Raw genomic sequence first — 112,979 nt, forward strand, 5'->3', positions numbered from 1 at the left:
TCGCCGGTCACCGGCTGCTCCCATCCCGACACTCCGGAGGAATGGGTGAGCACGTGCCGCACCAGCACGCCGTCTTTGCCGGCCGCGGCGAACTCGGGCCAGTACCGCGCGACGGGCTGATCGGGGTCGACGAGCCCGCGGTCGATCAGAAGGAGCACCGCGAGCGACGACACCGTCTTCGAGATCGACCACACGTTGGTGAGGGTGTCGCGGCTCCACGGCGTCACGCGCTGGGCGTCGCTCCAACCGCCCCACAGATCGACGACGGGCGCCCCGTCGACGAGCACGCAGATCGAGCCGCCGAGTTCCTCGCCCGAGGCGAGGTTCGCGGCGAACGCGTCGCGCAGCGCGGCGAACCGGTCGTCGACGATGCCGTCCAGCGGCACAGCGGGGGCAGAGTTCGACATGGCGCTCCTTTGCGACGTCGTGCATTCGGATTTCCCAGCATACCGCGCGGTCGGTATGCTGACCAGCACGCACCCCCGCTCCTGCCGAGGCAGGATGGACGCGATGACGACGAGGAGGTCGGATGCGCATCACCGGAGCTGTTCTCGAGCGGTCGGGCGCCGAAGCGCCTTTCGCGCGCTCGCGCCCGTTCACCGTGGGCGACCTCGAACTCGACGCGCCCGGCGCCGGCGAGCTCCTCGTGCGCATCGAGGCTGCCGGGGTGTGCCATTCCGACCTCAGCGTCGTCGACGGCAACAGATCGCGCCCGACACCGATGCTCCTGGGGCACGAGGCGGCGGGTGTCGTCGAGGTGGTCGGCGACGACGTGACCGATGTGACGGTCGGCGATCGCGTCGTGATGACCTTCCTGCCCCGGTGCGGAGAGTGCGACGGATGCCGCGCCAACGGCCGGCTGCCGTGCGTCCCGGGCACGGCAGCGAACAACGCGGGCACGCTCGTCGGCGGCGGCATCCGGCTGCATCGCACCGCCGGGGACGGCGCGGAGCAGCCCGTCCATCACCATCTCGGCGTTTCGGCCTTCGCCACGCACGCGGTCGTCAGCCGGACCTCGGTCGTACCGGTCGACCCCGATGTGCCGGCCGAGATCGCCGCGCTCCTCGGCTGCGCCGTGCTCACCGGCGGCGGCGCGGTGCTCAATGCCGGCCGGCCCGCGCCGGGCGACACCGTCATCGTCGTCGGACTCGGCGGCGTGGGCATGGCGGCGCTCCTCGTCGCGATCGCCCTCGGGCACCAGGTGATCGGCATCGACGCGGTCGACGCGAAGCTGGCCCTCGCGCGCGAGCTCGGCGCCGCCGAGGCCCTGAGCCCCGCGGATGCCGCGGACCGCGGCATCCGTGCACCCGTCGTCATCGAGGCGGCGGGGGCCGCCCGCGCGTTCGAGACCGCCCTCGCGCTGACCGCGCCCGGGGGAACGACCGTCACCGTCGGGCTCCCCTCACCTGATGCCCGCGCGAGCGTGTCGCCGCTGCAGCTCACCGCCGAAGCTCGCACGATCGTCGGCAGCTATCTGGGCTCCGCCGTGCCGAGCCGCGACATCCCCCGATATGTCGACCTGTGGCGCGCAGGCCGGCTGCCCCTCGAGCGGCTGGTCTCGTCGCGCATCCGCCTCGACGACCTCGACGCCGCCATGGACCGCCTCGCCGCCGGCGGCGAGCTGCGCCAGCTGATCACGTTCGACCCCGCCACCCCCCTCGAAAGGAACCCCTCATGACACGCACCGCCATCGTCACCGGAGCCGCGCGCGGCATCGGGGCCGCGACCGCGAAGCGCCTCGCCGCCGACGGTCATGCCGTCGCCGTCGTCGACCTCGACGAAGCCGCCTGCGCCGACACCGTGGCCGCCATCACCGCCGCCGGCGGACGCGGCATCGCCGTGGGCGCCGACGTCTCCGACGCGAATGCGGTGAGGGATGCCGTCGCCCGCGTCGCCGCGGAGCTCGGCGCACCGACGATCCTCGTGAACAACGCCGGCATCCTGCGCGACAACCTGCTGTTCAAGATGACCGACGACGACTGGGACGCCGTGATGAACGTGCACCTCCGCGGCGCATTCCTCATGTCGCGCGAGGTGCAGAAGCACCAGGTCGACGCGGGCTGGGGTCGCGTCGTGAACCTGTCGAGCACCTCCGCCCTCGGCAACCGCGGACAGGCGAACTACTCGGCCGCGAAGGCCGGCATGCAGGGCTTCACCAAGACGCTTGCGATCGAACTCGGACGCTACGGAGTGACGGCGAACGCCATCGCTCCCGGCTTCATCGTCACCGACATGACGCGGCAGACCGCCGAGCGCATCGGCGTCGGGTTCGACGACTTCGTCGCCCACGCCGCGAAGGAGATCCCGGTGCAGCGCGCCGGTCAGCCCGAAGACATCGCGGCCGCGGCGTCGTTCTTCTGCTCCGACGAGGCGGGCTTCGTCTCGGGCCAGGTGCTGTACGTCGCCGGGGGTCCGCGCGCATGAGCATCGCAGCCTCCTCCCCCGCCACCCTGGCCGGCGCGATCGGCGAGACCGCGACCGGAGAGTGGTTCGCGATCGACCAGGAGCGCATCCAGGCCTTCGCCGACGCCACCGAGGACTGGCAGTGGATCCACCTCGACGCAGACCGCGCGGCATCCGGGCCCTTCGGCGCCACCATCGCCCACGGATACCTGACGCTGTCGCTCCTCCCCCGCCTCACCGCCGGACTCATCGCCGTCGACGGCGCGGCGATGGTCGTCAACTACGGGCTCGACAAGGTGCGGTTCCTCCAGCCCGTGACAGTGGGCTCCCGCGTGCGCGCCGTCACCGAGCTCGTCTCGGTCGAGCCCGGCCCCGCCGGGTATCGCGCGGGGCTTCGCACGACCGTCGAGATCGAGGGCGCGTCCAAGCCTGCGCTGATCGCCGAGACGATCGGCCTGTTCGTTCCGGCCGCCTGAACGGGAGCGGATGCCTGGCGTCACGGCATCCGAGATCAAAAGGCGCGATCGTCGGCGGCCGTGTCAAGGCCCTTGCCGTGCGCCCGCGTGGCGCGAATCATGGCCGGGACACCGAGCGAATGAGGAGGCCGCAATGAGTGCGGATGCCACGGAGAAGGATCCCGAGTCGAGCGGCGACGCCGTCGCCGACGAGGTGCTGGAGGAGCCGAGCACCGAGAAGGAGCCCGGGGAGGAGCCGAAGGGCGGCCGGGATCCGCAGCCGGAGCCGAGCCACGAGGCGGTGGGCATCGGCGTGATCGACTCGCCCGAGCCGCCGGCCACTGCCGAAGGGCCGGAGCAGACCGGGGACTGACCGGTCAGATCAGCTCACGGGTGCGCGCCTCTGAGGTGCGGCCCCCGACCTCGACCTGCTGCCCAAGGTACCGCGGGTGGGTGTACAGGACCGATCCGGCGCCCTGGCGGATCTCGAGGTCGCGGCCGAGCTCCGCGGTGAGGCGGATGGCCGCCGCGCCGGTCGCCTCGTCCTCCCGGATGCCGAAGTCGGGAGCGAACATGCGCGCGCGCACGCGCCCGGCGCCCTCGTCCGCCCAGGCCCAGAGGTAGTGCTGGCCCTCGGCGAAGGCATCCGGATCGACGGCGTCCACGTCGGCGGGAGAGTCCAGCCGGGTGAGTTCGAAGACGGGACACCACTCGGGCAGGGCGTTCACGAAGACGCGCGGCCCGTCGACGCGGACGCGGACGCTCCCGGCCGGCACGTTGATCTCGGTGACCGGGTCGCCGCCGCGGTGCAGCCAGGCGGCGAGACCGACGGTCGGGTGGCCCGCGAACGGCAGTTCGAGCGCCGGGGTGAAGATGCGCGCACTCACCGACGCGCCGTCGAGGGCGTCGATGAAGATCGTCTCGCTGAACCCGAGGTCTGCGGCGATCTGCTGCTCGTGGCGACGGGTCGACGTCGACGCCCAGATGATGCCGAGCGGGTTCCCGTGCGCGTCGCGGTCGTCGACGAAGACGTCGACGACGTTCGCAAGAAGGCTCATGGCGCCGAGTCTGTCACCTGTCGGTGCGACGGAGGTGAATCGGCTCGTGTCGCGCGGCGATCGGCCGCCCCCCTCAGGAGAGGTCGATGTCGACGTAGAGGGCGGCGTGATCCGACGCTGCCTCGTGGTCTGCCTCGATGGTGTCGAAGTGCGGGAAGAGCGTGCCGTGCACGCCGCCCCAGACGCCCTTGCGGAAGATCCCGGCGCCGGTCGCGCGCGAGAGCAGGCTCGGTGAGAGGAGCAGGTAGTCGATCTTCGACGACTTCGTGCCGTTGCCGAAGGTTCCGGGTCGCTCCTCGTCGGGGTCGCCGTCGTCGAACGGCGTGACGGCGGCGATGTCGGTGAGGTCGGTGTCCGCGAGCAGCGGCGCGAGCGCCTCGCTGTCCGGGGTGTCGTTGAAATCGCCGAGCACCACCACGTGATCCACGCCGGCCGCGCGGATCTCCGTGTAGATCTCGGCGGCGCGCGCGGACTGCCGCCTGCGACGCGCGATGCTCGCGGGGTTGTTGCCGCCGAACTTGCTCTTGAAGTGGTTGACGAGCACCACCAGGCGTTCCCCGGCGAGGGCGGTGCCCGCGGGGAAGGTGAACCAGTACTCGGGGCAGTCGCGGCTGAACACGCGGTCGCCGTGCGGGCCGTCGTCGATGTGTGAGCGCATCAGCGCGAGCGGATAGGCGGCTCGGGCCAGCACCCCCACATCGATGCCGCGCGGGTCGTTCCCGTCGATCACCATCACGTGCGGGTACTGCGGCTGCCCGGTCGCGTCGTCGATCAGCAGCGAATCGGTGAACCGGGCCAGGGTGAGGCGGTCCTCGGCCTCGACCACGCCGACGATGTCGGCTCCCACCTCGTCGATCACGCGCGCGGTGTTCGAGATCGCCCGTTCGTCGATGCGGTCCTTGATCAGCTCGACCCACCCGGTCCAGTCCGCCCGGCCGTCGGCGACCACCGTCACCGCGGAGCCGTCGGGGTCGTTCCGGGGTCGGCGCAGCAGCCTCCCGCGAATGCGCCGCAGCACGACGAAGGTCGACGTCCGCGTCGCGTCGCCGTCGTCGCGCAGAAGCCGCAGCTCACCCAGCAGCTGCAGGATCTCGGCCTTGACCTCGGCGGTGTACGTCTCGCGCTCGAAGAGCTCGTTGATCCGCGCGTGGGCTCGGAGGATCTCGACGGCGATCGGCTCTGGGCGGTTCATCGCCCGCGGGCGCGAGAAGAGGTTCTCGACGTTGTACGCGGCGATCCGCATGGTCTGAGCAGCCATCGTGTCCCCCTCGGCCGATACACCGGTCAGTGTGACAGCAGTCCTGTCACAACAGGTGAACGCTCCGCGGCGGGATTGATACAGGTTCGCCCGTCGCGACGAGGCGGGCGACGGTTGCCGCCGGGCGTCCACCCGAGCGGCATCCTGGCGCGGTCACACCCGTTCGAGCACCATGGCCATCCCCTGGCCGCCGCCCACGCACATGGTCTCGAGACCGTAGCGTCCGCCGGTGGCGTCGAGCCCGTTGATGAGGGTCGAGGTGATGCGCGCGCCGGTCATGCCGAACGGATGCCCCACGGCGATCGCGCCGCCGTGCACGTTGAGCCGATCGGGGTCGATGCCCAGCTCCCGCGCCGAGGGGATCACCTGCGCGGCGAAGGCCTCGTTGATCTCGACGAGGTCCATGTCTGCGATCGTCAGCCCGGCGAGCGCCAGGGCGCGACGGGATGCCTCGACCGGCCCGAGACCCATGATCTCGGGCGACAGACCGCTGACACCGGTCGACACGATGCGGGCGATCGGCTGGAGTCCGAGCTCGTCGACCACGCGATCCGACACGACGATCACGGCAGCCGCGCCGTCGTTGAGCGGACAGGCGTTCCCCGCGGTGATCGTGCCGTCGGGGCGGAAGACCGGGTCGAGGCCGGCGAGCGCCTCGACCGTCGTGCCGGCGCGCGGGCCGTCGTCGGCGGCGACGACCGTGCCGTCGTCGAGCGTCACCGGGGTGATGTCGCGCTGCCAGAAGCCCGAGGCGATGGCAGCCTCGGCCCGCTGCTGCGACCTCGCCGCGAAGGCATCCTGCTCCGCGCGCGTCACCCCGTGCATCTGCGCGACGTTCTCGGCGGTCTGGCCCATCGCGATGTACGCGTCGGGCAGGCCGCCGTCGCCGCGCGGATCGGTCCAGGTCGGCGCTCCCCCCGCTGCGCGCGCGGCGGTGCGGGCGGCGGCATCGGCGAAGCGCAGGTTGAAGGCCGACTCGAGGTCGGAGAAGCCGGCGGCGTAGTGCGTCACCGACTCCACGCCGGCCGAGACGAACACGTCGCCCTCGCCGGCCCTGATCGCGTGGAACGCCATACGTGTCGTCTGCACCGACGACGAGCAGTAGCGGTTCACCGTCGTGCCGGGCACGCCGTCGAGGCCGAGCAGCACGGCGACGATGCGCGCGATGTTCATGCCCTGCTCGCCGGCCGGCTGGCCGCATCCCATCATCAGATCGTCGATGCGCGACGGGTCGAGCGACGGCACCTTCTCGAGCGCGGCCTGCACCATTCGCGCGGCCAGGTCATCAGGGCGGATGCCGACGAGCGACCCCTTGCGGGCGCGGCCGATCGGCGAACGGGCGGTGGCGACGATGTACGCCTCGGGCATGGAGTGCTCCTTCAGTTGGGGGATGTCGGGTGGGCGTTTCGTCTCGCTGCGCTCGCTCGACGACCGGGGACGACTGCCGCGCGTTTCGTCCCGCTGCGCTCGCTCAACGACCGGAGACGACAGCCGCGCGTTTCGTCTCGCTGCGCTCGCTCAACGACCGGGTGCTCCTCCTCGGTCGTTGAGCGAGGAGCGAAGCGACGAGACGAAACGCGTCAGACGAACGCGGGGATGCCGGTGATCGAACGGCCGACGATGAGCGAGTTCATGTCGTACGTGCCCTCGAACGTGTACACGGCCTCGGCGTCGGCGAAGTAGCGCGCGACCCCGTAGCCCGGGGCGATGGCTCCGCCGAGCTGCGATTCGCCGCCCAGCTGGATGCCGTTGCCGCCGCAGATCTCGCGGCACAGGGCGACCGTCTCGCGCACGCGCGCCGACACGAACGCCTTCGCCATCGCCGAGTGGTGGTCGCGCTGGACGCCCTCGTCCTGCATCTGCGAGACGCGCACGCTCAGCGCGATCGAGGCGGTGATGTTCGCGAGGGCGTCGGCGAGCTTCTGCTGCACCAGCTGGAACGACGCGATCGGCTTGCCGAACTGGTGTCGCGCCTTCGCGTAGGCGAGCGCTCCTTCGTAGGCGCCGACGCCGACGCCGAGCGCCTGCCAGGCGACATGGGCGCGGGTGAGTCGCAGCACGACTGCGAGGTCGCGGAACCCGTCGATGCGCTGCAGCCGGTCGCTCTCGGGGATGACGAGGTCGGTCATGACGATGTCGGCGTTCTCGACGCCGCGCAGCGACTGCTTGCGCTCGATCTTGGTGGCCGAGAACCCGACCGCCGGCGTCCGCACGAGGAAGCCCTTGACCTGGTCGTCGGCGACGTCGCGCGCCCAGATGACGACGAGATCGGCGAAGGCGCCGTTGCCGATCCAGCGCTTCGCCCCGTTGAGCACCCACGTGTCGCCGCGGCGCTCGGCCGTGGTTTCGAGACCCTTGGCGGTGTCGGATCCGTGGCCGGGCTCGGTCAGCCCGAACGCGGCCACGAGTTCGCCGGCGGCGAGCTTGGGCAGCCACTCGGCCTTCTGCTCCTCGGAGCCTCCGACCGAGATCGAGGTCATCGCGAGCCCGCTGTGCACGCCGATGAACGTGGCGAGCGAGGGGTCGGCGCGCGAGATCTCGAGCGCGACCCAGCCGCGGTAGACGTCGCTGTTCTCGAACTGCCGGGTCTCGGGGAACGCGTTGCCGTAGAGCCCCAGCTCGGCGATGCGGGGAACGAGGTGACGCGGGCTCTCGGCGCGCTCCCACAGGTCGTCGGCGAACGGGCGCACCTCGGTGTCGAGGAAGGCGCGGATGCCGGTGAGCGAGCGCTGCTCGGCATCGGTCAGCGTGTGCTGGAACGCGTAGAAGTCCGCGTCGAGCAGGTCGGCGACGGGCATCGCGCGGGTGTCGTGCTGGTCGAGGGTGAACGTCATCGTCTCTCTCCATCGTCTCGGCGGGTCGGCGACGACCCACAGCCAGTATGCATCATTCTGTGGAATGTTGCACAACATATCCTCGAACGTTGCGCGGAGCCCGGGTGGCGCGGGTAGAGTTCGGGCCATGACCTCGACCACCGTCGCGCCGCCGACCATCGCCACGGCCGGCCTCGACGCCGCCCCCTCGTGGCTGTCCGAGCGCATGGGCGGCGCATCCCACCCCGATGCGGTGCGCGCATTCGACGCCGCTCGCGAGACGTTCATCGCCGGCCGGCGCATCGACATGGGAAGCCTCGCCGCTTCCCTGGGCGTCGACCGCACGTCGCTGTTCCGGTGGGTCGGCAACCGCGACGCCCTGCTGAGCGAGGTGCTGTGGTCGCTCGCCATGCCGACACTCGTGCAGGCCGAGCACGCGACCGAAGAGCTCGCGGGCGGCGAGCGGATCGCGGGCATCCTCACGCACTTCGTCGACGACCTGATCACCGCCGACTACTTCCGGGAGTTCCTCCGCCGCGAGCCGGCACGCGCGCTGCGACTGCTCACCACGAAGGAGAGCCCGATCCAGCGGCGCTACGTCGCGACCGCCGAGTGGCTCGTGCGTCGCGAGCTGGGCGAGGCGCCGCTCGGGGGCGCGATCGACCCGGCGGGTCTCGCGTACCTGCTCGTGCGCATGTCGGAGTCGTTCACCTACGCCGACCTCATCTCGGGAGACCCGCCGCGATCCGACCGCGCCCGAGTGGCCTTCCGCCTGCTGCTGCGGGTGGACGACTGACCGTGGCCGCCTACCGCGTGCGCGAGCCGTTCGCCACCCGCTGGGCCGACAACGACCAGTACGGGCACCTCAACAACACCGTCTACTACCAGGCGATGGACACCGCCATCAACGCGTGGATGATCCGCGCCGGCGGCCTCGACCCGACCGGAGGCGACGCGATCGCCCTGTGCGCCGCGTCGTCGTGCGAGTTCACCGCGTCGGCCGGCTTCCCCGAGCCGCTCGAGGTCGGCATCGGAATCGAGCGACTCGGCTCGTCGAGCATCACGTGGGCACTCGGCATCCTGCGCGCCGGCGAACCCGACCCGATCGCGACCGGCCGGTTCGTGCACGTGTTCGTGGATTCCGCGAACCGGCGCCCGACGCCGATCCCCGCCGCGATCCGTTCGGCGGTCGAGTCGCAGCTGCTCCCCGTGTGACCTGACGCCGACGCCCGGCGACGTGTCGTCCGCAACAAACCGACCATCCGGTATGCTGGTCGTCGGGTCCACCGTCGGATCCCGGAGAGGCAGGGTCGATGATGACCGAGACACCCGGACTGGATGTCGCGGGACTGGGCCGCTGGCTCGTGAGCGCGCACCCCGAACTCGCGGGCGGCGACCTCACCGCATCCGTCATCGCGGGCGGTCGCAGCAACCTCACCTACGCCGTCGAAGGCGCGCGCATCCCACTCGTGCTGCGGCGGCCGCCGCTCGGCCACGTGCTCTCGAGCGCGCACGACATGCGGCGCGAGCACCGGGTCATCTCGGCCCTTGCGGGAACCGCCGTGCCGGTGCCGACCGCGGTCGACGTCGTCGACGACACCGAGGCGCACGAGATCACCGGCACCACGTTCTTCGTGATGGAGCGCGCCCCCGGCCGCGTGCTCGCGCACACGTCGCAGAACCGCCTCTACACCGCGGCGGGACTGCGGCGCCTCAGCATCGACCTGGTGCGACACCTCGCCGACCTCCACGCCGTCGAACCAGACGCCGTGGGCCTCGGCGACTTCGGCCGCCCCGACGGCTATCTCGCGCGTCAGCTCTCCACCTGGCGCCGGCAGTTCGACGCGTCACGATCACGCGAGACCCCCGCGCTCGACGCCCTGCAGGCCGGCCTCACCGAGGGGATGCCCCAGTCGCGGCGCGCCGCCGTCGTGCACGGCGACTACCGGCTCGACAACGCGCTGGTCATCGGCAGCGGTGACGATCCGCGCATCTCGGCGGTCCTCGACTGGGAGATGGCCACCCTGGGCGATCCGTTCGTCGACCTCGGCATCTTCGCCCTGTACTGGGACATCGCCGATCTCCCGGGGGGCGCCGAGGGTGCGGTGCCGAGCGCCGTCGATCCGGATGCGGGGTACCCGACGTTCGACGAACTGGTCGACGTGTACGCCGAGCAGGCCGGCATCCGCGTTCCCGACCTCCGCTGGTACCGGGCCTTCGCGGCGTACAAGCTCGCGGTCATCCTCGAGGGGATCCACTTCCGCTTCCAGGCCGGCGACACCGTCGGCGACGGCTTCGATCGGATGGGCGCGCTCGTCGAGCCGCTCGCCCAGAAGGGACTGCAGGTGCACTGATGGACTTCGCACCCGACGACACCGCCCGCGACTTCACCGCACGGGCACGCGCATTCCTCGACGAGCATGTGCTGCCGGCCGAGCCGGAGCTCGATGCCCAGCTCGCCGCAGCGCCGGGCGAGTGGGCCACGCCCCCCGTCATCCGCGACCTGCGCGAGCGGGCTCGGGCGCAGGGGCTCTGGAACCTCTTCCTTCCGGGCGACCACGGCGGCGCAGGACTCACGAATCTGCAGTACGCGCCGGTGGCCGAGGTGACCGGGTGGAGCCCGCGTCTCGCACCCGCCGCGTTCAACTGCGCCGCGCCCGACACCGGCAACATGGAGGTGCTCAACGACTTCGGCACCCCGGCGCAGAAGTCCGAGTGGCTCGAGCCGCTGCTGCGGGCCGAGATCCGCTCGTCGTTCTGCATGACCGAACCCGATCATGCGTCATCCGACGCCACCAACATCGGCACCAGCATCCGTCGCGACGGCGACCACTACGTGATCACCGGCCGCAAGTGGTGGTCGACGGGCGCGATGAACCCCGACGCCGCGATCTTCATCGTGATGGGCAAGACCGATCCGGATGCCGATCGGCACCGCCAGCAGTCGATGATCCTGGTCCCCCGTGACACGGACGGCGTCGAGATCGTGCGACCGCTCACGGTGTTCGGCTACGACGACCGCGACCACGGCGGCCACGCCGAGGTGGCGTTCCACGACGTGCGCGTGCCGGCTGCGAACCTCATCGCCGGCGAGGGCGACGGGTTCGCCATCGCCCAGGCGCGGCTCGGGCCCGGCCGCATCCACCACTGCATGCGCGCGATCGGGATGGGCGAGCGGGCGCTGGCGCTGATGACCGCGCGTGCGAACGACCGCCGCGCGTTCGGTCGCAGCCTCGCCGACCAGGGCGTGGTGCGCGAGTGGGCCGCCGAGGCGCGCATCCAGCTCGAGGCCCTGCGCCTGCTGGTGCTGAAGACGGCCTGGCTGATGGACACCGTCGGCAACAGGCAGGCGATGACCGAGATCCAGGCGATCAAGATCGCCGTGCCCCGGGCGATGCAGACGATCATCGACCGCGCGATCCAGGTGCACGGCGGCGCCGGCGTCTCCTCCGACACGCCGCTGGCCGAGCTCTATGCCGGCATCCGGTCGCTGCGCATCGCCGACGGCCCCGACGAGGTGCACCTGTCGAGCCTCGGCCGCGCCGAACTGAGCCCGCACCGGGCGTAGCGACCCGGCATCCCGTTCCCCTCCCCGATCCCGCTCCACTCCCTCAATGACGACGGAAGGCACTCCGATGACACACCAGCCCGACCCCGCGATCGACGGCGCCGGCTTCACGACCCTCTCGGTCGCGAGCATCCTCAGCGAATCGGCGACGCGCCACGCCGACCGTCCCGCCCTGCACTTCCTCGGCGGCGTGACCACCTACCGCGAGCTGTGGGATCAGACCCGCGCGTACGCCGGTGCGCTGCGCGATCGCGGCATCGGGCGCGGCGACCGGGTCGCGATGCTCATCCCGAACGTGCCGGACTTCGCCCGCGTGTACTACGCCGCGCTGTCGCTCGGCGCCGTCGTGGTGCCGGTGCACCTCCTGTTCAAGGCGGAGGAGATCGAGTACGTGCTGCGCGACTCGGGCGCCGACGTCCTCGTCGCCGCCGCTCCGCTCCTGGGTGAGGCGGTGCCGGCTGCGACCGCCGCCGGGGTGCCGCTCGTGACCGTTCTGCTCCCCGCCGACGCGGGCATCGAGCTTCCGCGGCTCGAGGTCGAGGCATCCGTCGCCGTCCCCATCGCGCGGCACACGCCGACGGGTCCCCTGGATGCCGCCACCATCCTCTACACGAGCGGCACGACCGGAACCCCCAAGGGCGCCGTCGGCAGTCACCTCTCGATCATCGAGCAGACCCACTGCACGCTGATCGACGCGTTCGACCTGCGCGCCGACGACATCGTGTTCGGCGGGCTGCCGCTGTTCCACACGTTCGGTCAGACGGCGGTGATGAACATCGCGTTCCGGGTCGGGGCATCCGTCATCCTCCTCCCCCGCTTCGATGCCGACGAGGCCCTCGCACTCATGGCGCGCCTCGACGCGACCGTGTTCACTGCGGTGCCCACGATGTACGTCGGCATGCTCGAAGCGGCCCGCCGCTCCGACGCCCGGCCGCCGCTGCGCTACGCCGTGTCGGGCGGTGCCGCCCTGCCCGTCGCGGTGCTCGAAGCCTTCGCCGACGCCTACGGCGCCCAGGTGCACGAGGGCTACGGGCTGACCGAGACCGCGCCGACGGTGTCGTCGAACCCGCTCCACGAGCCGATCCGGCCGGGCACCGTCGGCAAGGCCCTCTGGGGCGTCGACGTCGCGATCGCCGACCCCGAGGTGGAGGACGCCGTGGTGCTCCTCGACGATCCCGCGGCGCTCGGTGAGATCGTCGTGCGCGGGCACAACCTCTTCAAGGGATACCTCGGACGACCGGATGCCTCCGACGTCGCCGTCGTCGACGGCTGGTTCCGCACCGGCGACCTGGGGACGCACTCCGACGGCATCCTCACCATCGTCGACCGCAAGAAGGACATGATCGTGCGATCGGGGTACAACGTGTACCCGACCGAGGTCGAGGCCGTGCTGGCGCGGCACCCGGGCATCGCGGTCGCCGCCGTCTTCGGCGTCGCCGACGACGTGCGCGGACAGGAGGTGCACGCCGCGGTCGTCTCCCACGACGGGGTGGAGCTCGACGCCGACGAGGTCGTCGCCTTCGTGCGCGACCGCCTCGCCGCGTACAAGTACCCGCGGGTCGTGCACGTCGTGTCGTCGCTGCCGCTGGGGTCGAGCGGCAAGGTGCTCAAGCGCGAGCTGGTCGCGCAGTTCACGCCCGTCGCGTAGGCGGCGCGTCTGCGCGTCTCCGTCGTCCTTGTCGCGAGCGGGCACGTTTGCCCCGAGCGGGCACGGCAGCCACGTGGTGATCGTGCCCGCTCGGAAGCACCGTGCCCGCTCGCGCCTCCTCTACCCTCTCCTCCCCTCCCCTCCTCCTTCTTCACTCCTCTCCTTCTCCTCGTCCTCGCGAGCGGGCGCATTGGTTCCCAGCGGGCACCATCGCCACGTGACTGCGGCGCCCGCTCGGAGAGAACGTGCCCGCTCGCGAGCCGAGGTGGAGGCGGGGGCGGGGTGGGCGGGACGGGGAGACGGATGCCGCGCCTCCACAGGGCGATGGCTCGGACGCGTCTCCACATGTCTTCGAAACAGACATGGCGGCGGGCGAAACTGGGGCGACGATCGATGGATGCTGCCCGAGATCGATCGGCTCCTCCATCCAGCTCGCGCTGTGACGACACGGTCGTGGCGGGATCTCGAACGCTCCTTGGTCACCGGCGAGCTCCTGCGGATCCACCGCGGCTGGTATGCGCCGAAAGCCGAGGCGGCGGCCCTGCGGTCCGAAGACCGGCTGCTCCTGCGCATCCGCTCGGTGAACCGCTCCGCTCGCGGGACGAGCGGTGTGTTCTCCCACACGTCCGCCGGTGCACTGTGGGAACTTCCCCTCCACAAGGTTGGCACCCACGTCGTTCACACCACCCTGCGCGAAGGACTCGAGGTGCATTCCACCGCGGGCATTCGTCGACATCGTGATGTGCTTCGGCCGGATGACATCACGAACCGATTCGGCATGCCGTGCACCACGCTCGAACGGACGGTGGTCGACATCGCGCGAAGCACGTCGCTCGAGACATCGCTCTCGGCAGCGGATGCCGCCATGCGACAGATCGCATGGCGCGATACCGAGCGCGAGTACGACCTCGATGCCGCGGCGGCCTTTCGAGCGCGGATGCGCGAACAGATCGTCGGCATGGCCGGGAAGCGCGGCGTGCGCCAGGCACGGGTCGTCGCCGACCTCGCCGATGGCCGCGCGCAACTTCCGGGTGAGAGCATCAGCCGCATCCGACTGCTCGAGCTCGGATTCGACGCGGTCCGCCTGCAGGTCGGCATCCAGCGCCCCGGCTTGACCGATTACCACGTCGACTTCGGGCTCGACGACGTCGACGCCTGGGGAGAGTTCGACGGCAAGGGGAAGTACCTCGATGCCTCGATGCGCGGCGACAGCACCCCGCTCGAGGTGCTGATGGCCGAGAAGGAGCGCGAGGACTGGATCCGCGCCAGCACCGGGCGGCCCGTCGTGCGATGGGGTTGGGAGCACATCGGTTCCGCCATGGCGCTCGCGCAGCGCCTGACCCAATACGGCATTGCCCCGCCGCGTTGACTTCTCACTGTTCCCTCGGGCGCGCCGCTTCGCCTACTCCTCGCGGAGGCGGCACCCGGTCGCGAACGGGCACGCCCCTCCCCACCTGGCGCTCTCCCCACGTGGATACCCTGCCCGGTGGGTGCCAACGTGCCCGCTCGCGAACAAAGGGAGCCCGAGTGGGAGCCGAGCAGCCCGAGCTGCGGCGCCTCCCATCTCGCGAACGGGCACACCCCTACCCACCGGGCACACTCCCCACGTGGCAACCCTGCCCGGTGGGTGCCAACGTGCCCGCTCGGCGGAATGAGGCGCGGCACAGAACCGCGGGCAGACGAAACGGCCCGGGCTCCGCGAGGAGTCCGGGCCGTTTCGCCGGGGGGGGTTCAGGCGCCGGGGATGCCGCCGTTCGAGAGGGGCGTCTGCTCGGACTCGACCTCGACCACCGAACCGCCGTCGACGGCGTAGGTGCGGCCGAGGTAGTCCTGCACGCCCTGGTCGACCGTGGTGATGCCGACGCCGGTGTAGGCGGCGTGGCTGTCTTCGGCGAACGCGAGCGGAAGCACGCCGCTGCCGGCGAGCTCCCCGCTCTGGATCGCATCGATCAGCGACTCGCGGGTCGGGTCCTCGCCCGCCACGGCGAGCGCTTCGGCGAACAGGTACGCCACGCTCATGCCGTAGACCGTGTTGCCGTCGAAGGCGGCACCGTCGTTGTAGTCGGCGTTGACCTGCTGGAACAGCTCGATCCAGTCGTCGTCGCTCTGCGCGGCGGGCAGGTAGTTGGTGCCGACGAGCCCCTGGAGCAGCTGCGGCCCGACGTCGGCACCCAGGTACTCGACGAGCGTCTCGTAGCTCGCACCCGAGGACGACGAGAACCACATCGGGAACCATCCGAGCTGGGCGGCCGTGCCGATCGCCAGCGCGCTGAACCCGTTGATCGTCGCGAGGATGTTGATCTCGCACCCGGCCGCCTGCAGCGCGCCGACCTGGGCCGTGACGTCCTGGTTCGACACGGAGTAACGCTCGACGTGGGTGAGTCCGTCGGCTCCGAGCGCGAGCTCGGCGCCTTCGATCATCTCGTCGCCGAAGTCGTCGTCCTGTCCGAGGAGGCACACCTTCTTGCCCGGGTACTCATCGGCGGCGTACTGCGCGAGGGCCGCACCCTCGACGACGTAGTCGGCGTTGAACCCGAACGTGAACGGGTACTTCTCGGGCTGATTCCAGCTCGTCGAACCCGACGCGACGAACAGGTCGGGCACCTCGTTCTGGTTGAGGAAGTCGAGCACCGACGTGTGGGTCGGGGTGCCGAGCCCGTTCACGATGGCGAACACCTCGTCTTCCTGCACGAGTTCGCGCACCACGGTCTGGGTGGTCGCGGGGTTGTAGCCGTCGTCCTTGACGATGTACTCGATCGACCGGCCGTTCACGCCGCCGTTGTCGTTCAGGAACTCGAAGTACGCCGTGGCGGCCGCCGAGATCGACGAGTATCCGGCAGCGGCCGGTCCGGTCAGCGGCGTGTGCGTGCCGATCGTCACGGTGTCGTCGGTGACACCGGGAACCGGCGCGGCGGGATCGTCGGCGTCGGTGCCGGCGGGGGTGCTGCACGCGGTCAGCGCGACGGCGACGGCGGTGGCGCCGACCATCGCCGCGAGGCGGCGTGCGGAGTGATGCTGTGACATGGTCACCTCTTTCGTGGGTTGGTTGACTGCAGGACGGGATCGATCGGATGCTGCGCCCGCGGCTCGCGGCGCCCGGGCTGGCGGTGTTCGGACTCGGAGTGGCCGGAGACGGATGCCGTCGGCACGGCGGCCGGCCCTGTCGCGGAATCGCCCGCCACAGCGGAGTCACCGCTCACCGCACCGCTCACCGCCGCAGCGGCATCACCGGCCCGGCCGCCCGGCGCCGACGGCGCATCGGTGCCCGCGGCATCCGTCGCCCGATGCCGACGCCGACGCCCGCGCAGGCTCGCGAGGCCGCCCGGCCACGCGAGCATGACGACGATGAGCAGAAGGCCGAAGACCAGCACGGTGAGGTTGCCCGAGAGCCGCTGCTCGAGACCGGCGTCGAGATCGAGGGCCCGGGTGACCGTCGTGATCAGCCAGGGCAGCAGCACGATGAGCGCCGAGCCGATGGCTGCGCCGCCGATGCTGCCGAGGCCGCCGACGACGACCGCGACCACGAGCAGCAGCGAGAACGCGAGGGTGTAGGCGCCGGGGCTGACCGACTGCACGGCGAAGCAGAGCACGGCGCCCCCGGCGCCGGCGGCGATCGAGCTCACGGTGAACGCCGTCACCTTCACGCGCCCGGCACGCAGCCCGTTCAGGCGCGCTGCGGTGTCGTCGTCGCGCACCGCACGCATGCGCAGGCCGAGGCGGCCGCGGCGCAGGGCGGCGATCCAGGTCACGGTCACCCCGGCGACGAGGATCGCGACCCACGCCTGCCACTGCTCCAGGGCGATGAGTCGCTCGAGGAACGGCGGCACGCCGTCGTACGCGATCTGCAGCCCCTGGTCCCCGCGGAAGACGCCCGAGAACGCGGCTGTCACAGCCGGGATCGCGATGACGAGCGCCAGGGTGACTCCCGCGAGGTACGGCCCCTTGAGCCGCGCCGCGGCGAGCCCCAGGAGCAGGCCCAGTGCGCCCGAGACGACGAGCGCCGCGAGCATCGAGAGCGCGAAGCGCGGGATGCCGTCGAGTCCGGCATCCGTCAGCGCATTCGCGGTGAGCGCGTAGCCGTACCCTCCGGCCGCCATGAGTGCGGCGTGGCCGAGCGAGAGCTGACCGCTCAGGCCGATCAGCAGGGTGAGTCCAGCGGCCGCGCAGAAGTACGCGGCGATCGTCGCGAGCTGGAAGTTGCGGTACGGATCGAGCAGGAACGTGGCGCCGATCGCGAGCACGGTGAGCACGCCGCCGAAGACGACGGTGCGCGGGACGCCGGTGAGTGCGGGCAGGATGCGGCGGCTCATGCGCTTCGCGCCTCTCGCATCGAGAAGATGCCACCCGGTCTCACCAGCAGCACCCCCACCAGGAGCACCAGCACGCCGATCGGCGCGACGGTGGCGCCGAGGTATCCGGTCACGAGCGTCATCGCCACGCCGACCACGAGGCCGCCGAGGAGCGCCCCCACCGGGGAGTCGAGTCCGCCGACGACGGCGACGGTGAACGCGTAGACGAACAGCACGTCGGTGGAGTGCGGGTTGAGTCCGAGCTCGGTCGGCACGAGCAGCAGGGCGGCGAGCGCGGCGACGGCGGCCGACAGCATCCAGCCGATCGTCACCATGCGCGAGACGCGCACACCCAGGATGCGCGACACCTCGGGTGCGAACGCCGATGCCCGCAGCTGCAGCCCGAGCGACGTGAAGCGGAAGAGCAGCGCGAGGCCGGTCATCACGACGGTCGCCACGACGAGCACGAAGATGTCGTACGGCGAGAGCAGCGGCACGCCGCCGACGACGAGCGGGCTGTCGTCGAACGGGGCCGCCATGGGCCGGTACTGCTGCCCGAACAGGATGCCGAGCACCGACTGAAGCACCATGACGAGGCCGATCGCGATGATGACCCCGGCGAGCGGGCTGCTGTGCGGGGCGAAGCGCATGACACCGCGCTCCACGCCGAAGCCGATCGCGGCGCCGGCGATGACGCCGGCCGCGAGCCCGGCCCAGTACGACCCGGTGATCCCGGTGACGGCGAAGGCCACGTATGTCGCGACGAGGGCCATCGCGCCCTGCGCGAAGTTGATGATGCGCGCAGCACGCCAGATCAGCACGAGCGACAGGGCGAACAGCGCGAAGACGGCGCCGCGGGCGAGGCCGGTGGCGAGGAGGAAGAGCAGGCGATCCATCAGAACCCCAGGTAGGCGTGTCGGAGGGCGGAGTCGGTGGCGAGGTCGGATGCCGCGGCGTCGGCGACCACCCGTCCGAGGTCGAGGACCACGCCGCGGTCGGCGATCGACAGGGCACTGGTCACGTTCTGCTCGGCGAGGAGCACCGTGAGGCCCCGGCTCTCGGCAGCGGCGCGCAGCGTGCCCATCAGCTGGGCGACGACGAGCGGCGCGAGACCGAGCGACGGCTCGTCGAGCGCGAGCACCGTCGGCTCGGCGATGAGGGCACGCCCCAGGGCGAGCATCTGGCGCTCGCCGCCCGACAGCTGGTGCCCGTCGGCCTGTCGGCGTCGGGCGAGCGGCTCGAACATGTCGTAGATGCCGGCGACCGCCCGCTCGCGCGCAACCCCGCGGTGGCGCCACAGCGCTCCGAGACGCAGGTTCTCGTCGACCGTGAGCTCGGCGACGACGCTCCGCCCGTCGGGCACGAGGGCGACACCGCGCCGCGCCCGCTGCTCCGTGCGCAGCAGCGCGAGGTCTTCACCGTCGAGCCGGATCGATCCGGATGCCGCGGGCACGAGCCCTGCGAGCGTGCGCAGCAGCGTCGTCTTGCCCGCGCCGTTCGCTCCGAGGAGCGCCACGATCTCACCCGGCCGCAGACCGAACGAGACGTCGTGGAGCACCGGCGCGCCGCCGTAGCCGACGGTGAGGGACTCGATCGCGAGGGCGCCCGTGCGCGTCGCCTCGGGGGCCGTGCCCGCCACGGCGCTCATGCCGTCGCCTTCACGCCGAGGTATGCCTCTTCGACGCGCGGGTCGGTGCGCACCTCGTCGGGGGTGCCGCGGGCGATCACCCGCCCGAAGTCGAGCACCTCGATGCGGTCGGCGAGGCCCATGACGAAGTCGACGTGGTGCTCGACCAGCAGCACCGAGCATCCGCCGTCGGCGACCCGGCGCACCGTCTCGCCCAGGGCCGCGATGTCGTCGGCGCCGAGACCGCCGGCGGGCTCGTCGAGCAGCAGCAGGCGAGGACGCGTGACCAGCGCGCGGGCGAGCGCGACCCGCTTGCGGTCGGGATACGCGAGCGCGCCGACGGGCTGCGCCGCGAGGCCGCCGAGGTGGAGGTCGTCGAGCTGTGCGGCGACGCGTGCCGCGGCATCCGCACGCGCGGCGATCGGTACGAGCACGTTCTCGGCGACCGAGAGCGTGTCGAAGAGCCCGAGGCCCTGCAGCGTGCGCGAAACTCGCCGGGCGGTCAGCCCGGCGGTGCGCCGCGGCGTCGGGGCGCCGTCGACGCGCACGTCGCCGGAGCGGCGGACGAGCCCGCAGATCGCGTTGAACACCGTCGTCTTGCCGGCGCCGTTCGGGCCGATCAGCGCGACGATCTCGCCGGGTCGCACGTCGAAGGCGACGCCGTCGACCGCCGTGAGACCGCCGAACGTGACGGTGAGCGCGTCGACCGCCAGTCGTGGGGGGACGGATGCCACGGCATCCGGTTCGTGCAGGTTCATCGGCACCTCTTCGTGTCGGGTGTGGCCACCCTATCCGATAAACCGACCGGGCGGTATGTAGTTGTTGCGCGAATGTGATGAAGCCGGCGTGGCGCGAGGTCGGAGGGATGCGGGGGTGCGTTTCGTCTCGTCGCTGCGCTCCTCGCTCAACGACCGGAAGGCACCCCGCACACCCCGTCGTTGAGCGAGCGCAGCGAGACGAAACGCGCAGCACTCCCCGGTCGTTGAGCGAGCGCAACGAGACCAAACACGCAACTCACCCCGGTCGTTGAGCGAGCGCAGCGAGACGAAACGCGCCCGCAAGGCCCCGGTCGTTGAGCGAGCGCAGCGAGACGAAACGTGCCAAGCGGCCGCCTACTTGTGCGGGATTCCCGCGATCATGCCGCCGTCGACGACGAACTCCGCGCCGGTGGTGAACGACGAGGCATCCGACGCGAGGAACACGACGGTTCCGGCCACGTCGCCGGGCTCTCCCGGCCGGCCGAGCGGGATGTCGAGGTGCGCGGGATCGATGCGGTCGGTCATCGAGGTGCGGATGAACCCCGGATGCACCGAGTTGACGCGGATCCCGAAGGGGCCGAGCTCAACTGCCATCGACTGCGAGAGCCCGCGCACGCCGAACTTCGCGGCCGTGTAGCCGTGCACGCCCGGACTCCCCCGCATCCCCTCGACCGACGAGATGTTGATGATCGACCCGCGGCGCTGCGAGGCCGCGAACTGGGCCTTCATCGTCGGCACGACGGCGCGACAGCCGAAGAACGTGCCGGTGAGGTTCACCGCGATCACCGCGTCCCACTTCGCCGTGGTGAGGTGCTCGATCGGCGCTGCGTTGGCGATGCCCGCGTTGTTGACGAGAACGTCGATGCCGCCGAAGGCCGAGACGGATGCCGCGACCGCGGCGGTCCACTGATCCTCGTCGGTCACGTCGAGGTGCACGAACCTGGCGCGCTCGCCCAGCTCGGAGGCGAACGCCTCGCCGGCGTCGTCGAGGAGGTCGGCGATGACGACGCAACCGCCCGAGGCGTGCAGCGCGCGCACGTACGCTTCGCCGATGCCGCGCGACCCCCCGGTGACGAGGCAGACCCTCCCCGCGAGGTCGAGGTTCATGGGGCGACCTCGGGCCCCTCGACGGACTCGGGGACCGAGCGTGCCTCGGCGGGCTCGCGCACCGACGGGGCGACCTCGATGACCACACGGCCCACTGTCGCTCCTCCGGCGAGCGCGGTCAGCGCCTCGGGTGCACGGTCGAACGGCACGATGTGGTCGACGACGGGCGCGATCGCACCGGAGTCAGCCAGGCGCACGAGCTCCGCGCGCGCGACGTCGACGAGGTCGGGCCGGATCCCGGGGTACATGCCCCAGTGAAGGCCCAGCACCGAGTAGTTCTTCACCAGCACATGACCGGCCGGCAGCTCCTGGATCGTGCCGCCGGCGAAGCCGACCACCACGATGCGGCCTTCGAATGCGATGCACTTGGTCGAGGCGACGAAGGCGTCACCTCCGACCGGGTCGAACACGACGTCGGCGCCGTGGCCGGCTGTCGCGGCCTTCACGCCGCCCACGATGTCGTCGACTCCGCGCACGAGCACGACCTCGGCGCCGGCCGCGCGCGCGACCTCGGCCTTGGCCGCTGAGCCCACCACGCCGATCACCCGCGCCCCGGCGGCTGCACCGAGCTGCACCGCCGCGAGCCCGACGCCGCCGGCGGCGGCGTGCACCAGCAGCCATTCGCCCGACTGCAGCGCGGCACGGCGATGGAGCGCGAACCATGAGGTCTGGTACGCCACGGTGAGACCCGACGCCGCGGCATCCGTCAGCGACGCCGGCGCCGCCCACACGTCGGATGCGGGGAGCACGGCGTACTCCGACAGCACGCCGATCTTCGACGCGAGCACCCGATCTCCGACGGCGAACCCGTCGACTCCGTCGCCGAGCCCGGCGACATCGCCGACCAGTTCGATGCCGGGCACGAAGGGGAGCTCGGGCTTCACCTGGTACAGCCCGCGGCACAGGAGCACGTCGGGGAAGTTGGCGGCGACCGCACGTACCCGGACGAGCACCTCCCCCGGCGCGGGCGACGGCACGGCCACCTCATCGAGGGAGAGCGCGTCGGCGGGCTCTCCGAGGCGGGTGACGCGCCACGCGCGCATCGTGTCAGGTGTCGGCATCCATTCTCCTGATGCTGCTCAGGAACAGATCGGTGATCTGCTCGGCTACGAGGGTCTTGTCTTCGGGGCCTTCGGGCGAGTACCAGTGCGACAGGTAGTGCACGTCGCTGAAGAAGTGGGCGACGAGCATCGCGAGCGGGATGTCGGCACGGTAGATGCCTTCTGCCTGCCCGCGCGAGATCAGCTCGGCGAACTCGTCGTGGTACGCGCGCCGGCGGCGCGTGACCTCCTGGTGGCGGGGCGCCGAGAGCATGTTGAGGCTGCGGAAGAACACCGCGCCCTCCTCCATGTAGTCGATCGATGTCTCGAGCACGTCGATGCAGACGGCACGGAGCACCTCGTCCACCGACCCGCCGCGCTCGATGATCGCGTCGAGGTGCGCCTTCTGCAGGGTGAGCAGCCGCTCGTAGATGCCGAAGAGCAGGTCGTCCTTCGACTCGAAGTAGTGGTACATGGCGCCCTTGGTGACGCCGGCCGCCTCGACGATCTGCTGCACGCTGGTGTTCGCGTACCCCTGACGGGCGAAGAGCTCGACGGCGGCACGGGTGACGTCGTCTGCGACGTGGGAATCCTTCATGTGTTCATCTTTCACCCGAACGGCGAGCGCGCCGCGTCACAGGAACGGACGGATGCCGGCGCCGCCGTCGATCGGAAGCGTCTGCCCCGTGATCCAGGCAGCGTCCGCCGACAGCAGGAAGGCGACCGGTCCGGCGACGTCGTCGACCTCGCCGAGGCGGCGGAGGGGGTACGCGGCGGATGCCTCGTCTTCGTGCCCCTCGTACAGCGCCCGTGCGAACGCGGTCTTCACGACCGCCGGCGCGACGGCGTTGACGCGGATGCCGGGGGCCAGTTCGTAGGCGAGCTGCATGGTCAGGTTGATGAGGGCGGCCTTCGAGATGCCGTAGAAGCCGATGCCGGGACTCGCGCCGAGGCCGGCGACCGAGGCGAGGTTCACGACGGAGCGGGTGAGCCCTGCGGCCACCGCCTCCCGGGTCCACTCGAGCGCGGCGACCACGTTCACGTCGATGATCTTGTGCGCGGCGGCCGTGTCGACCTCGGCGAGCGGACCGTAGACGGGGTTGATGCCGGTGTTGTTGACGAGGTGGTCGAGCCGGCCGTGGCGCTCGGCCACGTGCGCGAACACCGCCGCGCGGTGCTCGGCATCGGCGGCGTTGCCCGCGACCCCCGAAGCCGCGTCTCCGAGCTCGGCGACCGCTGCGTCGAGCGCCTCCTGCTTGCGCCCGGTGATGACGACGGCGCCGCCTTCTGCGACGATGCGTCGCGCGATCGCGAGACCGATCCCGCGGCTCGCGCCCGTGACGATCGTGACCGTGTCCTCGAACCTGCGCATCGCGCCTCCTCGCACATACCGTCCAGTCGGTTTCACCGTAGCACGAACCGATCCACCACGTCGCACGCGCTCGGGGGCTGGGGACGAGAGGCCCGGATCGGCCGGGCCCGGCACGGCCTCCCGGCATCCGTCGCCTGCTTCCGTAGGCTCCCCGCATGGGTCTGTTCCGTCGCGACACCACTCCCCCGGCGGCTCCGCCGGCGCTCGATCCGGCCCGGCACCGCCTGGCCGCGCAGTGGACCGACGGGTTCGGGGCGCTCGCGACCCGGGCGCTGCAGATCATCCTGGTGGGCGCCGTCGCCGCGGTGATCATCTGGGGCGTCACCTCGCTCACCCTCGTGACGATCCCGCTCGTGATCGCGCTCATCCTGGCGGCCGCGTTCTCACCCGCGATGGCCTGGATGCGGCGCCGCGGCGTGCCGCCGCTCGTCGCGACGCTGCTCGCCCTGTTCGCCGCGGTGGGGCTCCTCACCGCCATCGGCTGGCTCATCGTCTGGGCGGTGCGCGATCAGTGGGAGGATCTGTCGACGCAGGCGGTGGCCGGCTTCCGCACCTTCCTCGACTGGGTCGACACGCTTCCGTTCGCCCCCACCGACGACCAGATCCAGACCTGGATCGACCAGGCGCTCGACTACGTCACGAGCGCCGAGTTCGGCTCGGGCGCCCTCGCCGGCGTCAGCGCGGTCGCGAACTTCGTCACCGGCTTCGTGCTCATGGTCGTCGTGCTGTTCTTCTTCCTGAAGGACGGCCCCACGATGTGGCGGTTCCTGCTGCGCCCCCTCCACGGCGGGTCGTACGACCGCGGCCGGCGCATCGGAACGAAGACCATCACCGTGCTCGGCTCGTACATGCGCGGCACCGCGACCATCGCCTTCGTCGACGCGGTCGGCATCCTCATCGGCCTGCTGATCCTGCAGGTTCCGCTCGCGGTGCCCCTCGCCGTGCTCGTGTTCCTGGGCGCCTTCATCCCGATCGTGGGCGCGACGATCGCCGGCACGCTCGCCGTGCTGGTAGCCCTCGTCGCCAACGACTGGGTCAACGCCCTCGCGGTGCTCGGCGTGATCATCCTCGTGCAGCAGCTCGAGGGCAACTTCCTGCAGCCGGTCGTCATGGCCCGGTCGATGAAGCTGCACGCGTTCGTCGTGCTCGTCGCCCTCACCGCGGGCACGATCATCGGCGGCGTGCTGGGCGCGGTGCTCGCCGTGCCGATCACCGCTGTCGCGTGGGGCATCGTCCAGGTGTGGGACGGACCGGGACTCCCGGCGCGGTGGGCGCGCCCGAAGCCCGACGAGCTCGCCTCCGGGTGACGCGGGTCGCGCAGGGCGCTTGCGGGCGCGGCGCCGTCACCCGCGCAGTCGCGACCTTGCGGAGTCCGTCGGGAGAATGACGCAGATCTGAGGCGCCTCGCGTCGGAAATAGGGCATTCTCCCGATCCGGATGCGGGGCCTCGAGGGCATCGTGGACGGTGGGGCCCGGGCCTCGCCTGCCCGACGTCAGAGGAAGGTGCCACCATATGCTCATGCGCACGACCGGTTCCGCGGCGGTCATGGTCGGCCGCGACGCGGAGATGACGGTGCTCCGCGACGCCTTCGACGCCGGGCACGGCGGCCGCACGCGCGCGGTCATCGTGCGCGGCGAAGCCGGGATCGGCAAGACGCGCCTGGTGCAGGAGTTCGCCTCCGAGATCACCCGCGGGCGCGGCGACGACCTCCCGGCCGTCGCCTTCGGCCAGTGCGTCGACCTCGGTCCCATCGGTGCGCCGTTCGGGCCGATCGCGCGCATCCTCCGGGATCTGCACGACGCCGTCGGCTCCGAGGCCCTCCGCTCCGCGATGGGCTCGCCCGCCGTCGCGGCGGCGATCGTCGCGCTGGCACGGGGGCTGAGTGAGCTCGCCGACCCGGGGCAGGCGCCCGCAGGGTCGCCGGCCGAGGCCATCGAGGTCGTGCTGGAGAACCTCTCGCGCACGCGGCACGTGGTGATCGTGCTCGAAGACCTGCAGTGGGCGGATGCCGCGACACTCGGGCTGCTGAAGACCCTGGCCGGGAGCCTGCGTGAGGGCCGGATGACGATCGTGGCGACCTATCGCTCCGACGACGTCGACCGGTTCCACCCCCTGCGGCCGGTGCTCGCGGAACTCGAGCGGATGCGCCGCGTTCAGCGCATCGAGATCGCACCGCTCGGCCCCGACGAGGTCGCCGAGCAGGTGGCGCTGCTCGCACGGGGCGCGATCGGTCCCGATGACCTGACCATGCTCGCGGAGCGCAGCGGCGGCATCCCCTTCCTCGTCGAAGAGCTGGTCGACCTCGACGACGTCGAACTGCCCGACACCCTGCGCGAACTGGTCCTCGCGCGGTATGCACGCCTCTCGCCGGAGGCGCGGGAGATCGTCCGGGTCATGGCCGCGGGCGGGGTGGACGTCGGCCACGAACTGCTGCGTGCGGTCGCCGGAACCGACGAGGAGGCGCTCGATCGCGCCGTGCGGGAGTCGATCGACGCACGCGTGGTGGTGGCCGCCGGCGACGGGTACGCGTTCCGCCACGCCCTGACCCAGGAGGCCGTCGAGTCCGAGATGCTGCCGAGCGAACGCATCCGCGTCCACCGCCGGTACGCCGAAGAGCTGGCTCGCACGCTCGACGATGCGCCGGATGCCGTCTCGGCGGTGGCCGAGCACTGGCTCGCCGCCCGTGCGATCACTCCCGCGTTCGACGCCACGGTGCTCGCGCTCGGCCGCTCGCAGGCGACATTCTCTCCGGCGACCTCGGCCAGACTGCTCGAGCGACTCACGGAGCTGTGGCCGCAGGTTCCCGATGCCGCGGAACGCTCGGGCATGAGCCTTGCTCGTCTGCAGCTGCGCGCGGCCGATGCGTGGCACGACCTCAGTGAGGCCGAGCGGGCCCTGCGCGCCGCGAACGAGGGAATCAGCGTGTGCGACGACCCCGTGACGCTCGCGGGCCTGCTCCGGCACAAGTGGGTGCAGGAGGCGAACACCGGCCGGCGCCCGGGCGACGACGACCTGCAGAGCGCGATCGGCCTGCTGCGCGACCGCGACGAACCCGAGGCGCTCGTGCTGCTCTCGCGCATCATGACTAACCTCGCGATGAGCCATGGCCCCGAAGCCGTGGAGCACCTCGAACGGGCGATCGGGATCGCAGAGGAGGCAGACGACGCCCCCGCGCTCGCCGTCGCACTCAACACCCTCGGCTGGCACTACGCGAACGACGAAGACGACCCCGATCGCGCGCTCGCTCCTCTCGAACGCGCGATCGCCCTCCCGCTCGACCCGGCGATGCGCGTGTACGTCGCCTCGACCTACGTCGACATGCTCTCGCTGCTGGGCAGGTTCCGCGAAGCTGCAGTGGCCGGCGCCGCACATCACACCGACGCCGTGCGGTCGGGCATCGAGCGCGGTGTGGCCACCGGACTCGCCCTGTCGGTCGCGCACGCGTCGTTCGCGATCGGCGAGCCGGATCAGGGCATCCGGTACGCACAGCGCGCCCGGCGTCTCCTCGATCCTCCGGGCCGCTCCACCGCGGTGCGGATGCTCGCCACCCACTACGCGTGGAACGACGCTCACGACGAGCGCGTCGCCCTGCTCGCCGCCGAGCGCGAGTCGCTCGAGTCGGTGCGCCGCAAGCATCCGGCCAAGCGCGGATGGTGGGTCGATCACTCCGTCGATTCGGTGCTCACGGCCGCCGCAGGCATCGCGTCGATGCCCGACGAGGGCACGATGGGCGAGATGATCCCCCGGATCGTCGAGTCGCTCGACGACGACGGCGGCGGCGCGCGGCGTCGCTATGCCGCCGTGGGCGGCGCGCTCCTCGTGCGCGCGCTGCGCGACAGCACCGGCGACCTCGCCGCCGGACGCGACGCGCTGCGGGCGCGTATCGAGGCGAGCATGGCCGAGTGGCCCCAGCGCGGCACCGCCCCGACGATCACCCGCTTCATCTCGGCGACGTTCGCGGACGCCGACGGTGCGGACCCCTCGGCGAGGGCCGCCGGCTGGCGCGACGTCGCGGATGCGATCGCCGACGGCGGGATGCCGCTGCGCTATCACCACGTCGCCCAGTTGAGTCTCGCCGCAGCGCTCATCGAAGCGGGCCGACGTGCAGAGGCCCTCGGCATCCTCGACCGGATCATCGCCGACGCGCCGCGCCACGGGGTGTCGAGTGTCGCCCGCTGGGCGACGACGCTCCGCGACCAGGCCGGCCTGTCGTCGAGAGCGGCGGCGGGCGACGACGCGCAGCTTCACGGCCTCACCCCGCGTGAGCGGCAGGTGCTCGCACTCGTCGCCGACGGCTTGACGAACGCCGAGATCGGAAACCGGCTGTTCATCTCGCCCAAGACGGCCTCGGTGCACGTGTCGGCGATCCTGGCCAAGGTCGGCGCGCGCAGTCGCACCGAAGCCGCCGCGCGCTACGCGTCGTCGTCGCCCGAATCCACCGCGCCCTGAGCGACACCGGGGCACGACACGCGGCTGCGGCCTGTCGACTGAGGCTCCGCCCCCGTCGCGGGCGGCCCTGTCGACTGAGGCCGTCGCCCCGCCGACTAAGGCATCCCCACTTCGATCTACGGCACTCCGCCCGCCGAAGATGAGGCGACCGCCCGATACGCCGGCACCCCCTCAGAGAGGATCGTCGTTCCTGTCAGGAGAACCGCCGGATCCACCGGCACGGACAGGAAGGCCGATCATGAACCTCACCGCTCACACCGCCACCGTCCTCGACCAGCAGCGCGCCGCGACCCTCGATCGCGAGAACGACCTCCTCCGCCGCCACCGCGAGCGCGCCGTCGGCGCCCCGGCGCAGCCGCGGCCGTCGCTGGTCGCCCGGGTGCGGCATCCGATCCGCGCGACGCGGACCGCGATCACGCACTGAGGAGAAGGAGAGGGGGACGGATGCTGCGGCATCCGCCCCCCTCGCATGTCGTCGGACCCCCACGGCAGGATGTACCCATGCCCTATGAGATCCCGGCGCCGATGCTCGCCAAAGCCGCAGCCGCCGTGCCCGACCCCGCGAAGACGGCCGGGGGGCTGAGCTTCGAGCCCAAGTGGGACGGCTTCCGCGCCCTGGTGTCGTGGGACGGGGAGAGCGTCGAGATCGGATCACGCGGAGCCAAGCCGCTGACCCGCTACTTCCCCGAGCTGGTCGAGGCCTTCACGCGGCTGCTGCCCGAACCGTGCCTCATCGACGGCGAGATCGTCGTGCCGACAGGCGAGCCGGGCTCGCAGCGCCTCGACTGGGAGTCGCTGTCGCAGCGCATCCATCCCGCGGCCTCGCGCGTGAACATGCTCGCCGAGAAGACGCCGGCGATGTTCATCGCGTTCGACCTGCTCGCCCGCGGCGACGGCGATCTTCAGCAGGAGCCGTTCTCGGAGCGGCGAGCGCAGCTGGTCGACCTGCTCGGTGACGTGCCCCACCCAGTGCACGTCACCCGCACCACCGACGACCCCGATCTCGCCCGGCGCTGGCTGGCCGAGTTCGAGGGGGCGGGGCTCGACGGCGTGGTCGCGAAGCCGCTCGCGCAGCCGTACCAGCCGAACAAGCGGGCGATGATCAAGATCAAGCACGCCCGCACCGCCGATGTGGTGGCCCTCGGCTACCGCATCCACAAGTCGGGCGAAGGGGTCGGGTCGCTCCTGGTCGGCCTCCACGGCGACGACGGCACGCTGTACCCGGTCGGCGGCGTCGCCGCGTGGAGCAACGCCCGGCGCCTCGAACTCATCGACGAGCTCGCTCCGTTCGTCGTGCGCGACGACGACGGCGAGGCGGTGCGCGGCGAGGGCGAGAAGTCGCGGTTCCAGGCGGGCCGCGCCGACTCATCGTTCGTGAAGCTGCGCCCCGAGCGCGTGCTCGAGGTGCGCTACGACCAGCTCGAAGGGTGGCGGTTCCGCCACACTGTGCAGTTCGAGCGCTGGCGCCCCGACCGCGACCCGTCGTCGTGCACGTACGAACAGCTCGAGACGGTCTCGGCATACGACCTGGGCGACGTGCTCGACTGAGCACGCCTGCAGGCACTCGTCGCCGGCGCACGCGCCGACCTCATAGGGTCGGGGAGTGTCAGCGTCGACGGTCGACGCTCGCGATGGGAGAGATGTCGATGCGCTTCGGGCTGATCCAGAACTATTCGACCCCGATCGATGAGATCGCCGACGCCGTCGATACCCTCGAAGCCGCGGGCCTCAACACGATCGCCGTGGCCGAGGCGTACTCATTCGACGCCGTGAGCCGGCTCGGCTACCTCGCCGCGAAGACGCGGACGATCGGCCTCATGTCGAACATCCTCCAGCTCTATACGCGCACGCCCACACTCACGGCGATGACCGCGGCGAGCCTGGACTCCCTGACGCCGGGCGGTTTCACGCTCGGGCTCGGCGCCTCGGGTCCGCAGGTCATCGAAGGGTTCCACGGCGTGCCCTACGACGCTCCCGTCGGCCGCACCCGCGAGATCGTCGAGATCTGCCGGCAGACCTGGCGGCGCGAGCCCGTGGCCCACGACGGTGCGCATTACAGCATCCCTCTCACCCGCGACAAGGGCGGGTCGGGGCTCGGACGTCCGCTGAAGATCATCAACCGGCTCGTCCGCGCCGACATCCCCATCTCGATCGCGGCACTCGGCGCGCGCAGCGTCGCCCAGGTCGCCGAGATCGCCGACGGCTGGCAGCCGATCTTCTTCGACCCCGCGCGTGCGGATCGGGTGTGGGGCGAAGCGCTCGAAGCCGGACGGGCGAAGCGCAGCTCGGATCTCGGCGACCTCCGGATCGAGGTGCAGGTGTTCTTCGCCTTCGGCGAACCGTCGCCCGACGCGATCGCGAGCGTGCGCGCGCACCTCGCCCTCTACATCGGCGGCATGGGGGCGAGAGGCAAGAACTTCTACAACGACATCGCCGTCCGCTACGGGTTCGCGGCCGAGGCGGCCGATATCCAAGGTCTGTACCTGGCGGGCAGGATCGAGGATGCCGCCGCCGCAGTCCCCGACGAGCTGGTGTTCGGCGTGGCGCTGTTCGGCGACGCCGACGAGCTGAAGCGGCGGATCGCGGCATTCGGCGCGGCGGGCGTCACCACGCTGCTGCTCGCGCCGGTCGCGGAGACCGCAGAGCAGCGCCTCGCGGACGTCGTCTCGCTTCTCGACCTCACGCGAAGCTGAGAGCCTCGTCCGCGGACCCGCATCGCGCCATGACCGTCGGCGAGCGCACGAACCAGCGGGTGCGCAGCAGCTGCGCCGTCCAGCGCGAGCTGCGCGCCGAGCGCTCAGCCACCGGCATCCTTCGGCCAGTTCTCGGGATTGAGGCGGCTCGGCTGCACGCGCGGCGGCTCACCGGGCATCTTGGGGAAGTCGGGCGGGAAGGGCAGTTCGCGGAGCCCGTCGTCGAGGTCGCGCTGCCACCACTCCAGCAGCGTGTCGATGCGGCCGGGCTTCGCGAGCAGGTCGGCCCACGGGTCGCCGACCGCCGCCAGCCGGTCGGGCACCGTGCGCACCGTGAAGGCGCCGGGATCGACCCCGCCCTCGAGCTCGTCCCACGTGACGGGCGTCGACACGGTGGCGCCGGCGAGCGCACGCGGCGAGTAGGCGCCCGCCATCGTACGGTCGCGGTTGGCCTGGTTGAAGTCGATGAAGATGCGCTCGCCGCGCTCCTCCTTCCACCAGTTCATCGTGACCCGGTCGGGCATGCGCCGCTCGAGCTCACGTCCCGCCGCGATCACGGCGTGGCGCACGTCGAGGAACTCCCACTCCGGCTCGATCGGGCAGAACAGGTGGATGCCGCGGTTGCCACTGGTCTTCACGAAGGTCGTGAGCCCAGCCTCGGCGAGCACGTCGCGCATCGCCGGGGCGACGGCCGCAGCATCCGCGAAACCGGTCCCCGGCTGCGGATCGAGGTCGATGCGCAGCTCGACCGGGTTGTCGGTGTTCGCGGTGAGCGCGGCCCACGGGTGGAAGACGACGGTGTTCATCTGCGCCGCCCAGACCGCAGCCGCCGCCTCGGTGATGACAAGCTGCGGATGCCGGCGCCCGCTGTTGTAGCGCACGGTGACGGTCTCGACGAAGCCTGGGGCGCCCTTCGGCGGGTTCTTCGAATAGAACCGCTCGCCGTCGATGCCCTCGGGGAACCGCTCGAGCGACACCGGCCGGTCGCCGTTCGCGGCGAGGAACGGGCCCGACACGGCGATCAGGTACTCGGCGAGCTCGCGCTTGGTGATCCCGAGCTCGGGCCACAGCACGCGGTTCGGGCTCGAGAGCCCCACCTCGCGATCGGCGCCCGCGCCGGGGACGATGAGGGTGATGCGCTCGGAGGCCATAGTGCGACGCTAGCGGGGCGCCGCGACATCCGGCACCCCGCCCGCCGCGCCGGGCGCGGGATCGTCAGCGGTAGAGGGGGTACAGCTGCCCGATCACGAACGCGACGGCGAGGAACAGCAGCGTCAGTGCGAGCACGGTCCAGTCGATCCACCCGGTGCGCAGGTGCCCGATGCGGATCGCCCGCCCGCGACGGTCGACCGTCGCGAAGGTGAAGCCCCGGGCCTCGAGCGCCTCGACCGTCGTGCGAACGTTCTTCGCCGTGTTGAGGAAGATCGGATAGAACGACCGCACCGCCATGTCGGCCCACTGCACGACCACGCGCCACGCGAGGAACCCGCGGCGCTCCGGCGGGGCGATCCGCAGCCGGTAGCCCTGGAACACCACGCTGAACTCCTCGATGAGGATCGGCAGCATGCGGTAGCCGTAGCTCACGGCGAAGGCCACGAGCTCGGGGCACTGCAGGGCCAGCAGTCCGTCCGACAGCTTCTCGGGGTCGAGTGAGACGAACGCCGCCATGCTCACGAGCGAGACCGTGCCGACCTTGAGCGTCAGTTCGAGGAGGGCCACGATCGTCTCGGCGTCGCCGCCGAAGAACCACGCCGCCACGAAGATGTAGACCAGCTCGAAGCCGAGTCCGATGAGGAAGAGCCCGAGCACGAGCGGACCGACGCGTGCGAGGAAGATCGACACCGCGCCGCCGATGAAGAGGATCGCGAGCACCGTGATGTTGTGGGTGAACCACGGCACGAACGCGTAGACGAGGTACCAGGCAATGACGACACGGGGGTCCATCAGCGAGAACACCCCGCCGCGCGTCGCATACGCGGTACGGATGAGCTCGAGCTTGACCCACTCGACCGAGAGGACGTCGTGCTGCGTGCGGGCCATCAGCGCACTCCCCCGGCGAGCAGCGGCGCCGCGACGCCTGCGACGAACTCGTCGACGCTCAGCGGCAGCGGATGCATGCCGAGCGCGGCTCCGAGTCGGGTCACCTCGGGGGGCACGAGTCGCGTACGCGTGAGCAGCGCCTCGTCGGCGAACAGCTCGGCCGGGGTGACGTCGGCCGCGACCGCGCCGCCGTCGAGCACGATCACGCGGGTCGCCCACTCGGCCACCAGCTGCATGTCGTGCGTCGCGACCACCGTGCAGGCGATCACGTCGGCGAGATCGGCGAGGAGCGCCGTGACCGCCTCGCGACTCGCCGTGTCGAGACTCGACGTCGGCTCGTCGAGGAGCAGCAGCGCCGGACGCATCGCGAGACCGATCCCGAGCGTCGCGCGCCGCTGCTGGCCGCCCGACAGGGTGCGGCCGTCGCGGTCGGCGTGCTCGGTGAGGCGCATCCGGTCGAGGATGCGATCCACCAGGGCGTCCACGTCGGCGACGCGGCGCGATCTCGGGAACATCGCGATGTCGTCGCGCACGCTGCCGGTGAGGAACATCAGCTGCGGCCGCTGGTGCAGGTACGACGCGTGCTCGGCGAGACGGCGGGCCGACTTCGAGCGCGAGTCGATCCCGTCGACGGTCACGATGCCCTCGCGCGGCACGTCGATGCCGGCGAGCAGGCGGAGCAGGGTCGACTTGCCGGCCCCGTTGCCGCCGACGAGGGCCACGCGATCGCCGCGCCGCAGCTCGAGATCGAGATCGCGCAGCACCGGGGTGAGCCCGCCGCCGACCGAACGGTAGCCGTGCCCGACGCGCGACGCGCTGACCACGGTGTCGGCCATGGCCGGCAGCGTGGGGTCCGTGACGGATGCCGCGCCCGCGCCGCGCACCGTGCCGAGGCTTGACGCGTCGCGGCTCGGCTCATCGCGGCTCGGCGCGTCGGGGGCGGCATCCGTCATCGTCCCGCCCTCGTGCACAGCCCGCGCCTCGAACCGGCCCTGCAGCAGCGCCGCGGCATCCGTCACCGTTCTCGGCGACTCCGCGATGCCGAGGGCGCGCACCGCGCGCACCAGCTGCGGCGCCGGGATGCCGTGGGCCTCGAGCTCGTCGACCCGGCTCATCGCCTCGCCGACCGGCAGGTGCCATACGGGCGCCCCATCGGCCATCAGCACGACCGACTTCGCGTACCGAGCCACGAACTCGGCGTGGTGCTCGATGACGATGACGGTGAGCCCCTGTTCGCGGTTGGCCTCGGCGAGCCGCTCGTAGACCTCTTCGGCGTGCGCCGGGTCGAGCTCCGCGACGGGCTCGTCGACGACCACGACGGCGGGCCGCAGGGCCAGCACCCCGGCGAGCGCCGTCAGATGCGACTGCCCTCCCGACAGCTGCCACACGAACCGGCTCTCGAGGCCGCTGAGGCCCACCGCCTCGATCGCGGCGATGGTGCGCTCGACGTGGTCGTGGTGCCCGAAGTTGATCGGACCGAAGGCGACCTCGTCGGCGACCGTCGGGCGCACGAGCTGGTTCTGGAAGTCCTGGTAGACGTACCCCACCTTGTCCGAGAGCGCCGCGACGCTCGAGGTGAAGGTGTCGATGCCGTCGACGGTGACCGTTCCCGCGAACTCCCCCGACCAGTAGTGCGGGATGAGGCCGTTGAGCGTCTTGCAGAGGGTCGTCTTGGCCGCGCCGTTTCCGCCGACGACCGCCACGAAGTCGCCCCGCTCGATGGTCAGGTCGGCGTTGCGCAGCGTGTCTCGGTCGGCGCCGGGATAGCGGAACGACAGGTTCTCGATGCGGATGACGGGATCACTCGTCATGGGCGACGACTCCGGCCTTCCGCTTCTTCGCGAGCTGGAAGATGACGAACGCGATGGAGACGACCACGACGATCGCTGCGACGCTCACCCACAGGAACACGTCGCCGTACTGGTCGCGGAAGTCGGCCTCGAACGAGCCGACGCTGACGTCCCACGCCTCGAGAAAGGCGAAGAAGAACGATGCGATGCCGGCGAGCACCGCGAGCACCACGAACCAGGCGGACTTCGGCGCCATGCCCGGAGCCTTCTCGCCCGGCACGCGCGGGCGCATGCCCAGCAGCGGCTCGATCTTGCCGTGGAGGGCCGGAATGAGCCACATCGCCGGGATCGCGCCGAACAGGATGCCGCTCATGATGATGTCGACGCCGAACCCGATGCCCTCCAGCAGCAGGATCGACTGCGGCAGACCGTCGACGAACTCGGCCTCCTCGACGCCGATCCACACCTTCGACAGGTCGACGATCGCCGACAGCGCCTTGTCGATGATGACGACCGTGAGCGCGCCGAGCCAGATCTGCGCGCGGCTGCGCGGATTGCGGATCAGCGTTCCGGCGATGTACAGGGCGAGGAACATCTGGATGAAGCCCTCGACCTCGCTGAGGCCCGAGAAGTCGCCCATGAGCAGGTCGGTGAAGACGATCTCGCCGAGCGGGGCACCCAACGCCGCCCAGAACGGGCTGAACAGGGCGACCATGACGAGTGGGACGAACACGAAGTACGCCACCGAGATGTCCACCGGCCCGATGGTGATGTCGGGGATGATCTCGAGCACGATGTTCGACAGACCGAACAGCGCCATCGAGAGCACGAAGACCATCAGCTTCTGCGGGGTGGTGAGGGTGGCTCCGGGGGCTGCGGCGCCGCGGAGCGCACCGGCGCGCTCGTAGGTGTCGACGGTCTCGGACATGGGTTCTCTCCTTGATTCGGGGGGGGTCAGGCAGAGACGACCGCGAACGCGGACGCCGGTCGGGTGGACTGAGGATGCGCGGCCTCGATGAGGGCGAGCAGGTCGCGGGCGCCGTCGACCACGTGGGTGACCGCGGGTCCGGGAACGGATGCGGCGGCACGGCCGGCAGCGAGCGCGTCGAGGGCGTCGTCGGGGGTGGACCCGCCGCGCACGATCACACGACCCGCGATCCCGGCGGCCTGGGCCGCCGCGGCGTCGTTCTCGGGCTTGTCGCCGTAGAACCAGCTGCGAGCGGGGTCGGCGACCACGGTTCGCACCGCTTCATCGACGATGGAGCGGTCGGGCTTTCGCACACCCACCTCATCGGAGCAGACGAACACCGAGATCAGCTCGTCGAGGCCCTGGTCGGCGCACTCGGCGCGCACCGCGCGCCCGCTCACCGTGTTCGAGACGACGACCACGGGCATGCCGAGGTCGCGGCATCCCTCGAGCAGGTCGCGCACGCCCTCACGCGGGGTGCGCCGGCTCTTCGCGCGGCCGTACCGGAACATGAGGTCGTGAGCCTCGGCCTCGAGCACCGCGCGGTGCCGCGGCGAGAGGTCGGCGCCGGCGAAGTCGCGCCAGAACGTCACCGGGTCGATCTCGGTGATGGTCGCTCCGAGCGCCCGGTGCTCGCCGATGCGGGCGCGCTTGAACTCGCCGTGGCGCTGCTTGGCGGCATCCAGCGCCCGCTCGACCTCGTCGGTGGTGATCGCCTCGCCCGACCGCGAGAGGAGCGCGGCGAGGAACTCGACGAACTCCGCGCGCAGCGCGGGGTCGGGCTGCGACGTCGAGATGACGCCGCCGTGGTCGATGAACAGGGCGGGTCGCCGGTGCGTGGCGGGCATCGGAGCGACGGATGCCGCCGGCCCGAGGCGCACTGCGGGCTCGGCGGCGGCGAGCGCGGCGGCCAGTCCCTCCGGGGTCTCGAACACGGCGTCCGGCCGCGCGTCGACCGCGAACGGCGGGTTGTGGGTGTGCTTGCTCGCGGTGAGCACGACGGCCTGCACACCGGCGCGGCGCCCGGCCACCACGTCGCGGTCCATCGTGTCACCGACGTACCAGGTCTCGGACGCGGTGAGGCCGAGACCGGTCGCGGCCAGCTCGATCATGCGCGGGTGGGGTTTGCGCATGCCCACCTCATCGGAGTACACCTGCACCGCGAACGCGTCGGCGAGTCCGGCCCGGGCGAGAAGTCGCCGGTGGCTGCGGCCCGAGTGGGCGTTCGAGACGATGCCCACCGGAATGCCGCGACGCCGCGCCTCGGCGAGAAGGGCGGCGATGCCCGGCCGCACGGTGTGATCGGAGAGCGCCGTGTTCAGATCTGCCAGCACCTCTGCGGCATCGGCGACGAGCACGTCGCGCGGGCCCTCGGGGAGATCGGCCGCGATGAAGTCGCCCACGATCTCACGGTGCGTCATCTCGCGCGGCTCCAGGCGCCTGCTCGACGCGTGCTTCCAGTGCCCGAGCGCGGTGAGCGCGGCGTCGAGCGATGCCCGCAGCGCCGTGCGGTCGGCGCGATGACCCGCCCGCTCGATGCGCGCCGCGAGCAGGTCGGCGGCGGCAGCCCGGCCGTCGGGCAGCTTGCGGGTCTGGAAGACGACACCGCCGAAGTCGAGCAGCAGCCCGCGCGGGGCGACGCGCAGCGCGTCGGGGATGTCGGTCGTGAGGGAGGAGTCCATAGGGGCCTTTCTGCGCACGGCAGCGGCGCGCGGTGTCGACGTTAGGGACGCGCGGTGGACCGCCAGGCACCGGATGGTGAACATGCGTGGAACGCTCCAGCTGGAAGAACTGGAACGCTCCAGCCGCTGGTAGAACGGTCGCTGTGACTTCTCCCCTGCGACGCCCGACGATCGTCGACGTCGCGAAGGAGGCGGGCGTCTCGAAGTCACTGGTCTCGCTCGCCCTGCGCGACGGTCAGGGGGTCGGAGCATCCACCCGCCGCCGCATCGTCGAGGTCGCCGAGCAGCTCGGCTACCGGTCGAACACGTGGGCCGCCAGCCTCGCGCGCGGTCGCAGCCATCTCATCGGCATCGTCGTGAACGACCTGCACAGCGGGTACCACACCGACATCGTCGACGGGATCGAGGATGCCGCGGCCTCCGACGGCTTCGCCGTGGTTCTCAGCCACGGCCGGCGCGATCCGGTGATCGCCGCCGCCCGCCTCGATTCGCTGGGCGGCATGGGCGTCGAGGCGATCGTGGTGGTGTCGGGGCAGATCGACCGCCGCGACCTCGAGCGCGCGTCGCGTTCACGCCCCGTCGTGGTCGTCGGGCGCCCGCACGAGGTGCCCGAGGGCATCGGACAGGTGTCGAACGACGACCGACTGGGCGCGCGCCTCGCCGTGCACCATCTCGCCGCGCTCGGCCACCGCCGCATCGCCCACGTGACCTCGTCGCGTCGTCCTGCTGCCGAGGAGCGACGTGAGGCGTACCTCGAGACGATGGAGCAGCTGGGACTCGCCGAGCACGCCGAGATCCTCGAACCGGATGCCGCGGTCGCGCGACTGAGCGATCCGGCGGGCTGCCCGTCGGCCGTGTTCGCCGCGAACGATCGCCTCGCCCGCGACCTGGTCGGCGCGGCATTCGACGCCGGCGTCGACGTGCCGGGGGCGCTCAGCGTGGTCGGCTACGACGACACCGACCTCGCCCGGGCCCTGCGCCCCGCGCTCACAAGCGTCGAGCAGCCGCGTCGCGACATGGGCCATCGCGCTTTCGCGCTCGTGGGCTCGCTCCTCGCGGGCGACCAGGTGCGCCACGAGGTCATCGAGCCGCGTCTCGTCGTGCGCGACTCGACGACGGCCGCCGCCGGGTGGACGGTCGCCGGCGTCAGCCGATGAGGGCGAGCACCGGCTGCAGGTCGTCGCGGGTGAGGCGGATCCACGGGCCGGCCGGGTCGACGATCACGCCGGTCAGTCCGGTGTCGCCGTTCAACGCCGTGGCGAGCTGCTTCGCCGTCACCGGCGCGGCCTGATCGCGACGGCCCATCACGGCCACTTCGAGCGGGTGCGTGTACACCTCGAGGTAGCGCGAGCCGTCCTTCGAGCGTCCTTCGGCGATGCCCGGGCGATCGCTCGGGCCCTTGCCGACGGCGACCCACAGGGGCGCATCCTGCAGCGCGGCGACGACGGATGCCGCGGTCTCGGGCGTGCGCTCGCCGGCGAGCAGCGACTTCACGGCGTGCTGCTCGTCGAACTTCTCGAGCATCTTCTCGAGCAGCTCGCGCGGCAGCACCGCACGCTGCGGCTGCGAGCCGTGGTCGATGATGAGACCGGCGTACGGCCCCGCGAGCACGTGGCGGATGATCGCCAGCACCGGCTGACCCATCGCCGAGGTGTCGGCATCGCCGTCGAGTTTGAGGCTCGTCTGCAGCGCCCTGCCGCCGCTGTAGGCGAGCGCGTACTGCTTGTCGCCGACGTTCGCGATCGCGAGGGGCAGACGCTTGCCCTCGGCGAGGAGTGCGCGGGCGTCGCCCTTCACCCGCAGGAACAGGTGCCCCTGCAGCAGCTGACGCGCCACGTTGAGAAGATCGGTCGCCGTCGCGGGGATGCTCAGCTGCGCGAGCGCCTCGCGCACGAGCACGTTGTCGCGCAGACCCGGGACGACCTCCGCGTCGGTCGGCGCCGTCTCGGGGCCGGGCGCGCGCGGGGTGATGACCGGCGCCGACGCCTTCGGGCCGAGCCCCTGGAACGTCGACAGCGACACCTGCACGGCGGGGTCGGCGGGAGGCGTCGCCTCGGCGGGGTCGGACCCGGCGGGGGTGGCCGTCGCCTCGGTGGCGGCTTCGGCTTCGGTGACGGTGTCGGCTTCGGCTGCGGCCGAGGCACCCGTCACGTCAGCGGCTGCCGCCGCGTCTGCGGCATCCGTCGCCGTTCCGGATGCGGGAGCGGTGCCTTCGGCGGGAGCGGTGCCCGAGTCGGGGGTCGTCTCGACGGCCGGCGCGACGTCTTCGTCGAGCGGCTGCGGTGCCGGCTGCTGCGAGCTGGGCTGATCGGTCGACTTCTTGGGACGGCGCGAGAACAAAGCCATTGTGCGAGCCTAACCCGCCGATGCGGCTCGATCGTTTCGTCTCGTCGCTGCGCTCCTCGCTCAACGCCCGCCCACGCCGCCCCGGACGTTGAGCGAGCGCAGCGAGACGAAACACACACCCGTCGGTCGTTCAGCGAGCGAAGCGAGACGAAACGCTCCCTCCTCGTTTCGTCTCGTCGCTGCGCTCCTCGCTCAACGCCCGCCCACGCCGCCCCGGACGTTGAGCGAGCGCAGCGAGACGAAACGCGCGCAACCGCCTCAGAGCTTGGTGATCGGCGCGATCTTGATCAGCAGCTTCTTGAGGCCGGCCTTCTCGAAGCGCACATGCGCGACGCGCTTCGCGCCCTCGCCGGTGACGGCGTCGACCTTGCCCTCGCCGAAGTCGTCGTGACGGATGCGGTCGCCCGGGCCGAGTTCCATGTCGCCGTTGTCGCGCACCTTGGCGGGGATGCGGTTGGCGAACTTCTCGAGGTTGCCGCTCGGCTCGCGACGGGGAAGCGGCACGAGGTCGTCGCCGTAGCGCTTGCCCGATCCGCCGAAGCCGCCCGAGCCCGACCCGCCGCCGGGCCGGCGTGCGTTGAGCGCCCGCGACTGCATGCCCCCGCGTGAGTTGACGTCGCCGGGCGACTGGCGCCAGTGCAGCAGGTCGGCCGGGATCTCCTGCAGGAAGCGGCTCGGCATCGCCACGGTGACCTCGCCGAACTGGGCGCGGGTCATCGCGAGCGACAGGTACAGGCGCTTGCGGGCGCGGGTGATGCCGACGTAGAACAGCCGGCGCTCCTCCTGGGGTCCGCCGGGCTCGTTCGCCGAGATGCGGTGCGGGATGAGGTCTTCTTCGACGCCGGTGACGAACACCGCGTCGTACTCGAGTCCCTTCGCGGTGTGCATCGTCATGAGCGACACCGAGCCCGTCGCGTCGTCGAGGTCGTCGGCATCCGACACCAGGGCCACCTCGGTGAGGAAGTCGAGCACCGTGCCCTCGGGGTTGTTGCGCGCGAACTCGCGGGCAACGGCGACGAGCTCGTCGAGGTTCTCGACGCGGGCTTCGTCTTGCGGGTCTTTGCTGGCGCGCAGGGCGTCGTAGTACCCGCCCTTGTTCAGCAGCAGCTGCAGCCCCTCGGCCACCGCGGTCGGCGGGGCGAGCTCGCCCGATGCGGGCAGCATCTTCTCGGAGGCCTCGGCGAGCACCAGGTCGAGGTGCGCGATCGCCTTCTGGATCTTCGGCCCGACGCCGAGCGCCGAGGAGTTGCCGAGCGCGTCGCGGAAGGTGATGCCCTCGTCGGCGGCGTAGCGCGAGATCGTCTCGATCGTCACGTCGCCGATGCCGCGGCGGGGCTTGTTGATGATGCGTCGCAGTGCCATCTCGTCGGCGGGGTTCGCCACCGCGACGAGGTAGGCGAGCGCGTCCTTGATCTCGGCGCGCTCGTAGAACTTGGTGCCGCCCATGATCTTGTACGGCACCGCGGCGCGGATGAAGATCTCTTCCAGCGCTCGCGACTGCGAGTTGGTGCGGTAGAAGACCGCCATCTGGCTGTAGTCGACCCCGGCGCGGCGCAGCGCCTCGGTCTCGTCGGCGACGAACTGGGCCTCGTCGTGCTGCGAGTAGCCCGTGAAGCCGACGATCTGCTCGCCGGCGCCCACGTCGGTCCACAGCTTCTTGTCTTTGCGGTCGAAGTTGTGCCCGATCACCGCGTTCGCCGCCGAGAGGATCGTCTGCGTCGACCGGTAGTTCTGCTCGAGCAGCACCACCTTCGCGCCGGGGAAGTCCTTCTCGAACTCGCTGATGTTGCGGATGTCGGCGCCGCGGAACGCGTAGATCGACTGATCGGAGTCGCCGACGACGGTGAGGGATGCCGCGTCTTCGGCGGCCGGCTCGGCCTCGAAGATCATCATCCCGCCGCCCGCCGCGTAGGGCTCGGCATCCGACCCGATCGGGCGGGTCAGTTCGCGGATCAGCGCGTACTGGGCGTGGTTGGTGTCTTGATACTCGTCGACGAGGATGTGCCGGAACCGGCGCCGATACACGTCGGCCACCTTCGGGAACGCCCGGAACAGGTAGACAGTCTGCGCGATGAGGTCGTCGAAGTCGAAGGCGTTCGCCTTCTGCAGCTCGCGCTGGTACGCCCCGAAAAGCTCGACGAACACCCGCTCGGCGGGGTCGCTCATGTTCACCGTGCGGGCGTACGACTCGGCATCGGCCAGCTCGTTCTTGAGCTTCGAGATGCGGCTCTGGGTGGCGGCGGGGGTCAGGCCGAAGGCATCCGCCTCGTGCTCCTTCACCAGTCGCTTGATGAGCGCGCGCGAGTCGCCCGAGTCGTAGATCGTGAAGGCCTTGGTGAAGCCGAAGTTGTCGGCCTCGCGGCGCAGGATCCGCACGCACGCGGAGTGGAACGTCGAGATCCACATGCCGCGCGCCGCCTCGCCGACGATCGACTCGACGCGTTCGCGCATCTCTCCGGCGGCCTTGTTGGTGAACGTGATCGCGAGGATCTGGCTGGGCCAGGCGTCTTTCGTGCGCAGCAGCGACGCGATGCGGCGGGTGAGCACGCTGGTCTTGCCCGATCCGGCACCGGCCACGATGAGCAGGGCCTGCCCCCGGTAGACGACGGCGTCGCGCTGCTGCGGGTTGAGGCCTTCGAGCAGGTCGCTGTCGGGGCGCGCGCCGGTGTCGTGGGCGGAGGCGCCAGGGCCGGCGTGCGCGCCGACGATGACAGGGACGGATGCCGCGCGCTGCGCGGCCGCGGAGGCGTCGGTCATAGCGTCACAAGTCTAGGTCGCAGCGGCGACACCGTCCGCGGCATCCCTCCCCTCCCCCGGCGTCAGAGCAGGCGACGAGCCGATGCCCAGGCGGTGAGCTCGTACCGCGACGACAGCTGCAGCTTGCGCAGCACCGCCGACACGTGCGACTCGACGGTCTTCATCGAGATGAACAGCTCGGCCGCGACCTCTTTGTAGGCATATCCGCGCGCGATGAGCCGCATCACCTCCTGCTCACGGGTCGACAGCCGGTCGAGCTCGTCGTTCGTCGTCGCCGTCTCGCCCACCGCGGCGCCGAACGCGTCGAGGACGAAGCCCGCCAGGCGCGGCGAGAACACCGCGTCTCCGCCGGCCACCGCGTGGGCTGCACGGCTCACCTCGATCCCGGACGACCCCTTGGTGATGTAGCCGCGCGCGCCGGCGCGGATCACGCGCACGACGTCTTCGGCGGCATCCGACACGCTGAGCGCCAGGAAGCGCGTGCCCGGCGACAGCGGCGCGGCTCCCCGGATGACGGCCTCGCCGCCCGATGCGTCGGGGACGGATGCCGCGGCTTCGCCCGACGGCAGGTGCACGTCGAGCAGCACGACGTCGGGCTGCGTCTCGGCGATCGCCTCGACAGCAGCGGCGACATCCGCGGCCTCGGCGACGACGACGATCGACGCGTCGAGGTCGCTGCGAAGCCCCGACCGGAAGATCGAGTGATCGTCGACGATCACGACCCGCACGTCGTCACCCACGGCGCCCCTCCGCTCCGTTCGCATCGGTCGCGAACCGCAGGTGCACCTCGGTGCCGCCGCTCGCACCACGCCGCACGGTGGCCGTGCCGCCGGCGCGACGCATCCGTCCGACGATCGATTCGCGGATGCCGAGGCGATCGGCCGGCACCGCGTCGAGATCGAATCCGGGGCCGCGGTCGCGCACGTAGACGTCGACGGCGGCGGCATTGCCCTCGATGTACACCGACACCTCGCCGCCGGCATGGCGGGCGGCGTTGAGCATCGCCTCGCGCGACGCCGCTGCGACCTCGCCACTCGCGCGCTCGGCCGGCAGCCCCGCCGAGACGACGTCGATGCGCACCGGGTAGTCGAGTTCGAGCGCGGCGGCGTAGTCGCGGAGGTCGGTCGGCAGGTCGCTGTCGGCCGGCGCGTCGCCGTCGTACAGCCAGGCGCGCAGCTCGCGCTCCTGTGCGCGGGCGATGCGGGCGACCTCGGTCGATGCGCCGGCGCGGTTCTGGATGAGGGCGAGCGTCTGCAGCACCGAGTCGTGCAGGTGCGCGGCCATCTCGGCGCGCTGCTCCTCACGGATGCGCCGCACCCGCTCCCCCGTCAGCTCCCGCCACTTGCCGATCAGGGTGGACGAATACACCAGCGCGAGCCCGACGATCGGCACGAACGCCAACAGGAACCCCGCCGCACCCGTGCTCTGCAGCGACGCCAGCTGGGCGATCAGCAGGATCGCCAGCACGGCGGTCACCGCGATCCGCACCGTCGTCTCGTGCCGCGGCCCACGAGCCACATCGCGTCGGTCGACGAGCGTCGCCCACACGCCGGCGGCCGCGGCCAGACCGGTGGTGACGAAGACACCCTGAACCCACGGCGTGAGCGGCCCGAAGACCACGCCGTTCGCGCCGAACAGCGCGACACCGGCGAGCGTGACGAGCATCGAAGCGCACGCGACACCGGTGAGGATCCACGCGACCGGAGCGCGCCGGGTGGGGGCATCCTCACCCTCGCCCGCGTCTGCCCACGGGGTGAACACCCACAGCCACGCGTACAGGAGCGCGCCGGCGCCCCAGAGGAACGAGGTGCCGACGAACAGCGCCCGCACGAGTCCGAGCGGCAACCCGAGGTGTGCGGCGAGGCCCGCCGAGACGCCCGACACGATGCAGGCGCGCGGGCGCTCGAGCGGCGGGCGCTGCGCCGGTGGGCCGTCGCCCGGGCGCGCATCGGCCGCCGCGCGAGCAGCAGCCGCGTGATCGCCGCCGGCACCCTCACCCACGGCGGCACGGCTGTCGTCTGAGATGCTCACGGTGACAGCATCCTCCGCGACCGCGTTCGATGTCATGCCCACATCACATCACGGGCACGGCGCCCCGACCCAGCGCCCCGGGTGAGGATCAGGGTCGGGTCAGGGGATCACCCCATGGCAGCGAGCGTCCACCGGGCGGCAGGCTGGAGCCATGACCGACACCACGTCTGCTCCCCCCACCGATCCGGGTCCGCCGCCACCCATGCCGGCCGGTCTTCCGTCGGGCTCGGATCGCTTCTTCTCGTGGGTGCGCGGTCTCGGCATCGTGCGGGCCGACGGGTGGCTGAGCGGCGTGTGCGGGGGGCTCGCGGCGCGCCTGCGCATCGACCCGCTGATCGTGCGCGGCATCGTCGTGGTGCTCGCCGTGATCGGGTTTCCGGCGCTCCTCGTCTACGCCATCGCGTGGGCGCTGCTGCCCGACGTGAACGGCCGCATCCACCTGCGCGAGCTCTTCCAGGGCCGGTTCGACCCGGCGATGGTCGGCATCCTCATCCTCACGATCGTCAGCTTCGTGCCGGTCGTGCCGTGGCTGTGGAACGCCGCACTGTGGCCGGTGTGGGCAGTCTTCGGCGTCGGCTCCCCCCTGGAGCCGTGGGGCATCTGGGACCTCGGCTCTCCCCTCGGCGGCTTCGGCGTGATCCTCGCGCTGGCGATCATCGGGGCCGCCACGTTCCTCATCGTCCGGTCGGCGCGTGCCGACCGGCGCGCCGAAGCATATCCTCCGCGACCGGCTTCCGCGGACGACGCATCGGCGCCTCCGGCCGCCCCCTCTTCGGGTGAGGGTGCAGCCACCGCCGTCGCGGCGGTTCCCGTGCAGGGCGACGCGGACTCGGGCGGCCCCGCGCCGGCCGAGTCCGCCGTCGGGACGGATCTGACGACGGATGCTGCTCCCGCAGCCGCGCTCGTCACACCGTCTTCGGGAGCATCCGTCGTCGCGGCACCAGACTCCGATGCCGCGCTTTCGGTCCCCCGTGTCGCTGACGCCGGGATCCTCACCCCGCCGTCTGCCCCAGGCGAGGCCAGTGACGAGGCGATTGCGCAGTGGCGCGCGAGCCATGAGGAGTGGCGCCGTCACGACCACGCGTGGCGTCGCAGCCAGCAGGATGCCGAGCGCGCAGCCCGCGAGCAGTCCCGCCGCGAGCGCGAAGCCATGGGAGTGGCCTGGGCGGCCGAGGTCGAGGAGCGCCGTCGCGTGCGCCGGGCGACCCGACCGCGGACGAGCTTCGCGTTCGTGCTGACGGCGATCGGCGCCGCCATCGTCGGCGGTGCCCTGGCCTCACTCGCGGCCCTCGGTTCGCCGGAGTCCGCCGACTACTCCGGCGCGATCGGCGCATTGGCGGCCGCCGCCATCACCGCGCTGGCGATGGTCGTCGCGGGCATCGCGCGACGGCGCAGCGGCTTCCTCACCGCCGTCACCATCGTGCTGCTCATCTCGGGCCTCGTCGCTTCCCTCGTCGGCGGGCCGCGGGCGGTGATGCTCGGACATTCCTCGCTCACCTCGCGCGCGAGCGACCAGTCCGTCAGCCAGGTGTTCGGGTCGACCGACATCTGGGTCGAGCCGCTCTCGGGCAGCCGCACCGTGGTCGCCGGCACGATCGACGTGCAGAAGCTCAACGGCAACACCTACATCACGGTGAACCCCGGAACCCAGCTCATCCTCGAGGCCCACCTCGGCGGCGGGTCGGTCAGCTACAGCCGCATCGACCAGGAGACCGGCGAGTTCGAGTCCGATGGAATCGTGTACCCGAGCACCGCCGCCGACGGCGCATCCGTCTACGACTGGTCGATACGAAACGGCGCGACACCGGGCCCCGTGACGCAGCAGCGCGTCGTGCTCAACCAGACCGTGGGCTCGGTCTACATCACCATCTTCGAACCGGAGGACGACCAGTGACCACCGCCGACGACACCCAGCCGCTCGAGCCCACCGGAGCCGACACCGCAGGACCCGACACAGCAGCTGCCGACGCCCCCGCTGTCGACACGCCCGCGCTCGACACTCCGGCTGTCGACACGACCGCTCTCGAGCCCCCGCTCGCTACCCCGCTCGAGCCCCCGCTCGCTGCGCCCCTCGCCGCGCCGCTCCCCGTGGCCGCCGACCCCGCGGCGCCCGCCACCGTTCCCGCTGCCGCGGCGCAGGCATCCGTCGCGACCCGACCCCGCACCCGCTGGGCCGCGATCATCTGGGGGCTGGTGCTCGCCGCGATCGCCGGATTCGGCGTCTGGACGCTGCTCGAGTCCGAGCGGCGCGAGGGGCTCGTCGACTGGCTGTCGACGCTGTCGGCGCCCGCGGCCATCGCCTACGTGGTGCTCGTCGTCGGCGTGCTCACGCTCGTGATCGGCGCGGTCGGCGTGGCGCGGCGCATCCAGCGAGCCGTCTCGCGCCCGCGCACGTGAGCGGCGGCGCCGGCTACCGGGCCCGCGGTCGCACGCTCTCCCCTCGGGGCCGCACCCCTGCCAGCCTCGGAGATCTCCGCAGCGGAGGATGATCCCGCGGCATCGGTCCTCCGCATCCGGGATCTCCGAGATTGCAGTGACGCGATCCGGCGCGCACAGCGCCGGCACCAGGGCCTACGAGTCGACGCCTGCGGGCGCGGCATCCTCGGTCTGGTCGACGAACGGGCGCTTGCCGGGCAGCGCGAGGATCGCACCGAGCACCGCGAGCCCGGCGCCGAGCACCGACGCGAACCACGGCGTCTCCACCGGGATCTCGAGGTACGTCGTGATCCCGAGGATGCGGGCGAGGCCCCACGGCAGCAGGCCCATCTCGTCGTTCCACTGGGTGAGCGCCGTCTCGAGCCCGATGGCGCCGATGATCACGGCGGGTACGGCGAGCGCGGCGCCGACGGCGGCGAGCACGAATCCGGTCGCGCGGCGGGCGCCGAAGTGGGTCGCGAGCGCCCAGCCTGCGGCGACGAACGCCCACACGAATCCAGCGAACGCGAGGGCGATGTAGATCGTGCGCAGCACCGGGTCGGTCCAGAACGCGAACCAGTATCCGCCCGGGCCGGTGAACGACAGGGCGGCGAGGGTGAGGATGCAGCGGAGTACAACCACTCCCCCGACCGCGGCGATGACCGGCCACGGCGAACGGCGACCGACACACAGCCGCACCACCAGCGCGAACACCAGCCATCCGCCGAGCGTGATCGCCAGGTGGCTCCACGACAGGAGCGACGTCTGCACGGCGCGCGTGGCGACGAGGAGGGCCGCCGGGATGCCGAGCATCAGCCACCGGTCGAGCTCGAGCATGCCGAGAGTCGACTCCCGCGCCCGCCACGGCCGGGTCGAGGCGATCCACGATGCGCGTGCCGCCGCAGCGCCGGGGCGGCGCACCAGGCGCGTGCGGGCGGCGAGCATGCCGATCACCACCCACGCGGCGGCGAGCACGAGCAGGATGCGCGCGATCCACGCCATCGCGAGGTCGCGCTCCGAACGCTCGATGCCGAGCTCGGCGGCGGTGAGGTTGTAGGCGGGGTGGTCGAGGTCGCCGGTGTACTTCTCGAGGTGCTCGGCGGCGAGCACCTCGAATCGGCTCTTCGCGTCTTCCCAGGCGGCATACGCGCCGGCCGACGCGGTGTCGTGCCACTCGCCGCGGTGCAGGATCGTCTCGCGGTACGCGCCCAGCAGCTTCAGCGTGTCGAGCTCGTAGCCGAGCGCGCCCGTCAGCGCGTCGCGCATCGCAGGATCGCGCCAGGTCGAGGCATCCGTCTCTTCGACCAGCGCGCTCATCCGCTCGGCTGCAGCCACCGCGTCGGCACCGCGCGCGATCGCGGCCTCGACCGCACCGTCACCGGAGTCGCGCACGACTGAGTAGAGCACGTCGAGCACGGCGGAATCTCCGGTGAGGATGTCCCACTCGAAGATCCACATCATGGGCGGGGGCTCGAGCCCGATGGCGAACACCCGCTTGTCGGCGAACTGCTCGATGTACAGACCCTGGCTGATGGCTTCGCGCGACGACGTCATCGCCCGGGCGATCGCCGACACGGTCGCCGGGTCGTCGGAGAACCACTCGCGCGCCCAGGCCGCGGTCACGGCCGAGACGTCGGCATCCGGATCCACGGCGAGCGCAGCCGCGAGCTGCGTGTTCAGCTCGTACAGCTGCCAGAAGCCCGACTTCAGGTACAGCGACATCGGTCCGGCGCGCCACGGCCCGCCGTCCTGCGTCCACACCCACGCGCCCTCGATGCGGTCGTTGGCGGCGAGCAGCTGCTGCATCGCCCACTGGTACTCCGCGCCGAGGTCGTTCGCGAAGGCGCCGAAGTTCTCGAACTCGCGTCTGCTCTGGAACTCGACGATGCGCCGCTGCTCGCCCTGCTCGAGCGTGTCGTTCAGCGGCAGCCAGCTGTAGAAGTCACCGAGCGTGTACTTGGTCGACACGATGAGCGCCGGCGAGTCGATGCCGCCGAGCACCGCTTCGTACGACTCCGCGTTCGTGTGCATGTCGCCCACCGCGCCGACCCCGACGCTCCAGGTGCGGAAGATCACCTCGCGGAAGGATGCCTCGGCCTGCGCCGTGAACGCTTCGAGCATGGCGCGCACGGCGTCGACGCTGGTGACGGCGAGCGCGGAGTACACGTCCCATCCGTCGACGTCGTACACGTCGCCGGCTTCGCCGATGCGGATGAGCACGCCGTCGAGCGCCGGGCTGGCGGCGTACAGCTCGTCGAGCCCGGCCGTGTAGGTCTGCCAGAACTCGGGATTCTCGGTGTCGAGCGAGCCGAACTCGGCCTCGAGGTGCTGCTGCAGCGGAGTCGTGAGCGCCAGCATGTCGGTGCGCAGCATCACCTGCACGCCGAGCTCGTCGGCGCGATCCCAGAACGGGGTGAACGCCTCGCGGAGGGCGAGCGCCTTGTCGCGGTGGTCGTCGCCCTCGGCGTACACCGGACCGCCCGGAGCGTCGTCGAACGTGACGAACTCGACGAAACCGGGGAACGCGACGGCATTGAACCCGTTGGCCAGCGAATGCCGCAGGAACACGTCGAAGTCGTCGTACGCCGCGGCGAGCGCCGCCTCGTCGATGTACGGCGCCTCGGGCAGGATCACGTCGGCGAACGCCTCCGACGCGTGCGAGTAGTCGGTGCCCGCCTCCCACGCCGCAGGGTCGGGCGTGACCCCCACAGCTCCGAGGTCGGTCATGCGCAGCGGAAGGACGGATGCCTCGTGCTCGCCGACGAGCCCCGCGACGGAGGTGCCGGCTCGAACTGCGCGCGCGAGGTCGTAGATCGCGCGGGTGACGCCGGCGTCGGTATCGGCCGTGATCCGGAGGGCGGCAGCGTCGCCGGTGAGGCTGTAGGAGTCGTGCGCGGTGTCGGCGGTGGCCGGGCCGGTGGAGTCCGGGGCGGACTCCGACTCGTCGCTTGCGGGGTCGTCGGCGCTGCCCGGTTCATCGTCGACGACCGGCGCGACCGACAGCGCGAGCTCGCCGCTGCGCTCCGGAGCATCCGCGATCGCGTCGAGCAGCTCGTCGACTGCCACGCCGACACGCTCCGTCGTCGGCACGTCGAGGGCCGTGATCTCGGGCGGTGCGACGGTCTCGGAGACCTCGGCGACCGTGGCAGCGGCGGGCTGCATCTGCTCGGCGGGCTCGGTGCGGATGCCGAGGGCATCGCCGACCGCGAGGCCGATGCCGGCGCCCAGCGCGACCAGCACCAGAACGGTGACCACAGCGAGGATGCCTCGCCGTGTCGCCCGCGTCATGGATGAAGCCTAATCCCCGGATCAGCCCTTCGATTCCGCGCGTGTCCCCGTCCCGCCCACCGCCCTCCCCGCGCCGAGTCGCTCCGCCCCCAAGATGTGGGTGCCCCTGCCCCGATCCTCAGGGTCGAAGCCCCGATTCAACCTGCTCCACCCCCAGAACCGGGCCTTCAAAGCCCAAATCCTGGGGGCGGAGCTCAGGCCGGCAGGCCGGGGCCGAACGGCCCGGGGGCCGAGCGGCCGGCGGGCCGGTGCCTGCCGATCTCAGCTGCTCTTGCGCATCGCGCGGATGCCGGCCCACAGGCCGAGCGCCGCCAGCACGAGCGCAGCGACCCAGCCCCACAGCACCTCGATCGCCCCGAGGTCGCCGGCGAAGAGCGCCCGCTCCGCCTGCACGACCCAGTTGACCGGGTTGACCGTCGACACCGCCCGCATCCAGGCAGGCCCCTCGTCGAGCGGCAGCAGCATGCCCGACAGGATCAGCAGCGGGAAGATCAGCGTCTGCTGCACGCCCCAGAAGAGCCACTCGCGATCCTTCGTCTTGAGCGCGAGCGTGTACGACAGCGACCCGAGCCCGACGCCGAAGACGGCGAGCAGGGCGAGGCCGACGACCAGGCCGGGAACGTTGATCGTGAACCCGAACGGCCACGCGATGAGCACGATGATGATCGCCTGCACCACGATCGGTGCGATCTCCTTGAGCGCACGGCCGACCAGCAGCGACGACCGCGCGAGCGGCGCCACGAGGGTGCGCTCGTGCGAGCCGGTCATCATCTCGTACTGCAGGTTCGATCCGGTCGCGCCGGTGCCGAACAGCACGATCATCACCAGCACGCCGGGCACGAACCACTGCAGGGTCTCCCCCACCGGCGCGCCCGACGACCCGACGAGGAGCGGAGCGAACAGCCCCAGGAACACCAGCGGCTGCACCAGGCTGAAGATGAGCGTGAACGGGTCGCGCACCACGGGCTTGAGCTCGCGGGTCAGCACGTTCCAGGTGTCGCGGGCGGGGTTCGCCCGCACGGCGGTGTCGGGCCGGGTCTCGATCTGCGCGGTCATCGGTTCGCTCCTGTCTTCTGTGCGGCGTCGCCCGCGGTGTTCTGCTCGGCCGCACTGTCACCTGCGGCCGGGCCGTCGGCGGCGGCATCCGTCTCTTCGTTCTCATCGCCCGTCGCCGACTGCTCGGCGTCGCGCAGGGTGCGCCCGGTGAGCGCGAGGAACACGTCGTCGAGGGTCGGCGGTACGCCCGTCGCCCGCTGCACCTGGATGCCGGCGGCATCGAGCGCGCGCACCGCCGCCGGCAGCAGCGCGTCGCCATCGGGGGCGGTGACGGTGACGGATGCCGCATCCTGCGTCACCTGCCGGTCGGTGAGCCGCTGCACCACCGCGACCGCGGCGGCGGCATCCGTCTCGCCGTCGAAGCCGAGCGTAAGCACGTCACCGGCGAGGGTCGCCTTGAGCGCCGTGGCCGTGTCGTCGGCGATGACGCGCCCGCGGTCCATCACCATCACGCGCTCGGCGTACCGGTCGGCCTCTTCGAGGTAGTGCGTGGTGAGGAACACGGTGGTGCCGTGCGTGCGGCGCAGCTCGAGGATGTGCTGCCACAGGTTCGCCCGGCTCTGCGGGTCGAGACCGGTCGACGGCTCATCGAGGAAGATGAGCGGCGGCGCGTGCATGAGTCCGAGCGCCACGTCGAGCCGGCGCTTCTGCCCGCCCGAGAGCTGCTGCACCGAGCGGTTCGCGAAGCCCGACAGGTCGAGCGACTCGATGAGCTCGTCGGCACGCGCGCGCGAGGCAGCCTTCGACATGCCGTAGAACGCGCCCTGGCTGAGCAGCTCGTCGCGCGAGCGCTGCGAGAAGCTGCCGCTCGTCAGCTGGCCGACGTAGCCGATGCGCGCCCGCACGTCGCCCGGCCGGGTGAGGATGTCGTGGCCGACCACGCGGGCGGTACCCGAGGTCGGCGGGATGAGTGTGGTGAGCATGCGCAGGCTCGTCGACTTGCCTGCGCCGTTCGGGCCGAGGAATGCGACGAGTTCACCTCGCGCGACCTGGAACGTGAGGTCGGTGACGGCCTCGACGGTCTTCTTCTTGACGGTGAAGCGCTTGGTGAGCCCTTGCGCTTCGATGATCGGTTCGTTCGCCATGGCTCGAGGGTAGAAGCGGATGCGGACACATACGGTCCGCAATGCATGAGAATCTTGACGCATGTCCGACACCACCACCCGAGCCCTCTCGCTGCTCAACCTGCTGCAGACCCATCGCCACTGGCCCGGGTCGGAGCTCGCCGATCGGCTCGGCGTCACCGAGCGCACCGTGCGACGAGACGTCGAGCGCCTGCGCGACCTCGGGTATCGCATCGAGTCGTCGCCCGGGTCCACCGGCGGCTACCGGCTCGAGGCCGGCAGCGCCGTGCCTCCGCTGCTCCTCACCGACGAAGAGGCCGTGGCGATGGCGATCGGGCTGCGGGTCGCGGCATCCCAGCGGCTGATCAGCGGCCCCGAGACGACGATCACCGCGCTCGCGAAGCTCGAACAGGTGCTGCCCGCGCCCCTGCAGCGCCGCGTGAACGCCCTCGCCGAGACGGTGCAGCCGACGGGTATCGCCGCCGGAGCGCCGGTGTCGACCGAGGTGCTCGGCGAGCTCGCCCTCGCCTGCCGCGACCACGAGCGCGTGCGCTTCAGTTATGGGGCGGCATCGGGCGAGGTGACGCGGCGGCGCGTCGAGCCGCATGCGCTCGCGCCCGCTGACCGGCACTGGTACCTGCTGTGCTGGGACCTCGAGCGCGACGACTGGCGCACCTTCCGCGTCGACCGGCTCTCGGGCGTCGAGCACACGCGCGTGCTGTTCGAGCCGAAGCCGCTCACACCCGAGCAGGTCGAGGAATTCATCCTGGTCGCACGGTCGTGGGCGCGCCAGCCGGTCGAGGCGGATGCGGTCATGGAACTTCCGCTCGACGTGATGCGCGAGATGTTCGGCCAGTGGGGACAGGGCGCGACCGACGCGGGCCCGGGGCTGACCCGCTGGCCCGTCGGCGGCGCGGACTTCCGAGAGACGATGTACGGGCTCACATGGATCCCGGCCGGGGTCGAATACACGACCGATCTCGCGTCGCCGGCTCGCGAAGAGCTGCAGGAGGTGTTGGAACGGATGCTGCGCGCCCTGGCCGCCCCGCCGCCCGCGCCCGCCACCTCCACCCCCAGTCGTTGAGCGGCCCGCGCCCCGCTCCGGTCGTTGAGCGAGCGCAGCGAGACGAAACGCCCCGCCTCCCACGGTCGTTGAGCGAGCGCAGCGAGACGAAACGCCCCGCCTCACCCCGGCCCCCACCACTACGCTCGTCCTCATGAGCGACCCCCGCGAGATTCTCGACCGCGTCGAGTCCGAGGAGCGTGAGCTCGTGCTCACAGGCTTCGATCTGACGGATGCCTGGACCCTCGGCGCCCGCATGCGCGAGGCCGCGGCGGCGGCATCCCTCCCCATCGTTATCGGGATCACCCTCGGCGAGGCGCGTGTCTTCCACACCGCGCTGCCGGGTTCGAGCGCCGACAACGACGGCTGGCTCGAGCGCAAGACTCGCGTCGCGCGCCGCTTCGGCCGATCGTCGTACGGGGTCGGGCTGTCGTTCCGCGCCGCCGGCAAGAGCTTCGACACCGACGCGCGACTCGACACCGAGCTGTTCGCCGCGCACGGCGGCGTGTTCCCGATCACCGTCGCCGGCGTCGGCGTCGTCGGAACCGTCGGCGTCTCGGGCCTGCCTCAGGCCGACGACCACGCGTTCGTCGTGGAGCAGCTGCGGGCCTTCGTCGCCTCGCGCTGAGGCGCTAGCTGTTCGCCAGGCGGACGGCCTTCTCGACGAAGTAGGTCACTTCGCCCGTGGCGTCCTCGACACCGATGACGAACGTGCCGGAGTGGGTGGCGCGGGCATCGACGACGGAGCCGCGCCCGCGGGGCGTGACCACCTCGGCTCCCGCCGAGAACACGGATTCGCTCATGGTTCCGAGTATGCGTGCCGCGGCATGCATCCGCCTCCCCCGTGAGACGGATCCGTGTCCGCCGAGCGAGCGAAGGGCGCCAGTGACTTGCGGGGTGCGATGGGGACGGTCCCCGCGGATCTACGGCGCGATCGCCTCGGCGATCGGCACGTCGCCCGAGTTGAACAGGATGCTGCGCCCCACCGTCGACGGGTCGGCCAGGGCAGCGGCGATCACAGCCGCCACATCGGCGCGGCTGACCGAGCCCGACTCGGTTGCTGTGGTGTCGATGCGTCCGGTCGGCGGATCGAGAGTGAGCGTGCTCGGGCCGAGGATCGTCCAGTCCAGGGCGCTCCGGCGCAGGTGCTCGTCGGCCGCAGCCTTCGCCTCGGCATAGGCGAAGAACGAGTGATCGGCGGGAACGCCGTGATCGAGTGCGGCACCGAAGTACGACACCATCACGTAGCGCGGCACGCCGGCCGCCTGGGCGGCATCCATCGACCGCACCGCTGCATCGCGATCGACCGCATAGGTGCGCTGCGGATCTCCGCCACCCGCGCCCGCCGACCAGACCACGGCGTCGGAACCGGCATCCGTGATCAGCTGCGCGAGCTGGTCGGTGTCGAGAGCCTCGACGTCTGCGACGAGCGGATGCGCGCCGGTGGCTGCGACATCCGCCTCGTGCTGCGGGTTGCGGATGATCGAGGTGACGGCGTCGCCGCGCGCCACGAGGAGCGGCGCGAGCAGCAGGGCGATCTTGCCGTGTCCGCCGATGATGTGGATGCGGGCCATGTGGGCCTCCTTCCGCTCCCTCGAACCTACGCTTCCGGAGCACGGCGAGGGCCGGTGCAGGCCGCCGTGTTTCGCACTCGTCACACGGCGACGCTCAGGGAAACGTTCGGTTACGCCTCTGCCCGTTGTCGGCGCCGAGGGCTAGCGTGGTGTCGTCCCCGCACGGGAGCAGACCCTCGTGAGGTGTCGGTCTTCGAACGGGGCATCGCGGCGAACCGGGTGGCCCCGGGCTCCGGTTCATACCCGGAAGCGCAGCGGGTTCGACTCCCGCCGTCGCGTCCAGTTCTCTCGGGAAGAGATCTCAGTGTTTCCAACGGACCGCGGCGCCTCGTGCCTGGTAGTTCACGACTGCTTCGACACACGGGGGGGACCTGCACTGAGCACGGCGGCCGCCGTCGTGACCGCCCTCGCTTGAACAAGTCGCGTGGAACAACGGGCCGCCCTCCTCTGGAGCGTCATCTCCCATGACGACGGTCTTCCAAAATCGGGTGTCACGCGCCAAGGACAACCGCGAGGCTGACGACACCCGCGACGAGTGCGATGAGGCAAAGTGCGAGAAGTAGGCCCGCCGGCATCCCGCCTCTGTCACAATCACGCGCGAGGATGGTGTCGACGACGCTGAGGCGTCGGCTCGCGCTGAGCCACAGCGCACCGGATGCTGCGAGTCCGGCGGCGCCTGCGAGCACCCACCACGCGTTGTCGAGCGCGGCGGGCAGCACGCGCAGAGCGACGAGCGAGCCGATGGCGAAGGCGAGGCACGTGCGCCGCCACGCGAGTTCGGTACGCTCCGGCTGGAGCCCGGGGTCGAACAGTGCCCTCATGGGATCAGGATCGCGAGCAGGACGAGCGCACCCGCAGCGGTGACAGCGACGGCGAGCAGCGGTCCGAGGACTGTGGCGGGGAGCGGCCCGCCGCGACGGAGCGCCCGCTCGGTGCGAGCCCAGTTGAGCCACGCGAGCGCCGGTGTGATGAGCCCGGCGATCACCAGCACGAGGGATGCTGCGAGCCGGAGGCCGGATGGAGGTCGAGTCCGAGCAGTTCGAGCGCGACACCGCCGGCGATGAGCGCGAGCGCGGTGCGGATCCACGCGAGAAAGGTGCGCTCGTTGGCGAGCGTGAAGCGGGCGTCAGGTTCGATGCCGTGGCGGAACACCGCGCGCGGGAAGCGGCGGTCGGTCATGCCGCGACTGTCCGGATTCCGGCGGTGCCCAACGATTCGAGTCGCCGGAGATTCAGCGTCAATGGCGCTCGGGCTGGTCATTGTCTCTCTCGATCGTCGGGGGATACGAACTGGGGCCGGGCAGATCACTGCCCGGCCCCAGTTCGTGGTTGTCAGGAGTGCGCGTTGGCCGCAGTGAGCAGCTGTTCGACCTGCTCCCGAGTCATGCTCGTTCCCATCAGATCGCCTGGCCGTGGGCTTCGGCGTCGAGGATGTGGGCGCGGCGTGCGTCGAGGTCGGCCTCGAGCGCGAGGCGGTCCTTCTTGAACGGCCGGTAGAGCAGCGACAGCCACACGGCGTTCACGACCATGACGCCGCAGACGATCCAGAGCATCACTCCCTGGAGTCCGATCGTCGCCGCCAGCGCCCCGCCGACCACGGAGTAGATCGCGAAGCCGATCGATTCGATGATCGAGACGAAGATGGCGAAGGCGGCACCGCGCAGCTCGGGCGGCACGATCGCCATCACCAGCGGACGGTTCACGGCGGGGTTGAAGCCCTGGGCGAGACCGCAGAGTCCGAAGAGGATGAGGTACGGCATGATGCCGTCGTAGACGACCTGCGTCGTGAAGTAGGCGAACACGGCGAACAGCAGCTGGGCGCCCTGGAGCATGGCGATGCGACCGTAGTTGACGCTGACCTTGTTGAGCCAGTCCGAGAGCAGACCGCCCGAGACGTTTCCGACGAGGAATCCGATGCCGAAGGGCGCCATCACGGTGGCGGCGAGGGCGACGTCGAAGCCGAACTCCTGCACGAGCATCGTGACGCCGAACACGGCGAGAAGCATGTGGCTGGACAGCAGGCGGCTGACCAGCAGGATCAGGTAGCTGCGGATCGTGAGGAGCTTGCGAACCTTGGCCCACGTGATCTTCGAGGCAGCTTCGCGCTCCTCCTTCGAGAAGGTCTTGAGCTGCTCTTCGCCGCCGCCGGTGCCGGGGTCCTTGTAGAACGCGAGGATCAGCAGGCCGAAGACGACGTTGAGTGCGCCGAAGAAGAAGAAGCCGTAGCGCCACCCGTCCTCGATGTTGGCGAGGCTGCCGATGAGCGGTGCCATGAGCGAGCTGACCGCGGCGGTGCCGCCGTAGACCCAGCCGACGACGCGGCCGCGCTTCTTGTCTTCGAACGAGTCGCCGATGACCTCGGGGACGAGCACGTGCGCCGCCGCGGTGCCGGCGGCCATGATGCCGTAGAGCACGAGCAGCTGAGTGAAGTCCTGCGCGAGACCAGCGGCCACTCCCCAGACGCCCCAGAAGCCGGTGGCGATGGCGAGCACCCATCGGCGGCCGATCTTCTTCGAGAGGAAGACCCACGCGGGGCCGGCGACGACGCCGACGATACGGCCGACGGCGGCCAGGATGCCCAGGGCGCTGGTCGCAAGACCCAGCGCCGCGGCGATCACCGGGAACAAGGTCGTCGCCATCGAACCCTCGCCGCCGTCGGCGATCATCGATCCGCCGAGGATGACGAGGTTGGTCTTGCGGCGCGGAACGCCGCCCTTCTTGTCGAGGTCGCCGTGGCGGATCGCCGCCGTGACGGTCGGGGCAGAGGCTGCCGGAGCCGGCGCGTAGCCGGTCTGCGGTGGGGTGCTGCTGTCGGTGGTCATGGTCACTCCTTCGTGATGATGGTTTCGGTGAAATCGATTCGGGATGCGTCTGTGGCGGTGCGTTTCGATGCGTTTCGGTGAGAGTCGGGTCGTGCCGTCAGGTGACGGGTCTTACGGACGAGCTGAGGGCGTCACGCCTGCTCGACGGGTTCGACGGGAACGGGCTGATCGGATGCCTCAGCCGCCGTGAGCAGCTGTGCGAGTCCGGCCAGCACGGGGCGCGGCAGGAGGCCGACCATCATGGCGGCGATCTGCAGCAGGCTCATGCCGCCGATCATCTGGATCATGGGTCCGCCCGCGAGCATGGGCGCCCGTTCGACGAGCACCGCGCGGGTGCGGGGGTCGGCGAGCAGCTCGGCGATCGGGCGGTCGAGCACCACCCCGTCGGCGCCGAAGTCCTCGGCACTGGCGGCCGGGGCCAGCGACAGCTGCAGCAGCTGCCACTGCGCGTCGATGAGCAGGTGCTCCTCCGTCAGGGGGCCGGTTTCGGGAAGTCCCAGTCGCGCGAACTGCTCGGTCGGGGCATCCGCCGCCGTCATCGCATCGCGCAGTGCGGTCGCGAGCCGCAGCTCGAGGTCGGCATCCCTCAACGGCGCGATCTGCTCGGGATCGGTGTGCAGGTCGAACAGCTGGGTGCCGAAGGCGTATGGGCTCACCCACGCCTGAGCAGGCGTCTTCAGCACCTTGAGCCCCTTGGTGAAGGGGAGCGGGTCGACGAGCTGCGCGTGCGCGAGTTGCTGCTGCGGGAAGAACCCGGTCATCACCGTCGGCATGAGGGTGTGCTCCGACAGGGGCTGATTCTGCGGTGTCGCCGACGCGCGCATGTAGACATAGCGGCCGTCGGTGACGCAGACGTGCCCGCCGAAGACGCCGAACAGGCCGTACTCGCGCACCGGGGTGTCGTCGGCGACGACCGGTGCGAGCGAGGAGCCCTGCATGTCGGCGGTGGGATCGACGCCGAAGAAGTCGAGCAGCGTCGGGCCGAAGTCGATCGTCTGCACGAGCGCACCGCGGCGCTCCCCCGCGACCTGGGCACGCGGGTCCCACACGAACAGCGGGTTGTGGATGGTCTCGTCGTACCAGGGCTGCACGTTCTTGCCCCACCACCCGTGCTCGCCGAGCATGAAGCCGTGGTCGGTGCAGACGATCAGCATCGTGTCGTTCCACATGTCGTTCTCGTCCATGAGGTCGAGCACGCGCCCCAGCGACTCGTCGCACATCGTCAGCAGCGCGGCATACTCTGCCCGGGCGTGCTCGACAGCCTCGGGGGTCTCGGTGACCTTGGCGTAGTCGGGCCAGTCGAAGTGCGGACCGTCGTATTCCGCCGCGGCGTAGTGCGTCTTGTATTCGGCGTAGCTGAAGAAGGGTTCGTGGGGGTCGAAGGTCTCGATCTGGACGAACCAGGAGTCCTCACCCTTGTTGGTCTCGATGAATTCGACGCCGGCGTCGAACGTGAGCGTCTGGGGGTGATCGGCCTTGTCTTCGAGGTGGGCGCGGTTCACCCAGTCCTGACGCCACAGCTTCGGCTTCACCTTCGCGGTCATGCCCAGCGAATCAGGGATCTCGGGATCGGCCACCTGCCCCTTCCAGGGGTCGCCCTCCTGACCACGGAAGAACTCGTAGGTCGAATAGCGGTTGTGGTAGGTCGCGCCGCCGTCCTCCCAGTAGTGCTGGTGGTCGGTAGCCAGATGCGTGTGAACGCCGGCGGCCTTCAGCATCGCGGGCACCGAGTCGTCGAAGGGCTCCAGGGGTCCCCACGAGCGGTGCAGGAAGTTGTAGCGCCCGGTGTGCATCTCTCGCCGTGCCGGCATACACGGCATCGATCCGCCGTAGCAGTTGTCGAACGTCACCGTGCGGGATGCGAGCCGCTGGAAGTTCGGCGCGTGCACCCAATCGCCGCCGTAGTTCGGCAGCATCCGCCGGTTCAGGCTGTCGAACATGACCATGATGGCCCTCATGCGGATTCCTCCTCAGCGTCGGCGGTCGACGCAGTACGTGCGATGTCGGCGATGAGCATGGCGCGGATCTCTTCGAGCCAGTCCATCCAGTGGTCGACGGAGTCGGCGCCGAAGAGGTGCATCTGCTCGCCGTAGCGCGCCGCGCGCTCCATGTCGAGGCCGGGGATGGGCTCGACGCCGACGTATCCGCGCTTGCGCACACGGCTGGCGGCGACCTGATCGCGACGGTAGGTGAGCTCGGTCTCGACCACCCGCAGGGCGGCCTCGACGTCGAGGCCGACGGTGAACGAGAAGCGCGTGTTGAAGTCGGCGTCCTGGAAGCGGCTGGTCGGCTCGTACGGCGAACGCACCCACTCCAGCAGCACCTGCTGGCCGATCTCGGTGATGCGGTACACCTTGGCGTCGGGCCTGCCTTCGCGCGGGTCGACCTCGAACTCGACAAGGCCGTTCTTCACCATCCGCGCCAGCTCGCGATAGATCTGACTGTGGTGCGTATTCGACCGGATGAACTGGCCCTCGACGTCGAACCACTTCATCAGCTCATAGCCGTGGTAGGGCTTGTTCGCCAGAACGCCCAGCAGCACGTGCTCGAACTTCATCATCGCTCTCCTCTTCGTCGAGTCGCCTATGTGCAGATGCACATATGTAACTAGTGTTATAGCGTGCCCGCGGCGAATGTGTCAAGCTTTCGCGGTGACGACTTCCCCGACGGATGCCGCGACCTGCCTGATACCCGCGGACCGCTACCTGCTCGGCGATGCCTTCGACGAGGGGTACCCGTTCGACGGCGAGGGCCCTCAGTGTGAGGTCGAGCTCGAGGGCTTCGACATCGATGCGACCCCTGTCACGAACGCCGCCTTTCGACGCTTCGTCGACGCGACCGCATATGTGACCGAGGCGGAGACCTTCGGCGACTCGGCCGTTTTCCACCTCGCCGTCGCGGCTCGACCCGAGCACGTGCGCGGAAGATTCGGCGGGGCGCCCTGGTGGCTGTCGGTCGCCGGCGCCGACTGGCGGCATCCCTACGGGCCACTCTCGAACGTCGACGGCCTCGACGACCACCCCGTCGTCCACGTCTCATGGGCCGACGCGCAGGCGTACGCGGCCTGGGCAGGTCGGGCGCTTCCCACCGAGGCCCAGTGGGAAGCCGCTGCGCGCGGCGGCCTGCGCGGTGCCCGCTATGCCTGGGGCGACGAGCTCACCCCGGGCGGACGGTGGATGTGCAATATCTGGCAGGGCACGTTCCCCACGCGCAACACCCGCGAGGACGGCTGGCTGACCACCTCGCCCGTCGGGACCTACCCCGCGAACGGCTACGGCCTCTTCGACGTCGCCGGCAACGTCTGGGAATGGTGTGCCGACCGGTTCGAGACCACCCCTGCGTCAGCATCCCGAACCGGAGCCCCGCTGCTGCCGATCGTCCAAGAGGAGCGCCGCGTGACGCGCGGCGGGTCGTACCTCTGCCACGAGTCGTACTGCAACCGATACCGCGTCGCCGCGCGCACCGGCAACACTCCGGATTCGTCGATGGGCAACTGCGGATTCCGCACCGTCAGCGCTGGGTGACAGGAGCGTCTCTCGTGGACACCAGAGGCGGCATCCCCACGTCATCGCACCCGCAGTGCTCCAGCATCGACCCGCGCGGTGAAGGTCTGCACGTCGCCGACCTCCTCGCCGTCGATCTCGAACAGTAGCGGCCGGGGCAGTTCGACGCTGATCGACGCACCCGTGAGGTGGCGAGCGGTGTCGGCATCCACCGTCTGCGCCTCGGACGTGAACACGCGACGGATGCCGTTGTCCCACACGAACGAGCGGACGGTGTCGAGCCATCCGGTCACCGTGTCTGCACTGACGAGGAGCGCGTCGAGGAGGCCGTCGTCGACGGCAGCGTCGGGCAGGATCGCGACGCCGCCCTGGATGGTTCCGCAGTTGCCGATGACGAGCGTGTGGCCGCTCACGGCCTCGGGCTCGCCGTCGTCGACCTTCAGCGTGAAGTCGACGACCTCCGACTTCGACACCGCCCGGCCGAGTGCTTCGACATAGGCGAGCCAGCCGACCTTGTCCTTCAAGTCGTCGTCGGTCTCCACGAGCATGTGGGCGTCGAGACCGAACCCGACCATCACCGCGAAGCCCTGCTCGTCACCGCCCCCGGTGTCGATCCAGCCGATGTCGATGCGCCGCTCATCGCCCCGCAGAGCCCGCTCGAGCGCGGCAGCGACATCGCCGATCGGCACCTCGAGGTTGCGGGCGAGCAGGTTGCCCGTGCCCTGCGGCACGATCGCCAGCGCGGCATCCGACCCCGCCAGCACCTCAGCGACCGCACGCACGGTGCCGTCGCCGCCCGCGACGATCACCAACTGCGCACCGGCGTCGAGGGCGTCGCGCGCGGGCCCGTTGCCAGGGTCGTGTTCGGTGGTCTCGAACCAGTCTGCGGCGGCGCACGCGGCGGCGTCGACCTTGTCGAAGGCGTCGCGCAGATCGTCGCGCTTAATCTTGCTCGGGTTGTAGACGACGGCGATGCGGGGTGTGGTCACACCATCACTCTGCGCACCCGCCTGCACCGTGTGCAACCACTTGCGCACGCCGCCTCGGCGCGATAGCGCCAGTGCCGTGTCGAGGTACCGCGGTGAGCAATGGCCCATGGCAGGTCACCTCACCGCGTCACGACCACCCACCCGCGCAGCGGGCCCAGCGCCATGAAAGGACGCTCACCACCCCATCGTGCCGACCCCGCCCTTGAACGGGCCGCGGATCTCGGGGGTGATCCATCCGCCGTAGAACCGGCCGGGCTGCGGTGTCACCTCGACGCCGTCGACGGTGCACCGGTCCATCAGCGCCGGGTACACCGCGACGCGGTCGCTCAGCGCCTCGTAGCCGGGCAGCGGGGCGGGGTATCCCCACGCGGCGTGCGGTCGCTCTTCGCCGCCGGCCCGCACGTCGAAGTACCGCGCCGATCCTTTGAACTCGCACGCCGAGCCCCCGGGGCCGCGGATCAGCGCCCCCGGAAGAAACGCGGCCTGAGGCAGGTAATACACCGGCGGATGACTCGTCTCGAGCACCCGCACGACGTCGGTGGTGTCGACGATCACCTCGCCTCCGAGCACGATGCGCACGCGGCGGTCCACGCGCTCGACACGTGGCGGGCGCGGGTAGTCCCAGACCGATTCCTGGTCTGCCGAGATCGGTTCCGGCTGCGGATGCTGCATGGCGCCCTCCTCGCCGCCAGCCTACGAACCGCCCGGCCGACGCGGCTCGATCTCAGCGACCTCCCAGTTGAGAGACGCGCCACCCTCTCCCTCCACTGGTTGACTAGGCGCCATGGCTCCGGTGGCGATGTTCCCGCTCGGCTCGGTGCTCCTGCCGCATACGCCGCTCGCGCTCCGGCTGTTCGAACCGCGCTACCTGACGATGCTCGGGCGCCTGCTCGACGACGAGGATCCGCAGTTCGGCGTCGTGCTGATCGAGCGCGGCAGCGAGGTCGGCGGCGAAGACCAGCGCAGCCGCATCGGCACCATGGCACGCATCGTGCAGGTCGAGTCGGCCGCCGAGGCGATGCACGTGGTGGCCGTCGGCGGCGAGCGCGTCGAGGTCACCGCGTGGCTCGACGATGATCCTTACCCGCGCGCCGACGTGACGACGCTTGCGGCACTGGAGTGGGACGACGCACTCGGGCCCCTCCTCGCGGAGGCGGAGGCGATCGTGCGGCGCGTCGTCGCGCGCGCCACCCTGCTCGGCGAACTCACCGAGTCGGTGAGATGGGATGCCGCGACCGAGCTCTCGGACGACCCCATCGAGTCCACCTGGCAGCTGGCCGCCATCGCTCCCCTCGGCGACTTCGACCGGCAGACCCTCCTCCACGCGACGACTGCAGGCGGACTGCTGCGGCAGATCATCGACCTCACGCTCGAGCAGGACCTCGTGCTCGGAGCATCCGGCACCGCCGACGGTCCTGACGAGGACTGACCGGATCCGATCACGCCCCCGTCGTCACGGCGCCGGCTGAACCCGCATCCGTCCACGACCGAACGGCAGGGCGGGCGCCCGATACGCGATCACCGGTGCGTCCGTGGGTGCGAGCATGAGCTCGGCCTGCCCGAACCGCCAGAGCCGGTTGAAGAGGAACACGCCGATGGTCGCCGCGCGGTCGGCCGGCAGCTGCCACGTGCCGACGCCCCACTGCACCGGCTGGCCGCGTCCCTCGATCACGATCGTCGGCCGCACGCCGAAGTAGAGCGCGAACCACGGCCTCGTGAGCCGCAGCTCGACCCGACGGCTGACGGATGCTGTCACGTCGAGGCCCCCTCGCCCGCCTCGACTGCGGACGCGTGCTCGCGTGCGCGACCCCGGCCAGCAGCGTCGTCGTCACCCAGAATGCGCACAGACCCACCGTACGCGCTCGTCAGCTCACGAACGACGCGCGGTGAGGCACCCCACGGGTCGCAGCTCCACACTCACCGCGGCCGTGTCGCCGCCATCGCCCCGTCGGGATCCAGCTCCCCCAGCACCGCGGCCGCAACCTCGCGCAGGCTCTGCGCCTGCTCCGCGGTCAGGCGGTCGAGCAGCACCCGGCGCACATTCTCGACGTGGCCCGGCGTCGCCCGCAGCACCACGCGCCGGCCCTCCGCCGTGATCACCACGTCGGTCGCCCGAGCGTCGACGGTGCTCGGCTCCCGCCGCACCAGCCCGCGCCGCTCGAGCCGGGTGATCACGTGCGACAGCCGCGGCAGCGTCGCGTTGGTCACTGAGGCGAGCCGCTTCATCTGCAGCCGATGCCCGTCGGCGTTGGTCAGTGCCGACAGCGCGACGTAGTCGAAATGCGTGAGGTCGGCGTCACGCTGCAGCTGCGCATCGAGCTCGCGCGGCAGCAGCTCGAGCAGGGCCGCCAGGGGCACCCACGTGTCGAGTTCTTCAGCTGTGTAGAACCTGGCGCGACTCATTCTCCGATTCTAGGAATACTTGTGCCTACAAGCGAGTTCCACCTCTCAGATGCTTGAAGCTACAAGCAAATAGTCAAGGAGAGAGACATGACCTCGATCACCATCTTCGGCACCGGCAACATGGGCCAGGCCATCGCCGGCGTTCTCGCACGCGGCGGCGCCGACATCCAGCACATCGGCAGCGGCGACGCATCCGCCACCGTCAACGGCGACATCGTCGTGCTCGCCGTTCCCCACCCCTCGCTCGCGCAGATCGTCGCCGCCTACGGCGAGCAGTTCGCCGGCAAGACCGTGGTCGACATCACCAACCCGCTCGACTTCTCGACCTTCGACTCGCTCGTCGTTCCCGCCGGCAGCTCCGCGGCCGCCGAGCTGCAGGCCGCACTCCCCGCCGCGAAGGTCGTCAAGGCGTTCAACACGAACTTCGCCGCGACGCTCGCCTCGGGCACCGTCGAGGGCGCCCCCACCACCGTGCTCGTCGCCGGTGACGACGCCGACGCCAAGGCCGCGCTCATCGCCGCTGTGCAGGCAGGCGGAGTCGCCGCCGTCGACGCCGGCGCCCTCTCGCGCGCCCACGAGCTCGAGGCCATCGGGTTCCTGCAGCTCACCCTCGCCGTCGGCGAGAAGATCGGCTGGACGGGCGGCTTCGCCCTCGCGAGCTGACGGGCCGGGCGGCACGACCCGCGCGCCGCCCGGCCGATCCCAGGGCGACGGATGCCGCGGCCTGCGGCATCCGTCGCCGTCTCGTCACCCGACCCCGGTGCGCCCGCCCATTCCCGGGCGTATCGTCGGCGCCATGAGCGACGCGACCACCCCGCCCGCGAGCTACGACGACCTCCGCGCGGTCTACATCAACTGCACCCTCAAGCGCAGCCCCGAGCTCTCGCACACGCAGGGGCTGATGGACCACAGCATCGCGCTCATGCGCGACCAGGGCGTGACCGTCGACACGCTGCGCTTCGTCGACCACGACATCGCCACCGGCGTCTATCCCGACATGCGCGAGCACGGCTGGGACACCGACGACTGGCTCGAAGACGTGTGGCCGCTCATCGACGCGGCCGACATCCTCGTGATCGGCGGGCCCCTGTGGCTCGGAGACAACTCCTCGATCACCCGCAAGCTCATCGAGCGCCTCTATGCGATGAGCGGCATGTTCAACGCCCGCGGCCAGTACGTCTACTACGGCAAGACGGGCGGCGCCATGATCACCGGCAACGAAGACGGAATCAAGCACGCCTCGATGGCGATCCTCTACAGCCTGCAGCACATCGGCTTCGTCATCCCGCCCGCCGCCGACGCCGGCTGGATCGGCGAGGTCGGACCCGGCCCGAGCTACCTCGACCCCGGATCGGGCGGCCCCGAGAACGACTTCACCAACCGCAACACCACCTTCATGACGTGGAACCTGCTCCACATCGCGCGGCTCCTCAAAGACGCGGGCGGCCTCCCGGCGTACGGAAACCTGCGCAAGAGGTGGGATGCCGGTGAGCACTTCGGCTTCGACGCCAACCCCGAGTACCGCTGAGCGGCTCCGCACCGCGGTTGCGGCATCCGCAGCTCGTCGCGCAGGCTGAGAGCATGAGCCAGCTCGACGACGGCCCGTTCTACCACGGCACGAAAGCCGACCTCCAGGTCGGCGACCTGCTCACAGCGGGGTTCCGCTCGAACTACCGCCCCGAGATCGTGATGAACCACATCTACTTCACCGCGCTCCCCGACGGGGCGGGGCTCGCGGCCGAGATCGCTCCGGGCGACGGCGCACCCCGCGTGTACCGCGTCGAGCCGACCGGACCGTTCGAGAACGACCCGAACGTGACCGACAAGAAGTTTCCGGGCAACCCCACCCGCTCGTACCGCAGCAGCGCGCCGCTGCGCATCGTCGCCGAGGTGACCGACTGGACGCGGCTGACGCCCGAGGCGCTGCAGATGTGGCAGGAGCGGCTCGAGACCATCCGCACCGAACGCGGCGAGATCATCAACTGATCCGGCGTGAGCGGCATGCTCAGTCCGGACACGTGGCACCGCCGAGCATCCCGCGAGTACAGTGCGGCTCATGGAACAGACACGCATCGACGTGGGCCCGGCGACGGCGCCGGCCCGCAACGGCGCACCGCGCCTCATCGGGGGCATCGCCCTCTGGGCGGCTGCGATGCTCGCCGGGGTGCTCGCCGCCGCGTTCTTCGTCATGAAGTCGATGACATGGATCGGCGGATACACCGGCGGCTTCTGGCAGGACGATGAGGGAGCAGGGCTCGTCGTCGGCATCGCCCTCGTGCTCGCCTGGCTCGTGCTGCTCGCGGCCTCGATCGCCGTCATGTTCCGCGGCGCGCTGCGCGGTTCGCGCGCCGCCCACGTCACCGCGATCGTGCTGGCCGTGGTGAGCCTCGTGGTGATCGGCGGCTGGCTGCTGCTGCTCATCCCCTGACACCCGCCCGCCTCAGGCGGTTCGCAGGCTGCGGGGCTAGCGTGACCACGACCGAAGGAGGCAGCGTGCGTCGTCTGAGCCGAATCGCCATGACGACCGTCGCGTTCGCCACCGCCGTCGCCCTCACCGCCTGCGCTCCCGGAGGAACCGTGTCCGAGCCGTCGTCGCCTGCCTCCCCCTCGCCGAGCCTCTCGCGGTTCGAGCCGGTGCCGACGGCGTCGGGCGAAGCCGCCGAGGTTCCGGCATCCCACTGGGACGCGATCGTCGCCGATCTCGCATCCCGCGGCGTCACCGGTGAGCCGCAGCTCGTCTCGGCCGAGAACGTCACATGGCCCAACGCCGCCCTCGGCTGCCCGAAGCCCGGCATGTCGTACACGCAGGCGCTCATCGACGGCATGCGCGTCGTCGTGACGGTGGACGGCGTCGTGTACGACTACCGGTTCGGAACCGAAGCCACTCCCCTGCTCTGCGAGCGCTGAGCGCCGACTGCCCGGAACGCCGGCGAGGCCGGCATCCGTTGAATCGGATGCCGGCCCCGTCGGGTTCGCGAAGCGCTACTTGCGCGTCTTGACGAGCACCGTCTCGCTGGTGCCCGACGCGTTGTCGATCGCGACGAACATCGCCCCGAGCGGCTTCTGCGCGGCGACCTGCTCGGCGTCCACGGCGATCGTGACGTCGAGCTTGCCGTTGCGGGGAACGACCTCGTACTGGGCGTCGTCGAACGCCTTCGCCGTCGGGTCGTACGTCGCCACACCGTCGACCGAGTCGCTGCCGGCGGTGTCGGTCAGCGAGAACGTCTGCACGGAGTAGTCGAACGCGCCGGTGATGCCCAGCTCGCTCATGTCGCCGAGCATGATGATCGTGCTGCTGTTCGTCGGCGCGACCGAGTAGTACATCGGCGTGATGGCACCGGTGGCCAGGTCGTACGCGGCCACGAGGCTGCGTCCGTCCGAGCTGCCGCTCAGCAGCAGGCCGCCGTCGAGAGCGAGCAGGATCACGTCGGGCTCACCGTCGCGGTCGTTGTCGATCACGACGTCGAACTCGATCGCCGCCGCGTTCGACCACCGCTTGTGGGTGTTGACCGCGAAGGCGACCACGCCGTCGTCCGGGTAGGACTGCACACCGACGCTCGCGATGTCGAAGCCCGTGTCGGCGATCTTCTTCGACACGTCCTTCTTGTCGGAGAGGCCCCAGGTGTACAGGTCGGCGTACGCGTCGGCTGCACCCTTGGAGTTGGTCAGCGTGACCTTCTTGGTGGTATCGACGATCTTGTCCTTCTTGCCGAAGAGCTCCTTCGTCTTCGTGTCGACGTTGCTGTCGGCACGCGGCACCAGCAGGTACGGGACCCGCAGCGTCGACGACTTCGACGTGAACTCGACGTTGCCCGAGAACTCGTACAGCGCGAACGTGCTCGCGTCGGACGTGCCGACCGCGCTCGCCGGAGCCGAGACCGTGACCTGCACCTTGGCGGTGCCGCGGGCCGGGACCGTCACCGACGAGCGGTTGAACGAGACCTTGGCCTGCTCGGACTGCGCCGACGGGGCAGCGCTCACCTTGTACGTCACCGCGGTCTTGCCGTGGTTGGTGAGCGTGATCTCCTTGCGGCCGCTGAACGAGCTCTGCGACTCCTGGAAGCCGAAGCTCAGCGCCGTCTCACGGTTCCTGCCGCTGTCGGTCTTGAACGAGTCGCCGGTCGCGGTGACCTGCGTCGCCACGGCCTGCGCGGTGTCGACGAGGCCCACGCCGCCGCGGGTCAGCTGCTGACCCGCCACACCGTCGGGGTCTGCCGACGAGACGACCGCGGCTGAAACCTCGGATGCCTTCCACCCCGGGTGCGCCTGCACGGCGAGCGCCGCGACGCCGGCGACGTGCGGAGCCGCCATCGAGGTGCCCGAGAGCACACCGGGCTGGTTGCCCGTGCCGACGCCGGTCGAGACGATCGAGACGCCGGGCGCCGCGACATCCACACCGATTCCGGAGTCACCGCTGCGGGGTCCGTTCGACGAGAACGACGCGAAGCCGCGGAAGCCCGGGTTGGTGAGCGTGTTGGCCGCGAAGGTCGCCGCCTGGCCCGAGGTGAACTTCGCACCATCCGTCGACGGCACTCCGAGGAACGGGATCGTCACGTTGAACTTGTCACCCGTGTCGGGGTTCTCGGTGATCGGACCCTCGAACGGCGGGAAGCCGGCTGCGTTGTTGACCATGAGCGCCGCTGCGGCACCCGCCTGCTCTGCGAACACGGCGCGCGCTGCGCGTGCGCAGGTTCCGCGGACCGACACGGCGATCTGCTCGCCGCCCTCGACCACGCCGTTCAGCGTGTACGCCGCGACCGAGCATCCGAGCGCCTCGTTCTCGGGCGTGCCCGCGATGTCGGCGAGCTTCACGACCTCGAGTTCGCCGAGACCGGATACGTCGACGCCGTTGGCGTTGATCGCCTGCACCTGCTGCGAGCCGTCGAGCGTGATCATCGCGCCCGGGAACGTCTGGTAGCTGTCGGTGGCGGCGACCGAGATCACGCCGTCGCCCGTGCTGGGTGCACCGACGAGGTACGGGTTCGGTCCCGAGTTGCCGGCCGAGGCGACGACGACGACGCCCGCGCCGACCGCGTTGGCCGCGGCGACGGCCTCGGGGTCGTCCTTCGAGCCGAAGCTCGAGCCGAGCGACATGTTGATGACGTCCATGTCGTTGGCGACGGCCCAGTCGATGGCCGCGACCGTGATGTTGGTCGAGCCGTCGCAGCCGAAGACGCGCAGGGCGTACAGGTCGACCTCGGGTGCGACACCCGGGCCGATCCGCCAGTCCTTCGACGCCGACGTGTCGTCGTAGGCGCCGGTGTAGCCGACGCCGTCGGCGGTCACGCCGCTGCCGCCGGTGGTGCCGGCGACGTGGCTGCCGTGACCCTGGCAGTCGAGCGGGTTGGCGTCGGGCTTCGGGACGCTCGCGTCGTCGTTCGCGTCGTACGCGTCGCCGACGAAGTCCCAGCCGCCCTTCACGCGGGGTGCGTTCGGGCCGAACAGCGCCGGGTCTGCGGCCGACGTCTCGGCGGCGTGTGCCGCCTCGTACGCCTCGACCGTGCCGGGGCCGCCGAAGTTCGCGTGCGTGTAGTCGATGCCGGTGTCGATGATCGCCACCTTGATGCCCTCACCGGTGAACCCGGTGCTCTCCCACACCTGCGGGACGCCGAGGAACGGCACCGACGTCGCGTTGTCGACCGTGTAGGTGCGCGCCTGGCGCACGGCGACGACGTTCGGCAGTGCCGCGACCTCGTCGACAGCGGATGCCGGGATGGTCGCCTGCACGCCGTTGTAGGCCGACTGCATCTGGGCTTCGACGGCGCCGCCGCTGCCCTTCACCGCGTCGACGACCGGCTTCTGCGCGGTCTTGAGGCTGTCGCGGAGCGCCTTGCGCTCGGCCTTGGAGAGCTCGGAGCCCTTCTCGGCTTCGACGACGGCGACGGGGTCGGCGGCGAGTTGCACGACGACCGTCACGTCGCCGTCGGCGTCGACGGCTCCCGGCGTGAACGTCGTGCTGACCGAGCCCGAGGACTCGACCTTCTCGAACTTGGACAAGGGATCGGCATCAGGTGTGGCGGCGACTGCTGCCGTCGCGGGGAGCGACAGCGCCAGGACTCCGGCGACTGCCAACGAACGCAGGTACAAAGCGGACCTTCTTTCTCCGTCGTGGGGTAACGGGATGGACACGAGGGGCAACGTATGCCGCCGCATCCAGGAAGTCAACAGGAATCTCTCAGGTTCACCACATCGCTCAGAATGCTCGACAACGGGTTGCCTGAACGCGCAGAGTGCTCGGACGTTGAAACGTTGCTGCAACATGCCGTGTCATCGAGCCGCGCCCCCTTCTTTCGGCGAGACCGTCGTCGGCGGAACGTTCCAGGATGCTGGATGCCGTGACCACAGCCCGGCGCGATGAGCCAGCCACCCCGCGCCACCGCATGGGTCCGCTGTACGCCGCAGGGTTCGTCACGGCCTTCGGCGCGCACAGCGTGGCTGCCGGCGTCGGCGCGACGGGCGAGGACATCGGCCTGAGCCTGCTGCGGATCGGGTTCCTGCTCGCGCTGTACGACATCGCCGAGGTTCTGCTCAAGCCGATCTTCGGCTCGCTGTCGGACCGCATCGGCGCGAAGCCGGTGATCGTGGGTGGCCTGATCGGGTTCGCGGCACTGTCGCTGCTCGGCCTCGGCGCGCAGAACGTCGCCCTGCTCACGCTGGCGCGTCTCGGCCAGGGCGCAGCGGCCGCGGCGTTCTCCCCGGCCGCGTCGGCCACGGTCGCGCGGCTCGGTGCCGGGCGCACCGGCGCCTACTTCGGCCGGTACGGCTCGTGGAAGGCGCTCGGCTACACGATCGGGCCACTGCTCGGTGCGGGGCTCATCGCGTGGGGCGGGCTGCCGCTGCTGTTCGGCGTGCTGAGCGCCGCCGCGGCGATGACCGCGATCTGGGTGCTTCTCGCACTCCCGGCGCCCGCGCCGCTCCCCCGCACGCGGTACACGGTCGTCGATCTTGTGCGCCAGACGACTGACTCGGCGTTCCTCGTGCCGACGCTTGCCCTCGCAACCTCGACCGCCGCGCTCGGCGCCGCGATCGGCTTCCTCCCCGCCCTCGCCACCCACCTCGGCCTGTCGCTGTTCGCCGCGATCGCCATCGCGACCGTGCTCGCCCTCGCGTCGGCGATCGTGCAGCCGTGGGCAGGGTCGCTGCGCGACAGCCGCCGCTTCTCCGATCGCGCCGGCGCGATCGGCGGGCTGCTCGTGCTCGCCGCCGGCATCCTTCTCGTCGCCGTGCTCCCCACTGCGGTCGTGCTCTACCTCGCCGCCGTACTCATCGGGGCCGGGATCGGCGTCGTCACACCGTTCGCCTTCGCAGCCCTCGCCGACTCGACCCCGCAGGAGCGCATGGGCCGCACCCTCGGCACGGCCGAGCTCGGCCGCGAGCTCGGCGACAGCGCCGGGCCCCTGCTCGTCGGAGCCGTCGCCGCCGCGACCGCCCTGCCCTGGGGGCTGGCGACGCTCGGCGGAGCCGTGGCGCTCATGGCGGGCGTGGTCGGAGTCACGCGCTCCCGCAGCGCCGTCGTGACCGAGCCGACGGACTGACGGGACGGATGCCGGCGCCCCGGGGGCGCTGTCACGGCCCGCGCGTCAACGACGGAAGAACTCCACCCCGAGATCCGGGTGGTCGACGAAGACCCCGTCGACGGCGGAGTCGCGGATGAGGGCCCACTCCGCCTCCCAGTCGCCGAATGCCGACGGGTCGCCGCCGTGGCGGAACTGCCGCACGAGGAACGAGTTCTCGGGCCGCGCGGTCCAGGTGAACACGCACAGGCCCCGGGCGTGAGCATCCGTCACCACCGACGACGGACCCGTCGCCCGGCCGAGCTTGTCGGGGGCGAGGATCATCCGCTTGTCGACGCTGATCCCGTCGACTCGCCCCACGAGGCCGTCGAGGCCCGCAGGCGCCGCGGTCTGCCGATAGGTGAGCGCGGTCTTGCCCTGGGCCGCGAACAGGTCGAACGGCCGCCCGGCAGCCTCGAGCAGGTAGATGTAGGCAGCCTCGACGCCGAGACGCTGCAGCTCGAACAGCACCGTCGACTCGAAGGCCTCGACGGTGAGCGGCAGTTCGCCGTGCGCCCAGCCGGCAGCGGTGAGCTCGGCGGCGATGAGCTCGGCGATGTCGAACCCGAGGCTCGCGAAGTAGGTCGCGTGCTTGATCTCGAGCACCACGCCGATCTCACGCCCGTGCTCGAGAGAGCCTGCGCGGATCAGGTCGAGCACGTCGCGCAGCCGCAGCACCGGCTGCTGGTCGTCGAAGCTCGCGCTCGAGACCCGCACGTGGGGCAGGCGCTCACGGCAGCGCAGCGTCGACAGCTCGTCCCAGGTGAAGTCCTCGGTGAACCAGCCGGTCAGCTCGGCGCCGTCGACCGTCTTCGTGGTGCGACGTTCGGCGAACTCCGGCCGGTCGGCCACGTCGGTCGTGCCCGAGATCTCGTTCTCGTGCCGCACGACCAGCACGCCGTCGCGCGAGACGACGACATCGGGCTCGACGGCATCGACGCCCAACTCGAGGGCGAGGTCGTACGACGAGCGCGAATGCTCGGGGCGATAGCCGGGCGCCCCACGATGACCGATGACGAGAGGGATGCGGCGAGCCACCGTCACAGGCTACCCGGCGCCTGCGAGCGGGCCGGGGGGCGGCATCCGTTCATAGCCCACTCCCAGACTGCACCGGGGCCGCGCGGCGCCGGTTCGGATAGTGTTGATCAACAGCACAGTGCTGTGATTACCCCCGACACAGGAGTGTGAGAGCAGTGGCCCTCGACAACCCCGCGTTCAACAACCCGGCGTTCCAGGACCAGCGCGCCGTTCAGACGTACCCCGGCGGTCCGCAGGCAGCGAACATCGGCTCATCCAGCCAGACGTCCTCGGCGCAGCACGGCGCGACCGATGTCGCAGCCCAGGCTCAGCTCGAGGGCATGTACGCCGCCCCCGCAGCAGGCGCCGTCGACACCGACCGCATGACGGTCGAAGACACCGTGATCAAGACGGTCGGCCTCTTCGCCATCCTGCTCGTCACCGCCGTCGTCGGCTGGGTGTGGACCATGGCCGGCGTCGACGCAGCCAACCCCAACCCCAGCATGGCCCCGTGGCTCATCGGCGGCATCGGCGGCTTCATCATGTCGATGGTCGTGATCTTCGGCTCGCGCAAGAAGATCCGCCCCGCGCTCATCTTCGGCTACGCCGCATTCGAGGGTCTCTTCGTCGGCGGCATCTCGGCGTTCTTCGAGTTCCTCTACGAGGGCATCGTCATCCAGGCCACCCTCGCGACGTTCTCGGTCGTGGGCGTCACCCTCGCGCTGTTCGCGAGCGGCAAGATCCGCGCCTCGGCGAAGGCCACGAAGATCTTCCTCATCGCGATGGTCGGCTACCTGGTCTTCTCGCTGCTCAACGTGCTCCTCATGGTGTTCAACGTGCCCATGGCCGGCGGCGCCTTCGGTCTGCTGAGCCAGAAGGTCTTCGGCATCCCGCTCGGCCTCATCATCGGTGTGGTCGTCGTGATCATGGCGGCATACTCGCTCGTGCTCGACTTCGACAACATCCAGCGCGGCGTCAAGAACCGCGCCCCGCGCCAGTACGCCTGGCTCGGGGCCTTCGGCATCATGGTCACCGTCGTGTGGCTGTACGTCGAGATCCTGCGCATCCTCGCGATCCTGCGCGGCAACAACTAGCGCACAGGCATCCGCTGCGAACGGCCGTCCGGTTCTCCGGGCGGCCGTTCCGCGTTCCCCCGCGCCGCACCCCCCGCGACACCGCCGGGGTACCAGCCCACGCGGGCGGCCGCTAGCGTGGGGCGGGTGAGCCCGAGCCGGAGCGAAGCCGAGATCCTCGAGATCGACGGGCACGAGGTGCGCATCTCGAGCCCGAGCAAGGTCGTGTTCCCGGAGGCCGGGATCACCAAGCTCGACGTCGTGCGCTACTACCTCGCCGTCGCCGACGGCGCGCTGCGGGGCGCGGGCGGCAGGCCGATGGTGCTCAAACGGTTCGTCAAGGGCATCGACCAGGAAGCCTTCTTCCAGAAGCGCGTGCCCGAGAACCACCCCGGGTTCATCGACACCGCGACCCTCCACTACGCCCGCGGCACATCGGCCGAAGAGACCGTGATCCGGGATGCCGCGGGCCTCGCCTGGGTCGTGAATCTCGGATGCCTCGACCTCAACCCGCATCCGATCCGGGCCGAAGACCTCGACCACCCCGACGAGCTGCGCATCGACCTCGACCCGATGCCGGGCGTCGACTGGTCGCAGATCGTCGACGTGGCGTTCGTCGCCCGCGAGGTGCTCGACGACGTCGGGCTCGTGGGCTGGCCGAAGACGAGCGGGTCGCGCGGCATGCACATCCTGGTGCGCATTGCCCCGCAGTGGGACTACAAGCAGCTGCGGCTCGCCGCCGAGACGCTCGCCCGCGAGGTCGAGAACCGCGCCCCCGGCCTCGCCACCGCCCGCTGGTGGAAGGAGGAGCGCGGCGAGAGCGTGTTCGTCGACTTCAACCAGAACGCCAAGGACCGCACCGTGGCATCCGCGTACTCGATCCGCCCGCTCGCCGACGCCCGCGTCTCGACCCCGCTCGACTGGGACGAGGTGCGCGATCGCCGCCCCGAGGAGTTCACCGTCGCGACCGTGCTCGAGCGCTACGCCGCGATCGGCGACCCGCACGCGGGCATCGACGACGCGGTCGGCACGCTCGACGGCCTGCTGCGCCTCGCCGACGAGCTCGGCCCCGCCGAGAAGCCGCCGCGCGCCGGCTCCGCCGACGGGCGTCGGCAGTCGACGATGCCGCTCATCGAGGTCGCTCGCACGAAGACCAAGCCCGAGGCGCTGGCGGCGCTGGAGCAGTGGAAGCAGGCGCACACGAAGGCGGCCGGGATGCTGCATCCCGCCGACGTGATGGTCGACGGCATGCGCGGGTCGAGCTCGCTCTGGTACCGGGTGCGGGTGAACCTGCAGCACATCCCCGAGGCGGAGCGTCCTCCGCAGGAGGCGCTGCTCGCCGACTACGACCCGTGGGCGGGCAAGACCTGGCCCGGGCCGCTCGCCGAGCGCTGAACCTGCTCAGCGCGCCGCGGCCCCGCGGGCGAGGATCTGGTCGCGCAGCGACGGCGGCCGCTCGTCGCTGAAGTACGCCACGGCGACGAACTCGTCGAACAGGGCGCACATCATGTTCTCGAGCTCGCCGAGCGGGGTGGCGAAGCGCACCATCACGAGCTGCTTGGAGCCGGGCACCGGTATCCAGTAATCGGCGGTGAGCCGGATGGTCCCGTCCGCCTCGGTGCCGTCGTGCACAGGCTCGACGCGATGCGTACGCAGCGCGGGCACGCCGGGACCCCGCACCTCGACCATCGACGCGCGCGCGACCGGGTCGATCTGCGCGAGCCCCTCGGCCATGACCTTCAGCACGGTCTCGGGGGCCGTGCCGATCGCGGGGCTCATGCGCAGGTCGGCCGGTTCGAAGACGAGCAGCGTCACCGGCAGCGGCGTGCCCGGTGCGATCTCGGTCGAGAACATGATGGCCCGCACGTCTCCCCGCGCACCCTCGGCGGCGGCTGCCTCCAGCTGGCGCCGAATCCGGGCGCGCTCCGTCGCGCGGTCATCGGCCGGGCCCACGGCATCCTTCGCGATCCGACGGATCGATGCCGTCGTGGCATCGGCGCCCGACAGATCGACGGAGAACCACCGTCCGGGAAGACGGAAGCGCAGCCGGGCACCACTCACTCGGGCGCCGCCCAGTCGCCGTAGCGGGCGTCCATTCCGGTGAGGGTGACGCCGCCCTGGCCGGCGTTGCGGACGACGAGCTGGTCGAGGTCGGCGGCGGCGGCGCGGAGATCGACGGGGTCGCCCGCGTCGACCGTGCCGGCGATCAGCTCGATGGTGTTCGGCTCCCACGGGAGCGTGCGCCAGACCGTCTCGACGACCGCATCGAGTTCCTCAGCCGTGAACGGCTCAGCGGAGTCGGTGACGAGCGACAGCGCGAGGCCGTGACCGAACCCGTTCTTCCACCGGCTCGGATCCTCGACCGCCACGACCCTGGGCACGGCCGTCGTCACCGCTTCTGCCACATCGCCGTAATCCACGGTCGCCTCCTCCGAATTCTGGGTGCCCTGAGGCACGACGCCGCACCCTGCAAGCGCCCCGCCCAGCAGTGCTCCCGCCAGCACGAGGGCGGGCAGCAGACGCATCCCCTTGCTCTGTCTTGCCATCGTCACTCGGTCCATTGGTAGTACGACGTGTCCACGTACCCATTGTCGTTGAAGAAGTTGCCGAGGTCGGGATGGTTCGCCTGCACCTCGCCGATGTGGTCCTCCAGCGTCGCCGAGTAGTCGACGGAGTTGTGGGCTTCGACATCGACCCCGAGGGTCGGGTTGGGCGTCGGAGGATCGACGCGGATCGACGTCCAGTTCGATCCGTGCTCGATGCTGTCGACGTCTCCCCCGAGGAAGTCCAGTCTCGGTACCGGGTCGCCGTTGTGCTGCACCGAGACGACGTCGACGTCGTTCGGGATGGGCATGTGGTCGATCGGCGCACCCGACACGACGACCGCCTGCCAGTTGTAGTCGGAGTTGTACGCGGCCAGGTGCCCGGCCATGATCCCGCCCTGGCTGAACCCGACGAGCATGACCGGATCGTCGGGGCCGATCCCCTCCTGCGCCATCGCGTCGAGCACCGCACGCTCGTACTGCGTCTGCAGCGCGGGTGTCAGCATCAGCGCCAGGTTGCTGTCGAGGTCGTTCACGGCGCCCTGATCGCCGAACCGCGACAGCCACTCCTGGGTGCTCGGCAGGGTGACGGTGTAGTACCAGCCGTCGGGCCCGAGCACCTTGGTGATCTTGACGACGGTGTCCGTCTCGCCACCGAGCTTGTCCACCTCGGTCGTGCCGTCGAGCACGGTGGCGAGGCTCGGGTCGTCGGGCTTCTTGTTCTCGTCGCCGGCATACGGGTCGGTCCCACTCACGGCCGGTGTCGGCTTGAGCACGTCCGACAGCACGCTCGCGATGAGGAAGGCGGCGAGGACGCCCGCGATGACCGCGCCGATGATGAGGCCGATCGTGCCGAACAGCGCTCCGATCGCGACGATGAGAAGCAGGATGGCGATCGTGGCGAGGATTGCGACGAGCGTGTCTGCGATCGCCTTGAGGAGGTTGACCACGTCCTCGAGGAAATCGCCGATCCACTCCCCGATCCCGGCGAGGAAGTCGCCGATGTCGGAGAAGAACTCGCCGACGCCATCCCAGAAGCCCTCGTTCGTCGCGTCGATCGCCGCATCGATCCTGCGGATCGCGGTCTCGGCCGCATCGTCCATGTCTTCGCGTGCCCGCTCGATGCGCCGCTCGGCGGCGGCCACGGCGGCGGAGGCATCGTCGGCGTCCCGCTGCGCGCCCGACACCCGACCGGTGAGGCTCGGCGACGGGTCGTCGGCGGCGTTCGCCTGGTCGGTGAGATCTTCGAGGGCGCGGTCGGCACGGCTCTGCTCGAGAAGCGCCTCATCGAGGTCGTCCTGGGCGCGGTGCGCATCGTCGTGCGCCGTCGTGAGTGCGACAGCGTACTCCGAGATCGCGTCGGCCGTGCCCTTGTAGCGGGGCTGGATGCGCTCGAGCTCGGCGGATATCTGCTCGTTCTGCTCGGCGAGCGCCCGCACTGCCTGGCCCTCGTCATCGTCGGAGACGATGCCGCGGAGTTCGCGGATGACGGAGCGGATGACCTCGGCCGACGACACGAGGTCGACCGCTCGCGCCGACAATTCCGCCGGGTGCCCGGGAAGGACGCTCATCCGCCCTCTCCGTCCTGCGCCATCTTCGCGTCGAGATCACGGAACGTGTCGACGATCGCCTGCATGAAGTCGGCCTGGGAGCGCAGGTTCTCCTGCAGGTCTTCGCGCGCGTTGTCCCACTTGCCGCCGAAGTCCTCGATCTTGTCGGCGAGACCCCCGTGACCGGTGAGGCTCCCGAGGTCGTCGGCGAACTTCTCGGCCTCCTCGAAGGTGGTCGCGAGGTTCTTCGCCGAGCTCGCGGTCGACTCGAGCCGCGCAAGGTCCATCCGGACGTCGGTCATCGATCTCCCCCATCGTGGCGCGGGGCGGCGCTGCCGCGTCGGTCCGCCGCAGTGCGCAGCCACTCGCCCAGGGCGGCGTCGGCCGCGCGCACCTCGGCGCGCAGGGCGTCGGCATCCGCCGCGGACTCGGGCACGCGCACGCGCAACCCACCCAGCGCCGCGGTCAGCGCATCATTCGACATGGTGAGACTCCCTGAGAGCGGAGGCGGACAGCCGCGGCCGAGACCGGCAGCGCGACGCCACCACGCTACCGGGCATCGCCGTCCCGCTTCGATGGGGACAAGTACCCATCGGCGTCATCCGCGCGAAGCGACCGCCGCCTGCAGCGCGGCGACCAGAGCAGGCTGCACGGCGTCCGCGGTGAAGCCCGCGGCGGCCGTCCGTGCGCGCGACGCCAGCGCGAGGCGCCGGTCGTCGTCGAGCAGCAGCCCGATCACCGCCTCGGCGAGGGCGTCGACGTCACCCGGCGCCACCAGCACGCCCGCATCGCCGATCGTCTCACGCGGTCCGTACCGCGCATCGGTCGAGACGACCGGCAGCCCGCGCGCCATCGCCTCGGCGATCGACAGCCCCTGCCCCTCGAACGCGGTCGCGGTGAGGAACAGCGCCGCCCGATCGAAGATCGCATCGCGTTCCGACGTCACCCCGTGGAGGGTCACCGACCCGCCCAGCCCCAGCTCGTCGATGAGGGCCTGCAGCTCGCCGCGCAGCGGCCCGTCGCCGTACACGTCGAGGCGCGCATCGGGCACTGCCGACACGACCTGCCCCCAGGCCCGCACGGCCAGATCGACGCGCTTCTGGGGCGCGAGCCGGTTGAGCATCACGACCGTGCGCCCGTCGCGCGCACCAGACGGTTCGTCTCCCAGCTCGATCGGATTGGGAACGACGTGCGACCGGTCGGCGTGCCCGAACCGCGACGCGACGTCGTCGCGCTGCGCGGCCGTCGGCCAGAGCACGGCGTCGTACGCGCCGAGCGTCGCCAGCCACCGACGCCACAGCCCTACGACCGGAGCCGACGGGTCGTCGTGGGGTGCGGGCAGGTGCGAGTTGTGCACGGTGTGGACGAGCCGCACGCGCGGGTCGGACCAGCCGACCAGCGCCTCGCCGATCTGTCGGGACTCGCACACCACCACGAAGAGCCGATCGGGGTCACCGGCGGCCGCTCGCCGCTCGGCGGCGATGTGCTCGAGCCACGCGATGTACAGGCCGGGGAAGCCCGCGACGACCCGATCGCCGTCCGGTGCGTGCGCCACGACGGCGGCGTCGCGCAGATGCCACTCGGGATCGTCCTGGAAGACCGGCAGCGACACGATCGGCCGGCCCGCGGCATCCGTCACCTCTCGGTACTCCACGCCGGCAGCGCGTCCCCCGGGCGCACCGGCGTCGAACAGCCACGTGGGATCGGCCGCGAGGTCGTCGAACAGGTTGCGGAACGAGGATGCCGTGGCCAGCAGACCCGCCTCGACGAACTCCTGCCGCTGCGCGGCGTGCACCTCGGCCGACTGGCCGTCGACGCTCAGCATCAGCGGATCACGCGCCCCCGCCGCCGCGAGCAGCCGCACCCGCGTGGGCACCGCGACCGCGAATCCGCCGTCGAGCCCCAGGGCGATGCGGCTGCCGAGCACCACGTAGTCGGCGTCGGGCAGCGCGTTCGAAGTCACCCGTCAATCCTGCCGGTTCGCCGCGGCAGCGCGAAACGATGGCGTGAGACGACGGATGCCGCGGGCACAGGCCCGCGGCATCCGGAAGTCACTCCCACTCGATGGTGCCCGGCGGCTTCGACGTGACGTCGAGGACGACGCGGTTGACGTCGCGCACCTCGTTGGTGATGCGGTTCGAGATCTTCGACAGCACGTCGTAGGGCAGACGGGTCCAGTCGGCGGTCATCGCGTCTTCGCTCGAGACGGGGCGCAGCACGATCGGGTGACCGTAGGTGCGGCCGTCGCCCTGCACGCCCACCGAGCGCACGTCGGCCAGCAGCACGACCGGGCACTGCCAGATCTCGCCGTCGAGGCCCGCCTTCGTCAGCTCTTCGCGGGCGATCGCGTCGGCATCACGCAGAATCTCGAGGCGGTCAGCGGTGACCTCACCCACGATGCGGATTCCGAGGCCGGGCCCCGGAAACGGCTGGCGCCCGACGATCACCTCGGGGAGCCCGAGCTCGCGGCCGATCGCGCGCACCTCGTCTTTGAAGAGAGTGCGCAGCGGTTCGATGAGCTCGAACTGCAGGTCTTCGGGGAGGCCGCCCACGTTGTGGTGCGACTTGATGTTCGCGGTGCCGGTGCCGCCGCCCGACTCCACCACGTCGGGGTAGAGCGTGCCCTGCACGAGGAAGCGGATGGGCTCGCCCTCGGCCGCCGCCTCGGCGACCAGATCGGCCTGCACCTTCTCGAACGCGCGGATGAACTCGCGGCCGATGATCTTGCGCTTCTGCTCGGGGTCGCTGACGCCGGCGAGGGCGTTCAGGAACGTCTCGCGCGCGTCGACGGTCACCAGGCGCACACCGGTCGACGCGACGTAGTCGTTCTCGACCTGCTCGCGCTCGCCCTTGCGGAGCAGTCCGTGGTCGACGAACACGGCGACGAGCTGGTCGCCGACCGCCTTGTGCACGAGCGCCGTGGAGACGGCGGAGTCGACCCCGCCCGAGAGTGCGGAGAGCACGTGGCCGGTGCCGACCTGCGCGCGGATCTTCTCGACCTGCTCGGCGATGACGTTGTCGCTGTTCCAGTCGGCCGGGAGTCCCGCCGCCTTGTGGAGGAAGTTCTCGATCACGTTCTGGCCGTAGTCGGAGTGCTTCACCTCGGGGTGCCACTGCACGCCGTAGAAGCACTTCTCGTCGTTGCCGAACGCGGCGACCGGGGTCGCCCCGGTCGAAGCCAGCACGTCGAAGCCCTCGGGCGCGCGCGACACCTGGTCGCCGTGGCTCATCCACACGTTCTGCTCCGCCGGCTGACCGCCCAGCAGCACGCCGCCGTCGTTCACCACCGCGGCATCCGTCGCGCCGTACTCGCGCAGGCCGGTGTTCGCGACCTCACCGCCGAGGGCACGGGCCATCACCTGGAAGCCGTAGCAGATGCCGAGCGTCGGCACCCCGAGGTCGAAGACGCCGGCGTCGAGCGACGGCGCTCCCTCTTCGTACACCGACGAGGGCCCGCCCGAGAGGATTATGCCGACCGGGTTCTTCGCGGCGATGTCGGCCGCCGTCGCGGTGTGCGGCACGATCTCGCTGTACACGCCGGCCTCACGCACGCGTCGCGCGATCAGCTGCGCGTACTGCGCACCGAAGTCGACGACCAGCACCGGGCGCTGGCTGGTCTCTGTCTGTTCTGTCACCGCTTGTTCTCCGTCGGGATCGCGTGGGTCAAAGACGAATGCTCGGCGCGCGAATGCAGCTCTGCATCCTCACGCGCCTGGAGGTAGCGCTTGACGTCGCGGGCGACGACGGCCTCCATGAAGAACGACAGCAGGGGCACGATGCCGCCCGAGGCGAGCATCCCGAGGCGCAGCACGTTCCACCGCATCAGGCTCCAGATGCGGAAGCAGGCGATGAGGTAGACGACGTAGAACCAGCCGTGCGCGACGAGGATGCCGAGCGACAGGTTGATTCCGTCGCCGGTCGACTCGAGGCCGGACGCGGTCTCGACCGCCGGCGCCCACCACAGGAATCCGCCGGACCCGCCGAGGAAGAGCTCCAGGTGGAAGGCGTACTTCATCACCATCTCGCCGACCAGCAGCAGCAGCATCGTGCCGGTGATGATCGAGCAGACCTGGTAGAACCTCAGGGCTCCGCGGATCGCCGGAAAGGTAGCGAGTTTCGGTTCGCGGGGCATGGGTTCCAGTCTAGCGGCGGCTGCGCGCGGCATCCGCCGACGGTTCAGGATGCCTCGGCCGCGGCATCCTCGACGTCTTCGACCTCTTTCTCCCACGCATCCTTCGCGAGCCGGTACCAGAGGTAGAAGGCGAAGCCGGCGAAGATCGCCCACTCGGCGGCGTAGAAGATGTTGAGCCAGTTCACCGTCGAGCCCGCCTCGGGCGCGGGCGACGAGATCTCGGTGAGACCGCCCGCCGTCTCGTCGGCGACGAGGTACTGGCGATACACGTCGAGGCCGTCCACGTCGCTCCACTGCCCGAGGAGCGCGGCGGGAGACATGCGCGTCATCGTCTGCGGGTCGTCGTCTTCGCCCGGCAGCACGGGACCCTCGTCGGAGATGAGTCGCCCGGTGAGCTCGAGCCCGGTCTGCCCGCGCGCCTCGGCGTCGAGCGCCTCGACCGCGGCCGCGGCGTCGTCGGCGGTCGGCGCCCAGCCGATCGCGACGGCGAGCGAGGTCGGCGGGATGCGATCGCCGTCGGCCGTGCCGACGCGGAGCTGTCCGGTCACCCAGTAGCCCTCTACGTCGTCGTTGTAGCGGGAGGCGACGACGAGGAAGTCGCCGGGAACGAACCGGCCGGTCACCTCGACCTGCTGGCCGACGAGCGGCTCGCTGAGGTACTCCCCCGGCTGCACGATCTCGTCGATCGGCTTCAGCTCCTCGGTGATCCCCGCGGGCGGCGGGTCGGTGTCGATCGCGCGCCCCAGCTGCCACTGGCCGAGCCAGGCGAACACGCCCGCCACGACGAGGCACAGCAGGAGCAGCCCGATCCACTGCGGGCGCAGCATCACCTCGCGCAGCGTCGGCGGGAAGACTTCGGGAACGTCGGCCGCGGCGCCCGCGCCGCTTCCGGTCCCCGAGCCTGTCGAGGGGTCGATCGAGGTCATCTGGCTTCGTACGGCGCGACGACGACCTCGACGCGCTGGAACTCCTTGAGCTCGGAGTAGCCGGTCGTCGCCATCGACTTGCGCAGGGCCCCGATGAGGTTGGCGGTGCCGTCGGCGACGGGAGCCGGACCGTACAGCACCTCCTCGAGCGAGGCGACCTGGTCGACCCGCACGCGGCGGCCGCGGGGCAGCTTGGGGTGGTGGGCCTCGGGGCCCCAGTGGTAGCCCAGGCCCGGGGCATCCGTCGCCCGCGCCAGCGCGACACCGAGCATGACCGCGTCGGCGCCCATGGCGAGAGCCTTGACGATGTCGCCCGACGTGCCCACGCCGCCGTCGGCGATGACGTGGACGTAGCGTCCGCCCGACTCGTCGAGGTAGTCGCGGCGCGCACCGGCGACGTCGGCGACCGCGGTCGCCATGGGTGCGTGCACCCCGAGCGTCGCGCGCGTCGTCGACGCGGCGCCGCCGCCGAAGCCGACCAGCACGCCGGCTGCACCGGTGCGCATCAGGTGGAGGGCCGCGGTGTAGGTCGACGCGCCGCCGACGATGACGGGCACGTCGAGGTCGTAGATGAACTTCTTGAGGTTGAGGGGGGCATCGACGCTCGAGACGTGCTCGGCCGACACCGTGGTGCCGCGGATGACGAACAGGTCGACGCCGGCGGCGACGACCGTCTCGTACAGCTCCTGGGTGCGCTGCGGGGTGAGGGCGCCGGCGACGGTGACTCCGGCGGCGCGGATCTCGGCGAGGCGGTCGCGTACGAGCTCGGGCTTGATGGGCTCGGCGTACAGCTCCTGCATGCGGCGGGTCGCGGCCGACTTCTCGAGCGCGGCGATCTCGGCGAGGAGCGGCTCGGGGTCGTCGTAGCGGGTCCACAGGCCCTCGAGGTCGAGCACGCCGAGGCCTCCGAGCTGCCCGAGCATGATCGCGGTGCGAGGGCTCACGACCGAGTCCATCGGGGCGCCGATCACCGGGATGTCGAACTGGAAGGCGTCGATGGCCCACGCGGTCGAGACATCTTCAGGATTGCGGGTGCGCCGCGAGGGCACCACCGCGATGTCGTCGAACGTGTACGCGCGGCGAGCGCGCTTGGCGCGGCCGATCTCCATGTCCATGCTCACGAGCCCAGCCTACCCGTCGGTGCGCGGCGCCCCGATGCCGGTCAGCGGTCGCGCACGACCCGCGTCTCGTCCCAGACCGGGGCATCCGACTCCACGACCCTGCCGTCCGCCCCGAACACCAGGAACCGGTCGAAGGACTTCGCGAGCCACCGGTCGTGCGTGACGGCGAGCACCGTGCCCTCGAAGCGCGCGAGCGCGTCCTGCAGCGCTTCGGCCGAAACGAGGTCGAGGTTGTCGGTGGGCTCGTCGAGCAGCAGCAGCGTCGCTCCCGACAGCTCGAGCAGCAGGATCTGGAACCGCGCCTGCTGTCCGCCCGACAGGTCGTCGAAGCGCTGCTCGGCCTGCCCGACGAGGCCGTAGCGGTCCAGCGCCGAGCTCGCCGCGTCACGCGGCAAGCCGGCGCGGGCGTCCTCGCCGCGGTGGAGGATGTCGAGCAGGGTGCGGCCGTCGAACTCCGGATGCCGGTGGGTCTGCGCGAACCACCCCGGAACCACGCGCGCGCCGAGCACCGCCCGCCCGGTGTGCGAGACGGGCGCGAGCGCGCCGCCCGTGGTCGTCATGTGGCCGAGCCGCGCGTCGGGATCGGTGCCGCCACGGGCGAGCAGACGCAGGAAGTGCGACTTGCCCGACCCGTTCGACCCGAGCACGGCGACCCGGTCGCCGAACCACACCTCGGCGTCGAAGGGCTTCATCAGCCCGGTGAGCTCCAGCTGCTCGGCCACCACGGCGCGACGCCCGGTGCGCGCGCCGCGCAGGCGCAGGTCGAGGTCCTGCTCCTTCGGCCGCTCCTGCGGCGGACCGACCTCCTCGAACTTGCGCAGGCGCGTCTGGGCGGCGCGGTAGCGCGAGGTGAACGAGTCGTTCGCGGTGGCCTTCACCTTGAGGGTCGCCACCAGCTCCTTGAGCTTGACGTGCTGCTCGTCCCACCGCCGGCGCAGCTCGTCGAGGCGCGCCATCCGGTCGTCGCGGGCGCGATGGTACGTGCCGAACCCGCCGCCGTGCACCCACGCGGTGCTGCCCGCGCCGCCCGCCTCGAGCGTGACGATGCGGTCGGCGGCCCGGGCGAGCAGCTCGCGGTCGTGCGAGACCAGCAGCACGGTCTTCGGCGTCTCGCGCAGCCGATCCTCGAGCCAGCGCTTGCCGGGCACGTCGAGGTAGTTGTCGGGCTCGTCGAGGAGGAGCACCTGGTCGGGTCCGCGCAGCAGCGCCTCGAGCGCGAGCCGCTTCTGCTCGCCGCCCGACAGCGTGGCCAGCTCGCGGTACTGCGCCCGCGCGAACGGGATGCCGAGCGCGGCCGTCGTGCACGTGTCCCACACCGTCTCGTACTCGTACCCTCCCGCCTCGGCGTAGTCGGCGAGCGCGCCGGCGTACCGCATCTGGGTGTCGAGGTCGTCGTCCTCGATGATCGCGAGTTCCGCCTCGGCGAGCTCGCGTGCAGCCCGGCGCACCCGATCGGGCGCGACCGCGATGAGCAGATCGTGCACGGTCTGCCCCGCCTGGCCGTGACCCACGAACTGGTCCATGACGCCGAGCCCGCCGTCGATCGAGACGACCCCCGACAGCGGATCGAGCTCGTCGCGGATGATGCGCAGCAGCGTCGTCTTGCCGGCGCCGTTCTGCCCGATGAGCGCCGTCGTCGACCCTTCGCCGACCCGGAACGAGACCTCGTCGAGGAGCGGCCGGCCGTCGGGCAGCGCGTAGCTGACCGCGGCGATGTCGATGTACCCCATGTCGTGCTTCCTGCTCCGTGCGGCATCCGTCGCCGTTCGGGGAGCCGACCAGGCTATCGCACGGTGGGTGGCGCTGCGACGTCAGGCCGCGGCGTACCGGCCCGACTTGATGGCGCGCGCCCGGGCCTTCTCGGCCTCCTCCTCGCGGTTCTTCGGCGGCACGGTGGCGACGAGGTCGTCGAGCAGGTGCTGCGTGAGGTGGGCGATCTCGTGGACGGCGTGGTCGAACGCCTCCTGGTTCGCCTTCGACGGCTTGGTGGTGCCCGCGATCTTGCGGACGTACTGGAGGGCCGCCGCGTGCACCTCGTCGGATGTGGCGGCGGGCTCGAAGTTGTGGAGGGTGTGGATGTTCCGGCACATGGCAGCGACGATACGCCGCGACGCGGCATCCGTCACCCGCTCACCAGCGGTCGGTGCCCCGGGGGACGACGTCGAGGATGTGGGGCAGGTCGGTCGGGAAGCACGAGCGGAACAGCTCGGTGATCTCGGGGTCGGAGCCGTAGTCGTCGACGAGGCGCAGCCCGATCATCGTGCTGATGAGCATGCCCTCCGCGAGGAATTCGCGCGCCCGGTCGGCGTCGAGGCCCATGTCGTCGCGGAAGAACCGCCAGACGGCGGCGAAGCCCCGGCGTGCCGCCGGGCCGATGACCGGATGGCTGCCCATCAGGTACGCGTTCGCGAGGGTCTGGTGCAGGCCCCGCACCGACAGCAGGTCGACGTACGCCTGGCCGACGCGCTTTCCGATGGTCTCGGCATCCGCGTCGACCGTCGCCTCGCGGAACGCGGTGAGCAGGCGCGCGAGCGCCTCCTCGATCGTGGCGAGGAACAGGTTCTCCTTCGAGCCGAACAGGCGCACGACGTAGGGCTGGCTGACGCCGGCGGCGCGCGCGACCTCGTCGGTCGTGGCGCCGTCGTAGCCCCGGGTGCCGAACACCGCGAGCGCTGCGACGAGGATCTGCTGCCGTCGCTCGTCGGACGACATCCTGCGCCCCGGATCGACGGCGATGTCGAGGTCGGGCGTGCTTCCAGAGCTCATGCTCCCGAGATTATCAGCGAATGACTTGACTTTGTAATCATGCGATTACTACAGTCCTTCCTGTCAAGTAATCATCCAATTACAACTGGAGTCCGCATGGCCCTCGAATCTCCTGCCGCGCCCGTCGGCGCGCAGCGTCCTCTCGCGGCTCCGCGCCGCCCGCGTCCGTTCGCGCTCGTCCTCGCCGCGGCGTCGCTGCCCATGTTCATGGCAACCCTCGACAACCTCGTGATGACCAACGCGCTCCCCGTGCTCCACACCGAGATGGGAGCCGCGGTCGAAGAGCTGCAGTGGTTCGTGAACGCGTACACGCTCGCGTTCGCCGGCACGATCCTCATCGCCTCGGCCCTGGGCGACCGCTTCGGCCGCCGCACGGTGTTCGCCATCGGCATCGCGGTCTTCGGCATCGGGTCCGCGCTCGCGGCGCTCAGCACCGACCCCGGGCAGCTGATCGCGGCCCGCGCCTTCCAGGGCCTCGGAGCGGCCGGCGTCATGCCGTTGTCGCTCGCATTGCTTTCGGGCGCCGTGCCCGCAGCCCGCCGTCCCCTCGCCATCGGCATCTGGGGCGGCGTCTCGGGCCTCGGCGTCGCGGTCGGCCCTCTCGTCGGCGGAGCCATCATGGAGGGCTGGAACTGGCAGGGCATCTTCTGGATCAACGTGCCGGTCGCCCTCATCGCGATCCCCCTCGCCCTCGTCGTGCTGCGCAACGACTTCGGCGCCCGCGAGCGCATCGACGTGCCGGGCGCGCTGCTCGCGGCATCCGGTGTCGTCGCGCTGGTGCACGCGATCGTGCGCGGCAACGACGACGGCTGGGACTCGCTCGGCGTCATCGTCGAACTCGCCCTCGGCGCAGCGCTCGTGCTCGGCTTCCTCGTCTGGCAGACCCGCGCGAAAGCGCCCCTGGTACCGCTGCGGCTGTTCCGCGACCGGTCGTTCTCGGTCACGAACATCATCGGCTTCGCATTCAGCTTCGGCACGTTCGGGGCGGTGTTCATCCTCATCCAGTACCTGCAGGTCGTGCAGGGCTCGACGCCGCTCGAGGCTGCCGTGCAGACGACGCCGTGGACCCTCGCGCCCGTGTTCGTCGCGCCGATCGCGGGCCTCCTCGCCCCGCGCGTCGGCACCCGCGTGCTGATGGTGGCGGGCCTCGCGCTGCAGGCCGTCGCGCTCGGCTGGATCGGCGCCGTCATGTCGACCGACCTCGAATACCCCGTGCTCATCGCGCCGTTCGTGATGGCCGGCGTCGGCATGGCGCTCGTATTCGCCCCCTCGGCCACCGCGCTGCTGGCGACCCTCGGCCTCATCGACCACGCCAAGGCGTCGGGGGTCAACTCGACGGTGCGCGAGCTCGGGGTGGCCCTCGGCACCGCGGTCATGACCGCCATCTTCGTGGGCGCCGGCGGCGAGCTGCTGCCCGACCTGTACGTCGACGCCGCCCGCCCGGCCGTGTTCACCGGCGCGGCCGTGCTCGCGCTGGCGACCGTCGCCGCACTGTGGCTGCCCGCGGGGCGCTCGGTCTCGGGGTCGGCGTCGGCCCCCGATGCAGGGGAACCCGCGACGGATGCCGCGGAGCACGAGCGCATCGCGGTCTGAGTCCCGCACCGGGGAACGCGAGGGGGGACGGATGCCGCGGCATCCGCCCCCCTCGTACGACTTACTTCTTGTAGTTGGGCGCCTCGACGACGATCTGCACGTCGTGCGGGTGCGACTCCTTGAGACCGGCGGCGGTGATCCGCACGAACTTGCCGCGGGCCTTGAGCTCCTCGACGGTGCGCGCGCCGACGTAGAACATCGACTGCCGGAGTCCTCCGACGAGCTGGTAGGCGACGGCCGAGACCGGTCCGCGGTAGGCGACCTGGCCCTCGATGCCCTCGGGGATGAGCTTGTCGTCGCTGGGGATGTCGGCCTGGAAGTAGCGGTCCTTCGAGTAGGACGTCTTCTTGCCGCGGGTCTGCATCGCGCCGAGCGAACCCATGCCGCGGTAGAGCTTGAACTGCTTGCCGCCCTGGAAGACGACCTCGCCCGGGGACTCGTCGGTGCCGGCGAGGAGCGAGCCGAGCATCACGGTGTCGGCGCCGGCGACGAGCGCCTTGGCGATGTCGCCCGAGTACTGCAGGCCGCCGTCGGCGATCACGGGAACGCCGACCTCGCGGGCCGCGAGCGAAGCCTCGTAGATCGCGGTGACCTGCGGCACGCCGACGCCCGCGACGACGCGCGTGGTGCAGATGGAGCCGGGACCGACGCCGACCTTGACGGCGTCGACGCCCGCCTCGATGAGCGCCTGGGCGCCCTCGCGGGTCGCGACGTTGCCGCCGATGACGTCGATGTGGGCGAAGGATGCGTCGCCCTTGAGGCGGCGGACCATGTCGATGACGCCGGCGGACTGGCCGTTGGCGGTGTCGACCACGATGACGTCGACGCCCGCGTCGCGCAGCGCCTCGGCGCGCTCCCACGCGTCGCCGAAGAAGCCGATCGCTGCGCCCACGCGCAGACGGCCCTGGTCGTCCTTCGTGGCGAGCGGGTACTTCTCGCTCTTGTCGAAGTCCTTGATCGTGATGAGACCAGCGAGCTTGCCCGCCTCGTCGATGAGGGGAAGCTTCTCGACGCGGTGCTGGGCGAACAGGGCGATGACCTCGCCTGCGCCGATGCCGACCGTGCCGGTGATGAGGTTCTCGCGGGTCATGACGTCTTTGACCAGGGTGGTCTGACGCTCGAAGCCCGAGACGAAGCGCATGTCGCGGTTCGTGATGATGCCGACCAGGCGCCCCTCCTCGTCGACGACGGGGAGGCCCGAGATGCGGTACTGCGCGCACAGCGAGTCGACCTCGTCGATCGTCGCGTCGGGGGTGGTGGTGATCGGGTCGGTGATCATGCCGGACTCGCTGCGCTTGACCCGGTCGACCATCGAGGCCTGATCCTGGATCGAGAGGTTGCGGTGGATGATGCCGAGACCCCCCTCGCGGGCCATGGCGATCGCGAGGCGCGCCTCGGTGACCGTGTCCATCGCCGCGGAGATCAGCGGAGTCGCGACCGTGATCCGGCGGGTCAGCCGCGACGACGTGTCGGCCTCGCTCGGGATGACGTCCGTGTGCCCGGGCAGCAGCAGGACGTCGTCGTAGGTCAGTCCGACGAAGCCGAAGGGGTCGTTGTGCTCCATGGGGTCTCCTGCGCTCCGTGCCGGGGCGCGTTCTCTCGAGTGTGTGGACGACGGCGGCCGGGGCGCTCGTGACGCTCCGTACTCGATTCTAAGCGGGCGCGGACGCCCTTTGTTCCCGCGCGCGTGCGGTGACGCGCGCCGCGCGACATCGCGCGCGCATCGCGTGGTCGAGCGGCCCGGCGCCTGGTGAGCGCGCGGGCGGTTCCGATTCGATCACGGCGCGCAGGCGCGTTGTATGCGAAACACCGACGACACATTAGGGTCGTACCGTCGTTCATCACTGCCGATGCGATCCCGAGCGTCGGCGTCCTGTGGTGCCGGACTGGAGGTTCTGTGGGTCCCACGACTGTGACCACGAGACGCTCATTGCGATGGGCTGTCATTCTTGCCGGAGCGCTGATGGCGGCGGCGATGCTGCTGTTCGCGACGCCGCTCGGCGCGCACGCCGATGCGACGGCTCCGGACGAGCCGGGCGCCGATCAGACGGCGACCGATTACTACTTCTCCGGGCTCATCAGCTACCAGGACGAGCCTGTGGCCGATGTGACCGTGTCGATCGAAGGCGGCGGTTTCGAAGCCGAGACCATCACCAACGCCGAGGGTCGCTGGCGGCTGTACGTGCCCGAGAAGGACGCGTACACGCTCACCGTCGACGAGACCACCCTCCCCGACGGCGTCATCGTCGACCCGGAGCAGCTGCCGGAGGGCATCGCGCCCAAGGACGGCACCACCGCGTCGTTCGAGGTCGAGTTCGGCCTCACCGACTCGCGGGTGCTGAACCTCTTCCTCGGCCAGGGCGAGCGCGTCACCACGTCGTTCGTCGACCAGCTCGTCGAGCGCCTGGTGAACGGCCTCAACTTCGGCCTCCTCCTCGCGCTCGCCGCGGTCGGCGTCTCGCTGATCTTCGGCACCACGGGCCTCACGAACTTCGCCCACGCCGAGATGCTCACCTTCGGAGCGATCGTCGCGCTGGTGTTCGGTGGCAACTTCGGCCTCCCGATGTGGCTGGTCGTGCCGATCGTGGTGCTGTTCGGCGCCGCGTTCGGATGGAGCCTGGATGCCGGCCTCTGGCGACCGCTGCGCCGCAGGGGCCTGGGCCTGGTGCAGCTGATGATCGTCAGCATCGGCCTCTCGCTCGCGATCCGCTACCTGTACGCGTTCTTCATCGGCGGCGGCACGTATCAGCTCCCCGGAGCCGGCGCGCCGCGCGACATCCGCTTCGGTCCGGTGTCGATGTCGTGGATCGACGCGGTCTCGATGGGCACCTCGATCGTGCTGCTGCTGGCCGTCGCGTACTGGCTGCTGCGCACGCGCGTCGGCAAGGCCACCCGCGCCATCAGCGACAACCCCGGGCTCGCCGCCGCGTCGGGCATCAACGTCGACCGCGTGATCCGCACCGTCTGGATCCTCTCCGCCTCGCTCGCCGCCGTGGCCGGCGTGCTGTGGGCCTACTTCCGGCCCGGCGTGAAGTGGGACATGGGCGTGCAGGTGCTGCTGCTCATCTTCGCCGCGGTCACCCTCGGCGGCCTCGGCACCGCGTTCGGCGCACTCGTCGGCTCGCTGATCGTCGGCATCCTCGTCGAGATCTCGACACTGTGGATTCCGCCGGACATGAAGTACGTGGGCGCACTCGCCGTGCTGATCGTGATCCTCCTCGTCAGGCCCCAGGGCTTGCTGGGCCGCAAGGAAAGGTTGGGCTGACCCATGGACTGGGGACAGATCCTCAACAACACCGCCTACTGGGTGTTCAGCCCGGAGACGATCGCCTACGCACTGGCGGCCACCGGTCTCGCCGTGCACTTCGGCTACGCCGGCCTGCTCAACTTCGGCGTCGCCGGCTTCATGGCCCTCGGCGCCTACGGATACGCGATCTCGATCCTCAGCTTCGGCTGGCCGTGGTGGCTGGGCATCATCGTCGGATGCCTCGCCTCAGTGGTCTTCGCGATCATCCTCGGCATCCCGACCCTGCGTCTGAGAGCGGACTATCTGGCCATCGTGACGATCGCGGCGGCCGAGATCGTGAGACTCATGCTCACGACGCAGGTCTTCGACGAGTGGACGAACTCCGCCGACGGGCTGGGCAACTATCACGCCGGGTTCCGCGCGGCCAACCCGTTCCCCGACGGCAACTACGGGTTCGGCCCGTGGGTGTGGACCGCCGACCAGCTGTGGGTGCGCGTGTTCGGCATCATCCTGCTCGCGATCGCGGTCTACCTCGTCTGGGCGCTCATGCGCAGCCCGTGGGGCCGCGTGCTCAAGGGCATCCGCGAAGACGAAGACGCGGTGCGCTCGCTCGGCAAGAACGTGTTCGCCTACAAGATGCAGGCGCTCATCATCGGCGGCGTCATGGGCGCCCTCGGCGGTGTGGTCTTCGCCCTGCCGTCGGCGGTGGTCCCGGCCACTTACACCACCAGCCTCACGTTCTTCGTGTGGACCATCCTGCTGCTCGGCGGCGCCGCGACGGTCTTCGGACCGGTCGTCGGCTCGGTGATCTTCTGGGTGATCATGGGCTTCCTCGGAAACGTGCTCCCCGCGATGGCCGCGGCCGACATCCTGCCGCTGTCTTCGGCGCAGGCCGGCACGCTGCGCTTCATCCTGGTGGGCGTCGCGCTCATGCTCATCGTGATCTTCCGCCCGCAGGGCATCTTCGGAAACAAGAGGGAGCTGACCTTTGTCAAGTAACGCACCCGAGAACGCGGCCGCGGGCGACGCGGCCGCTGAGACTCCCGCCGTGCCCGCCTCGACGGGCGCCGTCCCGACGACGACCGGTTCGGTCCGCCGCCCGAAGTCGACCGGCCTCGCGGCCGGGGAGTCGACGCCGGGCGTGGCCAAGAACGATCCCGTCCTCGTCATGGACAACGTGACCCGCCGCTTCGGCGGCCTCATCGCCGTCGACGTCGAGCACCTCGAGATCCCGCGCCACGCGATCACCGCGCTCATCGGCCCGAACGGTGCCGGCAAGACGACCCTGTTCAACCTGCTGTGCGGCTTCGACAAGCCGAACTCGGGAACCTGGTCGTTCGACGGCAAGCAGCTGAGCGGCATCCCGTCGTTCAAGGTCGCCCGCATGGGTCAGGTGCGCACCTTCCAGCTGACGAAGGCCCTGTCGCTGCTGACGGTGCTCGAGAACATGAAGCTCGGCGCCACCGGCCAGAAGGGCGAGAGCCTGTGGGCGAGCATCATCCCCGCCATCTGGCGCAAGCAGGACGACGCGATCGAAGACAAGGCGATGGAGCTGCTCCAGCGGTTCAAGCTCGACGCCAAGGCCGACGACTACGCGGCGTCGCTGTCGGGCGGCCAGCGGAAGCTCCTCGAGATGGCGCGAGCACTCATGAGCGACCCGACGCTCGTCATGCTCGACGAGCCGATGGCCGGTGTCAACCCGGCCCTCACCGAGTCGCTGCTCGATCACATCCTCGACCTCAAGGACCTCGGCATGACGGTGCTCTTCGTGGAGCACGACATGCACATGGTGCGCCACATCGCCGACTGGGTGGTCGTGATGGCCGAGGGTCGCGTCGTCGCCGAGGGTCCGCCCGAGATGGTGATGAACGACAAGGCCGTGATCGACGCATACCTGGGCAGCCACCAGGACGTCGACCTGGGTGTCGTCACCGGCCGCATCGCGGGCGAGCTCGACTCCGAGGCCCAGCAGCTTCTGGAGGAGATCCGCCAAGACGAAGAAGCGGCGATCCAGGACGCCGAGGAGGACACCAAGTGAGCACGCCGACGACGGATGCCGCGGGCACAGCCGCGGTCAAGACCGACGAAGTGGTGGTCGAGGTCACCGACCTCTATGCGGGGTACCTCCCGGGCATCAACATCATCAACGGCACGAACCTGGTCGCCCGCAAGGGCGAGCTGATCGGCATCATCGGCCCGAACGGCGCCGGCAAGTCGACGCTGCTCAAGGCCATCTTCGGCATGGTGAAGGTGCGCGAGGGCTCGATCACCGTCGACGGCGAGAGCGTCGTCGGGCTCAAGTCCGACAAGCTCGTGCAGCGCGGCGTCGGCTTCGTGCCGCAGACCAACAACGTGTTCCCCTCGCTCACCATCGAGGAGAACCTGCAGATGGGTCTGTACCAGAACCCCAAGGGGTACGCCGAGCGGCTCGAGTTCGTCACCGGAATCTTCGCCGAGCTGGGCAAGCGCCTCAAGCAGCGCGCAGGCTCGCTCTCGGGCGGTGAGCGGCAGATGGTCGCGATGTCGCGCGCGCTCATGATGAACCCGTCGGTGCTGCTGCTCGACGAGCCGTCGGCGGGCCTGTCGCCCGTGCGCCAGGACGACGCCTTCATCCGCGTCTCCGACATCAACAAAGCCGGCGTGACGACGATCATGGTCGAGCAGAACGCCCGCCGCTGCCTGCAGATCTGCGACCGCGGCTATGTGCTCGACCAGGGCCGCGACGCCTACGAGGGCAGCGGCCGCGACCTTCTGAACGACCCCAAGGTGATCGGGCTGTACCTCGGCTCACTGGGCGCCGACACCGACCACTAGACGCGGGACCTCTTCAGGAGGGGGACGGATGCTTCGGCATCCGTCCCCCTCCTCGTTGTCGGCCTGCGCTGAGTCAGCCCTCACCACACACTCTGGGGGGAAACCAACCCCCGAAGGCACCGGGGCGCTCAGCGCGCCGAGGCACCCGGGCTCGACCGACTACGCCCACCGGGCACGCGAAAGGGCCCCGGATCGCTCCGGGGCCCTTCGCTCTAGCTCAGTGCGATCAGAGGTCGATGCGCGAGAAGGAGTTGTCGGCCTGGTACTGGAAGATGCCGACCGTAGCCTCCTGCGGGTCGCCGACCTCGTCGAACCCGATGGGGCCCGAGTAGCCGTCGTAGTCCGCGACGCCGCCGCCGAGGATGATGTCGGCGCAGTCGGCGTACGACTCGCACTTCTCACCGTCGCCGGAACCGCCCGAGACCTCCTGCAGCTTGCCCGCGATGTCGGCGGCGTCGGTCGAGTTGGCGGCGAGCGAAGCCAGCGCCAGCAGGATGACGGCGTCGTACGACTCGTTGGCGTACGCGAAGTCGGTCAGCTCCGAGTTGCCGTCCGCGACCCACCAGTCGTTCAGTCGGGTCTGGAAGTCCTCCGGAGTCGAGGGGCCGGCGGGCGTGGTGCCCTTGGCGCCCTCGAGGCTGACGTCGGCCGGCCACTTGTCGTCGGCCGAGAAGTTCTTCAGGTTGCCGTCGACGAAGTACAGGTCCTCAGCTGGGTAGCCCGCAGCCAGCAGCGCCGGGCCGATCGTGTAGATCTCGTCGAACGTGATCAGCACGACGGCGTCGGGGTTCGAGGCGAGGATCGCGCTGATCTGCGCGTCGAACGTGGTGTCACCGGTGTTGTAGGACTGCTCCTCGACGATCGTGCCGCCGGTGCCGGTGAAGTTCTCCTGGAAGACATCGTTGAGGCCGGTGCCGTACGAGTCGTTCAGGTAGAGCACCGCCACGTTGGAGTGGGCGTCCTCGGCGACGAGGTTCGCGAGAACCTCGCCCTGGAGCTTGTCGGACGGAGCCGTGCGCCAGTACAGGTCGTTGTCGTCCCACGTGGTGAAGTCGAGCGACGTGTTGGCCGGCGAGAAGGTGATGATTCCCGCGGCGACGGCGTCGTCGAGGAAGAGCTTCGTCACACCCGACGACGCGGCGCCGATGGCGGCCGAGACACCCTCGGAGATGAGGGTCTGGATCGTGGTGGCGTACGCCTTGTTGTCGGTGTCGCCCGAGTCGCCCCAGACGATGTCGTCCATGGTGAGGCCGGTCTCTTCGGCGACCTCGTTGATGTCGGATGCGGCGAGACCGACACCCGCCTCCTCGGGCGGGCCGAGGAACGACAGGCTGCCGGTGACGGGCAGGATCGTGCCGATCTTCAGGGTCAGGTCGCGTGCCTCGACCTCGGACTCGGTCGGCTCGCTGCTCGTGCCCGCGGCGCAGCCGGCGAGGACGAGTGCTGCAGCACCGGCGAGTGCGATGCCGCCGAGGACCGACGACTTACGCGAGCGGGTGATGACGCTCATGTTGCTCCTTGCTGTTCATTCAACAACGGGAACGGCTCGGGCGCCGACCCAGTGGACCAAACCTAACCGGCGGTCGGTCTCGTGAGTGTTGCCGTTCGTTAACGATGTGAAACAGAAATGTCTCGGTGTCATAACGGCCTGAGAGCTGTCGTCCCGGCGCTCTGCGCAATTCGCCTCCCCGCCCTGGGGCGACGGCCGGAGCGGAATACCCCAAGCGGGTATAGGGTTGGAGCCAGATGTACCCCTCAGGGGTATCCCAGACATCATCGAAAGGCTGAGGACATGGCAGAGAAGATCGCATACCAGGTCACCGGAATGAGCTGCGGGCACTGCGAGGCATCCGTCCGCTCCGAGGTCACGAAGATCGCCGGCGTCGAAGACGTGGCCGTCAGCGCCGCATCCGGCTCGCTCATCGTCACGGCCGGCACCGCGATCGACGACGCCGCGATCATCGCGGCGGTCGACGAGGCCGGCTACACCGCCGTCCGCGCCTGATGATGGGCACCACGGCCGGAGGCACCCGGGTCGAGCTCGAGATCGGGGGCATGACGTGCGCGTCGTGCGCCGTCCGCGTCGAGAAGCGCCTGAACAAGATCGACGGCGTCGACGCCTCGGTCAACTACGCCACCGAGAAGGCCGTGGTCTTCGCACCGGCGGGCATCGATCCGCAGGCACTCATCGCCGAGGTCGAGCACGCCGGCTACTCCGCCGCTCTCCCCGCCGCCGAGCCCCCGGCCGAGAGCGCCGTCGACCCCGAGCTCCGGTCGCTGCGGCAGCGCCTCATCGGCTCCGCGGTGCTGGCGGTTCCGGTGATCGCGCTGTCGATGATCCCCGCGCTGCAGTTCAACTACTGGCAGTGGCTGTCGCTCGCCCTCGCGGCGCCGGTCGTGGTGTGGGGAGCCTGGCCCTTCCACCGCGCCGCGTGGATCAATCTGCGCCACGGCGCCGCCACGATGGACACCCTCATCTCGCTGGGCGTCACCGCGGCGTTCGTGTGGTCTCTCTACGCGCTGTTCCTCGGCGGCGCCGGCATGCCCGGCATGGTGCACGAGTTCACGTGGATCGCCCGGCCGGGCGAAGGCGGCGCCGACATCTATCTCGAGGTCGCCGCCGGCGTCACCACGTTCGTGCTCGCCGGGCGCTACATGGAGCTGCGCTCCAAGCGCAGCGCCGGCGCAGCCCTGCGCGCACTCCTCGACCTCGGCGCCAAAGACGTGGCGGTGCGCCGCGCCGACGCATCCGGCGCCGTCACCGAGACCCGCGTGCCGGTCGCCGACCTGCGCGTCGGCGACGAGTTCACCGTGCGCCCCGGCGAGAAGATCGCCGCCGACGGGGTCATCGTCTCGGGCGCATCCGCCGTCGACGCCTCGCTCGTCACCGGCGAATCACTCCCGGTCGAGGTCGTGCCGGGCGACGCGGTCACCGGCGCGACCATGAACGCCGGCGGGATGCTGGTGGTGCGCGCCACGCGCGTCGGAGCCGACACCCAGCTGGCTCAGATCGCCCGTCTCGTCGAGGAGGCTCAGTCGGGCAAGGCCGACGTGCAGCGCCTCGCCGACCGCATCTCGGGCGTCTTCGTGCCGATCGTGCTCGTGATCGCCGCCGCGACGCTGGGTGTCTGGCTGGCGCTCGGCGCCTCGCCCGAGGTCGCCTTCACCGCCGCGGTCGCCGTGCTCATCATCGCGTGCCCGTGCGCGCTGGGTCTCGCGACCCCGACCGCGCTCCTCGTGGGCACCGGGCGCGGCGCGCAGCTCGGCGTCGTCATCAAGGGGCCCGAGGTGCTCGAGTCCACGCGACGCGTCGACACGATCGTGCTCGACAAGACCGGCACCGTCACCGCCGGCCGTATGACCCTCGTCGACGCGGTGCCCGCCGGAGCGGGCGCCACGGACCGCGCCGAGTTGCTGCGCCTCGCCGGCGCGCTCGAGCACGCGTCGGAGCATCCGCTCGCCCAGGCGATCGCCGTCGCGGCCGAGGCCGAGATCGGCGCGCTCCCGGGGGTGGAGTCGTTCCGCAGCACCGCCGGCATCGGCGTCTCGGGCGTCGTCGACGGCCACGCCGTCGTGGTGGGCCGCGAGGCCGTGCTCGACGACTGGGCGCTGACCCTGCCGGCTGACCTCGCCGACGCGAAGGCCGCCGCCGAGCGCGCCGGGCGCACGGCAGTCGTCGTCGCGTGGGACGGCGCGGTGCGCGGCATCCTGGTCATCGCCGACGAGATCAAGCCGACGAGCCCGCAGGCCATTGCACAGCTGCGGGAACTCGGACTCGACCCGGTGCTGCTCACCGGCGACAACGCCGCCGTGGCGCACAGCGTCGCCGCCGAGGTGGGGATCGAACGCGTCACCGCCGAGGTGCTCCCCCACGAGAAGGTAGCCGTGGTGAAGGCGCTGCAGTCCGAAGGACGCGTCGTCGCCATGGTCGGCGACGGCGTGAACGACGCCGCCGCGCTCGCCCAGGCCGACCTCGGCATCGCGATGGGGACGGGGACGGATGCCGCGATCGAAGCATCCGACATCACCCTGGTGCGCGGCGACCTCCGCGGCGCCGCCGACGCGATCCGCCTCTCGCGCGCCACCCTCGGAACGATCAGGGTCAACCTGTTCTGGGCGTTCGCGTACAACGTCGCGGCGATCCCGCTGGCGGCGCTGGGCCTGCTCAACCCCATGATCGCGGGCGCCGCGATGGCGCTCTCGAGCGTGTTCGTCGTCGCCAACAGCCTGCGGCTGCGCCGCTTCCGCACCACCGCCCGAGCCTGAACGGGAGAACGAGATGACCACCGTCGACACCCACGCCGACCACAGCCACCACGGCTACATCACCGACAAGGACAAGTACCTCAATCGCCTGAAGCGCATCGAGGGCCAGGCCCGCGGCATCCACAAGATGGTCGACGACGAGAAGTACTGCATCGACATCCTCACGCAGATCAGCGCCCTCACGAGCGCCCTGGAGGCCGTCGCGGTGGGGCTGCTCGAAGACCATCTGCGTCACTGCGTGGTCGACGCGGCGCGCGCCGGCGGCGACGAGGCCGAGGCGAAGATCGTCGAGGCGTCGCAGGCGATCGCCCGCCTCGTCCGCTGAGCCGCGAGCGGGCACACCCTCACCCCACGCGCGCCCCGCGCGAGCATCCTCGCCTGTCGCAATCGACGCCCCGCGCCGCAGTCTGCGACAGGCGAACCACATCGGCGCAGGCTCAGCTGTCGCGAATCACACGGTGGGCCGCATACCGCGACAGGCCAATCAGCGTAGCCCGGCGGCGCGCAGGGTCAGAGAGGGGAACGGATGCCCTACGGCTGGGCCGCGCGCACCCGACGGGCGTGGACGACGGAGTCCACCGTGAGCACGATGAGCGCGACCCACACCAGGCCGAATCCGATCCAGCGCTCGAGGGGCATGGGCTCCTGGAGGACGAGCCACCCGGTGAGGAACTGCAGGATCGGCGCCACGAACTGCAGCAGGCCGATGGTGGTGAGGGTCGCCCGGCGGGCCCCGGCGGCGAAGAAGAGCAGCGGCACCGCCGTCACGACGCCGGCGAGGCTCAGCAGCACCGCATGGGTGGGCCCGCTCGTTCCCAGGGTGAACCCGGTGGTCGTGCCGACCACCGTCAAGATGACCGCGGCGATGGGCACCAGCCACAGCGACTCGAGGGTGAGACCGCTGACCGCGTCGACCGAGGGGCCGACGCGCTTCTTCACCAGGCCGTAGACGCTGAACGATGCGGCGAGGGTGAGGGCGATCCACGGCACCGAGCCGTAGCCGACGATGATGACGAGCACCGCCGCCGCGGCGATGCCGATGGCCACCCACTGGGTCACCCGCAGCCGCTCCCGCAGCACGAGCACCGCGAGCAGCACCGTCGCGATCGGGTTGATGAAGTAGCCGAGGCTCGTCTCGATGACGTGGTCCGACAGCGCCCCGATGATGAAGACCTGCCAGTTGACGTAGATGAGCAGGCCGGCGAGAGCGGTGAGACCGAGCAGCCTCGGCTGACGCATGATGGCGATCAGCCGCGGCCAGGAGCGCATGACCGTGAGCAGCAGCGCGCAGAAGACGAGCGACAGCACGATGCGCCACGCGACGAGCTCGAACGGCCCGGTCGGCGCCAGCAGCACGAAGTACAGCGGCAGGAAGCCCCACAGCAAGTACGCGCTGAACGCGTAGACGCCACCCAGCGTGCGCTGGCGCGGTGAGTCGAGGGAACCGGATGCCGCCACCACCCCGATACCGGCGGTGTCGGTGGCGATCTCGCCGAGATCCGACGCGGTCGTGGCTGCGGGGATCGGTCCGGTGCTGCGCTTCACCTGCTCAGCCTAGGCGGGTGCCCGGACCCCGCGGCCGGAGGCGCTGACCTCGGGAGGCTGACGCCTGCCGACGTTCGCAGGATTCCTGCCACCATCCCGGGTTTGCATACGCAGAGAGGGTCGAATGCCGAAGCATCCGACCCTCTCAGGCTTTCGCGCGGTGCGCGACAGGCGTCAGCGGACGACGACCGCCAGCACGTCACGAGCCGACAGAACGAGGAACTCGTCACCGCCGAACTTGACCTCGGTGCCGCCGTACTTGCTGTAGATCACGCGGTCGCCGACGGCGACGTCGAGCGGGATGCGGTTGCCGTTGTCGTCGATGCGACCGGGGCCCACAGCCACGACCTCGCCCTCCTGGGGCTTCTCCTTGGCGGTGTCGGGGATGACGAGGCCACTGGACGTGGTCTGCTCGGCCTCGACCTGCTTGATGACGATGCGGTCCTCGAGCGGCTTGATGGAAACCGACACGGTCTACCTCTTCTTTCTTGAGACTGAAGACTCGTTAGCACTCTGACGTTGAGAGTGCTGATGTTCAGTCTAGGTGGGCTTCTGGCACTCGTGCAACGCGAGTGCCAATCCATGACGGTGAGAGTCGTCGATGGGCGGGAGACCCCTCGCGGTTCGAGGCTCCGAGTGGTAGACACGTCGTGGGGAGGCGCGCAGCGGGGGCTCGCGTAACGCTCGTCATAGGGGAAACAGATGACGGCTCGACGGTTCTGCCTGGGTATCGATCCTGGTGGAAGTCGGATTTCAGCGGCGGTCTGGGACGCCGCCGGCGACACGCGCGCCCGCCCGGTGAGCCTGGGACGGCACGCCGATGCCGCTCCTGCCTCGATCTTCGTGTCGTCCGGAGACATCGTCTTCGGCGACGCCGCGGAGCGTCGCGCACTCGCGCAGCCCGACCTGCTCGTGCGCCGGCTGCTCCCGCGGATCGGCGACGACACGCCGCTCGCCGTCGTCGATCGACGGTTCGCGGCCGAAGACCTCTTCGTGCGCCTGATCGGATGGGCGGTCCAGGCTGCCGCAGTGCAGGAGGGGGATCTGCCCGCCTCGATCGCGGTGACCGTGCCCGTGGCGTGGGGGCCGTACCGCACCGCCCTCGTGGGCGAGGCGCTCGAGCGGCACGGACTCGGCGATGCCACACTCGTCGCGGGTCCCGTCGCCGTCGCGCGCCACCACCTCCGTCACGACCGCATCCACGCCGGAGCGCTCGTGGGCGTCTACGACTTCGGCGGCAGCTCCTTCACCGCCGCGCTGGTTCGGACCGGCGAGTCGGACGTCGCCATCGAGGGGACGCCGATGAGCATCGACGACCTCGGCGGCATCGACGTCGACGACCGGATGATGGACTTCGCGCTCCGACGCGCCGGCGTGCCCGGACTCGACAGCGGCGCGCTGGAGCGCGACGCCGGTGAACGGGTCGCGCTCGCGGCGCTGCGCCGTGAATGCACCGACGCCAAGGAGGCGCTGTCGTCGGACTCGGAGTCGATCATCCCGGTGCTCGTCGCCGGTCGATGCACGACGGTGCGGGTGACGAGGGAGGATCTCGAGGCCATGATCGACGCGCACCTCGCGCGCACGATCGATCTGATGCTCGATGTGTTCGACGACGCAGGGGTGGAACCCGACGGCGTCGACGCGATCCTCCTGACCGGCGGCTCGTCGCGCATCCCCCGCGTCGCGCAGCTCGTCTCGGAGCGCGTCCGGCGACCGATCATCGTCGACGGCTCCCCCAAGATCGCAGCGGCCGCGGGCGCCGCGCAGGCGGCAGCCGACGGGTCGTACGAGATGCGCGGCGCGCTCGACGGCGAGCCGGGCGCCGTCGAGCCGCTCATGCCGCAGCCGGCAGCCGCCCCGCGGCATGCGCACCCGATGAAGGACCTCGTCGGCCGCCTGCTCCCGTTCCTCAGTCCCAGCGCACGGGGATCGGCGTGACGCGATGATCCGACCGCGCCTGGACCGGCCGGCCTTCGACGCCGACATCCTGCTGCCCCGCATCGCCCGCACGCGGCTGGACTCCCTGCTGCTGCCCGACCGGCCGTCGCGGCGCGCGGTGGTTGTCGGAACCGCCGGGTCGGGCAAGACGCGGCTGCTGCAGTCGATCCGCTCCGCGCTGGCCGCCGCCGGCGCCCCGACGACGTGGATCGAACCGGGGCGCGTCACCGCTCCCCCGTCGACGACCGCCAACACCGTGCTCTTCGTGGACGACCTCGATCTGCTCGACGACGAAGCGATGCAGCGGATCGTCTCGGCGACGGAGGATGCCTCGGCCAGCGTCATCGCGAGCGTGCATCCCGGACCGGTCAGCGCCGACGTCGACCGCATCATGCACGTGCTGGAACGCGCATCCGCCGCGATCGTCATCGGGTCGCTCACCGCAGCGGACCTGACGGAGCCCGGCACCGCACCCGAGCACGCGCGGGAGTGCATCGACGAACTCATCGGACGCACCGGGGGGATCGCCTGGCTCATGACGGCCGCGCTGTCGCTGCATCCGACCGCCTGTGACGACCCGGCCGGGCACAGCGTGATCCACGCCGCACTCATCGACGAGATCGCGCACCGCGTGGAGATGCTCGATCCCGCCGTGCGGGACGCGGTCGAGGCGGCCTGCCTCGCGGAGGGCGACGCGCTCGACCCGGCCCTCGCCGCCCGCGCGCACGCCGCCGGGCTCGCGCAGCGCGGCGGCCGGGCCAGCCCACTCGTCCGCTCCGCAGTCGTCGCGACCGCCGCCGCGTCGCGCGTCGCCGACAACTGGCCGGCGCTGGCGGCGGATCACGTCGACGACGTGGTGCGGCTGGCACCTCTCGCCGTGAGCCAGGGCGACCCGCAGGCCGCCGCACGGTTCGCGCAGGAGGGGTGGCTCGCCGTGCCGGAAGACGCCGCCCGCGCAGCCGCGCTGTTCGAGGCGGCCGCCCTGGCAGGAGGAGCGCCGGACTGCGCGCTGGGACAGGCCATCGCGAGCTTCGGCCTGGGAGACATCGACGCGGCCGCGCTGCGCGCCGACAGCCTGCTGGCCGACGACGACGGCGACGACCGCCTCTCCGACCTGTCGGCCAGCCTGTGGGCGGCACGCGGCCTGCCCGATCAGGCCGACGCTGTGTATCGCGCTCGCCCGCCGACAGCCCCCACGTCGCGGGCGAGCGCGGCCGTGTCGGCCCTCGCGATCGGCGATGCCGCCATCCTGCGCGCTGATGAGCTCGATCCGAGCGCCGCCGCGACGCCGACGACGCGCTCCGTGGCCGCGGACTTCCTCCGACGCGGCTTGCGCGACACGGTCGACGGCGATGGTGCGCACGCCCTCGATCGCCTCGTCCGCGCGTCGAGCCTGACCACCGCGTCGGGCGGAGCCGACCCGATGCCCGAGTACCCGGCGGTGCTGGCGGCGCTCACGGCGATCAACACCGGCGAACTCGAGATCGCCGAGCGGGTGCTCGCCGATGCGCTCCAGGGCCGGCAGGGCGGGGGTGCCGCTGCCGACAGGCTCCGCCTGTGGTCGGCCTGGGTTGCGATCCTGCAGGACCGCCCGCACGAGGCCGGCACCTCGCTCGAGGCGGCCGAGGGCTCGGGGCGCGCGCTGGGCGAACGCGATCGCCTCCTCGCCGCCGGGATCCGGCTCGCCCTGGCACGGCGCTACTCCGACCACGAGGCGCTGAGCGCGCAGTGGCGCCGCTCCCGCGCGAGCCTGCTCTCGGCACGATTCGACCTGTACAGCCTGCATGTGCTCGGCGAGTTCGTCATCGCCGCGGCGCGCCTGCAGCTCGCGTCATCGGTGCTCGACCGCAGCTTCGCCGATGCGCTCGAACTCGTGGACGGGCTCGGCGGTGCACCCTGCTGGGCGGCGCACGCGCACTGGACGGGAATCCAGCGCGCGATCCTGCACAGCAGCCCCGAGGAGCTCAAGCCGCACGCCCGTGCGCTGGTGGCCGCCGCGCCGCGCAGCCGGGTCGCCGCGCGGATGGCCCACGCCGGACGCGTGTGGACGACCGTGCTCGCGGCATCCGTCGACGGCGACGAGGTCGAGAGCGCCGCGAAAGGACTCGCCTCGGTCGGTCTGGCATGGGACGGAGCTCGCCTCGCCGGCCACGGCGCTGCGCGGTCGAGCGACCGCAAGGTCTCGGCGCGCCTGCTGGCCTGCGCGCGGCAGCTGCACCCGCACGGACAGTCCGCGACGGTCGCCGGCGACCCCGTCGCCCCGGCTCCCGCAGTCGACGCGGGCGTCGTCACCCCCGCCGGCGTGCTGAGCCCGCGCGAGCGCGAGGTCGCGGAACTCGTGGTGCAGGGCAAGACCTACGTCGAGATCGGGCAGGCGATGTTCATCTCGCCGCGCACCGCCGAACATCACATCGCGCGCATCCGCACCCGGCTGTCGGCCACCTCGCGGTCCGATCTCATGGCCAAACTGCGGGCCACACTCGGGGGCGAACCCGACCCGGGCCTGAGCCCCTAGTCATCCGTCACCCGACGGTCAGCGCGTTCCCCTAGTGGGGGGTCTGGCTTAGGGGGATGAGCACCGACGCGGGCACCCGCGATCCGAACGTACTGTCGATCCCAGAATCCACCGGAGGAGTCCATCATGAGCGTCACCCTCGCCACCGTGGCGGAAGCATTGATCGAGTTCATCTTGAGTCTGCTTCGCGATCCGGATGCCGCCGAGGAGTTCGCGAAGGATCCCGACGGCGCGCTCGCGCAGCGGGGTCTCGGCAACGTGACCGCATCCGACGTGCAGGCGGTGACCCCGGTCGTCATCGATCGGGTGCAGGTGATCCCGGCACCGTCCGGGAGCGGTGGCGGTGGCGGTGGCGGCGATGACCACTCGACGCCCGTGAGCATCGTCGTCTCGCAGGCCGCCGCGCCCGCCGTCCGCGAGATCCAGAACATCACCCAGAACTTCACCTGGGCCGACAACCGCGCCTCCATCGTCGACCAGTCCACGAACCAGAGCATCTGGGCGGGCGGCGACGTCACCCAGGTGTTCGACCAGGAGGCGGCCGTCGCCTCGGGCGACGACGCCATCGCCGCGGGCGAGGACGTCGACATCGACCAGACGTCGGATCACTCGGTCACGGTCACCGCCGGCGGCGCGGTGAACATCGGCAGCGACACGACCGTCACCGTGGTCGAGGACTCGTACAACGACACGACCGACAACTCCGTGACGACCGACAACTCCACGACGGCGACCATCGTCGCCTCGGGGAACGACGGTCTGCAGGTGACGACTTCGGAGTCGTCGGGCAACACGACGTCGACCACCACCGAGACGACCTCGTCGACGCAGGTCGTGCTCACCGACGATTCGGTCGGCGTTTCGGTGGGCGCGTCGCAGACGCCCGCGGCACCCGCGGCCCCGGCAGCCCCCGCGCCCGAGCCGGCACTCGCCGCGGCCGAGCCCGCACCCGCTCCCGCGCCCGAACCCGAACCCGAACCGATGCCTGAGCCCGAACCGGAGTCGGATGAGATGTTCGGCGCGGACGACAGCGGCGCGCCCGACGAGATGGCATCGGATGACGAGTTCTGAGCTCGCCGCCGGCGAGGCGCCACGGCGCGACGTCGTGAAGGCCCCGCCCCCGGGCGACGGGCGGAGTCTCCCGCGGGAGGCTCCGCCCCGGCCCGCGACGGCGGGCAAGGAGGCACCGCCCGTCATCGTGAAGCGGCCGCCGCCCGCATCGGCGGCGCTGGCTCTGGTCTGCTGGGTGCTGAGCCTCATGGCGGGCGCCGCCGCGGCGGTGTATCTCTTCGTCATCCGCGTGCCGCAGCTCGACGAGATCACCGCGTATGTGGCCGGCATCGCTCCGGATCGCGCGGAGGCCACCCATGAGACGACCGCGGAGATCCTCTTCTGGTGCCTGTTCGGAGGACTGGTCGCCGTCGTGCTCGCGCAGATCGTCTTCGTGGTGTCGTTCACCAACCGTCGGCCGGGCGCCCGCTGGTACCTCTTCGGCAGCACGGTGCTGCTCGCCGTGCTGTACTTCCTCGGCCGGGAGATGGTGACCCGGGGCGATCGCGGCGAGCCGGTCGAGCTTCTGCTCGTCGCGCAGATGGCCCTGCTCGCGCTCGGCCTGCTGCTGAGCGTGCTACCCGGGGCCCTGAAGTGGACGGCCCGCGGCCACGACGTCCGTCGCGGGGCGGGCGCGGGAGCGGGCGCGGAGATCTGAGGCCAGCGCCTCGACGCTGCGGACCACGACTCCGCAGTGGTCGGCCACTGCGTGCGAGGCGACGGGCGACGCCGCCAGCGCGCGCCACCGTGCCGTCGCGACCGTGATCCGGCCGCGCACCGCCGCGGCATCCGATCCCTCGGGGAGCCCGAGGCGCACCAGCGGGTCGACGCCGAACCCGCCGACGAGACGCTCCGCCTCCGCCGCCTCCTCGGCCGGCATCGAGGACGTCGCGGTGCGCAGCGCAGCGATCAGGGCGAGCTCTCTCAGCTCGTGCATCCCTGCGAGCGCACGCTCGATGCCGCCGCGGAGCACGTCGTCGCCCGGCCGCGAACGCGACGCCGTCAGGCGCTGCAGCCCGTCGAGCACCGCGCGGCACTTCAGCACCGCGATGCGTGAGCGGAACTGCGCGTCGATGAACCGCTCCAGGTCGATGAGGCCGCTCTGCTGCACCATCCGCTCGGCGAGCTCGGAAGCGCTCGCGGCACCGGCACGCACGAGCGCCGCCCCGAGACGCACGCCGAAGATGCCGAATCTGCCCAGCAGCTCCTGCCGTTCGGCGTGATCGAGCCCGGCCCGCATGCCCGGCGCCGTGAACCGGTCGACTGAGATCAGCAGGCGCTCGCGCTCCTCGTGCGCGAGGTCGGCGAGCGCGCAGAACGCGTCGAACTCGTGCTCGCGCACCGTGGTCCCCGCTTCGGCGAGGAGCCCCGCGACGGGGAGCACGTCGAGCGCCAGGGCGCGCAGCTCGCCGTCGCCGCGATAGCGCTCGGCGATCCGCGCCGCCGACAGGAGCGAGTCGATCCGCCCGGAGCCGATCTCGTCGGCGCGGGACAGGACGGCCACGGCGTTCACGGTCTCGGAGGCGCCGGCCGCGGTGTCGCGGAACGACTCGAGGAATCCGAGATCGGATGCGTGCATGTAGCGCAGGAGGTAGACGATCGCGTCGGCCGCCGGGGGCGCGTCATCGGGGAAGAGGAACGCCGACGACCGCGCCGACACGTCGGACGACAACGACGCCACGCCGGGGGTGTCGATCAGGATCAGCGAGCGCAGGGCCTCGGCCGGCCACTCGACGTCGATCCACGCCACGTCGTCGGCGGTCCACGGTCCGAGATCGAGCACGAGCCGCCCCCGGACGCGGTGGATCGGCATCGACCAGGTCGTGCCGTCGGCGAGGTGCACGGTGATGCGCGGCGATGCGCCGTGCCGGTACCAGGTGATCGTCCGCGTGCACTCGCCCGCGTCGGTCGGCGCGATCTGCTCGCCGATGATGGCGTTGAGGAGCGTCGACTTGCCGGCCTTCACCATGCCCGCCACCGCGAGCCGCAGCGGCTCTCGCAGACGGACGGCGTACCCGTCGAGCTCCGCGACCGCCGTCGGATCGTCGTGATAGAGCGCCTGCGCCGACGTCACGAGGCCGGCGACCCGCAGCATCTCCGACCGCGTCACCGCGGACTCTCTCCGACTTCGATGGCCGGATGCACGGTGCCCGGGTGCACAGTGACGGGGTGCACGGGGGCCGGCAGCCGGCGCCGGATCTCTTCGACCCGGGCGAGCTGCGCCCGCAGCGCCTGCACCCGGCTGTCGCGATCGCGCTCGTAGCCGACGGCAGCCTGTCGCGCCGCGGTCACCGACTCCGTGATCGACCGGTGGAGCTCGTCGGCGATCGCGGTGAAGTGGTCGCGCGATGCGCGCTGCACCAGTCGGAGCCTGTCCTTGAGCTGCTTGCCGACCTGGAAGACGACCTCTTCGATGTGGCGGCGGATCAGGTTCTTCGCCTCGAACTGGCGGCGCAGGAGTCGTGACGACATGTCTTCGCGATAGGCCCGCCGCCCGACGAGCACGCCCGCGAGCAGCGACAGCGGGTTGATGAGCGGCAGACCGATCAGGCTCGTCGCGAGTCCCACCATCAGCACGCCGCCGTACGAGCCGCGCACCCCGATGTAGATCTTCTCGGTCGCGCTCAGGCGCCCCTCGTCGAGGGTGCGGAGGTCGGTCACGGGGTCGAGCACCCCGTCGGTCGCGCCGACGTCGATGCGGGGCAGGACGAGCTCGTCCTCGGCGAACTCGCGGGCCACCTGCTCTGCGAGCCACTTCGACCGCTCGTCGGTCCAGACGAAGGTCTCGGCGACCGCCGCCGCCACGCGCTGATCGATCCACTCGACGATCTGGTCCCAGATGGGTCCGGGGTCGCCCTCCTCGATCGAGGTCTCCGCCTCGTGCTGGACTTTGCGCAGCCGGTCGCGGAGGTCGTGCTCGGTGTCGGAGATGAGGTCGGCGACGCCGTCGCTGAGGGCGACCTGCCACCGGGCGCCCCGGCTGCGGAACTCCTCCGCGCGGGTCTTGTACTCCTCGAGCCGGGCGATGAGCGCGGGAGTCTCCTCCGGGTGCAGCAGCGCGTTGAGCTCGGTCTGGAGCGACAGCGCCAGCTGCTCGGTCACCGAGACGAGATCGTGGGATGCCGCGCGCCGCTGCACCTCCTCCGCCTGCCCGAGCACGTTCCGGCGCAGGTGGGCGACGAGCGCGGGGAACCCGGACTCGTCGTTGAGCTCGCGGTCCTGCGTCCCCGCAGCCAGCAGGCGCAGGTCGCTCGAGACCGCGAAGACGGGCACGTCGCCGACGTCGGAGAGGTGGCCGCGATCGATCGACTCGATGTCTCGCCACTGCGGATAGATGTCGGTCTTCGACACGACGGCCGCGACGTTGGGAGAGATCCGCAGCGCGTGGCGGAGGAACTGCATCTCGGGCTCGGTGTACTCCTGCGACGCATCCGACACCAGCAGCACGGCGTGCGCGCTGGACAGGGCTGTCAGCGTGGACAGCGACCGGGTCGACTCGAACCCGCCGACCCCGGGCGAGTCGACGATCCGAAGCCCGCCCTTGAGGATCTCGCGCGGAACGGACACCTCGACGCCGACCACGGTGCGCCGGTCGTCGGAGCGCACGTGCGACGACAGGAAATCGTCGATCGCGTCGATGGGCACCGAGACGCGATCGACCACCCCGCTGCGCGCCCCGTCTTCGCGAAGCAGCACCTCGGCCGACGGAGACGGTCCGAACCCCACGGCGATGGGCACGCTGGTCGCGAGATCGTCGTCGACCGCGCACACCGGCGCGTTGATCAGCGCGTTGACGAGTTTGCTCTTGCCTTGCTTGAACTGGCCGACCACCACCACACGGATGTCGGGGTCGAGCAGTCGCGATCGTGTGCCTGCGAGGCGGGCGGTGAGATCGTCGCGATCGAGGTCGGCCGCGAGGCCCCTCGCCCTGTCGACGAGCGCGATGAGATCGGCTGATGCGACGTCACCGGCGAGCGCCGGCACTCTCACCGCGACGGTCGTCGCAGGCGCGGCCTGATCCACTGTCACCCCCTCGGTCCAGCGGTCCCCCGCGACCCACGTTAGACCTCTGGTCACCAGAGCGGGAGATCCAGATCGGGATCCGCCGGCGGCGGCGCGATCTCCTCCCCCCACAGCTGGTCGGCGTCGAGGTCCCAGTCGCCGGCGTGGATGCCTGCCAGCTCGTCGTCGAAGAGGTTGCCGGCATCGGGATCCGCCGGTGCGGTGACCGGCGTGAGCAGGTCGTCGTCATCGAAGGGCGCAGCGGGATCGGTGTCGTCCATCGTCGCTCACCCTCCTTCGCGCCTGCCGTGCCGCTCCCCGGGCCGAGGTGCGGCCCGGCCACCGCAACGGCGGCCGGGCCCCTTCCCCAGTCGAGTCGATCAGAAATCGATGTCGTCCGCGATCGACGCGCCGAGGCTGCCGACGATGGCATCCACGTCCACGTCCACGTCGACCTCGGTGTCGGTCTCGAAGTCGTTGAACGAGTCCGTCGCCACGTTGTTCTCGGAGTAGTCGTTCCAGGAGTCCTCGATGTCGACGTCGATCGAGTTGTCGGTGTTGACGGAGTTGTCGGTGTAGGTGTTGTACGACCCGATCACCGACTGGATCACCGTGTCGCTGCTCAGGTTCGCGTCGCCGCCGCTGGAGGTGACGTTGATCGAGCTGTTGACGTTGGTGTTGATGTTCACGTCGTCACCCGCAGCCACCGCGTCGTCGCCCGATGCCACTGCGGCCTCGGCCCGCGAATCGATGTCGACGTCGCCGTGCGCGAAGATGCTCGCGTTCTGCGACTGGTCGACCGTCGTGCTGTGGATGTTGAGTGCACCCGCGCCGGCAGCAGCCGCACCCGCGGCAGCCGCAGCACCGCCCGCACCACCGTCGATGCCGGTGTTGTAGCTGCGCGCGCCGACCTGCACCGAGTGGTCGTCGGTGTTGTAGGAGTCGTCGATGTCGGTCTCGACCGAGTTGTCGGTGTCGTGCGAGTCCTCGGTGTCGGTGTCGACCGAGTTGTCGGTGTTGTACGACTCGTCGACATCGGTGTCGGTGTTCCACGAGTCCTCGACGTCGGTGTCGACCGAGTTGTCGGTGTTGTACGACTCGTCGACATCGGTGTCCGTGTCGACGGAGTTGTCGGTGTCGTGCGAGTCCTCCACGTCGGTGTCGACGGAGTTGTCGGTGTTCCACGAGTCCTCGATGTCGACATCGACATCGGTGTCCGTGTCGACCGAGTTGTCGGTGTTGCCCGAATCGTCGATGTCGTACTCGGTCTTCATCGAGTTGTCGGTGTTGAGGGAGTCCTCGACCTCGACCTCGATCTCGGTGTCTGCCATGAGAGTTTCCCAATCCCGGGGCCCGGCCCCGACCTGTTGATGTGCCCTCACGGTAGGACCGGCCGGGGCACCGCCGCATCGGGGCTGGCTCCGGCACTCGCCCGGCCGGAATGGGGGATCGCCGGCGTCGGATCCCCCTCCCCCCGGGGGATCCGGGCCGGCTTCCGTAGGCTGGGGCGGTGGAGATGTCCGAACTGACCGCCCTGCTGACCCCCGAAGGCCTGCGCCTCCTCGACGGACTCGGCGAGATCGGCTCCACCGACGAGGTCGCGCGCACCGTGACGCGGCTCCGTCGCGACGGGCACTCCCCCGACCTCGTCTCGGCCGTCGTCACCCAGGCACGGCTGCGCTCACGCGCGTCGGCGAAGTTCGGACCGTTCGCGGATCGGATGCTGTTCACCCGTGCCGGGCTCGAACAGGCCACCCGCCTGCCGATCGCCGCGCGCCACGCCGCACGGTTCCGCGACGCGGGCCTGACGCGCGTCGCCGACCTCGGCTGCGGCATCGGCGGCGACGCCCTCGGTCTCGCCGGCATCGGACTCACCGTGACCGCCGTCGACGCCGACGAGGTCACCGCGGCGATCGCCGCGTACAACCTCGCGCCGTTCGGCGACGGCGCGGTCGTGAAGCACGGCACCGCCGAAGGAACCGACCTCACCGGCGTCGACGCGGTGTGGCTCGACCCCGCGAGACGCACGGCCGGTCACGCCGAGACCACCCGCACCCGCCCCGAGGACTGGTCGCCGTCGCTCGACTGGGCGTTCGCGCTCGCCGAGCGGATGCCGACGGGCATCAAGCTCGGCCCCGGCCTCGACCGCAGCCTCATCCCCGACGACGTCGAAGCGCAGTGGGTCAGCGCCGACGGGTCGACCATCGAACTCGTGCTGTGGTCGGGCGCACTCGCGCGCGCCGGCATCCGTCGCTCCGCCCTCGTCGTGCGCGGCGACTCCGCACACGAACTGACCGCGGGGGCGGATGCTCCCGACGTCGAGGCGCGGCAGCTGGGCGCCTATCTGCACGAGCCCGACGGTGCCGTCATCCGCGCCCGGCTCATCGGCGACGTCGCGCGCTCGCTCCAAGCCGGCGTGCTCGACGAGCACATCGCGTACCTCACGTCGGATGCCGCGCTGACGAGCCCGTTCGTGTCGTCGTTCCGGGTGAGGGAGACGCTCCCCTCCGACGTGAAGGCGCTCGCGAAGGCGCTGCGGGCGCGTGGGATCGGGCGACTCGAGATCAAGAAGCGCGGGGTCGACGTCGACCCGGCGACACTTCGCACTCGGCTGAAGCTGCAAGGCGACGACGCGGCGACGCTCATCCTGACGCGCATCGGGTCCACCCGCACCGCGATCCTCGCCGACCGCATCGGCGCGTGACGCCCGCGGGCCGGCGTCAGACGAAGAGTTCGGCGCGCATCGCCGCGAAGGCGAGCCATCCGGCGCTGTAGAGCACCGACACCACCCCGAGCGACAGCGCCCACACCGCCATCGCGCGGCTCTCGAGGGGGCGGCGCAGCGCGAGGAGCGCCGACACGATCGCGACGACGCCGATCGGGAACCCCCAGCCCACGAAGAACGACACCACGAGCCCGATGATCGCGAACAGCAGCGCCCAGCCCGCGAGACCGCGGTGGGGCAGCACCGGCTCGGGGGCCGGCTCCCAGAGGAGCTCG

The 112,979-nt window shown here is 70.8% G+C and carries 103 protein-coding genes, 1 tRNA gene and 2 pseudogenes (2 of these 106 running past the window's edge); 44 read left to right on the top strand and 62 right to left on the bottom strand.

Annotated elements, in window-relative coordinates:
* Positions 1-407, bottom strand: partial view of an EstA family serine hydrolase gene (locus JOD63_RS10725; protein ID WP_045274094.1) — the 5' end (the start) only. It extends 748 nt beyond the left edge of the window; the window shows 407 of its 1,155 coding nt (coding positions 1-407); the start codon lies at positions 405-407; its stop codon lies off the left edge, out of view.
* A 122-nt stretch (positions 408-529) separates the two neighbouring features.
* Here JOD63_RS10725 and JOD63_RS10730 point away from each other — a divergent pair, with 122 nt between their 5' ends.
* From JOD63_RS10730 to JOD63_RS10745, 4 genes are all read left to right on the top strand, one after another.
* The gene (locus JOD63_RS10730) at positions 530-1,678 is read left to right on the top strand and encodes an alcohol dehydrogenase catalytic domain-containing protein (RefSeq protein ID WP_045274093.1); all 1,149 of its coding nucleotides are present in this window, start codon (positions 530-532) and stop codon (positions 1,676-1,678) included.
* The gene (gene fabG, locus JOD63_RS10735) at positions 1,675-2,424 is read left to right on the top strand and encodes a 3-oxoacyl-ACP reductase FabG (protein ID WP_045274092.1); all 750 of its coding nucleotides are present in this window, start codon (positions 1,675-1,677) and stop codon (positions 2,422-2,424) included. Before JOD63_RS10730 ends, fabG begins: the two co-directional genes overlap by 4 nt.
* Entirely contained in the window at positions 2,421-2,879 is a 459-nt protein-coding gene (locus JOD63_RS10740; RefSeq protein ID WP_045274091.1) for a MaoC family dehydratase, read from the top strand. Before fabG ends, JOD63_RS10740 begins: the two co-directional genes overlap by 4 nt.
* Before the next feature lie 133 nt (positions 2,880-3,012).
* A complete protein-coding gene (locus JOD63_RS10745) occupies positions 3,013-3,231 on the top strand; it encodes a hypothetical protein (protein WP_045274090.1) in 219 nt (72 codons plus the stop codon).
* A gap of 4 nt (positions 3,232-3,235) precedes the next feature.
* Here the strand turns inward: JOD63_RS10745 and JOD63_RS10750 are convergent, their stop codons facing one another.
* From JOD63_RS10750 to JOD63_RS10765, 4 genes are all read right to left on the bottom strand, one after another.
* On the bottom strand, positions 3,236-3,916 hold the full coding sequence (locus tag JOD63_RS10750) for a PhzF family phenazine biosynthesis protein (protein WP_211088097.1): 681 nt from the start codon (positions 3,914-3,916) through the stop codon (positions 3,236-3,238).
* 73 nt (positions 3,917-3,989) lie between these two features.
* Positions 3,990-5,174 carry an endonuclease/exonuclease/phosphatase family protein gene (locus JOD63_RS10755; RefSeq protein WP_211088098.1) on the bottom strand — a complete coding sequence of 395 codons (1,185 nt, stop codon included), beginning with the start codon at positions 5,172-5,174 and terminating at the stop codon, positions 3,990-3,992.
* Positions 5,175-5,327: 153 nt separating this feature from the next.
* The gene (locus JOD63_RS10760; protein WP_045274087.1) at positions 5,328-6,542 is read right to left on the bottom strand and encodes an acetyl-CoA C-acetyltransferase; all 1,215 of its coding nucleotides are present in this window, start codon (positions 6,540-6,542) and stop codon (positions 5,328-5,330) included.
* Between the two features lie 212 nt (positions 6,543-6,754).
* Positions 6,755-8,008, bottom strand: a complete 1,254-nt coding sequence (locus tag JOD63_RS10765; RefSeq protein WP_407665000.1) for an acyl-CoA dehydrogenase family protein — start codon at positions 8,006-8,008, stop codon at positions 6,755-6,757.
* A 127-nt stretch (positions 8,009-8,135) separates the two neighbouring features.
* Here JOD63_RS10765 and JOD63_RS10770 point away from each other — a divergent pair, with 127 nt between their 5' ends.
* The 6 genes from JOD63_RS10770 to JOD63_RS10795 all read left to right on the top strand — a co-directional run bounded on the left by JOD63_RS10770 (position 8,136) and on the right by JOD63_RS10795 (position 14,572).
* Entirely contained in the window at positions 8,136-8,783 is a 648-nt protein-coding gene (locus JOD63_RS10770) for a QsdR family transcriptional regulator (protein WP_045274086.1), read from the top strand.
* A gap of 2 nt (positions 8,784-8,785) precedes the next feature.
* On the top strand, positions 8,786-9,202 hold the full coding sequence (locus JOD63_RS10775; protein ID WP_045274085.1) for an acyl-CoA thioesterase: 417 nt from the start codon (positions 8,786-8,788) through the stop codon (positions 9,200-9,202).
* 101 nt (positions 9,203-9,303) lie between these two features.
* Positions 9,304-10,341 (top strand): phosphotransferase family protein, encoded by a 1,038-nt coding sequence (locus tag JOD63_RS10780; RefSeq protein WP_045274097.1) that lies wholly within the window; start codon positions 9,304-9,306, stop codon positions 10,339-10,341.
* Positions 10,341-11,555 carry an acyl-CoA dehydrogenase family protein gene (locus tag JOD63_RS10785; protein WP_045274084.1) on the top strand — a complete coding sequence of 405 codons (1,215 nt, stop codon included), beginning with the start codon at positions 10,341-10,343 and terminating at the stop codon, positions 11,553-11,555. Before JOD63_RS10780 ends, JOD63_RS10785 begins: the two co-directional genes overlap by 1 nt.
* A 67-nt stretch (positions 11,556-11,622) precedes the next feature.
* The gene (locus JOD63_RS10790; protein ID WP_045274083.1) at positions 11,623-13,203 is read left to right on the top strand and encodes an AMP-binding protein; all 1,581 of its coding nucleotides are present in this window, start codon (positions 11,623-11,625) and stop codon (positions 13,201-13,203) included.
* A gap of 397 nt (positions 13,204-13,600) precedes the next feature.
* Positions 13,601-14,572: a hypothetical protein gene (locus JOD63_RS10795; protein WP_045274316.1), complete on the top strand. Its 972-nt coding sequence runs from the start codon at positions 13,601-13,603 to the stop codon at positions 14,570-14,572.
* Between the two features lie 362 nt (positions 14,573-14,934).
* On the opposite strand, the gene JOD63_RS10800 is transcribed toward JOD63_RS10795, so the two are convergent.
* From JOD63_RS10800 to JOD63_RS10840, 9 genes are all read right to left on the bottom strand, one after another.
* Entirely contained in the window at positions 14,935-16,227 is a 1,293-nt protein-coding gene (locus tag JOD63_RS10800; protein WP_045274317.1) for an ABC transporter substrate-binding protein, read from the bottom strand.
* A gap of 2 nt (positions 16,228-16,229) precedes the next feature.
* The gene (locus tag JOD63_RS10805) at positions 16,230-17,513 is read right to left on the bottom strand and encodes a branched-chain amino acid ABC transporter permease (protein WP_084613321.1); all 1,284 of its coding nucleotides are present in this window, start codon (positions 17,511-17,513) and stop codon (positions 16,230-16,232) included.
* Entirely contained in the window at positions 17,510-18,388 is an 879-nt protein-coding gene (locus JOD63_RS10810) for a branched-chain amino acid ABC transporter permease (RefSeq protein WP_045274318.1), read from the bottom strand. The genes JOD63_RS10805 and JOD63_RS10810 overlap by 4 nt, the downstream gene beginning before the upstream one ends.
* Entirely contained in the window at positions 18,388-19,140 is a 753-nt protein-coding gene (locus JOD63_RS10815) for an ABC transporter ATP-binding protein (RefSeq protein ID WP_045274319.1), read from the bottom strand. The genes JOD63_RS10810 and JOD63_RS10815 overlap by 1 nt, the downstream gene beginning before the upstream one ends.
* Positions 19,137-19,877, bottom strand: a complete 741-nt coding sequence (locus JOD63_RS10820; protein ID WP_045274320.1) for an ABC transporter ATP-binding protein — start codon at positions 19,875-19,877, stop codon at positions 19,137-19,139. The genes JOD63_RS10815 and JOD63_RS10820 overlap by 4 nt, the downstream gene beginning before the upstream one ends.
* 354 nt (positions 19,878-20,231) lie before the next feature.
* Positions 20,232-20,984, bottom strand: a complete 753-nt coding sequence (locus JOD63_RS10825; RefSeq protein WP_045274321.1) for a glucose 1-dehydrogenase — start codon at positions 20,982-20,984, stop codon at positions 20,232-20,234.
* Positions 20,981-22,045: an NADPH:quinone oxidoreductase family protein gene (locus JOD63_RS10830; RefSeq protein ID WP_245243903.1), complete on the bottom strand. Its 1,065-nt coding sequence runs from the start codon at positions 22,043-22,045 to the stop codon at positions 20,981-20,983. Before JOD63_RS10830 ends, JOD63_RS10825 begins: the two co-directional genes overlap by 4 nt.
* A complete protein-coding gene (locus JOD63_RS10835; protein ID WP_045274322.1) occupies positions 22,032-22,622 on the bottom strand; it encodes a TetR/AcrR family transcriptional regulator in 591 nt (196 codons plus the stop codon). Before JOD63_RS10835 ends, JOD63_RS10830 begins: the two co-directional genes overlap by 14 nt.
* A gap of 36 nt (positions 22,623-22,658) precedes the next feature.
* Positions 22,659-23,396 carry an SDR family oxidoreductase gene (locus JOD63_RS10840; protein WP_045274323.1) on the bottom strand — a complete coding sequence of 246 codons (738 nt, stop codon included), beginning with the start codon at positions 23,394-23,396 and terminating at the stop codon, positions 22,659-22,661.
* 155 nt (positions 23,397-23,551) lie between these two features.
* On the opposite strand from JOD63_RS10840, the gene JOD63_RS10845 reads away from it, so the two are divergent.
* From JOD63_RS10845 to JOD63_RS10865, 5 genes are all read left to right on the top strand, one after another.
* On the top strand, positions 23,552-24,703 hold the full coding sequence (locus tag JOD63_RS10845) for an AI-2E family transporter (protein WP_052682298.1): 1,152 nt from the start codon (positions 23,552-23,554) through the stop codon (positions 24,701-24,703).
* 212 nt (positions 24,704-24,915) lie between these two features.
* Positions 24,916-27,846, top strand: coding sequence for a helix-turn-helix transcriptional regulator (locus tag JOD63_RS10850; protein ID WP_045274338.1), 2,931 nt, complete (start codon positions 24,916-24,918; stop codon positions 27,844-27,846).
* 238 nt (positions 27,847-28,084) lie between these two features.
* Positions 28,085-28,270, top strand: coding sequence for a hypothetical protein (locus JOD63_RS10855; protein ID WP_045274324.1), 186 nt, complete (start codon positions 28,085-28,087; stop codon positions 28,268-28,270).
* A gap of 77 nt (positions 28,271-28,347) precedes the next feature.
* Entirely contained in the window at positions 28,348-29,394 is a 1,047-nt protein-coding gene (locus tag JOD63_RS10860; protein ID WP_045274325.1) for an ATP-dependent DNA ligase, read from the top strand.
* 83 nt (positions 29,395-29,477) lie between these two features.
* Positions 29,478-30,539, top strand: coding sequence for an LLM class F420-dependent oxidoreductase (locus JOD63_RS10865; protein ID WP_245243905.1), 1,062 nt, complete (start codon positions 29,478-29,480; stop codon positions 30,537-30,539).
* On the opposite strand, the gene JOD63_RS18040 is transcribed toward JOD63_RS10865, so the two are convergent.
* The 6 genes from JOD63_RS18040 to JOD63_RS10890 form a co-directional block, all read right to left on the bottom strand.
* Complete coding sequence (locus tag JOD63_RS18040) at positions 30,526-30,651, bottom strand: hypothetical protein (protein ID WP_271180711.1); 126 nt, start codon at positions 30,649-30,651, stop codon at positions 30,526-30,528. The genes JOD63_RS10865 and JOD63_RS18040 overlap by 14 nt on opposite strands.
* Positions 30,644-31,690 carry a non-homologous end-joining DNA ligase gene (ligD, locus tag JOD63_RS10870; protein WP_045274326.1) on the bottom strand — a complete coding sequence of 349 codons (1,047 nt, stop codon included), beginning with the start codon at positions 31,688-31,690 and terminating at the stop codon, positions 30,644-30,646. The genes JOD63_RS18040 and ligD (JOD63_RS10870) overlap by 8 nt, the downstream gene beginning before the upstream one ends.
* A gap of 64 nt (positions 31,691-31,754) precedes the next feature.
* The gene (locus JOD63_RS10875) at positions 31,755-32,579 is read right to left on the bottom strand and encodes an energy-coupling factor transporter transmembrane component T family protein (RefSeq protein WP_045274327.1); all 825 of its coding nucleotides are present in this window, start codon (positions 32,577-32,579) and stop codon (positions 31,755-31,757) included.
* Entirely contained in the window at positions 32,579-34,390 is a 1,812-nt protein-coding gene (locus JOD63_RS10880) for an ABC transporter ATP-binding protein (RefSeq protein ID WP_045274328.1), read from the bottom strand. Before JOD63_RS10880 ends, JOD63_RS10875 begins: the two co-directional genes overlap by 1 nt.
* A complete protein-coding gene (locus JOD63_RS10885) occupies positions 34,380-35,297 on the bottom strand; it encodes a hypothetical protein (RefSeq protein WP_045274329.1) in 918 nt (305 codons plus the stop codon). Before JOD63_RS10885 ends, JOD63_RS10880 begins: the two co-directional genes overlap by 11 nt.
* A 26-nt stretch (positions 35,298-35,323) precedes the next feature.
* Complete coding sequence (locus tag JOD63_RS10890) at positions 35,324-37,018, bottom strand: HAD family hydrolase (protein WP_045274330.1); 1,695 nt, start codon at positions 37,016-37,018, stop codon at positions 35,324-35,326.
* Positions 37,019-37,161: 143 nt separating this feature from the next.
* On the opposite strand from JOD63_RS10890, the gene JOD63_RS10895 reads away from it, so the two are divergent.
* The gene (locus tag JOD63_RS10895) at positions 37,162-38,175 is read left to right on the top strand and encodes a LacI family DNA-binding transcriptional regulator (protein ID WP_045274331.1); all 1,014 of its coding nucleotides are present in this window, start codon (positions 37,162-37,164) and stop codon (positions 38,173-38,175) included.
* Here JOD63_RS10895 and JOD63_RS10900 read toward each other — a convergent pair.
* The 4 genes from JOD63_RS10900 to JOD63_RS10915 all read right to left on the bottom strand — a co-directional run bounded on the left by JOD63_RS10900 (position 38,165) and on the right by JOD63_RS10915 (position 44,152).
* Positions 38,165-39,364 carry an SseB family protein gene (locus JOD63_RS10900; protein ID WP_052682300.1) on the bottom strand — a complete coding sequence of 400 codons (1,200 nt, stop codon included), beginning with the start codon at positions 39,362-39,364 and terminating at the stop codon, positions 38,165-38,167. The genes JOD63_RS10895 and JOD63_RS10900 overlap by 11 nt on opposite strands.
* Before the next feature lie 258 nt (positions 39,365-39,622).
* Positions 39,623-42,121, bottom strand: a complete 2,499-nt coding sequence (locus JOD63_RS10905) for an ATP-dependent helicase (RefSeq protein ID WP_045274332.1) — start codon at positions 42,119-42,121, stop codon at positions 39,623-39,625.
* Between the two features lie 62 nt (positions 42,122-42,183).
* Positions 42,184-42,885, bottom strand: coding sequence for a LuxR C-terminal-related transcriptional regulator (locus tag JOD63_RS10910; RefSeq protein WP_211088099.1), 702 nt, complete (start codon positions 42,883-42,885; stop codon positions 42,184-42,186).
* The gene (locus JOD63_RS10915) at positions 42,854-44,152 is read right to left on the bottom strand and encodes an ATP-binding protein (protein WP_245617927.1); all 1,299 of its coding nucleotides are present in this window, start codon (positions 44,150-44,152) and stop codon (positions 42,854-42,856) included. The genes JOD63_RS10910 and JOD63_RS10915 overlap by 32 nt, the downstream gene beginning before the upstream one ends.
* A gap of 151 nt (positions 44,153-44,303) precedes the next feature.
* Between JOD63_RS10915 and JOD63_RS10920 the strand changes: the two genes are divergently transcribed.
* Both JOD63_RS10920 and JOD63_RS17815 read left to right on the top strand, forming a co-directional pair.
* Positions 44,304-46,046, top strand: coding sequence for a PspC domain-containing protein (locus JOD63_RS10920; RefSeq protein ID WP_084613323.1), 1,743 nt, complete (start codon positions 44,304-44,306; stop codon positions 46,044-46,046).
* On the top strand, positions 46,043-46,549 hold the full coding sequence (locus JOD63_RS17815) for a hypothetical protein (protein ID WP_245243908.1): 507 nt from the start codon (positions 46,043-46,045) through the stop codon (positions 46,547-46,549). Before JOD63_RS10920 ends, JOD63_RS17815 begins: the two co-directional genes overlap by 4 nt.
* A 174-nt stretch (positions 46,550-46,723) precedes the next feature.
* Here JOD63_RS17815 and JOD63_RS10930 read toward each other — a convergent pair whose 3' ends face one another.
* From JOD63_RS10930 to JOD63_RS10940, 3 genes are all read right to left on the bottom strand, one after another.
* A complete protein-coding gene (locus JOD63_RS10930) occupies positions 46,724-49,855 on the bottom strand; it encodes a hypothetical protein (protein ID WP_045274334.1) in 3,132 nt (1,043 codons plus the stop codon).
* A gap of 261 nt (positions 49,856-50,116) precedes the next feature.
* Entirely contained in the window at positions 50,117-50,911 is a 795-nt protein-coding gene (locus JOD63_RS10935; RefSeq protein ID WP_045274024.1) for an ABC transporter permease, read from the bottom strand.
* Complete coding sequence (locus JOD63_RS10940) at positions 50,908-51,996, bottom strand: ABC transporter ATP-binding protein (protein WP_052682238.1); 1,089 nt, start codon at positions 51,994-51,996, stop codon at positions 50,908-50,910. The genes JOD63_RS10935 and JOD63_RS10940 overlap by 4 nt, the downstream gene beginning before the upstream one ends.
* Positions 51,997-52,057: 61 nt before the next feature.
* On the opposite strand from JOD63_RS10940, the gene JOD63_RS10945 reads away from it, so the two are divergent.
* Positions 52,058-53,059: a helix-turn-helix transcriptional regulator gene (locus tag JOD63_RS10945; protein WP_211088100.1), complete on the top strand. Its 1,002-nt coding sequence runs from the start codon at positions 52,058-52,060 to the stop codon at positions 53,057-53,059.
* Between the two features lie 133 nt (positions 53,060-53,192).
* Positions 53,193-53,666 carry a heme-degrading domain-containing protein gene (locus JOD63_RS10950; RefSeq protein ID WP_045275400.1) on the top strand — a complete coding sequence of 158 codons (474 nt, stop codon included), beginning with the start codon at positions 53,193-53,195 and terminating at the stop codon, positions 53,664-53,666.
* 4 nt (positions 53,667-53,670) lie between these two features.
* Here JOD63_RS10950 and JOD63_RS10955 read toward each other — a convergent pair whose 3' ends face one another.
* Both JOD63_RS10955 and JOD63_RS10960 read right to left on the bottom strand, forming a co-directional pair.
* A complete protein-coding gene (locus tag JOD63_RS10955; RefSeq protein WP_169748400.1) occupies positions 53,671-53,841 on the bottom strand; it encodes a hypothetical protein in 171 nt (56 codons plus the stop codon).
* A 120-nt stretch (positions 53,842-53,961) separates the two neighbouring features.
* On the bottom strand, positions 53,962-54,612 hold the full coding sequence (locus tag JOD63_RS10960) for an NAD(P)H-binding protein (RefSeq protein WP_045275402.1): 651 nt from the start codon (positions 54,610-54,612) through the stop codon (positions 53,962-53,964).
* Positions 54,613-54,818: 206 nt separating this feature from the next.
* Between JOD63_RS10960 and JOD63_RS10965 the strand changes: the two genes are divergently transcribed.
* Positions 54,819-54,894, top strand: a tRNA-Met gene (locus JOD63_RS10965).
* 209 nt (positions 54,895-55,103) lie between these two features.
* On the opposite strand, the gene JOD63_RS10970 is transcribed toward JOD63_RS10965, so the two are convergent.
* The 5 genes and pseudogenes from JOD63_RS10970 to JOD63_RS10990 form a co-directional block, all read right to left on the bottom strand.
* The gene (locus JOD63_RS10970; RefSeq protein ID WP_045275403.1) at positions 55,104-55,433 is read right to left on the bottom strand and encodes a DUF202 domain-containing protein; all 330 of its coding nucleotides are present in this window, start codon (positions 55,431-55,433) and stop codon (positions 55,104-55,106) included.
* A pseudogene (locus JOD63_RS10975) lies at positions 55,430-55,791 on the bottom strand (YidH family protein). The gene JOD63_RS10970 and the pseudogene JOD63_RS10975 overlap by 4 nt, the downstream one beginning before the upstream one ends.
* Before the next feature lie 217 nt (positions 55,792-56,008).
* Entirely contained in the window at positions 56,009-57,433 is a 1,425-nt protein-coding gene (locus tag JOD63_RS10980; RefSeq protein WP_052682486.1) for an MFS transporter, read from the bottom strand.
* A 131-nt stretch (positions 57,434-57,564) separates the two neighbouring features.
* Entirely contained in the window at positions 57,565-59,391 is a 1,827-nt protein-coding gene (locus JOD63_RS10985) for a sulfatase (protein ID WP_045275404.1), read from the bottom strand.
* Positions 59,388-59,990 (bottom strand): PadR family transcriptional regulator, encoded by a 603-nt coding sequence (locus tag JOD63_RS10990; RefSeq protein ID WP_045275405.1) that lies wholly within the window; start codon positions 59,988-59,990, stop codon positions 59,388-59,390. The genes JOD63_RS10985 and JOD63_RS10990 overlap by 4 nt, the downstream gene beginning before the upstream one ends.
* Before the next feature lie 181 nt (positions 59,991-60,171).
* Here JOD63_RS10990 and JOD63_RS10995 point away from each other — a divergent pair.
* A pseudogene (locus JOD63_RS10995) lies at positions 60,172-60,957 on the top strand (formylglycine-generating enzyme family protein); the annotation flags it as partial.
* A gap of 41 nt (positions 60,958-60,998) precedes the next feature.
* On the opposite strand, the gene JOD63_RS11000 reads toward JOD63_RS10995, so the two are convergent.
* Together JOD63_RS11000 and JOD63_RS11005 are read right to left on the bottom strand one after the other, a co-directional pair.
* The gene (locus tag JOD63_RS11000) at positions 60,999-61,925 is read right to left on the bottom strand and encodes a diacylglycerol/lipid kinase family protein (RefSeq protein WP_045275488.1); all 927 of its coding nucleotides are present in this window, start codon (positions 61,923-61,925) and stop codon (positions 60,999-61,001) included.
* Positions 61,926-62,099: 174 nt separating this feature from the next.
* Entirely contained in the window at positions 62,100-62,597 is a 498-nt protein-coding gene (locus JOD63_RS11005; RefSeq protein WP_045275406.1) for a DUF427 domain-containing protein, read from the bottom strand.
* Positions 62,598-62,709: 112 nt separating this feature from the next.
* On the opposite strand from JOD63_RS11005, the gene JOD63_RS11010 reads away from it, so the two are divergent.
* The gene (locus JOD63_RS11010; RefSeq protein ID WP_045275407.1) at positions 62,710-63,354 is read left to right on the top strand and encodes an LON peptidase substrate-binding domain-containing protein; all 645 of its coding nucleotides are present in this window, start codon (positions 62,710-62,712) and stop codon (positions 63,352-63,354) included.
* Positions 63,355-63,378: 24 nt separating this feature from the next.
* Here JOD63_RS11010 and JOD63_RS11015 read toward each other — a convergent pair whose 3' ends face one another.
* On the bottom strand, positions 63,379-63,681 hold the full coding sequence (locus JOD63_RS11015) for a hypothetical protein (RefSeq protein WP_045275408.1): 303 nt from the start codon (positions 63,679-63,681) through the stop codon (positions 63,379-63,381).
* 161 nt (positions 63,682-63,842) lie between these two features.
* Entirely contained in the window at positions 63,843-64,328 is a 486-nt protein-coding gene (locus JOD63_RS11020) for a MarR family winged helix-turn-helix transcriptional regulator (protein WP_045275409.1), read from the bottom strand.
* 87 nt (positions 64,329-64,415) lie between these two features.
* Here JOD63_RS11020 and JOD63_RS11025 point away from each other — a divergent pair, with 87 nt between their 5' ends.
* The 5 genes from JOD63_RS11025 (at position 64,416) to JOD63_RS11045 (ending at position 67,235) form a co-directional block, all read left to right on the top strand.
* A complete protein-coding gene (locus JOD63_RS11025) occupies positions 64,416-64,991 on the top strand; it encodes an NADPH-dependent F420 reductase (protein ID WP_045275410.1) in 576 nt (191 codons plus the stop codon).
* A gap of 133 nt (positions 64,992-65,124) precedes the next feature.
* A complete protein-coding gene (locus JOD63_RS11030) occupies positions 65,125-65,856 on the top strand; it encodes a flavodoxin family protein (protein ID WP_045275411.1) in 732 nt (243 codons plus the stop codon).
* A gap of 53 nt (positions 65,857-65,909) precedes the next feature.
* Positions 65,910-66,314, top strand: a complete 405-nt coding sequence (gene arr / locus JOD63_RS11035; protein WP_045275412.1) for an NAD(+)--rifampin ADP-ribosyltransferase — start codon at positions 65,910-65,912, stop codon at positions 66,312-66,314.
* Between the two features lie 70 nt (positions 66,315-66,384).
* Positions 66,385-66,756 (top strand): hypothetical protein, encoded by a 372-nt coding sequence (locus JOD63_RS11040; RefSeq protein WP_045275413.1) that lies wholly within the window; start codon positions 66,385-66,387, stop codon positions 66,754-66,756.
* 89 nt (positions 66,757-66,845) lie between these two features.
* Entirely contained in the window at positions 66,846-67,235 is a 390-nt protein-coding gene (locus JOD63_RS11045; protein ID WP_045275414.1) for a hypothetical protein, read from the top strand.
* A gap of 75 nt (positions 67,236-67,310) precedes the next feature.
* Here the strand turns inward: JOD63_RS11045 and JOD63_RS11050 are convergent, their stop codons facing one another.
* Positions 67,311-70,400, bottom strand: coding sequence for a S8 family peptidase (locus tag JOD63_RS11050; RefSeq protein WP_245243910.1), 3,090 nt, complete (start codon positions 70,398-70,400; stop codon positions 67,311-67,313).
* A 308-nt stretch (positions 70,401-70,708) separates the two neighbouring features.
* Here JOD63_RS11050 and JOD63_RS11055 point away from each other — a divergent pair, with 308 nt between their 5' ends.
* On the top strand, positions 70,709-71,863 hold the full coding sequence (locus JOD63_RS11055; protein ID WP_045275416.1) for an MFS transporter: 1,155 nt from the start codon (positions 70,709-70,711) through the stop codon (positions 71,861-71,863).
* Between the two features lie 45 nt (positions 71,864-71,908).
* Here the strand turns inward: JOD63_RS11055 and JOD63_RS11060 are convergent, their stop codons facing one another.
* A complete protein-coding gene (locus JOD63_RS11060) occupies positions 71,909-72,919 on the bottom strand; it encodes a glycerophosphodiester phosphodiesterase family protein (RefSeq protein WP_045275489.1) in 1,011 nt (336 codons plus the stop codon).
* A 155-nt stretch (positions 72,920-73,074) separates the two neighbouring features.
* On the opposite strand from JOD63_RS11060, the gene JOD63_RS11065 reads away from it, so the two are divergent.
* On the top strand, positions 73,075-73,992 hold the full coding sequence (locus JOD63_RS11065) for a Bax inhibitor-1/YccA family protein (protein WP_045275417.1): 918 nt from the start codon (positions 73,075-73,077) through the stop codon (positions 73,990-73,992).
* Between the two features lie 126 nt (positions 73,993-74,118).
* Positions 74,119-75,366, top strand: coding sequence for a non-homologous end-joining DNA ligase (ligD, locus tag JOD63_RS11070; protein ID WP_045275418.1), 1,248 nt, complete (start codon positions 74,119-74,121; stop codon positions 75,364-75,366).
* Positions 75,367-75,372: 6 nt separating this feature from the next.
* On the opposite strand, the gene JOD63_RS11075 is transcribed toward ligD (JOD63_RS11070), so the two are convergent.
* From JOD63_RS11075 to JOD63_RS11135, 13 genes are all read right to left on the bottom strand, one after another.
* Positions 75,373-76,032 (bottom strand): hypothetical protein, encoded by a 660-nt coding sequence (locus tag JOD63_RS11075; protein ID WP_052682487.1) that lies wholly within the window; start codon positions 76,030-76,032, stop codon positions 75,373-75,375.
* Positions 76,029-76,517: a hypothetical protein gene (locus JOD63_RS11080; RefSeq protein ID WP_157003978.1), complete on the bottom strand. Its 489-nt coding sequence runs from the start codon at positions 76,515-76,517 to the stop codon at positions 76,029-76,031. Before JOD63_RS11080 ends, JOD63_RS11075 begins: the two co-directional genes overlap by 4 nt.
* A 2-nt stretch (positions 76,518-76,519) precedes the next feature.
* The gene (locus JOD63_RS11085; protein WP_045275420.1) at positions 76,520-78,085 is read right to left on the bottom strand and encodes an AAA family ATPase; all 1,566 of its coding nucleotides are present in this window, start codon (positions 78,083-78,085) and stop codon (positions 76,520-76,522) included.
* Positions 78,082-78,366 (bottom strand): hypothetical protein, encoded by a 285-nt coding sequence (locus JOD63_RS11090; RefSeq protein ID WP_045275421.1) that lies wholly within the window; start codon positions 78,364-78,366, stop codon positions 78,082-78,084. Before JOD63_RS11090 ends, JOD63_RS11085 begins: the two co-directional genes overlap by 4 nt.
* Positions 78,363-78,548: a hypothetical protein gene (locus JOD63_RS11095; RefSeq protein ID WP_045275422.1), complete on the bottom strand. Its 186-nt coding sequence runs from the start codon at positions 78,546-78,548 to the stop codon at positions 78,363-78,365. The genes JOD63_RS11090 and JOD63_RS11095 overlap by 4 nt, the downstream gene beginning before the upstream one ends.
* A 114-nt stretch (positions 78,549-78,662) precedes the next feature.
* Positions 78,663-80,027 (bottom strand): glycosyltransferase, encoded by a 1,365-nt coding sequence (locus tag JOD63_RS11100; RefSeq protein WP_045275423.1) that lies wholly within the window; start codon positions 80,025-80,027, stop codon positions 78,663-78,665.
* 88 nt (positions 80,028-80,115) lie between these two features.
* On the bottom strand, positions 80,116-81,699 hold the full coding sequence (gene guaA / locus JOD63_RS11105; protein WP_045275424.1) for a glutamine-hydrolyzing GMP synthase: 1,584 nt from the start codon (positions 81,697-81,699) through the stop codon (positions 80,116-80,118).
* A complete protein-coding gene (locus JOD63_RS11110) occupies positions 81,696-82,196 on the bottom strand; it encodes a DUF3817 domain-containing protein (protein WP_045275425.1) in 501 nt (166 codons plus the stop codon). Before JOD63_RS11110 ends, guaA begins: the two co-directional genes overlap by 4 nt.
* Positions 82,197-82,240: 44 nt before the next feature.
* Positions 82,241-83,023 (bottom strand): SURF1 family protein, encoded by a 783-nt coding sequence (locus JOD63_RS11115; protein WP_084613488.1) that lies wholly within the window; start codon positions 83,021-83,023, stop codon positions 82,241-82,243.
* 95 nt (positions 83,024-83,118) lie between these two features.
* Complete coding sequence (locus tag JOD63_RS11120) at positions 83,119-84,237, bottom strand: GuaB3 family IMP dehydrogenase-related protein (RefSeq protein WP_211088190.1); 1,119 nt, start codon at positions 84,235-84,237, stop codon at positions 83,119-83,121.
* A gap of 47 nt (positions 84,238-84,284) precedes the next feature.
* Positions 84,285-85,973 carry an ABC-F family ATP-binding cassette domain-containing protein gene (locus JOD63_RS11125; protein WP_045275427.1) on the bottom strand — a complete coding sequence of 563 codons (1,689 nt, stop codon included), beginning with the start codon at positions 85,971-85,973 and terminating at the stop codon, positions 84,285-84,287.
* An 81-nt stretch (positions 85,974-86,054) separates the two neighbouring features.
* A complete protein-coding gene (locus JOD63_RS11130; protein ID WP_045275428.1) occupies positions 86,055-86,333 on the bottom strand; it encodes a DUF2277 domain-containing protein in 279 nt (92 codons plus the stop codon).
* A 40-nt stretch (positions 86,334-86,373) separates the two neighbouring features.
* Positions 86,374-87,009, bottom strand: a complete 636-nt coding sequence (locus JOD63_RS11135; RefSeq protein ID WP_045275429.1) for a TetR/AcrR family transcriptional regulator — start codon at positions 87,007-87,009, stop codon at positions 86,374-86,376.
* A 96-nt stretch (positions 87,010-87,105) separates the two neighbouring features.
* Here JOD63_RS11135 and JOD63_RS11140 point away from each other — a divergent pair, with 96 nt between their 5' ends.
* Complete coding sequence (locus JOD63_RS11140) at positions 87,106-88,602, top strand: DHA2 family efflux MFS transporter permease subunit (RefSeq protein WP_045275430.1); 1,497 nt, start codon at positions 87,106-87,108, stop codon at positions 88,600-88,602.
* Positions 88,603-88,663: 61 nt separating this feature from the next.
* Here the strand turns inward: JOD63_RS11140 and guaB are convergent, their stop codons facing one another.
* Positions 88,664-90,166 (bottom strand): IMP dehydrogenase, encoded by a 1,503-nt coding sequence (guaB, locus tag JOD63_RS11145; protein ID WP_045275431.1) that lies wholly within the window; start codon positions 90,164-90,166, stop codon positions 88,664-88,666.
* 399 nt (positions 90,167-90,565) lie between these two features.
* Between guaB and JOD63_RS11150 the strand changes: the two genes are divergently transcribed.
* From JOD63_RS11150 to JOD63_RS11165, 4 genes are read left to right on the top strand one after another with little or no spacing between them, the layout of a single operon-like run.
* Positions 90,566-91,867 carry a branched-chain amino acid ABC transporter permease gene (locus JOD63_RS11150; RefSeq protein ID WP_045275432.1) on the top strand — a complete coding sequence of 434 codons (1,302 nt, stop codon included), beginning with the start codon at positions 90,566-90,568 and terminating at the stop codon, positions 91,865-91,867.
* A 3-nt stretch (positions 91,868-91,870) separates the two neighbouring features.
* Complete coding sequence (locus tag JOD63_RS11155) at positions 91,871-92,848, top strand: branched-chain amino acid ABC transporter permease (RefSeq protein ID WP_045275433.1); 978 nt, start codon at positions 91,871-91,873, stop codon at positions 92,846-92,848.
* A 49-nt stretch (positions 92,849-92,897) separates the two neighbouring features.
* Positions 92,898-93,887, top strand: a complete 990-nt coding sequence (locus JOD63_RS11160; protein ID WP_045275434.1) for an ABC transporter ATP-binding protein — start codon at positions 92,898-92,900, stop codon at positions 93,885-93,887.
* Positions 93,884-94,663 carry an ABC transporter ATP-binding protein gene (locus tag JOD63_RS11165; protein ID WP_045275435.1) on the top strand — a complete coding sequence of 260 codons (780 nt, stop codon included), beginning with the start codon at positions 93,884-93,886 and terminating at the stop codon, positions 94,661-94,663. Before JOD63_RS11160 ends, JOD63_RS11165 begins: the two co-directional genes overlap by 4 nt.
* 226 nt (positions 94,664-94,889) lie before the next feature.
* On the opposite strand, the gene JOD63_RS11170 is transcribed toward JOD63_RS11165, so the two are convergent.
* Positions 94,890-96,173 (bottom strand): ABC transporter substrate-binding protein, encoded by a 1,284-nt coding sequence (locus JOD63_RS11170; RefSeq protein WP_045275436.1) that lies wholly within the window; start codon positions 96,171-96,173, stop codon positions 94,890-94,892.
* Positions 96,174-96,455: 282 nt separating this feature from the next.
* Between JOD63_RS11170 and JOD63_RS11175 the strand changes: the two genes are divergently transcribed.
* The 3 genes from JOD63_RS11175 to JOD63_RS11185 are packed head-to-tail and all read left to right on the top strand — an operon-like array spanning position 96,456 to position 99,254.
* Entirely contained in the window at positions 96,456-96,668 is a 213-nt protein-coding gene (locus JOD63_RS11175) for a heavy-metal-associated domain-containing protein (RefSeq protein ID WP_045275437.1), read from the top strand.
* Between the two features lie 2 nt (positions 96,669-96,670).
* Positions 96,671-98,929, top strand: coding sequence for a heavy metal translocating P-type ATPase (locus tag JOD63_RS11180; RefSeq protein ID WP_045275438.1), 2,259 nt, complete (start codon positions 96,671-96,673; stop codon positions 98,927-98,929).
* Positions 98,930-98,942: 13 nt separating this feature from the next.
* On the top strand, positions 98,943-99,254 hold the full coding sequence (locus tag JOD63_RS11185; protein WP_045275439.1) for a metal-sensitive transcriptional regulator: 312 nt from the start codon (positions 98,943-98,945) through the stop codon (positions 99,252-99,254).
* A 206-nt stretch (positions 99,255-99,460) separates the two neighbouring features.
* On the opposite strand, the gene rarD is transcribed toward JOD63_RS11185, so the two are convergent.
* Together rarD and groES are read right to left on the bottom strand one after the other, a co-directional pair.
* Positions 99,461-100,387, bottom strand: a complete 927-nt coding sequence (gene rarD / locus JOD63_RS11190) for an EamA family transporter RarD (RefSeq protein WP_045275492.1) — start codon at positions 100,385-100,387, stop codon at positions 99,461-99,463.
* Between the two features lie 261 nt (positions 100,388-100,648).
* Complete coding sequence (groES, locus tag JOD63_RS11195) at positions 100,649-100,945, bottom strand: co-chaperone GroES (RefSeq protein WP_045275440.1); 297 nt, start codon at positions 100,943-100,945, stop codon at positions 100,649-100,651.
* Between the two features lie 231 nt (positions 100,946-101,176).
* Here groES and JOD63_RS11200 point away from each other — a divergent pair, with 231 nt between their 5' ends.
* The 4 genes from JOD63_RS11200 to JOD63_RS11215 all read left to right on the top strand — a co-directional run bounded on the left by JOD63_RS11200 (position 101,177) and on the right by JOD63_RS11215 (position 106,635).
* Positions 101,177-102,412 carry an Hsp70 family protein gene (locus JOD63_RS11200; RefSeq protein ID WP_084613485.1) on the top strand — a complete coding sequence of 412 codons (1,236 nt, stop codon included), beginning with the start codon at positions 101,177-101,179 and terminating at the stop codon, positions 102,410-102,412.
* A gap of 4 nt (positions 102,413-102,416) precedes the next feature.
* On the top strand, positions 102,417-104,927 hold the full coding sequence (locus JOD63_RS11205; RefSeq protein ID WP_052682491.1) for a helix-turn-helix domain-containing protein: 2,511 nt from the start codon (positions 102,417-102,419) through the stop codon (positions 104,925-104,927).
* A gap of 126 nt (positions 104,928-105,053) precedes the next feature.
* Complete coding sequence (locus JOD63_RS11210; RefSeq protein ID WP_052682492.1) at positions 105,054-105,998, top strand: IniB N-terminal domain-containing protein; 945 nt, start codon at positions 105,054-105,056, stop codon at positions 105,996-105,998.
* The gene (locus tag JOD63_RS11215; protein ID WP_045275441.1) at positions 105,985-106,635 is read left to right on the top strand and encodes a hypothetical protein; all 651 of its coding nucleotides are present in this window, start codon (positions 105,985-105,987) and stop codon (positions 106,633-106,635) included. The genes JOD63_RS11210 and JOD63_RS11215 overlap by 14 nt, the downstream gene beginning before the upstream one ends.
* On the opposite strand, the gene JOD63_RS11220 is transcribed toward JOD63_RS11215, so the two are convergent.
* From JOD63_RS11220 to JOD63_RS11235, 4 genes are all read right to left on the bottom strand, one after another.
* Complete coding sequence (locus JOD63_RS11220) at positions 106,555-108,087, bottom strand: dynamin family protein (protein WP_245617968.1); 1,533 nt, start codon at positions 108,085-108,087, stop codon at positions 106,555-106,557. The genes JOD63_RS11215 and JOD63_RS11220 overlap by 81 nt on opposite strands.
* Complete coding sequence (locus JOD63_RS11225) at positions 108,084-110,000, bottom strand: dynamin family protein (RefSeq protein ID WP_245617969.1); 1,917 nt, start codon at positions 109,998-110,000, stop codon at positions 108,084-108,086. The genes JOD63_RS11220 and JOD63_RS11225 overlap by 4 nt, the downstream gene beginning before the upstream one ends.
* 50 nt (positions 110,001-110,050) lie before the next feature.
* On the bottom strand, positions 110,051-110,260 hold the full coding sequence (locus tag JOD63_RS11230; protein WP_045275442.1) for a hypothetical protein: 210 nt from the start codon (positions 110,258-110,260) through the stop codon (positions 110,051-110,053).
* Between the two features lie 99 nt (positions 110,261-110,359).
* Entirely contained in the window at positions 110,360-111,310 is a 951-nt protein-coding gene (locus tag JOD63_RS11235) for a hypothetical protein (RefSeq protein ID WP_045275443.1), read from the bottom strand.
* Positions 111,311-111,489: 179 nt separating this feature from the next.
* On the opposite strand from JOD63_RS11235, the gene JOD63_RS11240 reads away from it, so the two are divergent.
* Positions 111,490-112,683: a class I SAM-dependent methyltransferase gene (locus tag JOD63_RS11240; RefSeq protein ID WP_045275444.1), complete on the top strand. Its 1,194-nt coding sequence runs from the start codon at positions 111,490-111,492 to the stop codon at positions 112,681-112,683.
* 16 nt (positions 112,684-112,699) lie between these two features.
* On the opposite strand, the gene JOD63_RS11245 is transcribed toward JOD63_RS11240, so the two are convergent.
* Positions 112,700-112,979 carry the 3' end of a hypothetical protein gene (locus tag JOD63_RS11245; protein WP_245617970.1) on the bottom strand. Its footprint extends 377 nt past the window's final position, so only the last 280 of its 657 coding nucleotides appear in the window; the start codon falls outside the window, past its right edge — the gene reads right to left on this strand; it ends in the stop codon at positions 112,700-112,702.

It is taken from the genome of Microbacterium terrae (genome assembly GCF_017831975.1).
GTDB classification, from domain to species: Bacteria; Actinomycetota; Actinomycetes; order Actinomycetales; family Microbacteriaceae; genus Microbacterium; species Microbacterium terrae.

Bases quoted from the DNA above. Each gene is read 5' to 3' on its own strand.
- JOD63_RS10795 (WP_045274316.1), top strand. From the start codon at position 13,601: ATGCTGCCCGAGATCGATCGGCTCCTCCATCCAGCTCGCGCTGTGACG.
- JOD63_RS10935 (WP_045274024.1), bottom strand. From the start codon at position 50,911: ATGACCGCGCAGATCGAGACCCGGCCCGACACCGCCGTGCGGGCGAAC.
- JOD63_RS10805 (WP_084613321.1), bottom strand. From the start codon at position 17,513: ATGAGCCGCCGCATCCTGCCCGCACTCACCGGCGTCCCGCGCACCGTC.
- JOD63_RS11080 (WP_157003978.1), bottom strand. From the start codon at position 76,517: ATGGCAAGACAGAGCAAGGGGATGCGTCTGCTGCCCGCCCTCGTGCTG.
- JOD63_RS10790 (WP_045274083.1), top strand. From the start codon at position 11,623: ATGACACACCAGCCCGACCCCGCGATCGACGGCGCCGGCTTCACGACC.
- JOD63_RS11120 (WP_211088190.1), bottom strand. From the start codon at position 84,237: ATGGACATGGAGATCGGCCGCGCCAAGCGCGCTCGCCGCGCGTACACG.
- JOD63_RS11170 (WP_045275436.1), bottom strand. From the start codon at position 96,173: ATGAGCGTCATCACCCGCTCGCGTAAGTCGTCGGTCCTCGGCGGCATC.
- JOD63_RS10855 (WP_045274324.1), top strand. From the start codon at position 28,085: ATGAACCTCACCGCTCACACCGCCACCGTCCTCGACCAGCAGCGCGCC.
- JOD63_RS10905 (WP_045274332.1), bottom strand. From the start codon at position 42,121: ATGACCGACGCCTCCGCGGCCGCGCAGCGCGCGGCATCCGTCCCTGTC.
- JOD63_RS11085 (WP_045275420.1), bottom strand. From the start codon at position 78,085: ATGAGCGTCCTTCCCGGGCACCCGGCGGAATTGTCGGCGCGAGCGGTC.
- JOD63_RS10760 (WP_045274087.1), bottom strand. From the start codon at position 6,542: ATGCCCGAGGCGTACATCGTCGCCACCGCCCGTTCGCCGATCGGCCGC.
- JOD63_RS10745 (WP_045274090.1), top strand. From the start codon at position 3,013: ATGAGTGCGGATGCCACGGAGAAGGATCCCGAGTCGAGCGGCGACGCC.
- fabG (WP_045274092.1), top strand. From the start codon at position 1,675: ATGACACGCACCGCCATCGTCACCGGAGCCGCGCGCGGCATCGGGGCC.
- JOD63_RS10750 (WP_211088097.1), bottom strand. From the start codon at position 3,916: ATGAGCCTTCTTGCGAACGTCGTCGACGTCTTCGTCGACGACCGCGAC.
- JOD63_RS10815 (WP_045274319.1), bottom strand. From the start codon at position 19,140: ATGAGCGCCGTGGCGGGCACGGCCCCCGAGGCGACGCGCACGGGCGCC.
- JOD63_RS11130 (WP_045275428.1), bottom strand. From the start codon at position 86,333: ATGTGCCGGAACATCCACACCCTCCACAACTTCGAGCCCGCCGCCACA.
- JOD63_RS11025 (WP_045275410.1), top strand. From the start codon at position 64,416: ATGACCTCGATCACCATCTTCGGCACCGGCAACATGGGCCAGGCCATC.
- JOD63_RS10940 (WP_052682238.1), bottom strand. From the start codon at position 51,996: ATGGCGAACGAACCGATCATCGAAGCGCAAGGGCTCACCAAGCGCTTC.
- JOD63_RS10930 (WP_045274334.1), bottom strand. From the start codon at position 49,855: ATGACGCGGGCGACACGGCGAGGCATCCTCGCTGTGGTCACCGTTCTG.
- JOD63_RS10955 (WP_169748400.1), bottom strand. From the start codon at position 53,841: ATGAGCGAATCCGTGTTCTCGGCGGGAGCCGAGGTGGTCACGCCCCGC.
- JOD63_RS11205 (WP_052682491.1), top strand. From the start codon at position 102,417: ATGATCCGACCGCGCCTGGACCGGCCGGCCTTCGACGCCGACATCCTG.
- JOD63_RS11150 (WP_045275432.1), top strand. From the start codon at position 90,566: ATGGCGGCGGCGATGCTGCTGTTCGCGACGCCGCTCGGCGCGCACGCC.
- JOD63_RS10920 (WP_084613323.1), top strand. From the start codon at position 44,304: ATGACCGACACCACGTCTGCTCCCCCCACCGATCCGGGTCCGCCGCCA.
- JOD63_RS11235 (WP_045275443.1), bottom strand. From the start codon at position 111,310: ATGGCAGACACCGAGATCGAGGTCGAGGTCGAGGACTCCCTCAACACC.
- arr (WP_045275412.1), top strand. From the start codon at position 65,910: ATGAGCCAGCTCGACGACGGCCCGTTCTACCACGGCACGAAAGCCGAC.
- JOD63_RS11040 (WP_045275413.1), top strand. From the start codon at position 66,385: ATGGAACAGACACGCATCGACGTGGGCCCGGCGACGGCGCCGGCCCGC.
- JOD63_RS10945 (WP_211088100.1), top strand. From the start codon at position 52,058: ATGTCCGACACCACCACCCGAGCCCTCTCGCTGCTCAACCTGCTGCAG.
- JOD63_RS10840 (WP_045274323.1), bottom strand. From the start codon at position 23,396: ATGCGCAGGTTCGAGGACACGGTCACGATCGTCACGGGCGCGAGCCGC.
- JOD63_RS10770 (WP_045274086.1), top strand. From the start codon at position 8,136: ATGACCTCGACCACCGTCGCGCCGCCGACCATCGCCACGGCCGGCCTC.
- JOD63_RS10830 (WP_245243903.1), bottom strand. From the start codon at position 22,045: ATGCCGACACCTGACACGATGCGCGCGTGGCGCGTCACCCGCCTCGGA.
- JOD63_RS11135 (WP_045275429.1), bottom strand. From the start codon at position 87,009: ATGAGCTCTGGAAGCACGCCCGACCTCGACATCGCCGTCGATCCGGGG.
- JOD63_RS10810 (WP_045274318.1), bottom strand. From the start codon at position 18,388: ATGGATCGCCTGCTCTTCCTCCTCGCCACCGGCCTCGCCCGCGGCGCC.
- JOD63_RS10950 (WP_045275400.1), top strand. From the start codon at position 53,193: ATGAGCGACCCCCGCGAGATTCTCGACCGCGTCGAGTCCGAGGAGCGT.
- JOD63_RS10900 (WP_052682300.1), bottom strand. From the start codon at position 39,364: ATGGCTTTGTTCTCGCGCCGTCCCAAGAAGTCGACCGATCAGCCCAGC.
- JOD63_RS11185 (WP_045275439.1), top strand. From the start codon at position 98,943: ATGACCACCGTCGACACCCACGCCGACCACAGCCACCACGGCTACATC.
- JOD63_RS10845 (WP_052682298.1), top strand. From the start codon at position 23,552: ATGGGTCTGTTCCGTCGCGACACCACTCCCCCGGCGGCTCCGCCGGCG.
- JOD63_RS11020 (WP_045275409.1), bottom strand. From the start codon at position 64,328: ATGAGTCGCGCCAGGTTCTACACAGCTGAAGAACTCGACACGTGGGTG.
- JOD63_RS11155 (WP_045275433.1), top strand. From the start codon at position 91,871: ATGGACTGGGGACAGATCCTCAACAACACCGCCTACTGGGTGTTCAGC.
- JOD63_RS11010 (WP_045275407.1), top strand. From the start codon at position 62,710: ATGGCTCCGGTGGCGATGTTCCCGCTCGGCTCGGTGCTCCTGCCGCAT.
- JOD63_RS11210 (WP_052682492.1), top strand. From the start codon at position 105,054: ATGAGCGTCACCCTCGCCACCGTGGCGGAAGCATTGATCGAGTTCATC.
- JOD63_RS10865 (WP_245243905.1), top strand. From the start codon at position 29,478: ATGGGAGAGATGTCGATGCGCTTCGGGCTGATCCAGAACTATTCGACC.
- JOD63_RS11115 (WP_084613488.1), bottom strand. From the start codon at position 83,023: ATGCTGCGCCCGCAGTGGATCGGGCTGCTCCTGCTGTGCCTCGTCGTG.
- JOD63_RS10990 (WP_045275405.1), bottom strand. From the start codon at position 59,990: ATGAAGTTCGAGCACGTGCTGCTGGGCGTTCTGGCGAACAAGCCCTAC.
- JOD63_RS11110 (WP_045275425.1), bottom strand. From the start codon at position 82,196: ATGCCCCGCGAACCGAAACTCGCTACCTTTCCGGCGATCCGCGGAGCC.
- JOD63_RS10850 (WP_045274338.1), top strand. From the start codon at position 24,916: ATGCGCACGACCGGTTCCGCGGCGGTCATGGTCGGCCGCGACGCGGAG.
- JOD63_RS11095 (WP_045275422.1), bottom strand. From the start codon at position 78,548: ATGTCGAATGATGCGCTGACCGCGGCGCTGGGTGGGTTGCGCGTGCGC.
- JOD63_RS10765 (WP_407665000.1), bottom strand. From the start codon at position 8,008: ATGACGTTCACCCTCGACCAGCACGACACCCGCGCGATGCCCGTCGCC.
- JOD63_RS11005 (WP_045275406.1), bottom strand. From the start codon at position 62,597: ATGCAGCATCCGCAGCCGGAACCGATCTCGGCAGACCAGGAATCGGTC.
- JOD63_RS11230 (WP_045275442.1), bottom strand. From the start codon at position 110,260: ATGGACGACACCGATCCCGCTGCGCCCTTCGATGACGACGACCTGCTC.
- JOD63_RS10785 (WP_045274084.1), top strand. From the start codon at position 10,341: ATGGACTTCGCACCCGACGACACCGCCCGCGACTTCACCGCACGGGCA.
- JOD63_RS10910 (WP_211088099.1), bottom strand. From the start codon at position 42,885: ATGCGAACGGAGCGGAGGGGCGCCGTGGGTGACGACGTGCGGGTCGTG.
- JOD63_RS11055 (WP_045275416.1), top strand. From the start codon at position 70,709: ATGGGTCCGCTGTACGCCGCAGGGTTCGTCACGGCCTTCGGCGCGCAC.
- JOD63_RS11125 (WP_045275427.1), bottom strand. From the start codon at position 85,973: ATGGGGTACATCGACATCGCCGCGGTCAGCTACGCGCTGCCCGACGGC.
- JOD63_RS10835 (WP_045274322.1), bottom strand. From the start codon at position 22,622: ATGAAGGATTCCCACGTCGCAGACGACGTCACCCGTGCCGCCGTCGAG.
- JOD63_RS11030 (WP_045275411.1), top strand. From the start codon at position 65,125: ATGAGCGACGCGACCACCCCGCCCGCGAGCTACGACGACCTCCGCGCG.
- JOD63_RS10860 (WP_045274325.1), top strand. From the start codon at position 28,348: ATGCCCTATGAGATCCCGGCGCCGATGCTCGCCAAAGCCGCAGCCGCC.
- JOD63_RS10885 (WP_045274329.1), bottom strand. From the start codon at position 35,297: ATGTCCGAGACCGTCGACACCTACGAGCGCGCCGGTGCGCTCCGCGGC.
- JOD63_RS11045 (WP_045275414.1), top strand. From the start codon at position 66,846: ATGACGACCGTCGCGTTCGCCACCGCCGTCGCCCTCACCGCCTGCGCT.
- JOD63_RS11140 (WP_045275430.1), top strand. From the start codon at position 87,106: ATGGCCCTCGAATCTCCTGCCGCGCCCGTCGGCGCGCAGCGTCCTCTC.
- JOD63_RS10730 (WP_045274093.1), top strand. From the start codon at position 530: ATGCGCATCACCGGAGCTGTTCTCGAGCGGTCGGGCGCCGAAGCGCCT.
- JOD63_RS10980 (WP_052682486.1), bottom strand. From the start codon at position 57,433: ATGACCACCGACAGCAGCACCCCACCGCAGACCGGCTACGCGCCGGCT.
- JOD63_RS10825 (WP_045274321.1), bottom strand. From the start codon at position 20,984: ATGAACCTCGACCTCGCGGGGAGGGTCTGCCTCGTCACCGGGGGGTCG.
- JOD63_RS11200 (WP_084613485.1), top strand. From the start codon at position 101,177: ATGACGGCTCGACGGTTCTGCCTGGGTATCGATCCTGGTGGAAGTCGG.
- JOD63_RS11090 (WP_045275421.1), bottom strand. From the start codon at position 78,366: ATGACCGACGTCCGGATGGACCTTGCGCGGCTCGAGTCGACCGCGAGC.
- JOD63_RS10880 (WP_045274328.1), bottom strand. From the start codon at position 34,390: ATGACGAGTGATCCCGTCATCCGCATCGAGAACCTGTCGTTCCGCTAT.
- JOD63_RS10875 (WP_045274327.1), bottom strand. From the start codon at position 32,579: ATGGCCCGCACGCAGCACGACGTCCTCTCGGTCGAGTGGGTCAAGCTC.
- JOD63_RS10970 (WP_045275403.1), bottom strand. From the start codon at position 55,433: ATGAGGGCACTGTTCGACCCCGGGCTCCAGCCGGAGCGTACCGAACTC.
- JOD63_RS10820 (WP_045274320.1), bottom strand. From the start codon at position 19,877: ATGAACCTGCACGAACCGGATGCCGTGGCATCCGTCCCCCCACGACTG.
- JOD63_RS10740 (WP_045274091.1), top strand. From the start codon at position 2,421: ATGAGCATCGCAGCCTCCTCCCCCGCCACCCTGGCCGGCGCGATCGGC.
- guaB (WP_045275431.1), bottom strand. From the start codon at position 90,166: ATGGAGCACAACGACCCCTTCGGCTTCGTCGGACTGACCTACGACGAC.
- JOD63_RS11215 (WP_045275441.1), top strand. From the start codon at position 105,985: ATGACGAGTTCTGAGCTCGCCGCCGGCGAGGCGCCACGGCGCGACGTC.
- JOD63_RS10755 (WP_211088098.1), bottom strand. From the start codon at position 5,174: ATGGCTGCTCAGACCATGCGGATCGCCGCGTACAACGTCGAGAACCTC.
- JOD63_RS10780 (WP_045274097.1), top strand. From the start codon at position 9,304: ATGACCGAGACACCCGGACTGGATGTCGCGGGACTGGGCCGCTGGCTC.
- ligD (WP_045274326.1), bottom strand. From the start codon at position 31,690: ATGGCCTCCGAGCGCATCACCCTCATCGTCCCCGGCGCGGGCGCCGAT.
- JOD63_RS10800 (WP_045274317.1), bottom strand. From the start codon at position 16,227: ATGTCACAGCATCACTCCGCACGCCGCCTCGCGGCGATGGTCGGCGCC.
- JOD63_RS11175 (WP_045275437.1), top strand. From the start codon at position 96,456: ATGGCAGAGAAGATCGCATACCAGGTCACCGGAATGAGCTGCGGGCAC.
- JOD63_RS10890 (WP_045274330.1), bottom strand. From the start codon at position 37,018: ATGGACTCCTCCCTCACGACCGACATCCCCGACGCGCTGCGCGTCGCC.
- JOD63_RS10960 (WP_045275402.1), bottom strand. From the start codon at position 54,612: ATGGCCCGCATCCACATCATCGGCGGACACGGCAAGATCGCCCTGCTG.
- JOD63_RS11180 (WP_045275438.1), top strand. From the start codon at position 96,671: ATGGGCACCACGGCCGGAGGCACCCGGGTCGAGCTCGAGATCGGGGGC.
- JOD63_RS10985 (WP_045275404.1), bottom strand. From the start codon at position 59,391: ATGAGGGCCATCATGGTCATGTTCGACAGCCTGAACCGGCGGATGCTG.